We start from the raw sequence: 104,712 nt of genomic DNA, 5'->3' as shown, positions 1-104,712 counted from the left end.
ATTAGCCCCGGTTTCCCGGGGTTATTCCGGTCTTACAGGCAGGTTGCCCACGTGTTACTCACCCGTCCGCCGCTCGTTCCACGAGCTTCACCCCGAAGGGATCCACTCGCTTCCCGCGCTCGACTTGCATGTATTAGGCACGCCGCCAGCGTTCGTCCTGAGCCAGGATCAAACTCTCCATAAAAGTTAAGTTTGACTTGCTCATTTGCACACCGAATGTGCTTGTTTAAAATCTCTTCTATATAAGAAGAAATGTTTGACGTACTGGTTGGTTCGTTCAGTTTTCAAAGATCAATGTTTGGTTCGCCTCTTCAAAACAGCGACTTAATTAATGTATCATGTTCAGTCGTTATCGTCAACAACTTTTTTATGATTTATTTTGTTAAGCCGTTGCGGCTTGCCGCTCTCTTAACGCGACAAGTAATAATATATCATGGCTCATAAAACCTTGCAATAGTTTTTTTAATTCTTTTTTAAGATTATCACCTTCTGGAACGTAATCGTCTTTTTTCCTCCTTATTATATAGGATGAATTTCAACACCGGTGGTTATAACCATACACCATAGCTCCTACTTCAGACTGCGAGGCGACGGCTGTGTTCCTAATGAAAAAATGAAGCAGGCAGTAACCTGCCCGCTTTAGTAACGACCTCTTCGCTTACGCATGAATTTTTTTATGATTGGATAAACAATTGGTCCATATTTGAATACACGTTTAAGTAGTCGGCCCATGATGCACTCCCCTTATTAGTTGATATTCCTTTTATTCCCCATTAAACGAATGGACAAACAATTTCACCCGCCAACAATTTTATGGTAGATAGACTTCGCTTCTTTAATATCTTTTGTTCCATGGATTAACACGCGCCCATCCCTAAAAAACACCATGCGATATTCGGGGCTTTTAAAAGAAAGTAGAAAGGGGTTCTCTTTAATTTCCCCCTTCGGCAAAAGCTTCTTTAGCTTCTCCAAATCTCTTTTCTCCTTTATTCCAGGACGGATTTGCACCGTATCCCTTCCACATAACACGGCTGTTTTAGTCATTTTTTCACCAGAAAGATAAGGATAACTGGGCGCCTCCCCACAAGAGAAGCAGTCATTTTTTTGAATCCGATCTGTTTTAATAATAGAATAATCATTTTTCCAAAGATCAAATATCATCAGACCTTTGCGAAGGGACGTTTCATCCGAGACTAATATTTTTAGAGCTTCTGTAACCTGGTGAGAGGTCACCATTTGAACTGCTGGGCTAATTACCCCGACCGTATCACATGTAGCCCCTCCCATAGGGACACTACTAAGCAAACAAGAAAGGCAAGGGGTTTTTCCCGGAATAATCGTATAACTCATCCCGTTACTTCCTACACAACCTCCATAAATCCAGGGGATTCTGTATTTTTGTGCGAAGTCGTTAATCAGCATGCGTGTTTCAAAGTTATCCGTTCCATCAATAATCAAATCAACACCATTAGAATAGCGCTCGATTTCTTCAATTTGGACATCTTCAACAATGGCAGTTATGTCAATCCCACTATTAATTTCTTGTAATCGTTGTTTAGTAGCAATGGCTTTAGGAATACGTTCCTCCACATCTTTCTCTGTGAAAAGTTGCTGGCGTTGCAAGTTACTTACCTCTACATAGTCTCGATCGATGATTGTTATTTTGCCAACCCCTGCCCTAACAAGTTGTTCAGAGCTGCTTGTCCCTAAAGCGCCCGCCCCAATAAGAAGCACATGCGCTTCTTGGAGTTGGGCTTGTCCTTTCTCCCCAATTGGTTTAAAAAGTTGCTGCCTTGCATATCGTTCTCCTATCAAAGATCCAGCCTCCTCTCAAATTATCGCATGACACTCCCGCCTGAGATTTTCAATGATTCACCAACGATATTGGTAGAGGCTTCCGTTAAAAGATAGACAATAGTACGAGCGACTTCACTCGGTTCACTCAATTTGCCTGAAGGGATACCCTTCTCTGCAACCTTTCTCTGCTTTTCATAAGTTCTACCTTCCCGTTCTCCTTTAGACCGGATTGATTCCCGGCCCATAGTCGTATCTACATATCCAGGGCAAACGGCATTCACACGCACCCCATGTTCAATGGCCTCATGTGCAAAAGATTGGGTGAAACCTATAATCGCAAACTTCGATGCACTATATGCTGTTCCTCCATGTGTTCCACGTAATCCCGATAATGATGAAAGGTTGACAATGCTCCCCCGACCCTGACTTTTCATGCTTTTATAAACTTCCTGGGTGAAGAGAACGGTTGAAAAATAATTAAACTCCATCACTTTTCGTAAATCTTCTTCCCTAAGATCTTCGAGAGGCCCGCCTCCCGTGATTCCAGCAGAATTGACGAGGCCTGTTACAGGGCCAATCGTCTGTTCGGCGTCTTGGACCACTCTCCTTTGTGATGATTTCTCATTCAAGTCCGCTACCTTAACGCAAATCTGAACCTCTCCATTTATCGTAGCACATTCCTTTTTTAAGGATGTCAATTTTTCTTCATTGCGACCAGTAATAGTGATATGACCACCAGCCCTAACTACTTCCTTCGCCGTCTCATATCCGATCCCACCTGTAGCTCCGGAAATAAGGGTATGTTCGTTTTTCAAAGCCTCTTGCGAAAAAATATTCATCGTATCCGCCTCCTTAGCGAATACGATAACCCATCTCTTCTGTATGTAAACCTGTAAAACTGTATCTTCAACTTCTCCCTGAACCCTAAAAAGAAGACCTTTTGCAGCGGATAAAGAACCCCTCATCTTCATCTGCTATTTTCTACATCTATAAAAAATCAGCGCCTCATGACTGATTCTGTCAATAAAGCGCTGATCCACGGGACAACTTCTTTTAAGAAATCGGCCATGTTTATTCTTTTTCTATTACTTCTCATAGCTACCTCCACCACTTCTAATGCTATTTCCGCTTGTTGTTCGGCTTACGGAAAGAGAATAGAACCTTTCCACTCCGTGTACGCTTCACGCCTTTAGCTCTTGGCTGGACTTGGGCTTCAGGACTATTTTTGTAATCCTGATCGAAAAGCTCACGGGCTTTTGAGTATAGCAGAGTCATAGTGGTGACCTCCTTTTCTATTTAGGATATGAAACGATTCCCTTTGATATTATTAGTAAAACGTCGTAAACGCAAGAAAAATTTATAATTTATACGTATTTTTCTTGCTAAGGGTGTTAAACAAGGAATCATTAATACCTAGCGATACCCACAGCGGTTGATTTTAATACTTATTTATGTTGAAAAAATTTAATTTTTGTCGAGGAAACGGATGTCGCCCTTCCCTTTATAGGAGCTGAATTTTATCAAAGTTACAGATATTCGTAATGGATAGTACTTCCTAGGAAAATGCTTAGGATTACCTCTTTCTGCTTAGAAGGGATTTTTTAAGATAGTATTTTTCTAGACATAAAAAAGAGACGATCTTTTAAAAGATCGTCTCTTACTATCTCTTATTCATATACTTTGACTTCTACTGTTTTACGACCAAAATCAATAGCGTCGGATTTTTCAGGCATGAACACGTCGATACGGTTTCCATTAATTGAACCACCAACATCCCCGGCGATTGCTTTACCATAACCCTCTACATAAACTTCTGAACCAAGCGGGATCACATTTGGATCTACTGCAATTACTTTTTGGTCAGGGTTAGCTTTCAGGTCAATCCCTGTAGAAGTAGTCCCAGAGCACCCTTCACAAGAGGCTGTATAAGCTGTCGCCTCCATATTCAAAGTTTTTACAACACCATCCTCAGATGGCTGACTGGACGTTTGGGCTGCTTCTGCCTCATTATCATTGGAAGTATTCTCGGTAGATTTTTTATCCGCAACCGCAGACCCTTCAAGAGAAAGCTTGTCCCCTGGATAGATGAAGCTTGAGTTAAGATTGTTCCAAGCTTTCAACTCTTCCACACTTACATTGTTTGCTTGTCCTATGCTATACAGCGTGTCACCAGCTTGAACTGTATGAACAGTATTGGAAGTTTCAGGTTGTGCTTCTACTTTCTGTCCTTCATTAATAGAAAGAACTTGATTAGGAAAAATCAAATCAGAAGAAAGGCCATTTTCTTCTTTTATATCTTGAACAGATACTCCTTTATCCTGAGCAATGCCCCAAAGAGTATCGCCTTTTTCTATTTTAACCTCATCTGCACTTACTGTTGTTGCTGTTACCGCCGAAACCGATGCGACCGCTGCCAAAGATACCACTGTCTTTTTCATCATTCTTACATTTCCTCCTTGGTTTAACAGTCTCGCTCAGCTCTGCGGCTAAGCGCTGTTCCAAAATCACATTACCTACTTTAACACGTCTAACCCATATGCCAATAACAGGACGGCAACAATCATTTTTCAAACATTACATCATCTTTACTCCATCGTAATAATTAGGTTTTAATGGTTAAATATACCTAAGGTTTCGCCCCTTGATGTAAATAAATCCCAAAACTTGACTCATAGTCAAAGTTTTGGGATTTATTGGATCGCCTGGTCTTACAATATATGGGTGACCTGGCCACCCATATATTGTAAGATGAATCTCATTGTAAACGCTTCCAATTAAAGGTATAGTTGTATAAAACAGACTGGAGAGGTGATAGGTAGATGTTACGTGAAGTTGTTTCAGAAGCAAGCACACCTAAGCCCTTTAATGAAGAGAATATCAATGAAACGTTTCTCCACCCGCAATACCGCATCGATCTTAGACGTTATTCGGATAAAGAGTACAATAAGTTCGTTCACCTGAATACTGTATCAGACTGGTCCCTTTTGACTTGGAAAGATATAGGTAAGCCTTTTGAAGTTCAAAAGTATTCAAAGGAACGGACCGATTGGGAGTTGGAACATGCTAGACAGATGGACCCGCAAACTTCATGGACTTATTTTAATAAAGCTTTTCACGAGTGGTTTATCAAGGATATACCAGCAGAAAAAACACATGGAAAAAAACAATTCATTAAAAGCTTACGCTCCTTTCATACAAAGGAAATAAAACATGCTCTTGGCGACCTTATTCAATTACAATTATGGAACTATATACACAGAATTCAAGATGGAATATGGGACCCCCGTGGCAAGAGAGCCCTGTTTGAAGGTTTACACTTAAAGAAACCTCGTATTCTATTCTTAGGTGCTGCCGAAGGTTACGAAGCTATGCAGCTTGGCGCCATGTATCCAGGGTCGGAAATTATCATGGTCGATTATGATGAGTATTGCAAGAATACACGTTTTGCTGATTTTCCAGAAGACTACCCTTTCTTGGGGGAGAATCCTAAAACCGGTCAGGGAAAAGTCATCTATAAGGACGATCTAAATATCGAATACATCGTTGACGATATTCGCAATCTGGATTTCGGGAAAGAATTTGATATTGTTCTCTCCGTTGGTCTGTTGGAGCACTTTCCAGATAAATACAAACACGAAGTTGCTGATTGGCACCGCAGGTTTTTAAAAGAGGGTGGTTACGCTATCTTGACTACTCCAAGAAATCAGCTTCGGTCACGTCTCTACTATCATGTGATGGCAGATGTTATGAATCACACCTACCGTGAGTTAATGACCGTCGAGCAAATGGGGCTCTATATGTATGAAGCAGGGTTTAACATCTTGCGCCATGGATACATCAAAGTCCATAACGGACTTATCTGCCAGCCAAGATAATTTGGAAATCACTGTATGACCTAGTACAGGAGAGGACCAAGAAGAGCTATTTATTTATAAAACAGCGACTTACCGCCATGCACCTGTAAGTCGCTGTTTTTTCTCTTATTTGCTTCTGTCAATATTGCAGAAATGAATGGAGTATTTCACATACCATGACAACAAGGGATTCGTTAACCCAATCGGTCGCAGTAGGTGTGTATAGCTTTCTTTAAGAATTCGGCGTAGCCTTCATTCCATTTATCGATATTTTTGGTGAATCGGGGGTCGTTGACATACATATCCGCAAGCCCTCTAAAAATTTCTCCCTTACATTCGTAAAAATTATCTGTGATGTGCTGCCGTTTTTCACCAATCAGGCGCTGGACCTCTTCATCTGAAGGATCTCTACCCATCAGCTTTACCAACTCACGGTCAATACGATTACTTTCCTCCTGGATCCTTTTCCAATCTTCATCGGTATAATTATTTGTTTTTCGTTTCGATTCTTTGTAAGCCTCCGTATCTCCCCAACGCTCCTCTACTTCTTTTTCATATTTCTTCTGATGCTCCTCAATTTCACTCATATCAAATGGCTTAAATCGTTTTTCATCTTCCATTAATGTTCCTCCCCTTACGGTCTCGAGCGTTTGATCAACAGATTGTATCAATCGTTCCAACCGTGCTTTCTTTTTCCAAAGTATCTCCCGATGATGTTGTAATGCTTCTTCTTCATCAAATTCGGGGTCATCCAGAATCTGCTTTATTTTTGGCAGAGAAAAGTCCATCTCCTTAAAAAAAAGAATTTGTTGAAGGCGCGCCACCTCCCTTTCCCCATATAAACGATACCCCTTTTCATTGACATTCCCCGGGGACAGCAAACCAATATGGTCATAATGGTGCAAAGTACGCACACTCACCCCTGCCATTGTTGCAACTTCCTTCACTTTATACATCGGTGATCACCTCAGCTCTAACGATAAGGTATGACGTAACGTCAGAGTCAACGCCGTTTTAAAATGATTAATGAATGTCTTAGTCTTTTCTTCCAAAAATGCAGGACCGCACTTGTGTACACGCAAAAGAGACTAGGGAATTTTTCGTCGTTTATTGTAGTTTTCCGCTTTAAAAAGGGATTTAGTCGGGCTCCGGAGAATAAGAGGAGGAATAACAATTTTAATAAGGTTGTGTTCCTATGAATATGTATTGTCAGAGCGCATTCCATCAATTAGAAATCGTCATAGCTTCCATCTCTGAAATGGTTGGTCAACTTTCCGATGAGGATCTGGCCTTAAGACCAACAGAGGGCAAATATTCTATCGGAGAACTGCTTGAGCATATCGCGGCAATCCCAGCTGCTGATGGTCACATCACAGAAGGGGCTTCTAAAGAAGAAATGGAGCGCTTCTATGAAACGGTATCAATGAAAACAAAAGATGAAATTTTAGAACGTTTATTTGAAAATTTTTCGCAATTAAAAGCCCAATTTGAGAATTATACCGAAGAACATCTCTACACAAAAACCACTTCCTGGTGGGGGGTCACCAATACTCGTTTCGAGTGGCTGATTCAGATTGTGTCTCATATGTACCATCACCGTGGTCAACTTCATGCTATGTTAGTCCACACCTACAAAAAAGACCCGGAAATACTTCTTTTCGAATGATTGTTCCATATAACACCACACCAGGTCATCCAAATATTGGATGACCTGGTGTGGTTATTTATTCCATCCATACACTTTAAAACATTTTTAAGGGTTATTTATTTATAATTATTTTAAATAGATATTGATTTTTATAAAAATGCTATTATAATAAGGGGTGTAATCAATTTAAAAAAACTGAGGTGTATATTCATGTCAGAAAACAACCATAAATCTTCTCTAACTACAAATACCGGCGCTCCTGTCGGTGACAATCAGAACTCTATGACCGCTGGGTCCCGTGGTCCTACTCTTATACAAGATGTCCATTTGCTGGAAAAACTCGCCCATTTCAACCGTGAGCGGATTCCTGAGCGTGTCGTCCATGCCAAAGGCGCGGGTGCCCATGGGTATTTTGAAGTAACGAATGATGTTTCCAAATACACCAAAGCCAAATTTTTGGACGAAATCGGAAAACGTACCCCTTTATTCACACGCTTCTCTACAGTAGCCGGGGAAAAGGGTTCTGCCGATACTGTCCGTGACCCGCGGGGGTTCGCAGTCAAATTTTATACAGAAGAAGGAAACTATGATCTAGTGGGTAATAATACTCCTGTCTTCTTTATCCGTGATGCCATCAAATTCCCTGATTTCATCCATACACAAAAACGTAACCCGGCAACCAACTGCAAGGACCCTAATGCCGTCTGGGATTTCTTCTCCCTTTCTCCTGAATCCTTACATCAGGTAACAATCTTGCATTCAGACCGGGGAATACCAGCAACATATCGACATATGAATGGATATGGAAGTCATACCTTTAAATGGACAAACGCAGAAGGCGATTCTGTCTGGGTAAAATACCACTTCAAGACTGAACAAGGAATCCAGAATCTTAGCGAAGAAACAGGAACACGAATGGCTGGTGAAAATCCTGACTATAAAACCCAGGATCTCTACGAATCCATTGAAAAAGGGAACTACCCTTCTTGGAAAGTATATGTTCAGATTATGCCAATCAAAGATGCTGACACGTACCGTTTCGATCCCTTTGACGTCACAAAAGTATGGTCACACAAAGACTATCCGCTCATCGAAGTTGGACGCATGGTCCTTGACCAAAACCCGAAAAACTACTTTGCAGAAGTAGAACAGGTGACATTCTCTCCTGGAACACTTGTCCCAGGAATTGAACCTTCTCCTGATAAAATGCTGCAGGGCCGATTATTTGCTTACTCTGATGCCCACCGTTATCGTGTAGGAGCTAATCATGATGCTCTGCCTATCAACCGCCCACGTGCCCAAGTGAACAATCACCAGCGTGATGGTTTCATGCGTTTCGATGGTAACGGTGGTGTTCAGCCTAACTATGAACCAAACAGCTTCGGAGGGCCAGAAGAAATACCGGAAAGTAAACCAGCTTCCTTTAAAGTAAGTGGTGCTGCTGCTAGTGTAGAATATGATCATAACGATCATTACACACAAGCTGGTGATCTTTACCGTATGATGGATGATGGAGAACGCAGTCGCCTTGTCAAAAACATCGTAGATTCTATGCAACCTGTAGAAAACGACGAAATTAAGCTCCGTCAGATTAAACACTTCTATAAAGCGGACCCGGAATACGGGCAACGTGTAGCGGATGGCCTTCGTTTAAACGTTCCACAAGAAGTACATCAGGCCTAAAATATTACAAAACCCTTGTGCCAGCATTGGCACAAGGGTTTTGTCTATCCTAAATAATCCATATTCAGCCTATTTTCCTCAACCTCTTTCTCTTCTACCCTCACATAAAAACCTTTCGCAGAAGATCGCGAACTTATATACTTCGCAGGGTCTATATCGATAAAGTGAATCGCTGCCCCATCATCAAGGGCGTATCCAGGGCGTATAGAACCCTCTTTAATTAAAGTTGTATAAGCCGGACGCCGTTCTACTTCTCCATCATAATGAGGACAGCAGCTACCTGGAAGAAACCCCAGGCAGGGAATCGGTTCAAGCTGATCTCCATATGAATCCGTTACCCCTTCATCAAACCAGCAAATGGCCCCAGCACTAATTCCAACAAGGATGACTCCCTTTTCCCATGCTTCTTTTAAAATCTCATCAATCCCCCACTCACGCCAGAGAACGAGAAGATTTTTGGTTGACCCCCCTCCTACATAAACGATATCCTGTTCCAGTAAAAATAGGCGTAAATCTCTCACCGGTGGCTTAAATAGGGAGAGATGAGAAGTTTCCGCCTTCTGATTAAACGCATCGTAAAAACGTTGGATATAAGAATCAGAATCACCACTAGCCGTCGGAACGAAACATACCTTCGGCTTTTCTTTCTCTGCTTGGGCTAAAATATAATCATCGAGTAAAGGGTTCTCCGGTTCCATTGAAAATCCCCCTCCGCCCATGGCTATGATTTGTTTCATCGTTTTACCTCCTTTTTATTCTACTTCCCCAAAGATGTCTGGATATCTTCTTTATAAGCATAAGAGAACAATAAGGAGACTAAGATAGCTCCTCCGATCAAATTTCCGATACTAGCAGGTACGAGATTAAATAAAATATATTCATACCAGGAGTATTTGTCAGATGCCAGCACGCCCATACTGAAATATCCCATGTTCGCTGCACTGTGCTGGAAATTTCCAGCAACGAAAAGAACAACAGGAAGGGCTGTGCCGAGAATCTTACCTGTTAAATCCCGGGCAGAAGTGGTCAAAAAAGCGGCCATCCCAATAAGCCAGTTCGCGATCACACCCGAAATCAGAACTTGAAACCAGCCTTTTACCCCGTGATCCATGAACTTCATTTTGTGCTCCAAGTACAAATCCAGCTCTGGATAGAAAGTACCGGCAAAAGATCCTGACCACTGAATTAAAACCGCCACCAAAAAGGCACCAATAATATTTCCAATATACGAAGATATCCAAAATTTATAGATACTCTTTTTCATCAATCCTGACTTATTGAACAAATAAGATGGAAGAAGAACATTAATTTCTGTAAAAAGGACAGCACCGGATATAAACACCATTGAATAACCGGCTGAGAAACCAAGTCCTGATAATAAATGGTAAATACCTTTTGTTTCTATACCGACGGCAAGTAAAACGGAGAACACGGCACCGAAGGTCATAAAAGAACCAGCCGTAAGAGCAAGCAAAAACTGGGCTCGAAAAGGCTTATGGAGATGGTCCCTTCCCTTTTCCCCGAATTCATCCACGATCTGTGACGGGAGGTAAAACTGCCGTCCAGGATGATCTATTGTTTGTTTAGTATCTGTTTCTTTGTTTTTATTTACTTCTGACTGACGCATATTTTCCTCACTGTCCATGGTCATCCCTCCAATGATTCACACATTCCCGTTTCATAAACAACGTAATCCCCTCTGTATAAGATGATTACTTTGAGAGATGGTAAGAAAAACAAGGAAAAGAGGGATGAGCATGCCTAGAGATGAATTTTGCCTTGCCTGTGATGGTGAAGGGCTGCTTATGGATGATGAAGAGTGGCGTTATACATGTAAAGTATGTGGAGGGAGCGGTCTTCGCCCTCAAGAGGGCAGCGTGTATGACCGTCAGGTAGCGGAAGTCGATGACATGAACCGCTACATGGATTAAAAATAATGACCCTATAGCGAAAGCACGAAGGGAAAAGAAGTTGTTGATCTGAACAGTAAGAAAGACGCAGCCCTGGAGCTGCGTCTTTCTTACTTTAATCGCTTATTTCTTCGGCCGGATTTTTCGGTTTGCGGACAAGGGCAACAATTCCTGCGATCAGGTAAACGGCCCCTCCGAAAACGCCAATAAAGACAGTAGCAAACGTGAAAATAATGGCGGTTACAATCAAAATAATACCTGCTGCTTTCGGTTTCTTGTTCCCTTTAAGAAAGAGAGCAGAAAGAATTCCCAGACCGATCGCAATCAGGGCTGCGATCAACACAAACATAGCGAACGAGCCCATTGCATCAATCATCTGGCTTATTTCAGGCATCGATTCTTGTCCCTCCATCTGCATTTCAGGGGAATTCATGAAGTTTTCAAGCTCTTGTTTGACTTGCGGGTTATCTTTCGTATTCAGCAAAATACTACTCACAAGAACCGGCAGGCCGAAAAGGACCATCCCGATAATGGTCAGAACGATTTCTACAGTACGTTTCATTTTTTCTCCTCCTTTATTAGGAACCTGCTACGTCACTCTTCGTGAAGAAAAACCAGGATAAAAGCAGGAATACTAGATAATATACCGCTATAACGGTAATGGAAAACCCTAAGGTAAGATCTGCTACCATCGGTGTTCCTTCCATAAACTGGGTTAAATCGGTATTGGCGAACAAGATATATTTTGCCCACTCTTTATTCATAAAGAAAAGAACGATTGAACTTCCAGCCATCATTAGGAAAATAGCCAGTCCGATGGCTAGTGAAGTATTTCGGAACACCGAAGCGATCATAAAAGCGAACGTAGCCATCATAATTAATTCTACAAAACTAAGCATATATTGTGAAACAGTAAATGCAAAAATGCCCGCATCTTTGATTTCTCCAGCCTGGTTATATACATACGTCTGAGAAAAGCTATCCATTCCGAAGAATATCACGCCTATGATAAAGGATAGCACATAAAGCAAAACTAGCATCGTCAAGGCATAAATGACAACAGATACATACTTAGCCAAAAGGATTTTTGTTCTGGAAATTGGTCGGATCAGTAAAAGTTTAATGGTTCCCCACCTGAATTCATTTGCCGTGATCCCAGCCGCTACGATAATCGTGAACAAGCTGACAAGAGCGACGAACCCGCGGTTATCACGGACAAAATCCCATGCATTGTATTCGGTAGGCGGGAGGTCATTTTCTATTCGGTACTGATTTTCCTCCACATTTGTATAACCAGGATAGGCCACTTCCTGAGCTTGGCCTTCTTGTGACATCAATTGCTCATTCTGCTGCTGCAACTCTTCTTTCCAATTGTCCCCTGTTGGGACTTCCCCACCCGTTATCGCTTCGTCAATCTTAAACAAGCCTCCCATGCCTATGACAAGGACCACTAATATGGCAGCCATAATCCACGTCGCTTTTTGGCTGTAGAGCTTCATATGTTCGTTTCTGATCAATTGAAAAAAGTTACTCAATGACTCCCTCTCCAATCAAGTCTAAGAATTTATCTTCCAGCGTCGAGCGATTGGCGTGGACCCCATAAATCTGAATCTGCTTATGTACGAGATCTGTAACAACCTTAGGAATCATTTCCTTCTCAATGGTAAATGTCAATACATTACCATTTAGTTGAACATTCCTTCCGGTCAGTTCCTGAAGAGCGGCCTTCGCTTCATCCACAGGAGCCGCTTCGATCGACACTTCTTTTTCATCTGTTTGTTGTAAGGCATCCGTAACGGATTGAATGGCAATCAGTTCCCCGTTTTTAATAATTCCGATTCTGTCGCACATCATCTCCATCTCCGATAGAATATGACTGGATACAATCACGGCTACGCCTTCTTCTTCTGCCAACTCCCTAATATATGCCCTGATTTCCCTTATTCCTGAAGGGTCTAAACCATTTGTAGGTTCATCAAGAATCAACACAGATGGGTTGTGTAAGAGCGCTTGGGCAATTCCGAGACGCTGCCTCATACCGAGCGAATATTTCCCCACCTTCTCCTTTATTCTATTTTCCAACCCTACCAACCGGACGACTTGTATAATTCGTTCTTCCGTGATATCAGGCATCATCCTCGCGTAATGGACGAGGTTTTTCCACCCGCTCATAAATGGATACATTTCGGGGTTCTCAACGATTCCTCCCACATGACGGATGGCTTCCTTAAACTCTTTATTAATGCTACGCCCTTTGATAAGGACATCACCAGCTGACATGTTCATCAATCCAACCATCATTCGGATCGTCGTCGTTTTTCCAGCCCCATTAGGGCCAAGAAAGCCAAAAACTTCGCCTCCGTATATATCAAAGTTCAACCCTTTGATAATCTCCTTTTTCCCAATTGTCTTTTTCACATTTTTCAGCTTCATAACAGGTTCAGTCATCCTGCACCCTCCCTTTAAATCAACACACCTAGTTTACGATATAAGACGTGTAAGGTTTCATCATTTAAGAAAAACTTTACAAACCATCATTTATAACCTTCCAAACATGATTCATGGATGCATAGTACGATCTTTGATAAAATGAGTGTATGGAAATGAGGGCGGATCCCTCGGAACTGGACCGTATTTTATTCGAGCGTTAAGGGGGTTATAATCAGTGAAAATTGTATCCATTGAACCGACACCAAGTCCGAATTCGATGAAAATCAACTTGAACCAAACTTTACCGGATGGCGAGACTCATAACTATAAAAAAGGCGATGAGATTCATGAGGCACCGGATTTCGTACAACAACTTTTTGAAATCGAAGGGGTAAAAGGACTATATCATGTCACGGATTTCATTGCTTTAGAAAGAAATGGACGCATCGCATGGGAAGCGATTCTCCCAGAGGTACGTCAGATCTTCGGGGCACAGACGACGGAAGATCCTTCTGGAAGTAAACAAGAACAACCAGATGAACATTTCGGGGAAGTACGTGTGTTCGTTCAAATGTTCCGCGGACTTCCCATGCAAGTGAAATTGGAAGAAGGGGAAGAGGAAACGCGAGTCGGACTTCCAGAGAGATTTATGGAAGCTGCAATGAAAGCATCCCCTGCTTCTCCGAACATGATCATGGAGCGAAAGTGGGTAGAGCAGAACCCACGTTATGGGGATGTTGCAGAGATTGGCGAACAGGTGAAAGAAGAGCTTTCAGCCAGTTATGACGAAGATCGACTGGAATCCCTTGTTAAACAAGCGTTTGATCAAGACACGGATAAAGTCGAAAAAAAAGAGGGTCGGTCGAAGATCAGCTTAGAAACACTGGATCATGACGATTGGAAAGTTCGTTATGCGGCTTTAGACCGTATGGAGCCTAGTGCAGAGGATTACCGGGTACTGGACAAAGCGCTGGATGATGAAAAAGCATCCATTCGCAGACTTGCCACCGCCTATTTAGGTATGATTGAAGAATTGGAAACCCTCCCCTACCTTTACAAAGCCCTTCATGACAAGTCAGTCACCGTTCGTCGGACAGCCGGTGATTGTATCTCTGACCTTGGATTCAAGGAAGCGATGCCAAGGATGATCGAGTCGCTCTCAGATTCAAATAAACTCGTCCGCTGGCGTGCCGCGATGTTTTTATATGAGCTTGGTGACGAAGCAGCCCTGCCTGCCCTTAAGGAAGCTGCAAATGATCCTGAATTCGAAGTTCGTATGCAGATAAACATGGCCATCGAACGAATTGAGGGCGGCGAAGAAGCGAAAGGGTCTGTGTGGCACCAAATGACTCAAGCCACAAAGAAAAAACAATAATAGGAGGCCAATAGTATGAACCCATATGAAGCATATATGAAAGAAATTTCCCAGCCGATGCGTGATGAGCTGACAAATGCCGGCTTTACTGAACTGACAACGCCAGAGGAGGTCGACACATTCATAAGTGAAACAAAAGGGACTTCCCTTGTTGTTATCAACTCTGTGTGTGGTTGTGCTGCTGGACTTGCTCGTCCGTCCGCACGAGAGTCGTTAAACAACGAAAAACGGCCGGAAAACCTTGTTACTGTTTTTGCTGGTCAAGATCGCGAAGCGACTTCACGCATGCGTGATTATCTAGAAGGCTATGAGCCCTCTTCTCCATCAATGGCTCTTTTGAAAGATGGACAGGTTCTCCACTTCATTCCCCGTGAAGAAATTGAGGATTATGAAGTAGAAGAAATTGTCGCAAATTTAACGAACGCTTACAATCAATATTGCTAAAAAAGAAAACGCCTCACGCGGTCTGCGTAGGCGTTCTTTTATGCATTTTTTGTTTTATTTGCTCTTTTCTCAGGCTTGATTAAGAACCAAACGATCAATAATAGTATAGCTCCTATCGCTCCACCAGCCATATAGCCCATATTTAAATACTCTTTCATAAGAAGCGACATAACCGGAGGACCAGCCGCTACCCCTATAAACCTTGATGAACTGTAAAAGGAAGTGATCGTGCCTCGTTCTCCTTTTTCAATTCCTTCTGTAATCAATGCATCAAGCGTTGGCAGCATTCCACCTATGGCTGTGCCTAATACACTCGTAACAATTAAAAGGAGTATTATTTTCTCACTCACATAGCCCACGAATACCACGCTTGCCGACATCATTATCAAGGCGATCACGAGTACCCACTTCATCACTGCGGTATCACCCTTGATTTTCTTTCCTGTTACAAAAGCGGCTATACATAATGTAAACAATGGAATAGCAAGAACGAAGCCTTTCTTCACACCTTTGATTTGATGGATTTTCTCAAGAATATCCGACATGAAAAAAAGCACCGCAAATAAAACGAGCATGGCATAAACACCAAGCAGAAAAACAGGATACAGCCACTTTCCTTCCTGTTTAAAAATATCCTTTGTTTTTTGAAGAAACTGTTTAAACGGCTGTGGTTCTTCTTCCTCCCCTTTTGGGACCTTTATAAAAAAGAAGACGAGGATAATAGAAATTAAACTGAAAAAGGAAATAGAAAAGAACGGCAAAAACCATAAAAAAACCGCAAACAAGGAACCAAGAATAGGACTAAGCACTTTTCCAAAAGTATTAGATGTTTCAATGATACCAAGACATGAGCTTGCCTTCTCATCATCACCTTTGTATAAATCCCCGACTAGAGGCAATATAATCGGTGTTGCTCCAGCTGCTCCAATTCCTTGGAGGACCCTCCCAATGGTGATCCATATGAATGGATCGTCTACCTTCCACGAGGAGAATCCAGCAATGAGTCCGCCGATAAAAGCCAAGACCAAACTAGGAAGAATCACGATTTTTCTTCCAAAGCGATCTGATAAATAACCAGCTACAGGAATAAGGAAAATGGCTGCTACCGAATAACTTGTAATGATAGTACTGGACTGGAAGGATGTAATGCCTACCTTTTTCTCAAAAATCGGAAGAACGGGGATCAGCATTGAATTTCCAAGTGTCATGACTAACGGGATGGATGCCATACTGACAAGGCACCACCGACTGACTTTGTTTTCCAACGTCATTCCTCCTACATGTTCATAAACGTAGGTTGTCCCATTACCGAAAAATTCACCACGAGAAAAATCTGGATATTATTAGGTTGCTTTGTTCATACATCCAGATTCGCACAAATCTCCTATTTTTTTGCCTCAAAATAAGCGAGCCTTCTCCTCATGACAAGAAGGACGAAGGGGATTAACTATACAGAAAACGATGACCGCAAAGAGATAACCCCTGTTCTAGTGCAAAGAAGAGACCCCTTCATAATTATATAACCTCTTAACTAATGACAAGTGGGCCAATAAAGACGAAAGACTTACACAAGAAATGACCTCCCCCTATGTTACGGTGACAAAAGATTCAACTTCCAATTATAGGTTTACTTTAATTTTCATATAAGGAAAAGATTTACAAACAAGGAAGGGAGCTGGAAGAGATGAAAAAATGGATGATGATTTTGGGAATGGCCACCGTGTTCACACTAGCAGGCTGTGGTGACGATGGTGGGGATATGGAAGATAACCAAATGGAAGAACAGGATCAAATGGATGACACGGAAGGTAATTCTGGAGATACGGGGAATACGGGCGATACGGAAGGAAACATGGGTGATGACAGCACAGGTAACGAAGGTGAAAGCAATCCAGAGGAAGATGACTCTTCAGGTACTGAGGACGGTACACAAGATGACGACGCAATGGATGATGAAGAACAATAATTTCTCGGACGGGTAATAAAGATTCAGCAAAAGGCGGACCCAAAGAGGAGTTCGCCTTTTTTTATGATTTTATTCGCCACTTAGGCTTGGTTTGTTGAGCTGAGGAAGGTGTATCAAGGGATGAAGCGCAATTTGGACAGATGACAGCCTGGGTAGGAATCGGCATACAGCAGTATGGACACTCTTTTTTTGTCATCCCATGTAGAGGGTGTTGGTGAGGTTTCCTCCATCTATTTATTTGCCGAACGACAAGAAAAACAGCGAACAAAATGATTATAAATCGGACGGAAGCTGTTAAAAAGAGACCATAATTAATCGTTGCTGCACCTGCTTCCTTAGCGGCAGTGAGAGAAGGATAGAAGGATCCATCTAGACTGATAAACATATTCTCAAAGTTCATTCTAGAATACAAAAGACCAATTGGAGGAAGCAGAATATCCGTAACAAGAGATTCAATTATGCCACTGAAAGCCGCTCCCAAAACCATTCCTACCCCCATGTCCACAGCACTCCCTCGAACCGTGAATTGTTTAAATTCATGGAACAGGCCCAAAGTCAATCCCCCCTCCCTGTCCCTTCATCCTATGTAAGAAAAGGACAACCTATGTGTTTGGGCCTGGGAAGACATGAAGATGGCACTCGGGGCCCCCCTGTTTTCATCTTAAATCCCTTTTTTTAAAAACGCTGCCAGTTCCTTTACCTCTGCTTCTGTTTGGTGATGACTGAAGGAAATACGAATAAAAGATTTCGCTTCATCCCATTCATACCCCATAGCCGATAATGTACCCGATGGTTCAGCTTTACCTTCACGGCAAGCACTCCCTGTGGAAAAATGGTACCCTTGCCTGTTCCCTTCCAGCATAGCCCACTGCCCCTCCATATGCGGTAATAAAATTCCCAGGATAGGAACCGGTTGCTGGTCCACCTCTCCAACCACTTCCCACTCTCCTTCTTTTAAAAAGGCTTTCTTCAATCGGAAGATTATTTGTTGATGGTTGTCTATCTCCCGGATCATCTTTTCTGCAGCCACAGTAAATCCGGCGATACCTGGGATGTTAACTGTTCCCGGCCTCCTCCCATTTTCATGTGTTCCATTTGGAATCCTTGATAAAAAAGATAAAGAAGGACAAATGTAAACCGCCCCCACTCCCTTCGGTCCATAGACTTTATGACTGCTGATCGATAAACTGTCTACGAACGGGGATATTTCGGAAACGTCCACCTTCCCAAATGACTGGACACAATCACTATGAAGGAGTACTCCCTGTTGACGGCAAATTTCTGAAATTTCCCGGATGGGTTGAATCGATCCAATATCCGCATTGACGTGTTGTATCAAAACAAAAATCGTGTCTTTATCAATCACTCTCCTTACCACTTCTGTGTCTACAGTCCCATTTTTTAACAAGGGGACATTGATTATGTTGCAGCCTTCCTGTTCATAGAGCTTTAGGAGGTTGCGTACCGAGGAATGTTCCGCCTCTGTAGTGATGATATTCCTTCCTTCTCCAGCTTTCATTAGAGCATCGATGGCCAGTTCATTGCTTTCAGTTCCTCCACTTGTAAAATAAATTCCTTCTTTATTTCCCCCAATCAGCCGGGCCACCTTCTCCCGGCAATGTTCAAGCAAATCATCCGCCTGTGTTCCTCTATCATGCAAACTTTGTGTATTCGCAAAATAATGTTGAGCCGCGTGGACATAAGCATTAAGTGCATCCTTGTCTATTGGGCAAGTGGCCGCATAATCAAAATACCCCTTCATATTCTTCCTCTCCCCTTTTTTCTCACAAATCACTTGTCAATAGTTTAACAATGTGTGAATATATGTGTAAATACATATGCATATCCAAAAGGAGGTGTATCCCGTGATACGACACACAGACATTCTTGTTATTGGCAGCGGAGTGGCTGCATTACAGCTTGCTCATCATATTTCTAGGGACATGAATGTGATTATTCTCACAAAATCCACCCTTAGCAATGGAAATTCCTCACTTGCTCAAGGGGGTATTGCTGCTGCGCTGGATGACAAAGATCAGACTTTTTATCATTTCATCGATACTATCCTGGCCGGCCGATTGATCAATGACCATCGAGCGGCTTTGATGATGACTCAGGAGGCCCCTTCCCTTATCAGAAATCTTGCCGATCAAGGATGCACATTTGATTATGATTCGAATCATTGCTTATCCCTCGGAAATGAGGGGGCTCACACTCACTCCCGTATCGTTCACGGCGGTGGGGACCAAACAGGAAAGGTAATTACCAATTATTTACAAACCAACCTTCCGGATCATGTGCAAATTCGCGAAAACCATTTTGTCTTTGAAATACTAACCAATGCACAAGGACGATGTTATGGGGTCAAAAGTAAAGATGAAGAAGGAGATGTCCATGAATTCCACGCCCCTCATACGGTTCTTGCGACAGGAGGTTGCGGTCAGCTTTATGCGTCATCATCAAACGCACCGACCGTCACAGGGGACGGGATAGCGCTCGCCTATTTGGCAGGGGCAGAACTGGCGGACATGGAATTCATCCAATTCCATCCGACCCTCCTATCCCTAAACGAAGGACCAAGAGGACTTATTTCTGAAGCCGTACGTGGAGAAGGAGCTATTCTTATCGACAGTAAAGGAGAAAGAATTATGGAAACTGTCCACCCTTTGAAAGAGCTCGCACCAAGGCACATCGTTTCCCAAACAATTCATCAACAAAGAAAGAAAGGAAGGGAAGTGTTTCTGGATGTCCGTCCTATACAAAATTTCCAAACGAAATTTCCCACGGTTACTAAATTATGCGAGTCCAACAAAGTGGACGTAGACTTGGGGTTCATTCCAGTTTCACCTGGCTGTCATTTTTCCATGGGAGGGGTAAAAACCGATAGGACAGGAAGAACGACGATTGAAGGATTATATGCCGTAGGGGAAGTCGCTTGCACAGGTGTCCATGGAGCCAATCGGTTAGCAAGCAATTCTCTTTTGGAGGGGCTTGTCTTCGGTAGAAGGCTTGCTAAACACTTGAATCTAGCGCCATTGGATACAGTTATACCCTCGGGGACGATAACAAGACGCCCTCCTTTTTCATTCCCCCTTCCCCCTAAGAAGGAAATTCAGAAGCGCATGATGGAATCTGTCGGGATCGTCAGAAATGGAGAGCAGTTAATGGACCAACTCCTGTGGCTGGAGTCCTTTCAGATTCATGAGTGGAATCACTATGACTTTAGCTTGCTCACTTTCGAACAAATGACAAGGGTCCTTATGTTACAAACGGCATGGTCGATTACAAAGTCTGCACTTGAACGAGAGGAAAGCCGTGGTGGACATTACCGAAGCGATTTTCCTAGAGAAGAGCCAGTCTGGCTAAACAAGCAGACAATTAGAAAAAAAACAATAGAAATGGGGAGAACGAATGAACCAATTCAAACGTAAACAAAAACTCAAAGAATTTTTCATAGAGGACATTGGCGACCATGACTACAGCAGTGATTTTATATTCCCCAAAAGTCAAAAGGGCATCATGAGCTTCACTACAAAAGACGAGGGTATCTTCTGTGGCGGAGAGATCATTAGGGAAGGATATCAGCTTCTTGATCCGTCCATTTCCATTACCATTCACACCAATGATGGGGAATGGGTGCATCCTGGGGAGCGGATCGCCACGGTAGAGGGTCCGGTAGGTGAGATGCTAAAGGGAGAACGAGTCATCCTCAACTTAATTCAACGAATGAGCGGAATTGCAACCCTGACCAGTCAAGCTGTCCATACTTTAGCTGATGACAACATTAGAATTTGTGACACCCGGAAAACAACACCGGGGCTCCGTATTTTTGAAAAATACGCCGTTCGCACAGGAGGTGGTTTTAACCACCGATTCGGCCTTTATGATGCCATTATGTTAAAAGATAATCATATTGCCTTTTTCGGCTCTATAAAAGAGGCCGTCTCAGCAGTGAAAGCACAAACCGGCCATGCCGTAAAGATTGAAATTGAAACCGAGACGGATGCTCAAGTTGTCGAAGCTGTGGAAGCGGGGGTAGACATCATTATGTTCGATAACCGCGAACCAGACGAAATCGAACATTTGACCACACTGGTCCCACCTTGGATCACAACAGAGGCCTCTGGCGGTATCACCCTCGAGTCTTTATCCCATTACCGTGGGCTTGATATTCAATACCTTTCGCTCGGCTTTATAACCCACTCCGCCAAGTCTCTTGATATTAGCGCCGATGTGACCACAATGAAGGAGGAAGTATAATGAACCTATTTAGTACCATTGAAAAAAGTACCCTTCCAGAGACGTACAGAAAGATGAGTCCTGCCGACCTTAGGCTCTTGGTGTCACGTGTGAAAAAGGAGCTCGGTTCAAGACTTTTTATTCCTGGTCACCATTATCAAAAGGATGAAGTCATTCAATTTGCCGATGCGCGTGGTGATTCGTTAAAGCTGGCCCAGCTTTCTGCATCTCAGCAAGATGCGGAATCTATTGTATTCTGTGGTGTCCACTTCATGGCTGAAACCGCTGATATTTTGACACAAGCTGATCAGCACGTTTACCTTCCGGATATGCGTGCAGGCTGTTCGATGGCTGATATGGCAAACATTCAACAGACCGAAAAAGCGTGGCAGTACTTAATGGATATGTTTGAAGACACCATCCTTCCACTTACCTATGTGAATTCGACAGCGGCCATCAAAGCGTTTGTCGGTAAAAACGGTGGCGCCACGGTTACCTCTTCGAACGCAGCCGACATGTTGAATTGGGCCTTCACGCAAAAAGAGCGAATTCTTTTTCTTCCTGACCAGCACCTTGGACGGAATACGGCTTACGACCTCGGAATCCCGCTTGACCAAATGGCCGTCTGGGATCCGATCATGGAAGAACTTTTATATAAAGGCCCTTTGCACAACATAAAAGTTATTTTGTGGAAAGGACACTGCTCTGTACACGAGAACTTTAGAGTAACAAATGTCGAACAGGTCAGAAGGGATTATCCTGAAATGAAAGTTATCGTCCATCCAGAATGTAGCCGGGAGGTCGTAGAACTTTCCGATATATCAGGATCCACCAATTCTATCATCAATGCAATTAAACAGGCACCACCTGGAAGTCAGTGGGCAATCGGGACTGAAATGAACCTCGTAAAGCGTATCATTCAGGAGAATCCTGACAAGCACATTATTTCGTTAAACCCGAGAATGTGTCCATGCTTGACGATGAACCGGATCGATCTGCCACACCTTGCCTGGTCACTAGAATCGCTGGCCGAAGGACAACCTCAAAATCTGATTCAAGTGGACCGTTCTGTGGCCACAGATGCAAAAAAAGCACTTGACCGAATGCTTGTCCGAACATAGCTCTCTAGAAAAGCGCCTCACTCTCCAGTCAAAGGATTTCATTCAAACAATTGCTCCTTATATACAGATAAAAATAACCGAACTATGGGGAACATGTAACCGCTTGACGGAATGTGACCTGCTAAAAGAATACTTCTATCCCCTCCAGCGAATATTAGAAGTAAAGGAGGGTCGTCATCAAATGAACAAAGAACGCGCAAAAGAAATTTTCCATTCCGAAGACATGATTCACGTTATGCATGAAGACCGTGAAATTTACATCGAAGAAGTCATTGAGCGAAACGAAATGGCCCGTATCCACCCCATGGATCAACCGAACATTGTACAGAAAGTACCCCTTTATGAGTTAAAAGAATCTGAAACTCATTAAGGAATTCGCCCAATCAGACCTTTTATTGATTGGGCTTTTTTAAAAGAACAACCAAACCATTGGAATAAATAGATCAGATGAGTAAAGAGTGAGGAGACCGCTCAATTTCCCAGGCCCAGATTCGCAGAAAGAATAATAAAAGAGAGGAATGGAGCCTATACTGCCCCGTCCCTCTCTTTTTAATTTTGAATATACTTTTCAAACACATCATCAAAATCTTTTCGTGTGTTCTCTTTGTACGTTTGTTTGAACCAATCATAAGCGAAATTGGCTGATTCATTAAACTCTCTGGATAGATCACTCTCATGAAAACGATTATCATGAAGCAGATTCTGCGCTATACCAATACTGTCTTTAGCGAAAGCGGACATGCGATCATTTTCCTCTTGAATTTGGGAAATCGCAACAAGTGATTTATACAAATCGGCAATGGCTTCCCCCTCGTCTTTGGCAATATCAATACTCAAATAATGGTCCCCAATATGAAATTTAATTTCTAAGTCTAGATCAATCGTTCCTGCTGTTTCTACGGACACGTTTTTGATCGGATGCTGATAATAATCATAACGGTAAATATACCGTTTATTACTCGTTGCCTTGTCGCCATCAAGATGGATGAGTGCCCGATTCGTAAAGCAATACTCATCACTTTTCGACTTGATCAGGAAGTATATTTTTTCGCCATCCTCCGTCAAAACGAAATCATCCGATTGCGCCTTATCGAAATCTTCTTTTTTTATAATCTTACCAATATCACTTAAGCCTAAAGCGTCACTCGCGATCTTCTTAAACATAGGTTAACCTCCTGTCTTTTCACGTTGTAGTTAAATTTACTAAAGATAAATCACACCCTCCCCTGCCTCCAAGGGTATAGCTTCTGTTCTTCTTTTTCCGGAAAGGTATCGGTGGCGGCTGCCTTAAGAAAAAGGGAAAGACCTGGGCGCCTCTACACCCAAGTCTTTCTCTTTACTTCTGAAGAGCAAGTTTCAACTGGTGGTCACCAACTGTATACTCTTTCATCTCTTCCTTATCACCGACAGTCAATTCTTTAACAAGCACATTTTCACGGATTAATTGTTCATTCTGTTTGATGGCTTCCTTCACATCCGCATCCCCGGCAAGTGCGATATCAACACGAAGATCGATTGGGAGATCCTGTTGTTTACGTTCATCCTGGATCACACGGATGACTTCACGAGCAAGGCCCTCTAGACGAAGCTCTTCCGTAATGGTTGTATCCAATACAACGTGGAAGTCCTGATTTGAGCCCATGGACAACCCAGCATCAGCGACACGCTCCACGTTCAATAGATCCATTGTCACTTCGACTTCGCCCTCTCCCGTTGGTACGACGACTTTTTCGTCTTGAACGACTTTAGCTGCCTCTGCATCTGAAAGTTTTTCAAGATATCCTTTAACTACGCCCACATTTTTACCAAGAACAGGTCCTGCTGCTCGGAAGTTCAGCTTCACCTCATAGCGGACAAGGTCATCAGAAGATTGCTTCACGACAACTTCTTTGACGTTGATTTCGTCACGAATAATGTTGCTGTACTCCTCCAGAGCTTTACCTTGATCTGGGTTGACTGGAATGACCACCAATTCAGATAGCGGCTGCTTCGTTTTGATTGACTCTGTGTTACGCACTCCACGAGCAAGTTCCACCACTTGGAGAACAGCATCCATATCTTTTTCAAGCTGTGTATTCACAACAGAATCATTTACTTTCGGAAAGTACGCTAAGTGCACACTCTCACCTGTAAGGTTCTGGTGAATATCATCTGCAAGGAACGGTGTATATGGAGCCATCAACTGGCTCAGTTGGGTCAACACCTTATGAAGGGTGTGGTAAGCCGCTTTCTTAGATTCTGTCATTCCTTCTTCCCAGAAACGGTCACGGGAGCGACGAATGTACCAGTTACTCACTTCATCTACATACTTTTCAAGAGCCTTCGCTGCTTTTGTAAAGTCGTAGTCATCGAGCGCTTTTGCAACGACGCCAGTGACACTGTTCAGGCGGGAAAGAACCCAACGATCAAGCAATGTCTTTTCGCCTTCTTCATTTTCATCAAATTTATAGCCATCGATGTTGGCATAAAGAGTATAGAAACCGTGTGTGTTTACGAGCGTGTCGACCACTTTCGATTTAGCTTCAATGACCACTCGCTCAGAAAAACGTTTATTATTCCATGGGGCACTGTCAGCAAGTAGTGCCCAACGGAAAGCATCGGCTCCAAATTTCGTCACCAGATCTGTAGGGTTCAATGCATTCCCTTTACTCTTAGACATCTTGCGGCCTTCTTCATCCAAAATATGCCCAGTAGATAGGACACGCTTGTATGGTGCTTTCCCAGTAAACAACGTAGATACCGCAAGCAGGCTGTAGAACCAGCCGCGTGTCTGGTCAATTCCTTCACAGATGACATCTGCTGGGAACTGCTTTTCAAACTGATCTTTATTTTCAAATGGATAGTGCTGCTGGGCAAATGGCATCGAACCTGAATCGAACCAGACATCAATTACTTCCGGTACACGGTTCATTGTGCCATTACATTTTTCACACGTCATTTGGACACGATCAACATATGGCTTATGAAGTTCTACATCACCGATATCGCCGATAGCTTTTTCCTGAAGGTCCTCTTTACTATGTGGGGCATACTGATGGTCACAAGAATCACACATCCAGATTGGAAGCGGTGTTCCCCAGAAACGGTTTCGACCGATGTTCCAGTCCACCATATTTTCAAGGAAGTTACCGAAACGGCCATCTTTAATATGGTTTGGATGCCATGCAACTTCTTGGTTATTCTTAATGAACTGATCTTTCAGTTCAGTCGTCTTAATGAACCAGCTCTCGATGGCGTAATAAAGCAATGGAGAGTCACATCGCCAGCAGTGCGGATAGCTGTGCTCATACTTTTCTTTATGGAAAAGGAGCCCTTCATTGGCAAGGTATTTAACAATATCTACATCGCAATCTTTAACGAAACGACCTTCAAATGGCGGGATGTCCTCCGTATAACGCCCTTGACCATCCACAACATTAAAGAAGGACAGCTGGTTTTCCTTCACTAGGTTATAGTCATCTTCACCGTAGGCAGGGGCAATGTGAACGACACCTGTACCGCTCTCAGCGTTAACAAACCCAGCTTCAACCACAAAGTGACCGCGCTCTGGCTTCACGTATGGGAATGGAGGGTGATATTCGACACCTTTGAATTCACTACCCTTATGTTTAGAAAGGACTTCGTATTCTTCGCCTAGGTTCTTTTCCGCTAGAGCTTCAGCAACAATGTACACTTCTTCATCTTTTTTCGCTTTGATATAATCAAGTTCGGGATGAACGGCGAGCGTTACGTTTGCCGGTAGTGTCCATGGCGTTGTCGTCCAACCCAGGAAAAATTCATTGTCAGAACCTTTCACTTTGAATTTCGCTGTTGCGGAAAGATCTTTGACATCTTCATATCCTTGCGCTACTTCATGGGAGCTTAATGTTGTCTGGCAGCTCGGGCAGTATGGAGTAACACGGTGACCTTTAGACAAAAGGTTCCGTTTGTGAAGGTCACTCAGGATGTACCAGACACTCTCGATATAACGATCTTGTAGCGTTACATATGGATCATCCATGTCAAGCCAGTAGCCAATAGATTCCGTGAATTCACGCCATTCCTTTTCATAATTGAAGACACTTTCTTTACATTTTTCGATGAATTTCTCGACACCATACTCTTCAATCTCCTGCTTCCCGGAAATACCTAATTGCTTCTCTACTTCCAGTTCTACCGGCAGACCATGTGTATCCCAGCCGCCTTTACGAAGAACTTGATAGCCCTGCATCGTTTTATAGCGTCCGACAAAGTCCTTAATCACACGGCCAAGCACGTGACCTGCGTGAGGGAGGCCGTTCGCTGTCGGCGGTCCTTCATAAAAAACAAATGTTTCTGCGCCTTCGCGTTCGTTCATGGAACGACGGAAGACGTCTTCTCTATTCCAGTAATCTTTTACACGATTTTCGCGGTCTAAAGCCGCTTCTTTCGTATTGACACTGCGCATTTCTTCCACCTCTTACCCTTTTATTTTTTGTATAGAAAAATGAATTAGAAACTTATTCCTTTGCAGGTGACCTCCCCTTCATCCGGTTCTGGCCCTAACGGCTAGTGAGACTTCCCTCGACTTCACATAAAGACAACATCGATTCGCTCCTCGTGTTTTTTATCTCCTTCACCTCAGCCCAATATCTAAACCAAATAAAAAATCCGCCCCTGCAATTAAACAGGGACGGATATTATTCCGCGGTACCACCCATATTCCGTGCACTTTTTCTTATACACGGCTCTCGGTTCACATAACGGATAACGGCCGCTAACCGGTCCTGCTTACTCTGGATCATTTCAGCAGAACTTCTCAGAGATGATCTTCAACCCTTATCCGCCATCGCTTCCCACCAGCCAGCGACTCTCTTCAGCCCGGAATAAAAGCCTACTCTTCTCGTCAACGAAACTATACGTATCTTCTCCATATGGTACAATGTATTTTTTTGTATGTCAAAGCCTTCTGCCCTCATCCTCGCCCATTTTCATAAAGAATATACATCCAAAACCTTTTCCTATCACTTCCTATAAAAAATCGATATTATCACAAACCACTTTCCCCCCCTTACAATAAGGATATAGACATATCAACCTTTTTGAACATCTAAAGGATTGGAAAAAACTCAATGACAGGTTATCTTGCTATGTTGTCAAGGGGTTTGGAAGATTACCTGAAGAGGAACACATGGATTTAATAAAAATTAGAAAGAAGGAATGGTCATGTCCGATGAATGGAAGCGTCGTGTAAAGGAAGTTTTTTCGAAAAATAAGCAGGCTTATGTGGATAGTGCCACGCATCGAAAACAATCCGATCTCGAGGCCATAGTAGAGTGGCTTACCCCTACTCCCGCCCAGAAAGCACTTGACATCGCTACCGGCGGTGGTCATGTAAGTAGAGCTTTAAGTCCTTACTGCGGGATAGTTTTTGCTACAGATCTCACGAAAGACATGTTGGAAAACACAGCCTATCACCTGTCTTCTTACAAGAATATCGAATATATCATTGCAGATGCCGAGGGCCTCCCCTTTATTGAGAAAACTTTCGATATTGTCACCTGTCGCATCGCACCCCATCATTTTCCCTCACCAGATACATTCGTTATGGAAGTGACAAGAGTGTTAAAAGAAACAGGGAAATTTTTGCTGATTGATAATATCGCCCCAGAAGATAAGAAACTCGATCAGTTCTACAACCATTTCGAAAAAAAGCGTGACTACAGCCATGTCCGCGCACTCAAAATCAGTGAGTGGGAACAACTATTTATCAAAAATGGCCTCTCCATTAAGAATAGTCTAACACGCAAAAAACGGATGCCTTTTCAAGACTGGGTCAGCCGCACAACCGATAACGAAGCGAACCAAAAAGAAATCGAATCCCTTTTTAGGCAGGCTTCACCAGAAGCCAAGTGCCATTTCTCAATTTGCGAAGAAAATGGGCAGATTCAATCATTTGCGATTGATGAATATATGGTTCTGGTAGAAAAAATATTCCTCCTAACGAATAATCCACCACCACATTGGGAGAATAAGCGAGGTATTGAATTCGTCTGTGAGGTGGAGATCAATGGATATAGTCGTAATGGCCCGTGCCCTATTTGGAACATCGCTCGGATTCCACATCATTTATGCCACAATTGGTGTTGGTCTCCCTGTGATGATCATCATTGCGGAAGTCTTACATTTTATAAAAAAAGACCCTGATTACGCACTGATGGCCAAGAGGTGGACGAAGGGGTTTGCCATTTTATTAGCGGTCTCGATTGCTTCAGGCACCATTGTAGGTGTTATGATTTCCCTATTATTCCCGGACTTTATGGAGATTGTCGGACAAGTCATTGCTCTTCCATTTCAAATGGAGATTTTTGCTTTTTTAATTGAAGCGGTTTTCATGTCGATTTATTTATACGCAGCCGACCGCCTGCCCCCGACATTAAGATTAGTGAGTATTATTTCGGTCGCGCTCGGAGCGACAGCTTCCGCTATTTTAATTACGGATGTGCATGCATGGATGAACACACCGGCAGGCTTCAACATTACACCAGACGGCGAAGTGACGGACGTCGATACTTGGGCTGCCTTCTTTAATCCAAGCTTTGGTGTTACCGCTATACACGTCACACTATCGGCTTATATGACCGTCGCTTTTCTCGTGGCATCTATTGCTGCTCTCCGCCTCTTGCGTAAAAAAATTTCAAAAGCCGAACGTACGTATCACAAAAAGGCACTCACCATCGCCCTATATTTCGGTGCGCTTACGTCTTTAGCAACGGCCATCAACGGCCATGAAACAGCTCAAATGCTGCATGAATACAACCCGCGCAAACTCGCAGCAGCAGAGGGGCTTTTTGAAACCCAGTCCTACGCCCCTTTATCGATCGGAGGCTACACTTCTCTTGAGGATCAGCGTGTGAAATATGCCATTGAAGTACCCTATGCTCTCAGTTTTCTCGCTGGAGACAGACTTGATACTGAGGTGATGGGGCTAAACGAATTCCCTGAAGAACTTTGGCCGCCACTCTACATCCACATTCTTTTCAATGTGATGGTGGGGATTGGTTCTATCCTTATCCTAGTCTCATTAATAGCTTTGTTTTGGAAACATGCCTTGAAAAAAGAATTTCCTCCTTGGCTGCTAGCCGTACTTGTCGCCAGCGGGCCGCTCGCTATGCTTGCGATTGAAGCTGGCTGGTGCTTCAGCTGTATCGGACGACAACCCTGGACCATTAATGAAGTTCTCCGTACAGACGACGCAGCAACCAAATCGCACAGTGTCGGCTTCCTTTTCTATCTGTTCATGACCCTGTATATCACCTTGCTCTTTGTTACCGGGTTTGTGATGCGCTATTACTTCAAACGCCATCCGGCCAGTAAAGACTTGAACTTACGGGAAGCGTAAGAGTCTTCCCTATCCAGCACTCCAGAAAGGACGAAAGAATCTATGGAAGCATCAACATTAGCCATCACTATCTTGTGGAGCCTGCTTTTCGTCTACTCCATTCTCGGCTCCCTCGATTTTGGAGCCGGCTTCTGGGGAATGATCTATGGGAAAAACCAAGAAAAGAGCGCAGCCCAGATTGCCAACCGTTTCCTTTCTCCGACTTGGGAAGTGACGAATGTCTTTCTCGTCATTTTTGTCGTTTCTGTTGTTTCCTTTTTTCCATTTGCGACCACACTGCTAAGCAGTATCCTTCTTCTTCCCGTCGGTCTTGGCATCTTGCTTTTGACCATTAGAACAACATTCATGGTTTTCCAACACCATGCAGACAAATACAAAGACCTTCTAAGATGGACCTCAGGTTTTACAGGATTAATTATCCCTGCCCTGCTTGTCAGTATATTACCGATTACACTAGGCGGGTTTGTCAGCTTCGAAAATGATTATCCCCGATTACAATATGGGGAGCTGCTCATCCACCCCACTTTGTACATGCATATCTTATTCGGTTTATCGACAGAACTGTTCATCTCCTCCATCTTCCTGATGGACTACGCTAAAGAGGCGGAAGATTGGTCTGCCTACCGTACATTCCGCAACCACTCCCTATGGCTTGGACCGGTCAGCATCGCAGTGGCTATGCTGACAATTGGGACGTTTCCCGAAGAAGCCTCGTGGATTGTTGAAAATATCCAACAGCATTGGATGGCTTTTGGTTTTTCTTTGTTATTCTTCCTGATCGGCTATGCGCTTTTGTTTGTCAGAACAAAAGAAGGACGCCGGGGTCTTGCCCGTCCAGCGGTCATTATGATTGGACTCCAGTATGCTGTCGCCATATATGCTTACGGAGCTGCCCATCTCCCTTATTTAATTTATCCGGACCTTACGGTGACAGACGGATTTACAAATGAAGAGATTTTCTACCCAATGCTTATCGTCTATGCTGTTGGCTTCGGTATTCTCATCCCCGCCTTTTTCCTGTTCTGGCGCCTCTTCTTGAAAGACCGTCGCTACTTAAAACAAGAGTAATAAAAGAAATGGCAGTTCTCACGGTGAGAACTGCCATTTTATTGTGAGCTTCTTTCCCACTAAACCTACGTGGTTTACCTTCTTCAAGCACAAGGGTAAATAGAAACCATGATCATAGAATTTCTACTTGTTTATCGTTTATCGTTTATCCTTTCCAAATGAATAATAAAAGGAGACCAAACATGAAAGAACTGACCAATGATTATCTTGAAGAAGCCATCGAAGACAGCCGCCCTTATGCTGCTTCAGGAAAAGTGAATTTGAGCCTCCCAGGCTATGACGAAACTATTAAAGATGACCTCAGGGTATCCATAATAACTACGAATGGCAGTTGTTTTTCAGCAGGGAACAATAACAGATACATTCCGATGCAAAGCACCTCAAAAATCATCGGACTTATGCTGGCCTTACAGGATTTCGGAAAAAACCGCGTATTCCAGACAGTAGGAATGGAGCCTATGGGGGATTTCTTCAATTCCATCAGCCAGCTGGAATCCTATGATACAAGCAAGCCATTCAACCCAATGATCAATGCCGGCGCCATCGCTGTTTCGGCATTAATTAAAGGAAAAAATGTCGAAAACCGTTTTAACCGTTATATGGACTTCCTTCGAAAAATTACAAATAACGATCATCTCAAAATGAGTAAAGAAGTGTACGAAGCAGAGAAATCAAATGGAGCACGTAACCGTTCTCTCGCTTACTTTATGCAAAGCACCGGTACACTCGTCGCAGACGCTGAAGAAGCGCTCGATCTTTATTTCCGTATGAACTCAGTCATGATGTGCTGTCACGATTTTGCGCGTGTGGGTTTATTCCTCGCTAAGGGCGGGCTTGACCTTGAGACAGATGAAAAATTGATCCCTTCCCATCACCTGCGTACGGTGAAGGCGATCATGATGTCTTCAGGAATGTACAACTCTTCCGGTCATTATGCGGTAGAAGCTGGATTCCCTTGTAAAAGTGGTGTATCCGGAAGCATTATCGGATCCATCCCGGGCCGCATGGGCATTGGAGTCATCGGTCCTGCCATTGACGAAAAAGGTAACAGTACAGCAGGTGGAGCCCTGATAAAGAAACTTTCGCAGGATCTCGAGTTGAATATGTTTGGTGTGGACTATACAGATAGGAGGAGGGCAGACGGTGTTGGGTAAAACGCTTGATTTTGTTCAAACCGAATGACCGTTAGAACAAGATGGGATTACATGGTGCTCAAGAAGTAAGTGGACACTTGCCTTATTGCGCTTCAAGACCCTAGAAGCATCCAGAAAACTTTCTGAAAAAAATCAACCTAATATTCCTGGACAAATAAGAAAGAGATGGACTCTATTGGAATGGATATGGCGTACAAATTCCTCCAAATGTGGTAAACACAACATAGAAGCTTGTGTAGAAGACCTGGCCCGCTAAGCCTGCTCAAGTGATGGAGGCTATTTGCTCATCTCAAAAAATTTTTGTAAAAATCTTTCTATCATATTGTCAAAACTTTCTGAGTAGTGTAGAGTAGTCAACAATTAGAAATAATCACAATTGAATCTCTTATCAAGAGAGGCAGAGGGACTGGCCCTGCGAAGCCTCAGCAACCACTGGTCTATTCCAGAAAGGTGCTAACTCCAGCAAGTTGTTTAGACAACTTGGAAGATAAGAAGAAGAACCGTACACACAAAAGTCTTCTTCTTCAAGAAGGCTTTTTTTATTTTTATATATCTTTTATTCCCTGACTTATTAATTTAGAAAAGGATGTGTTTCTATGTGTCCACATACAGAGACAAAGTTCGTACAAACCGGGAACCGACGAGATGAACCAACAGGGGCAATCAATCCACCCGTTTACTTTTCAACCCCCTATCGCCATCCAGGCCTTGGGGAATCAACGGGATTTGATTACACAAGGACCGGAAACCCAACAAGGCAGACGCTCGAATCAGCCATAGCAGATATTGAAGGCGGGGATGCAGGCTTTGCATTCAGTTCTGGAATGTCGGCCATCCAAACCGCCTTGTCCCTTTTTAAAAAAGGAGATGAAATCATTGTCTCTGAAGATTTGTATGGGGGCACATTTCGCTTATTTGAACATATGGAAGAACGTTACGATCTGCGCTTCCATTATTGTGACAGCAATCACCTACAAAATATCCATGATTATATCAATGAACAAACAAATGCCATCTATATAGAAACACCAACAAACCCATTGATGCACACCGCTGACATTCAGCAAATATCCAAAATTGCGAAAGCTCATCATTTACTCCTGATCGTTGATAACACGTTATATACACCCATCCTCCAGCAACCTATCTCAGAGGGCGCCGATATTGTCATCCACAGCGCAACGAAGTATTTAGCCGGACACAATGATGTCCTGGCAGGGGTTGTTGTCAGTAAAGGAAAGGAAGTAAGCGAAAAGCTCTCCTTCCACCAAAATACATCTGGAGCTGTTCTTTCTCCTTTTGATTCTTGGCTTGTTATGCGTGGGATGAAAACACTGCCGCTCCGGATGCGTCAACATGAGAAGAATGCAAAGAGGATCGCTGCCTTTTTAGAAGACCATCCGCAAGTGACCGATATTTTCTATCCCGGAAAAGGTGGTATGATCTCTTTCCGACTCAAGTCAGAGGATGGCATCGACCCGTTTTTGCGAAACTTACATCTCATCAGTTTTGCTGAAAGTTTAGGGGGAGTTGAAAGCTTCATCACCTATCCTGCCACACAGACCCATGCCGATATTCCTGAAGAAACACGCATTCGTTATGGTGTTTGCAACCGTCTTCTCCGTTTTTCAGTAGGCGTCGAACATATCGATGATCTGCTTCAGGACCTTGAATATGCGCTATCTCAATTACCAAAGGAGGAATCTGTACGATGACTGATCATTCTTTGCAAACACGCCTTTTGCACAGTGATTATAAATTTGACCCGCAGACAGGGGCTGTCAGTGTTCCGATTCAACAAGCCTCCACATTCCACCAGCAAGATTTTGACAACCCAGGAGACTATGATTACAGCCGCTCCGGTAATCCGACCCGAAAAGCACTGGAAGATACGATTGCCAGTCTAGAAAACGGAACAAACGGCTATGCCTTTGCTTCTGGAATGGCAGCCATATCGACAGCCTTCATGCTTTTATCCAAAGGGGATCATGTCGTCATTACACAGGACGTTTACGGTGGGACCTTCCGAATGATTCATGATGTCCTCGGGCGTTTTGGAATCGATCACACCTTCGTTGATATGACAGACCTCCATGAAGTGGCAACAGCCATCCAGCCAAATACAAAATTGATTTATATCGAAACACCGTCCAACCCGACATTAGAAATTACCGATATTCGTGCGGTCACTAAATTAGCTAAGGCCCATAACTGTTGGACATTCGTTGATAACACTTTCATGACTCCTGCGCTTCAACGGCCGTTAGACCTTGGAGCCGACCTCGTTCTGCATAGTGCAACAAAATTCATTGCTGGACATAGTGATGTCGTCGCTGGCCTTGCTGCTACACGGAACACTGAAATTGCAAAGCAGCTTGGCTTTTTACAAAATTCATTTGGATCTATTCTTGGCGCACACGATTGTTGGCTCGTGCTTCGCGGCTTGAAAACATTACACTGTCGGATCACTCAATCTTCTGCATCGGCAGCAAAAATTGCAGAAAATCTAAGCAATCATCCACTTGTCGAACACGTTTATTATCCAGGATTCAGCTGCCATCCAGGAAATTCCACTCAAACCTATCAAGCAGAAGGTGCTGGTGCCGTCCTTTCTTTCCGTTTGAAAGATGAAGAATCTGTCAGACAGTTCACCAAACATGTGGAACTTCCGGTATATGCGGTAAGTCTTGGAGCAGTCGAATCAATTCTCTCCTATCCGGCCAGAATGTCACACGCATCTATGCCAAAACAAGAACGAAACAAACGCGGCATTACGGATGGACTGTTAAGACTATCGGTTGGCCTTGAAAATCCGGACGACTTAATCAGGGATTTTCAACAGGCTCTTGAAAAAATCGAAACCCACGCCTATTTACAGACAGGGGGTTAAATCATGAATTTGCGAGAATCTTTACAGCGCCAGACGTTGATTGGTGACGGAGCGATGGGTACCCTCCTCTACTCTTATGGCGTTGATCGGTGTTTTGAAGAACTGAATCTTTCTCATTCTGAAGAGGTTTTAAACGTGCATCGTGCCTATGTCAATGCTGGCGCAGATGTCATACAGACAAACACATACGGAGCCAATTATATTAAACTGGCACGCTACGACCTACAGGATCAAGTAAAAGAAATCAACACAGCCGCTGTCCGGCTTGCGAAGAAGGCAGCAGACAGCGGCCAGTATGTAGTAGGTACCATCGGAGGCGTCCGTGGAGCAAAGAAACAAGCGATATCACTCGAAGAAATTAAACGCAGTTTCCGAGAGCAACTCTATTGTCTCCTTTTCGAAGAAGTAGATGGTTTGCTTCTTGAAACTTACTACGATCTTGAAGAATTATCCACTGTGTTGAAGATTGCAAGAAAAGAAACCAGTCTGCCTATCATTACCCAAGTTTCGATGCATGAAGCAGGTGTATTACAGGACGGAACCTCTTTGCCTGATGCTTTAAAGCAACTTGAACAATTAGGAGCGGATGTGGTTGGCGTCAACTGTCGTCTTGGCCCTTATCACACTATCCAATCACTGGAAGAAGTCCCCCTTCCTGAACATGCGGTTCTTTCTGCGTATCCGAATGCCAGTTTACCAGCCTATCAGGATGGCAGACTCGTTTATCCGACGGATCCGACTTACTTCCAAAAAAGCGCCCAATCCCTTTACGAACAAGGGGCACGATTAATCGGCGGTTGCTGCGGAACGACACCTGAACATATCGAAGCCATCACCGCCAGAGTAAAAGGGAAACAACCCATTGAGGAGAAAATCCTCCCATTTAAAGAGAAAACCAAGGTGAAAGAATCTGAGAATAAAGATGACCGTCCACACCCTCATGAAAAAGCCAGAAATGGACGCTCTATTATCGTAGAACTCGATCCTCCGAAAAAGTTAAAAACAGAACGCTTTTTCCAAGGAGCCAGTGCCTTACAGGAAGCAGGGGTAGATTCGGTTACACTTGCCGATAACTCTCTTGCATCGCCAAGGATCAGCAACACGGCAATGGCTTCACTCATTAAAGAAAAATACGACATCGACCCGCTTGTTCACATCGCCTGCCGTGATCGTAACCTGCTGGGTTTACAGTCTCACTTAATGGGGCTGCATACCCTCGGGATCCGTCAATTACTGGCAGTCACTGGAGACCCTACAAAAATTGGTGACTTCCCTGGCGCAACATCCGTATATGACCTGAATTCATTTGATTTGATCCATTACATCAAACAGATGAACAAAGGCATTTCCTTTTCAGGAAAATCTCTAGGTGAAAGCACATCGTTTTCTGTGGCTGCTGCCTTCAATCCAAACGTTCGAAATTTGAATCGTGCCGTCGGGAGGCTTGAGAAAAAAATCAAATACGGAGCCGATTACTTTATCAGCCAACCGGTCTTTAATGAAGAACAAATCATTGAAGTATACGAGGCAACCAAGCATATTGACGCTCCGATTTACATCGGTATCATGCCATTGATAACTGCACGCAATGCCGAATTTCTACACAATGAAGTACCAGGAATAACACTCGCCCCGGATGTCCTTGAAAAAATGGAGCTCGCCGGCACAGATAAAGCTAAAGCCCAGACAGAAGGACTCAGTATAGCGAAATCACTAATCGATACAGCCCTCGATCTTTTTAATGGCATTTACTTGATCACCCCTTTCTTACGGTACGAAATGACCGTCGAATTAACGAACTATATTCAAGAGCAAACAGCGAAACAACAATCACTTAAACGCCTTACCCACTCCCAACAAGCACAGGCTTAAACAAATTTGTATGGCTCAGATCACGGAAATTCCTGGATCTCCCCAAGGAAAAGTCAGGTTCTTTTCATCTGAATTTGAGCTCACTTACTTTTTTTAACGTGAAAGGAAGATTTCCAATGGCATCAACATGGTTTGAAGAACAGCTGCACAAAAGAATCCTCATTCTCGATGGAGCAATGGGGACGATGCTTCAGGAAGCTGACCTCTCCCCCGGAGATTTTGGTGGTGAAGAGTATGATGGATGCAATGAATACTTGAACCTCACTTATCCTGATCTGCTCGATTCCATTCATTCTCGTTACCTTGAGGCAGGAGCAGATATCATCGAAACCAACACATTCGGTGCAACAAACCTCGTTTTGGACGAATACCACCTCGGCCACCTGGCTGAACAAATCAATACCGAGGCAGCAAAAATTGCAAAGAAAGCAGCGGAACGTTTCAGCACATCTGATCATCCACGATATGTGGCTGGTGCCATGGGGCCAACAACAAAAACCCTCTCTGTTACAGGAGGGACCACGTTTGAAGCATTGGCAGAAGGATATGAAGAACAGGCACGCGGACTTATTCATGGCGGTGTGGACCTGCTGCTGCTAGAAACCTCACAGGATATGCTCAACGTAAAGGCCGCCTTTCTCGGAATTACCCGTGCCAAGGACGCCTTACAAAAAGATTTGCCGCTGATTGTTTCCGGAACCATCGAACCCATGGGTACGACACTTGCCGGACAAAGCATAGAAGCCTTCTACCTCTCACTTGAACATATGAAACCAAGCGTTGTCGGTTTGAATTGTGCAACAGGTCCGGAATTCATGCGTGATCACCTTCGCTCTTTATCTGAACTCGCCACATCAGCAGTCAGCTGTTACCCAAATGCAGGTCTGCCGGATGAAGAAGGTCATTACCATGAAACACCGGAATCACTGGCAGCGAAAGTGGCAGGATTTGCAGAGAAAGGATGGCTGAATGTAGTTGGAGGCTGCTGTGGAACAACACCCGATCACATTCGAGCAATTGCAGAAGCTGTCCGGGAATTCCCACCTAGAAAAGCTCCGATGAGTCACGCACACGCGGTCTCAGGCATTGAACCATTAATCTATGACGACCCTGGCGATCGGCCAATCCTCGTGGGGGAACGTACCAATGTCATTGGATCCAGGAAATTCAAACGACTGATTGCGGAAGGAAAATTCGAAGAGGCTTCTGAAATCGCACGTGCTCAAGTTAAGAAAGGTGCTCAAGTGATCGACATTTGTCTGGCAGATCCAGACCGCGATGAGATTGAGGACATGGAAGCCTTCATGAAGCAAGTCGTCAATAAAGTAAAGGTCCCTCTCGTCATTGACTCTACTGATGTCGCAGTAATTAAAAAAGCGCTGACTTACTCTCAGGGGAAGGTGATAATCAACTCCATTAACTTGGAAGACGGGGAAGAACGCTTCAAAGAAGTCCTCCCTCTCGTAAAACAGTATGGAGCGGCTTTAGTCGTCGGGACCATTGATGAAGAAGGAATGGCTGTAACGTCGGAACGTAAGCTTGAAATTGCCAAACGCTCTCACGACATCCTTGTAAAAGAATACAACATCAGCCCTAAGGATATTATTTTTGATCCACTTGTTTTTCCGGTTGGTACTGGGGATGAACAGTACATCGGTTCTGCAGAAGCAACCATTGAAGGAATTCGTCTCATCAAAGAACACCTCCCTTATTGCCAGACGGTTCTCGGAGTCAGTAACGTTTCGTTCGGCCTTCCACCTGTAGGCCGTGAAGTTTTGAATGCTGTTTACTTATACCACTGCACGAAAGCCGGACTCGACTATGCGATCGTAAATACAGAGAAGTTGGAACGTTACGCATCCATAGACCAGAAGGAAATAGACCTTGCTGACGAACTCCTGTTTAAAACGGAAGAGGCTACTCTCGCATCATTTACCGCATTTTATCGAGGGAAGAAAAAGGAAACGAAGGTGCCGACTTCCACCATGACCCTAGCCGAACGGCTCTCCCATTATGTTGTGGAAGGGACAAAAGAAGGACTTCTCCCCGACTTGGATCAAGCTCTGGCGGAATACGACACACCACTTTCGATTATCAATGGACCATTGATGGAGGGAATGGCAGAAGTCGGTCGTCTATTCAACGACAATCAGCTTATCGTTGCCGAAGTACTGCAAAGTGCCGAAGTGATGAAGACATCTGTTGCTCATCTTGAACCACATATGGAAAAAGACGACACAGCAAATAAAAAAGGAAAAGTATTGCTTGCAACGGTGAAGGGAGACGTCCATGATATTGGCAAAAATCTTGTCGAAATCATTTTGAGTAACAATGGGTTTGAGGTTGTGGACCTTGGCATCAAGGTCACACCCGCAGAATTGATTCAGCAAATCCAACAAGAGCAGCCAACGATTGTCGGACTTTCCGGGCTACTCGTGAAATCTGCCCAGCAAATGGTTCTCACCGCGCAGGACTTGAAACAACAGAACATTTCCCTGCCGATTCTTGTCGGTGGAGCTGCCTTGTCTCGAAAATTCACTCATACGAAGATTGCCTCAGAGTACGATGGTCCCGTCCTTTACGCCAAAGATGCCATGGACGGTCTCGCGATCTCAAATCAACTCAGTAACGAAGAACAGCGCAGACAATTCCTTGATGAACACGCAGAAAAACAAGCAGCCGCCTTATCACGAGCGGCAAATGCTGCCCCAAGGGATACGGGCGGGACTGCTGTAGCAACGAAACCAAAATCAACCGTTTCTACAACCGTCCCTGTATATAAACCCCATGATTTTGAAAAGCACATCATTCGTGATCATCCGGTCGCACACATTGAACCATACATCAATATGCAGATGTTGATTGGTCATCACCTTGGTCTGAAAGGGAAATTCCACAAACTTCTGGCTGAGGGCAACAAAAAAGCTGTCCACCTGAAAGGTGTCATTGATGAACTTTTATCTCGTGCCAAAAGAGAGAGATGGATCCAGCCATCTTCCCTGTATCGATTTTTCCCTGCCCAGTCTGATGGGGATGATGTTCTCATTTACGATTCGACTGATCACAAGACAGTAATCGAACGATTTACTTTTCCACGTCAAAAGAAAGAGCCTTTCTTATGTCTGGCCGACTATTTACGTTCTGTAGACAGTGGAGAAATGGATTACGTCGGTTTCTTCGCCGTTACCGCCGGCAAAGGAATTCGCAAGCGTGCGGTCGAGTTAAAAGAACAAGGACACTATCTAGAAAGCCATGCTATTCAGGCATTAGCGCTAGAAACAGCCGAAGGGCTTGCCGAGCAGATACACCAGCAATTGCGTGACAAATGGGGGTTCCCGGATCCGGTTGATTTTACTATGCAGGAACGATTTTCCGCCAAATACCAAGGACAGCGCTATTCCTTTGGTTACCCTGCCTGCCCGGATCTTGATGATCAGAAAAAATTGTTCCAGTTGATCGGACCAGAAGAGATCGGCATTGAACTCACGGAAGAGTGCATGATGGAACCAGAAGCGTCTGTCACAGCAATGGTTTTTGCCCACCCAGAAGCACGCTACTTTAATGTGTTGTAATTTTATTGGCGAAGAGCCGTTCTAAAAGAAACCCCCGAACCGCAACAGTCAGCCGCGATTCGGGGGTTCTTTTATTGATGTTTATAGATCACTGTACTGTATACTTGGGATTTCGCTTTCGGATCCAAGTACTTAGCTGCACTATTTACAGCAGTCATCGCTTCATTAAAACCTGAAGCGATCAACATCGTTTTAGAAGGATAGACAGCTGCATCCCCAGCGACAAATACACCGCTGATACTTGTGCACATATCAGTGCCAACAGGAATTCGGCCTTTGTCTGTTTCCAGTCCCCACTCCTCATACATGCTTTTATCGATTTGCAATCCTTCATAGATGAGTAAGTGGTCGATGTCCAGGACCGCTCCGTTTGAAAGAACCGCTTCTTTCATTACATCCGCTCCTCGCAGTTCCTCAATCGTTAAATTTTTATAAACATTGACAGTAGACGCTTCCAACTTCTCCAAATCGTACTTATACACAGCTTTAAATTCATCCCCGCGATTTAAAAGATGAACTTCCTCAGCCACAGCTTCAAGCGCAAGTGCCCAGTCAATACCCACACGGTTCTGTGAGATTACTCCTACCTTTTGACCGCGGTACTGTTCCAGATGTTGAATCGTATAATGAATTTGTCTTCCATCATACTGTGCGCTTCCTTTCACACTCAGCGGCTGCATTTTAAATGTACCGAGACCTGAAGCAATCAGCACTGTTTTAGAGAAGTGCTCTTCCCCATTTTCCGTTTTTAAGATAAAAATATCATCTTGCCGCTTAGCCATAGATGTTATTTTTACACCTGTAACAAAAGTCGTATCCACACTCGCTGCTTGTTCTGTAACGTTTGAGGCAAGGTCCTCTCCTCTAATGCCAGGTAAACCGCCAACATCATAGATCTTTTTCTCGGGATAGAAGAAGGAGACCTTCCCACCAAATTGAGGCTGATATTCAATTACCTTCGTTTTTAAGTCCCTCATTCCACTGTAAAAAGCCGAATAAAGACCTGTCGTTCCTCCACCAATCACGGTTACATCATAGATTTCATCCATTACGTAAAGGCTCCTTTTCTATCAAGTTTTCATAAGCAGGTAAACAAAGTACGGGGTACTTACAAGGGAAACGATAATCCCTACAGGAATTTCAGCAGGAGCAATAATATTTTTTCCTATCATGTCCGCTGTTACCAATAACACCGCCCCGATTAAAGAAGCCACTGGGATCATGCGTTCATGACCAGGGCCGACAATCCGGCGTGCTATATGAGGAGCTACCAACCCTAGAAAAGCAATGCCGCCCCCAGCGGCCACTGACAATCCAGCTAGACCAACGGCAAGGATCAAGAATACGCCCCGCTCTTTCTCTACACGGACTCCAAGTCCCATAGATACCGAATCTCCCAAGTTCATAGCATTCAATGTTCGTGATTTGTACAATGTCCATCCGATCAGGACCACAATAGCCGGGACAACAGCTAAGACTAGATTCCAATTGCCCATCCATAAATCCCCAGCAAGCCAAACAAGAGCTTGACTAAAATCCTGTGGGTTCATTTTCACCTGGAATATCATCAGTACCGCACTAAATCCGGCATTTACTCCAATACCGACAAGCAGGAGACGAATGGGGTGAATCCCCTTTTCCCATGCAAGTGCATAAATGATCAATGCAGCAGCCAAAGCCCCGCCAAATGCAAAGAGAGGAAGGAAATATATCCCCAGATCACTAACGCTCGTCATCGACTGTTGAAAAAAGAAAATATAAAGAATGACAGCTAATCCAGCCCCTGTATTAATCCCGAGAATACCTGGCTCAGCAAGGTCGTTTTGAGTGACCCCTTGCAGTATTGCCCCCGAAACGGCAAGACCTGCCCCTACAAACAAGGCAAGGACCACTGTGGGTAATCGAAAATTAAAAAGCACTAACTCCTGGCGTTCCGTTCCCTGGCCAATCAACGTCCGAAAAACATCAAGGGGAGCTATTTTAACGACCCCCATATTGAGACTGACCAGTACCATTACGCATAAAAACAGAAAGAGGGCTGAAATTAGTAACGGATAACGCTTGTTGCTCATAGATTTCTCCCCCCTTCGTTACGAGCCAAATACAAGAAAAACGGTACGCCTATGCATGCTGTAATGGCTCCTACCGGTGTTTCAAAGGGGGCATTCAAAAGCTTGGCCCCAATATCTGATAATACGAGCAATAAACTGCCGAACAGCGCCGATACAGGAATAATCAGGCGATAATCTGTACCAACTAGAAACCGGGCAATATGCGGAATAACGAGCCCTATAAAACCGACAGTTCCTGCAACAGAAACAGCTGCACCCGTTAAAATAAATACAACGATAACTCCTAGCACCTTCACAACCATCGTGTTTTGGCCTAAACCTTTAGATACATCATCTCCCAGGCTCAATAGAGTTACAGACCGAGAGATGAATAAGGCCATGGTCAAACCGACCACACCCGCTGCTAATAGAATATGGACAGAAACCCAATCGGTTGCCGTTAATCCTCCTGCATACCAAAAGCTCATCTGTTTAGCGACTTGAAAGTGTAAAGAGATCGCGGAAGATAAAGAACTGAGCATCCCACCGATGGCTACACCCGCAAGCGCTAACTTCGCAGGTGTCAATCCTCCTTTGGACAAGGAACCTATAGTGAACACAAGAATAACTCCGAGACCTGCACCGATAAAAGCAGCCAATGTCATGCCGATATTACTGATCGCTGGAAAGAAAACGATGGCGATAATCAAAGCAAATGCGGCCCCGTGAGTTACCCCCATGATAGAGGGAGAAGCGAGCGGGTTTCGTGTCAGCCCTTGCATAATCGCTCCCGATACAGCTAAAAATGCACCCACAAGCGCACCCGCCAATGCTCGGGGCAACCGCAATTCTCGGATTACTGCATGATCAGGAGAATCAGGGGAAAAAGCAAACAAAGCTTCCCAAACCGTCCCCAAGTTAATAGACGCGGCACCGACAGAAATTGATAAGGCCATTGAAAAAGCTAACAAGACAATAATCCCAGCAGCTAACAGACCTATCTGCCAATATCCTTTCTGCCCTTGGCCTATTTTTGTATATCTACGTTCTCTTCGCTCCCCCACTGCCAGCAACCCTTTCTATGTATCTTGCTTAGTATTGACACTTCTAGTGATAATGATTATCATTATCTTATCATAAATTTCTTAGGAGGCACAATAAATGTCGAAAAAAGCATTCTTATATATAACTGGTGTTCTACTCCTTATTCTAGCTGTTGCCGGATGTAGCAGTGACGAAAAGCCCTCATCCTCTTCCAGTAATGAAAAAACAGATGAACGCACACTGACACATGCCGAAGGAGAAATTACCCTGCCCGATAACCCTGAGCGGATTCTTGCTCCATACTTAGAAGACTCCCTTATTGCCTTAGATGAAAAGCCTGTGGCACAATGGTCTTTAGGTGAGACTGTTCTTGACTATCTACAGCCACAATTGAAAGATGTTCCTAAAATCGGGTGGGATCTTCCGCTAGAACAAACCCTTGAACAAAATCCGGACCTCATTATCTTCAGCTCCCCTTCTATTATGCAAAATGGAAGCTATGAAGACTATAGTGCCATCGCCCCCACCTATGTCTATGAACAAAAGACAAGTGCAGATTGGCGAGATCAGCTGACGACAATGGGTGAAATTCTGGACAAAGAAGAGAAAGCCGAACAAGTTCTTACTGATTTTGACCAGAAGGTCGAGGAAGCTTCCGATAAACTGAAAGATAGCATAGGGGACGAATCCGTCGCTTTCATCTGGACCATGGGCGAACAGTTCTACGTATTCGATAAAAACCGCTATGGTGCTAATATTTTCTACGATGACATGGGCATTGCCCAGCCTGAATTCATTCAGAACCTTCCAGAACAAGGAGAAGAATGGAATCCAATTTCTCTCGAAAAATTGGGACAACTAGACGCCGATCACGTGTTTCTTATCGGAAATGAAGGGGAACCTGGTTTCGAAATATTAGAAAACAGTTCCGTTTGGCAGAATACCCCTGCAGCTAAGAATAACCAAGTCTATCAAATGAATGATCCGAGTCATTGGACGATCGACGGTGCCATCGCACACGAAATGACTATCGATCAGGTCGTTGAGACGTTAAGTAAATAAGAAATCAACATTTGCGCAAACTTATGTAAAAGTTTGCGCTTTTTTTACAAGAAGAGGGCAACGTCATCCTATTAAATATTTGTGACAGATGATCTAACTTTCTAGAAAAGCATTGAAACTTCTTCCCCCCCTCTTTAAGATGAAACTATCACAATATTAGAGGGGACTACTTTTATGAAAAAATCCATACTGCTTATTCTTACACTTCTCATAGGGACGTCCTTATCCGGGTGTACTTCTGAAGAGGAAAACCACGTGGAACATGTAAACGGCGATATTCGTGAAGAAACCGCGTCGATGGATACACTCCCTGCATTTATGGACGAAAAGCCAGAGGAGATGCACACCATCTATATGGCTGCGGCAAAAAACAAGAAGCTGTTGGAAAATATCCCTTGTTACTGTGGATGTGGGGAAAGTGTAGGCCACCGAGACAACTATGATTGCTTTATCCATGAAAATAAGGAAGATGGAAGGATCGTTTGGGATGATCATGGCACAAAATGTGGCGTGTGTCTTGATATTGCAGCTCAATCAATCGTCGACTATCAACAAGGGAAATCAATAAAAGAAATTAGAGACAAGATTGATGCTGCCTATGAAAGTGGGTATGCGGAGCCGACCCCGACACCAGCCCTTTAAGAGGCTGTAAAAAACAGCAGAAGTTTTTTCCTTCTTCCTGGACCATTCAAAAACCCGACCAGAATACCTGGCCGGGTTTCTCTATTCCCTTAAGGGATGGGCCGATGATTCGTCTTCTTTCCCCTCCATTTATCCAATAGTATGACAGGTATCCCAATGATTTATGTAAAGAAAAGCTTTACAGCCATGGCGACGACGGCAACAATAAGAATGCGCTGTACCCATTTGTCTCCATGCTTGACGGCAAATTTGCTTCCAAGAAAAGCCCCAATACTCGTGCCAATGGCGAGTGTCATCCCATACCCCCAATGAATCTGATCATTGATAATAAAAACAAGAAGAGCCGATAACGTGTAGATCGCTACAATAAAAACTTTTATACTATTAATCTTGACCAACGACAACCCTGTCATTAATGTTAAGGCCGCAATAATGACAAAGCCAACACCAGCCTGGATAAAACCTCCATATACCCCCACTAAAAAAAAGATGATCATTAACCCTATTTTCCTTCCCAAGGTCTTCTGCATAGCCTTAGCCGAAAAGGTTTGATGAGGTTTCCAAATGATGATCACTAATACTACGATCATGACTATAGATAAAATGCGATTAAAAAGTTCATCAGACATAGCGATAGCAATTTGGGCGCCTGCGATCGAACCAATCAGCGCAGGAACCGCCAGGATTATACTAAACTTCCAATCAAAGTAACCGCCATTACGATAGGAAATAATAGCTACAATATTCTGAGCCATTAAGGCTATCCGATTCGTTCCGTTTGCCACCGCTGAGGGCAGCCCAAAGAAGATTAACATAGGCAGGGTCAACAAAGAACCGCCTCCAGCCATGACATTAATAAACCCTGCACTAATACCTACACATAAAATTGCCAGGAATGAGATAAGAGTCATACGCATCCACCTTTTTTTCTTAAAGAAGTTCCCTTAAGGCTTAATTCGCGTATTTTCCACATATTCCTGCACGTCATCCAGGTTTGAAGTTTTCAAAACGATTCCTTCATGATCAAGGAGGACATAGGTCGGAAACCCATCAATAATCTCTTTGTATTTCTCTATGGTGTCCTCTTTCTTGACTTGAATATCAACCTGGGTAAGATCAATCGCCTCATTGGTTTGCATTTCGATCACAAGTGCCTGGATTCGATCATATTCCGGGGAGGTCTCCCTTTCCTTAGACACGCCTTCAACAAAAGCATAAAAGTGGATATCCCCATCCTTTTCGGGGAGGTTAAGTACTTGTCCGTTTCCTCCACAACCGGAGAGCAAAAAAAGCACACCTATCAGAAGTGCGTAAGTTTTTGTCAAAATTCCCACCGCCTCTCCACTTCATTAACGTGAACAGAAAATTTTACCATAATCATTTTAAAAAAGCAGGATTCCGTCTGGAACCCTGCTTTCGTTCGTTTATGCTGTAGAAGAGTGCTGGATGTCTTTCTCTAAAGTTCCCTTCATCATTTGTCTGGCACGGTGAAGACGTGACTTAACGGCTGCTGGTGAAATCTTCAAGTTATAGGCAATCTCCTTTTCCTGTAACTGTTTGTAATAACTCAGTTGAAAAACAGCACGTAATTTCGGACTTAGCATCAGGGTACGTTTCTTTATATCTTCCTCTAAACAGCGTTGTTCACAGATGCATTCGACGTCTGAGCATTCTTCTACGGTACGGGACGGTGGGATTTCTTCGATAGGTAAAAGCACGGCTCTCTTCTCCTTACGAATTAAATCAATGGCCTTTCGATGAGCAATCGTAGAAAGCCACGCCCCCACTTTATTCTCATCTTTGATTTCTTCAAGTTTATCATAAGCCTTAATGAACGTTTCTTGAAGGATATCTTCAGCTGAACAAGGGTTTTTGGTCACTTTTAAAGCTGTGTAAAAGACACGATGATAATATTGTTTATACATCTCACAAAAGTCCATTTTCTTCTTTCTCTCCCTTTATTCGAAGTGTTCCTTAATAAACCCTGGAGCTTGACCATTGTCAAAACTTAATACTTCATAATGATCGGAGTACCGTTCATCGAAATAAAACGCAACAATGTAAGCTCCCTTTTCCTGATTTGATTGCCCTTCCATTAGAGAGCCAATCTCCTCATTACCCTTAACCTCAAGTGGTTCTACACCCGCTTCTTTTAAACGGTCCAAAATAAACCTTGCGTCAGTATGTGGAAAGTCGTGGTTTTGCGGCCAACGATATACATCAGCCCGATGAATATCCTCCGGCAAAGTCATCGCTTCTTCATAAAATCCTTCTTGCTTCAACCAATCCATCGTCTTCTCAAAAGATAGATGAAGTTGGAAATGAAAAGGGTTGTCAGGGTCTCCATCAACGGTAAAGTGTACACCTGAATACAACCCGCGCGGTGTAACTATGTCTTCATAAGACATGCCTTCAATATCTTCTTTTACTGCTTCCATAAAACCAGTAATTTGCTCAGGATCATAAAACTCTTTTCTCCCTTGCCCCGAATAGGAATCTATGGAAATTTGGTTCACTTTATCAGATTCAAGAGCTAATACAGGGTATTGAATGTTCTTGTATCCTTCAGTTTCATAAACAGCTTTCTTCGCTTCTGAAACCTCTTTGTCATCCACACTGTATTGACGGTAAATTTCACTTCCATCTTTCATTTGATAGACGAAGAAGAAGTAATCCCGGCCACCTTCCAATGGATCACTAACTTCGATCAACTGTTCATGCAGATCAATCGTCGACTGAATAGCTTCCGGAGAGGTAATGAATGGGATATCCATTTCTTCATTGACCATACTCTGATACTGCCAATAACCACCGCTCACATAGACCCTATCTACTTCACTACGTTCCGGTACATACGATTCATAGTTTTGCCAAAGGAATGGAATCAGGGCAATTAAGGCACCGGTGAAAGCCCCATAAGCGAACCATCCCTTAAGATGTCTCCCATTAAAGATACGCCAAGTTTTTTCAAGAAGCATAGAAGCTCCCGCGTAACCGACTGTTCCACCGATCAAATACCCCGTGATCATCCAGCCGTATTCATATTGAGATACGGTAAAATACATCCCGCCAAATAGAGCGAAACAGAACGTCACTCCCACCTTAAACACTGGGTTAAGAGCCCTCACAGCTAATGCACGGCCAGCTGATTCAAGCGGACGTTTTTTATATAGAAATAGAGACGCAATATAAAAGACAGCCATAACAACGCTATAAATAATTAATGGGATCGTGCCAACTGGAACTTCTGCAGTGTCCGGCCCATAACGCTGAAATTTTACCAAATCAGCCAATGGAGAAAAATATTGAATGGATTGTTCAAGCACCACGTCCCCAGAGTATCCTTTGATATAGGAACTTAAATGAAAAGCAATTAAGGTATATAAACCGGCGGGTAAAACTAATAAAATATATGTGAGTATTCCTTGTACAGCAGACAGCCCTGTCAAAGTGCCCACAAAAACGCCTACCATAAAGATAAGGAGCGTCATTGAACTGAATAGCCATAACCAGTAACTCAAATTAGTCACCTTATAATAACTTTCCACATCCGCGACACCTGCCGTAATAAAAAGAATCAAATAGTTAAGCAGAATAGGAAGAATTAATAGAATAACTCCTGATAGAATATGGTGATTGAACAACCTTCCTCTTTTCATTGGGAAACTGTGCGCGAAGTCTGAAGCTCCTTTGACGTGCAGATAACGGAATAAAAAGACGGCCATTAACACTGGCATAACGAAAAGGAAAAACAATTGCAGTTCATAAGTAAAAATGGAACTGAATAATCCATGACCATTAGGAATGCGCGGTTCCTCCCTGCTCATTTCCATAAACAATTGCATCGGCAAGGTGAAAAATAGCCCCAGAAAATAAACAATGCTTACCCAACCGACATTCCGGAAGTCCTGTTTAATGATCTCTTTATTAAACGATAATGTTTTCGAACGCATAACCTACACCTCCCATTTCGTATATAAATATTTCTTCTAAAGTGAGCGGTAGTCTATCATAGACAAGCGGGCGGTGCTTTTTCATTTCCGCTGAAATATCGCCTTCATTCCCTCTGACAATCAACAAGAAGACACTTCCACGCTTTTCCTGATGCAAAATATCCAGACCAGATGCTTCAGGATGGAAGGCTTCCTCCTGAAAAGCTACTTGAATTTTATGAACATCTGCCTTCAAATCATCTAAATCGCGCTCAAGCAGGATTTCACCTTGATGTAAAATACCAACATGGTCGCAAACATCTTCTACTTCTCTTAAATTGTGAGAAGAAATCAAAACGGTCATTTCGCGTTCAGCGACATCCTGAATCATTACATTCCTCACCTTTTGCCTCATCACGGCATCCAATCCATCGAATGGTTCATCAAGAATTAAGACATCCGGCATGGATGACATAGCAAGCCAAAACGCAACCTGCCGCTGCATGCCTTTGGAGAACTGACTGATTTTCCTTTTTTCATCCAGTTGAAACAACCGTTTTAGTTTTTGGTAACGCTCTTCATCCCAACTGTCATACATCTTACTGTAGTAATCCGCCATCTGCCGTGTCGTATATTGAGGAAGGAAATATAGACTGTCGGGCAGAAATACAACCTTTTGTTTGATCCTCTCATTGTCAAACACTTCTTCTTCAAGAACGCGGACATGCCCGTTTTTTTGTTTGAGGATTCCAGCGATAATTCTCATGAGTGTCGTTTTCCCCGCTCCGTTTGAGCCAAGCAGACCATAAATCGACCCCTTTTGGACATGGAAGCTGACGTCTTTAAGTATGGCTTCTTTACCAAACGACTTGTATAAGCTTTGAACTTCAATCATTCTCTTGACCTCCTTCAACTTCACGGAGAAGAGCGGCGATCTCTTCTGATGACACCCCTAAATAAATCGCTTCCGCAAACAGCTTTTTCAACTCTTCTCTCACTTTTTTCAACTCCTCTTCATTATTAACCTTTCCTGAAGGATGGACGAAACTTCCTTTTCCTTTGAGAGAATAAATATACCCTTGAGATTCTAACTCTCGATATGCCTTTTGAATTGTATTTGGGTTAATGGTTAATTGTTGGGCAAGCTCCCTCACAGAAGGCAATTTTTCATCTTCCTTTAGTACGTCATTAATAATCAGCTGCTTCAGCTTTTCTACGAGTTGCTCATAGATAGGCTTTCGGCTTCTGACGTCCAACTCAAACATCCAGCCACCTCCATCGGTGTGTTCTATCTGTATTAACTGTATTATCACTCCTAATACAGTAGTATATAGGAGGATCTTCCATTTGAGAAGACTTTTTTTAAAAAATCGGGACATTCTTTGGACGGATGTTTAAGGGCTCGCGTTACAGACATCTTGGGTAGCTTGGTGTGGCATATAAAAGTTAGTGAGCTCAGAAATAAAGGAAGCAACTTCCTTACTTCTCTTGAAAGTGAATGTGCTCAAGCATTCTGATAGAAACTCCTTATCCGTCATGTACGACTCGACCTTTGAATACACATAATGGAGGAATGATAAAAAAAGGGTGATGGAATAATGAAGGATTATGGTCAACAAGCGAAATTTGAACATTTATTCTGGCTGCAAATTTTAGGTGATCACGCCCGTTTCATTCGGGACTCTCTCTATCCCTCTGAAGAACAAAGAGTGGAAAAAGCTAAGGAATACGTTAAACAATGGGATGATCTATTAAAGAGGGTGCGAAAGGATGAAGTAGATGAAATGGCCGAGTTCTCCAGGTCTGTCGGTGTTAAAGCCCGTGATTTCCATAAGTTCAAGCTGAACTTAATCGAGGCTTCTTTATTTGGTAAAGTCAAAATCCATCTGAGTCCAACATTTATGAACCATATGGTCAATGAGCTTGAAGAGTACCTGCTTGTTCTCGGTTTCCTTGGGAAAGGGGATATCCCGCCCTTATTTCATGAACTGCATCACCATATGCTCTGGCTTATGGATGCTTCTGGGCATGCAGGAGCAATCAATGATGAAATGGATAGCGTAGAAAGGCGTCTGAAGGAAAAAAGTGACACGTTTCGGCAGCATTTCAACCAGTTTTACATAAAAGCCGTTGAAATGAAGGGATATTTACGAACAAACCAGCACTCTTTCCCTGCGCTTACCAGATTCAACAATGAAGTAGAATTAGAAATGAAGATTTTCCGTACCTTCCTTCAGGAGTTGGAGGAAATGGAGTTAAACGAAGTCGCCCTAGGAACTTTCTCAACCCTTATGGCTGACCATATGGCAAGAGAAGAATGCTACTACCTCTATAAATTAGCAGAAACAACACAGGGAGAATTCCCAGAATGTGACCCAACTAAGCCTCGGATAGAATAACCAAATACTGGGAGACCTGGTACACCGAATTATGGAAATAGATAGAATAAAAAATGGCGGAGCCTCTCCTAGGGGCCCGCCATTTTTTTATTCGGGGAGGTCTTCATTGGGTAATTTAAAGAAGTCACGGATATAGCTATAATTACCAGCCATTCGACCCACAGGCTTTAACTGGCGGGGATCGACTCTATCTTTTTCCTCATACACTTCGTCCTGAATGTGATACCCGACTAATTTCCCTAATACAAGATGTCCTTCCCCAATTTCTATCACACGGTCCAGCTCACACTCCATATGGACAGGGGATTCTTTGACACGAGGAACATTCACAAAGTCTCCATCTTCCCACTCTGTTCCAGCCATATTAAATTCATCCACCTCAGGCGGGTAGACTTTACTGCTTGTATGCATTTGGTTGGCTAATGTTTCTGTCACCACATTGATAATAAACTGCCCCGTCTGCTTAACATTCTCAAGAGTGTCTTTGTCTGTTTCCGCTCCCCCAATAGAAAAACATAGAGTAATCGGTTCCATCGATGCTACTGTAAAAAAACTGAATGGAGCTAAGTTCCTTATACCCTCTTGGCTAACCGTAGATATCCAGGCAATTGGACGTGGTACAACAGCCCCTTTAATTAGCTTACTCATCGTATGGTTCTGGAATTCCTTTTCACCTATAAGCAATCGAACCCCTCCTTTGGTCTATTCCTTTTAGTGTAAGCCATCTCTATGATTTTCTCACTTCTATCGCAATATTGCGTTTAACTTTCCCGTCATAGGGAATATATGGGTATCTTATTTAGTCGAAAGGGGCATTTTCATTGGGAAGTTTGTGGAACACGATTAAAGAAGGAATTATAACTGTTTCTGATTTTCTATGGACATATCCATTAGCCATTCTTTTAATTCTTGGGGGGATTTTCCTCACTTTCCGAATTAAATTTTTCCAGTTTCGTTTTTTTGGACACATCCTCCATCAAACAATTGGAAAAGTTTTTAAAAAATCCAAACAGACAGGCACCATCACTCCATTTCAAGCTTTCACCTCGGCACTTGCATCTACTGCAGGAGCCACAAATATTGTCGGTGTACCTGTTGCCATCTCATTAGGTGGGCCAGGGGCTTTATTCTGGATGTGGGTGGTGGCGATGATCGGAATGGCCACAAAATATAGTGAAATTCTGCTCGGAATGAAGTACAGGGAGAAGAATGAGAAGGGCATTTGGGTCGGTGGCCCTCAATATTACATAAAAAAGGCACTTGGATGGAAATGGATATCAACGGCTTTTGCCTTTTTCCTTATGATAGAATTGATTCCAAGCACCATGGTGCAGTCCAATTCCATCGCCACTCAAACAGAAGGAGCCTTTGGATGGCCCGTGGAAATCACAGGGGGTGTGATGTGTGTCGCCATTGCCATCGTTGTATTTGGCGGTATTAAGCGGATTGCTAAAGTCACTGACAAAATGGTGCCAGGGATGGTACTTATTTACCTTGGCGTCTGTTTCTACGTGATCGTGGCAAATTTTGAGCAAATACCTACTGTGTTTGGACTTATATTCACCCATGCCTTTACACCAATTTCAGCTACAGGCGGTTTCGCCGGGGCAGCAGTAGCCCAGGGATTACGCTGGGGAATCGCCCGCGGGTTGTATTCCAACGAAGCAGGGCTCGGAACAGCGCCGATTGCCCACGCTGCAGCCAAAACAGATCACCCATCGAGACAAGCGCTTTGGGGAATCTTCAGTGTATTCATTGATACCATCGTCATTTGTACTGTTTCTGGTTTAACTGTACTCGTCACAGGTGCCTGGCGAGAAGTCGGAGGCAGTGATGCCTCGAACATGATTAATGTCGCGATTGGTACGGAATTTGGAGATGCTTTCGGGAGCAGTTTCATCACTGTATTTTTAATGTTTTTCGTCATAACGACGATCGGTGTCCTCGTATTTTATGGGGAAAAACAAGCAGAGTATCTATTCAGTTTACGAGCGGCAAAAATCATGCGAGTTGTCTACATCGTGTCGGTTTTTGTAGGAGCCATCGGCGGGCTTCAGTTTGTGTGGCAGTTTCTGGACTTGATATTGGCCTTTGTCTTACTGGCGAACATGATCCCTCTCTTATTCTTGCATAAGGAAGTAGCAGAATTAACGGACGATTATGTCAATCGTGTGTATAAGAAACGATCGAAAAAAAGGAAAATACAACTGTTCTACGAGGACGAAAACGCCAGCTAAAATAAAAGACACTGGCAATTTTAGAACTCCCTTCCGGAAGAATAGCAAAAACAAAGGGAGCATCACACACCGCTCTTCTTAAAAGAGCCACATCGGTTTTCTATGTCTTTGCTCCCCCTTTTCTATGGCTGTCCGGATTTTTAGATGCTGTGGATGGAACGATGGCATGGCACAGCACATCCCTTCTCCGTTCAGTAGCGTTATGAATCTTACTTTCGATCACATCGTTGAAATCAATATTATTGTCGCTATGTGAAGTTTTATGGTCATTGCTTCTCTTCAGTGTATCGATTATACTTTCCATGGCCACCTTTTTGGGTTGTCGGAGCTATGACTGAAAAAGCAGGGCCAAACCTTTTATTTTCAGGCTGGTCTTACCGATAGGATAGAGGGATTTGTTCAGTATCATTTACTGTTTCCAAACGACCTATTCTGGTCAACGTTGTTATTCTTTGTTATCAAATCCTTTGCAGGGTGAAGCCAATACATTCTGCAATAAAACATTCTTCTGCCCAAAAGGGGAGTGGAGCACCTTACCATAATCAGGTGTCCCGCTCCCCTTTCTTGTTCATGATTGTTACAGCTCTAATGTTGCTTCCCCCACTCTTTTAACACCTCGAAATTTCGCAAAATTCTCTACAACCTTTAAAAGCGCACGATCTTTTTCTTTCGCCTCAATCATGAAGTCAACAGGGGTTCCTAATTCCTTTAGCTTTTTAAGAAGTGGACGAATAAAATTAGGATCTACATAATCCGCATGACTTCTGAAGTCCTTATCTGACTTTGGTGAGGAAATATGAATTTTTGGTGGCATTCCGACCCCATCCCAGGTATGAAAAACAGGGGGAAGAACCCCTTCAAGCGACTCGTTTTCTGTATGATTGGCCATGTAATGGTGATAATCGAACATCATGGGGATGTCTTCTTTTTGACATATATTCAAGGTTTCCAAAGCTGTATAGGTCTTATCATCATTTTCTAGAGTCATCTGCTTTTTAATCCGTTTAGGCAGTTTTTTTATATTCTTATGAAACCTTTCGACCGCAGCTTTTTTATCTCCATAGGCTCCTCCGACATGCAAATTGATGTGTGACTCCTGGTAAAGGCCCATGGCTTTCAACACCGCATAATGATATTCCATGTCCTGAATCGCGTTATCGGTTACATGGGAACGGTCACTTGTAAACAAGGTAAACTGGTTCGGGTGAAAGCTCGTTCTCATCTTATGTTTCTGGACTAGCCGGCCAATCTCTTCATATAGATGACGAAACGGTTCGATGTAATCCCATTCCACTTTATCATGCGTCGCGAGTGGAATGATGGATGATGAAAAGCGATAAAGCTTAATCTCATGAGCGATGTTGTAGTGAATAATCCGAAGTGTTCTCTTCAAGTTCATCTCTGTAATTCGATGGAGTTGATCCATCGCTGCTTCATGCCCCAATTGTTGATAACGGGTAAATGTCATCGTTTTGGCAGGTGTCGCTTCCCATAAGTTTTGTGCATGTGAAACGTAACCGAACCGAATAATCATACCAAAACCCCTTTACCGAAAAAGATAGACCTTCCTATGTTCCCCATTCCCCCAGGAATAACACGGGAATGAAACCATTCCCGTTTTCTCACGGTCATATCCTCCAATACTGAGTGGGTTTTACGAGTGAAAGATTCAACTAAATGGCAGGGTAGTGGAGGGTTTGACTTCGAGATGTTTGTGAGATTTTAGGTCATTCTCTAAACCTCTGCCTAGTTGGGGTGGATAATCATCCTTCCGTACCAGGTGAAAAGTATTCAGTTGCTCAAGCCCTCAACCATGGAGAGGAGTTCGATGATCTCCTATCGTATGGTAGGTGAATTTCAGAGGACGAGTCCTGAGAAAATCGCCACAAGCCAACGGAAAGCGAGCGATTTTCTATTCACCATCTCCTCCTACCAACTGATTGTCCTGAATAAGAGCTTATATAAGAACGAAGGGGATGGTTATAAATTTTCTCAAAAAAAGACTGCCAGCTCCGGCAGTCTTTTTGTATGTTAGCGTACGTTCATTTCAGATGGTTTCGGACCTTTTCGCTCATTGCGGTCCAATTTGTTGATTGCAGCCATTTCGTCCACACTCAATTCGAAATCGAAAACGTCGAAGTTTTCTTCAATGCGGGATGGTGTAATGGATTTTGGAATAACAACCGTATCATTCTGCAAATGCCAACGGATGATGACTTGTGCTGGCGTCTTGCCATGCTTTTCAGCAATGTCCTGTACGGTATTATCTTTTAATACTTCCCCACCTTGCATTAACGGACTCCATGCTTCAAGCAGGATGCCATTATCACGACAGAAATCTTTCAATTCGTTTTGGGCAAGATACGGGTGGCATTCAACCTGATTCACGGCAGGCTTTATCTCACACTCATCAAGTAGACGCTGCAAATGGTCGATATCAAAGTTACATACCCCAATGGCTTTCACTTTGCCATCTTTCTTAAGCTGTTCAAGCGCTTTATAAGTTTCTACATATTCATCATATTCAGGAGTCGGCCAGTGAATTAAATAAAGATCAACGTAGTCCAGTCCTAATTTATCAAGGCTAGTCTCGAAAGCTTTCAACGTATTTTCATAACCTTGGTCCGTATTCCAAACCTTTGTTGTAATGAACAATTCGTCCCGAGCTACACCGCTCTTGCGAATCGCTTCACCCACCTGTTTTTCGTTGCCGTAGATCGCTGCTGTATCGATAGAACGATAACCTGTTTCGAGCGCTTTAGTAACAGCAGGAACCGCGTCCTTTTCTTCCACTTGCCAAACACCAAAGCCAAGTTGCGGCATTTCAATGGTGTTATGTAACGTAACTGTCTTCATTGATCATTCTCCTCCTCTACAATCGTAATATGAAGGTAGTGTAGCATAAGGTAAGAAGGTTGGCTTCTATTTTGCTCATGACGGACAAAAACACTTGCCCACCCCTGTCAAGATTGAGTTCAGCATCACTCTATATCTGTTTCTCGGCAATAAGAAAACGATCCCACATTAACAGAAAGTCATTTACTAAAATGGATCGTCCAATTTGACCCTGTTCGTATATTATAAGCGCGGGCAAAAGAACCCTGGTTGATCGCAACACCTAGGTTATCGAGCGAGTTCACATACACGAGGGGCTCACCTTTATGAGTATCGGCGAATGAGCGCCCGAATGTCATGGAATTATTGTAGACCTCATTCCCATTATGGGAAATAGAGACCCTTAACGTATCCCCATAACGGACCCCCATCTCCTTGAAAAAGTCTCTTGGTATGTTTGTCCAGAGATTGCCGAAACGAATATCGAGAATGTCAATCATTCCAAAAGCCGAGTTCCCATCGATTTCAGGCTCCTTGACTGGAATTCGTTCAATGGAATTTGGATCAAGCGAAGGTCCTACTTCCTCAAAGGTAATGACGCCAGCTGCTAATCGCGCCCCGGTATAAGCATAAATATCCCTTCCATGAAAAGTGTAAGACTCACCTGATCGAGGCAGACGGTTTACCTTCTCATCAATTTCCCTTACCTCAACGATCCCTTCCGTCCGTTCAATATGAGTCAACGTGCCATTATCAGGAGTAATGACAAAGTGACCAGATCCTGTCCTCACACCAATACTCCTTCTAGTTGACCCAACTCCTGGATCCACTACCGATACGAAAACGGTTTGCGTTGACCAATAAGTCATGGTCTGCCATAAACGATAGGACCCCTCCCAAATGTTGAATGGCGGAATATCATGAGTCAAATCAAAAATCGCCAAATTATGGTCCACCGAATGCGCCACTCCATGCATAGCGCTGACCGCTCCATCACTAATTCCAAAATCGGATTGCAGGACTAATGCTCTTGTCATTGAACCTCCCCCTTTTTATTAAATAATGAATATTCTAAATAATACACTAAAAAAAAGCAAATTGAAAAGCACCAGCCAAACATTCATGTTTTAACTGGTGCTTTAGGATAAACGGTAATCATTCGGTACATATAATAGGTGAAGATGCCAATAAAAATCAGGGCGCTGAACGCATCCGGTACCGTTATATATTTTAATAAAATGCTGAGAATAAGAGGCAGTGTAGAAGCATAGGCTGTCAATTTCCACAATTGTTGATACGTAAGCTTTCGCGAAAGAAATTTCCGCATCAACAAACTACCGCCCGCGAGAACCGACACCCCTACCAAAATGAGAAAAACAATCAAGAGAGGATAAAAGACCAGAAACTGAACGATATACATACCGCGGGAAATCTCCGTCACGTTCGTTTCTAAATAAATAATGGATGTAATCATATCCGGCAGAAAAAGGAGGAGCAACAAAACGAACAAATACCCGATCGTGTTGGTGATCCCTTTTCGGTTCAAATGAAACATTGCCTCTTTTTTTGGTAAACGTAAGCTGTTCATTAAAGAATCAAAAAACTCCATATGCTTCCCCTGCCTTACTCAGCGTAAATGGCTAATTCTTCTTCAATCTTCACCCGGATTTTATCAAGTGCTTCTTCAGGTGTCTTTCCAAAAACCCTGTGGTTATTAACGATCGCATACGGCCGAAGGGCACACATGCCGCAAAAGGACAAACAATCGTTCATGAGTACCGCCACTTCCGGGTATTCCGATTCAATGATGCTTTCGATATCCAGTTCATTGATCAAGTTACTATCACAGACTTCAACAACGACAATCCCCATGGTGCGTACTCCTTTCTATGATGTCATGTCAGTTTTTATTATAGCCCTAAAATCGTACGTGCATATTTTTCATCTTTGTGCATCTGTTCTACCAATGCATCCATTCCGTCATAATTCTCTTCATCCCTCATATGACGTAAGAATTGGACGGTCACTCTTTGATCGTAAAGGTCTCCTGAAAAATCCAGTAGATACGCTTCAACTTTATAAGAATCACCGTTCACCGTCGGACGATAACCAGCACTGATTAAGGTGTAATAATATTCTGGTGCCTCCTGCACCTTTTTCACAAGGCCAAGATAGACACCTGGTTTCACTTTAACGTAATCATCTATTCCACCGACATTTAACGTCGGGAAACCGAGCTGTCTGCCAAGCTGCTCCCCTTTTTCTACGACCCCTGTAATTTCAAATGGTCGTCCAAGCATAGCCTGAGCTGCTTCCATACGGCCTTGAGCCACGTGATTACGTATATCTGTACTACTGACCTTCCTGTCATGAAGCATGACCCCAGGTACAATAGAGACCTCAGCACCAATCTGTTTACACAGTTCAGCCAGTCCTTCGGCATCAGACCCTCTCCCTTTTCCAAAGCGGAAGTCTTCTCCGACGATAACATGCCGGACATTTAACCGGTTCAAGTGCTGAAGAACAAATTCCTCAGGAGATGTCTTTGCATATTCTTTTGTAAAATGGACGTGATAATACCGATCGACGCCAAACTGCTCCAAACGCTCTTGTCGATCCGCTGTTGTCGACAATGAATATTTAAATGATTCATCACCTCTCAGCACCCATTTCGGGTGGTCCGAAAAACCGTAAACGGCTATTTTATCTTCCTCAGTTGCGAGCCTTTCCGCTTCCTTAAGAAGAGACTGGTGCCCAAGATGTACACCATCCATTTTCCCGATAATTAAGACAACGGGTTCTGAGTTGTGAGGCGGTTGTCCTTGTACTTCAATCATTTCCATTTGCAAAGCATCCCCTTCAACCTGTTGATTAAACCTATTAATTATATAATATCCATTCTTATTAAATCAACCTTAGCGTTTTTTTGCAATCATTCTGCCCCTTTATTTGTTATCATGAACATAAAAGAGGGAGTGCAGTCCATGATCGATAAAGCAAAATTATTCGCCACCAAAGCTCATTGTGGACAAAAACGGAAAAACGCTGACGAAGATTACATTGTCCATCCTGTACGTGTGGCAGAAACACTAAAACAAGCAGGCTTTCATGATGTCTTGATTTGTGCCGGTTACTTGCATGATGTTGCAGAAGACACGGCTTACACCCTTGATGACATTGAAAAGGAATTCGGATTTGACGTACGGCAGCTTGTTGCTGCACATACAGAAGATAAAAGCAAAGCATGGCAGGAAAGAAAGCAACAGACGATTCATACCGTTCATGAAGCATCCTTTGACGTAAAATCATTAATTGTAGCAGACAAACTTGATAACTTAGAGTCCTTACAAAAAGAAATTCAGACACATGGAAATGAGGTATGGAAAAAGTTCAATGCTGGCTACGATTGGCAGAAATGGTACAACCAATCTATTGCAGAGGCGATGACCAATGGACTACGCTCTGAGCAAATCCCTCATTACTTCAAACGCTACAAACAACTAGTTAAACAAACGTTTGATTAATTCTTAGGAAGCTGATGATTAAGGTTTTGTACAAATATATAAAACCAGCCTCTCCTATGGAGACTGGTTCTTATTGGACCACACGCGGAAAGAAACTTTCAATAATCTTCTCATCAAAATGAGGGACTTCTTCCCCTTTTACGATTTGAGCATTATTAATACAGCCACCAGTGAGCAAAATGATATCTCCCTCTTGTCCGAGACTCATGGATTTCCGTATCCCTTCTTCTCTCGTCAACGTCGAATGAATATTCCCCGCACCCGGATTGATGAATCCAGTCATCACCTTGTCCACAATGATTTGCGGATCGTGGTGTGCAGGGTGATCTACCGTTACAATCACTTCATCCGCTTTTCCTTCAATGGCGTTGGCCATCTTTGGCATTTTATTGAAATCTCGGATGCCCACTCCTGCGACCATTACGATTAACCGGCGATAGTTCATTTTTTTCACTTCTTCCACCAATCGTTCCAACGCAACAGGTGTATGGGCATAGTCTAAAATCACTTTTTGCTGAAGTGGGGTTTCAATCACTTGAAATCGTCCTTCTGGGCTTTCTAAATTTGGCAGAACTTTTAAGATCTCATGGAAGGAAAACCCGAGGTGAAGGGCTGTAGCAATAGCTGCCAGTAAATTGGCAACATTATAATTCCCATATACAGGCAACTCCACATTTACTGTCTTGTCACGATATTTTAATGAGAATTGAGTACCTTTTTCCATAACTTTGAGATGAATAGCAGATAAATCTGCTTCAGGATGATTGTTGATGCTATAGGTGAGCAGGCCATCCTTCCCCATGGCCAACAACTCAGAAGCCATCCCATCATCATCTAAATTCACAACCCTATGATTAGCCTGATGGAACAGGCGCATCTTACATTCACGATAGTGATCCATTGTCCGGTGATATTCCATATGGTCTTCAGAGAAATTCGTGTGGACGGCTACATCAAATTGAATCCCTTCCACCCTGCATTGATCGAGAGCGATGGAGGAGACTTCCATAACAGCTCCTTGATCATTTAGGTTCCTGAAATCCCGAAATATACGGTGAATGTCCATGGATTCGGGGGTTGTCGGCGTGCTCTTTTTATAGTTCAGTTTACGGGTTGACGACCAAATCCCCGTTGTACCAATGGATCCTGTTCTTAACCCAAGCAATGTCAACAAAGACCGAATATAAGCAGCGACGGTCGTCTTTCCATTCGTTCCCGTTACACCAACGGTTTTAAGTTCTTCATCTGCCCTGTTGAAATACTCCTTAGAGAAAGCAGCCATCGCTGAACGGACATGATTTACAAGTAAAAAGGTTGTTTGATCATACGTCTGCACAAGCCTATTAAATAATGACCCATCACTTCCGATAATCACACAGGCACCTTGAGCAATCGCTTCCTCCACGTATTTATGGCCATCGAAATTATCCCCTTGCAGACAAAAAAATACCGATTGTGGTTCTACTCGTTTGGAGTGAAACGAAAGGGCATTCACTTCTTGATGAATAGGACCATAGATCTTATTGATATGAAATTTTTGCGTTTGATCGAATTGTATCTTCATAACCATTATCCTCACTCTTTATATATGCTTTATCGTCGTCTTAGCCCGGCAAAAGTATGTATCATCACCTCACTGTTTTTACGGAAGGAGAGCCACTATTTACCGAAAAAATCACATTTCTCCTGACGGTCTTTTGCCCTTCCAGTTATCACAAATCACTCTGTCCAACAAATAAAGTCTAAGGATTGTATTTCTTCAAATAAAACCACACCAGGACATCCAAATATTGGATGGCCTGGTGTGGTTAATTTCCCCATTTAAGTTATTTATTACTCCTTCATAAGGAGAACTGTAAGACTGATCAAAGTGACTAGGATAGTTGCGCCCATATCGGCGAGAATGGCGAACCATAGAGTTAGCCATCCGGGAATCGTCAGTAATAAGGCGAACACTTTCAATCCCAGCGCAATAGAAATATTCCATTTAACGATCGCGTTCACACGCTTGGCAATACGAAATGCGTGAGGCAATTTCCCAAGGTGATCTTGCATAAGAACAATGTCTGCTGTTTCAATTGCACTATCTGTTCCTTTCCCCATGGCAATCCCTAAATCAGCCATCGTTAATGCGGGTGCATCATTGATGCCATCACCGATCATCGCGAGTCTGCCCTTTTTCTTCAGTTCCTCGATCTTTTCCACTTTCTGATCTGGCAATAACTGTGCGTGCACATCACTAACTCCAATTTCACCTGCCACTTTCTCAGCCGTTTTCTCATGGTCCCCTGTCAGCATGATGGTATGTTTTATCCCTAAAGAGTGAAGACGTTGCATTAAAGTTCGACTTTCTTCCCGCACTTCATCCGCGACTCCAAACATACCAAGGACAGCCTTTTCATCGGATACAAGGACAAGTGTGTATCCTACTTCTTTCATACGATCAATGTCGCCCTGTAATTCCTGTGCCAAATCCAAATGATCTAAAGTTTGTTCACTGCCTACATAATAGGTCTGCCCTTCAATCTCTGCCCGTATGCCTTTTCCTGGAATTGTATCAACAGAAGAAGGCTCTAATACATCCGCCTCTTGGACAAGCGAATAATCAAGAATCGCTGCCGCTATCGGATGGGAAGAATGTCTCTCAATGGCACGTGCCACAGAAAAGAACTTTTCCTCTTCATATACCTGGACCGCATGGACCTTCGGCTCTCCTTTAGTCAAAGTTCCTGTCTTGTCAAAAGCCATACTCTCTATTTTTCCAAGCTGTTCGAGAAAAGCTCCCCCTTTTATAAGGATGCCATTCCGAGCATTTTTCGTAATCCCCGACAGAATGGCAATTGGCGAAGACAAAATCAAGGCACATGGGCAACCGACAATAAGTACGGCCAGCCCCTGATAAAAGGATTCCGCCCAGGAAGCAGCAAATAGAAGTGGCGGGGCGACTATCACAAGACCGGCAATTACCATAATCAGTGGTGTATAGTATTTTGCGAAGCGATTAATGAAAAGCTCTGTAGGAGTTTTTCGCTCCTGTGCTTCCTCCACTAACTGAAGAATTTTTGCCAAGGAAGACTCTCCATAAGCTTTTGTGATTTCCACCCTTAAAAGTCCTTCATTATTTATACTGCCACCAAAGAGTTTTTCCCCCGGCCGTTTATCGACAGGAAGAGATTCACCTGTAATAGCTGCTTCGTTGACAGAACTATGGCCTGATGCAACGGTTCCGTCTGAAGGGATCTTTTCCCCCGCTTTTACGAGAACGATATCCCCTTCCTGAAGATCTTCAATGGCCACTACTTTTTCTGTGCCATCCTCCATTATTTTCGTCGCCTGTTTAGGAGCCACCTTCAATAATTGCTCCATTGAATTTCTTGCTTTCTCCATCCCTAGACCTTCTAAATATTCATTGAGCCCGAAGAGGATCGCAACAAGAGTCGCTTCTTTCCATTCTCCAATGGAAACGGCTCCGATTAAGGCAATTGTCATAAGGGTATCAATATTAAATTTCAAGCGGACAAGATTTTTCAAACCTTTCCAAAACGTTTGGTGACCACTAATCACAATCGCAGCCACATACATTGAAATAAGAAGAAAAGAAGCAGCAATCCCTTGTAATAAAAAGGTCGCACCAAAGATTAATGAGGACAGAATGACAAAGAGCCTCAAATTTGACCCATGACGGTGGCTGTTTCCTTCATCCTCGATAAGGGAAGCTCCGTCAGTTTTCAAAATACGGCGGACTTGATTCAAATCTACTCCGTCCTCAACCCTCAACTTGCTTGATGAAAAATGAAGCTCTGTATTTTCCCCATGACTAAGCTTTTTGATCTCCTCTTCCATTTCTTGCGCACAATTTGCGCATGATACACCTTGTAATTTATATTCCTTCATCTTTTTCTCCCCTTTAATGGTGCAGAGCGTGATTGATCGTTTGTTGCAAAAGATCGATGACGTGTTCATCATCGTGGGAGTAAAATATCGTCGTACCTGCTCTCCGGTACTTTACTAAACGCAGGTTCTTCAAAAAACGAAGCTGATGGGACACCGTAGATTGGCGAAGTTCCAATGTATCAGCAATTTGATTAACGGACATTTCCCGTTCGCAAAGTAAATGAAGAATTCTGATTCGAGTGGGGTCAGATAACGCTTTAAAAGTTTGGGAAACGACGAATAGCGTCTCCTCATCCAGCTGTTCTGTTTCCTTCATTTCTTGCCCCTTCGCTTTATTGTTCTCTACACTCATGAAATCGACACCTTCCTTATATGCGCATATATTCATATATACACTTAGCGTATGCGGAAGAATCCATTTTGTCAACGGTATTTTGCCCATGTTTAATAGCTATGAAAAAGGGAAATTTCTTTATAGACGTACAAGCAAAAGGTTTGCCACTTACGATTTTTAGGTATTAAAATGGCGATGATTCACTACCAAAGGAGGAACACAATGATGTCTAAAAAAGTCCTGATGGTCGTAACAAACCATGAAAAAGTTACCGACGAACAACCAACAGGTATTTGGTTATCTGAATTTGGTGAAGCATACAATGAATTCAAGAAATACGGTTATGATATAACCGTAGCTAGCCCTCAAGGCGGGCGTGCTCCCATAGACCCGGGTAGTGTAAGCGAAGATGAACCACAGGAAATCCTGGATACAAAACCACATTTAGAAAATACAACGTCTATTGCTGCTGTAAAAGCCGAGGATTATGATGCCATCTTCCTACCAGGCGGACACGGCACGATGTTTGACTTCCCGAATAATGAAGACCTCCAAAAATTGCTTCGTCAATTCTATGAAGCAGATAAAATCATTGCTGCTGTATGTCACGGACCCGCCGGTCTTGTAGGAGCGACCCTTTCCAATGGGGAGCCACTCGTAAAAGGCAAACGCGTCAACGCTTTTACGGATGCTGAAGAGGTGGAAACAACACTTGATCAACATATGCCTTTCCTTCTAGAAAGCAAGTTGAATGAACTTGGCGCAACCTTTGTAAGTGGTCCAAACTGGTCTGAATATTATGAAGTGGACGGAAACCTGATCACAGGACAAAATCCACAGTCCACAGAAGCTGTCGCAAAAGAAGTTGTAAAACAACTAGACTAATGTATCAAGGATCCTGCATGGCAGGATCCTTTTTTACTCATGGTCGTTCTTCCAACGGCCAAATAAATACTCGTACAGCTTCATTACTATACAAATGAATGATATGACCCAAAGAAAGAACAAACCAATGACGATCAATCCTTTGAACACTGTCAGTCCTGTGAAGATGGTATATACGATAGCACCAAACAAAAATAAGGTCACAACAATGTGCATGACAATGGTTGACAGGATTTTCAAACTATTGCTGATCCAGGCAGGCATAAAATCACCTCCTGCACTACTTTATGCAGAAAAGAAAAATCAGCTTGTACGGATAATTAGATTTCATGAAAAAAGGCGGATCACTAAGACCTTTACAAGGGACCTGGGCCTGGATATGTTAAAATGAGTGGATATTGCTGTAGAGGAGACTAATTCGTGGAAAAGAAATTGGACCATATCGGTGTAGCTGTTCGTAATATTGAAGACAGTATTGCCTTTTATACACATATTCTTGGTGGTACATTAATTGATCGCTACCGTAATGAAGCTGAGGGCGTAGAGAGCGAAATTGCCATTATGGATATCCATGGAGACCGTACAGAGTTACTGATGCCGACAAATAATACCTCTTCTCCCATCGCCCGTTTCATAAAACAAAAGGGTAAAGGCGTCCATCATGTAGCTTATCATGTAGGCGATTTGAAGGAAGCTTTGAAAGAATTAGAAAAAGAGGGGATCCGTACTTTAGAATGGTCGTTAAGAACGAACAAACACGGGCGGCGTCTCATTTATTTGAACCCTGCTGACACGGGTGGCACAATTATTGAATATTGTGACTACCCTGATGAATAAACCGCTGATCCCACCTTTCAATCAGAGAGTTCGGAACAACGAAGCCAACTCTTCGCCAGTACTATAAAACTCCCTGCCGTTCTTCACGGCAGGGAGTTTCTCCTGTGATGGGCTACTTACTCCGGCTCGATCGCTTCCATTACATCATAGTCGGCTGGATCGAGCTCTGTTTCTTTCCCTAAAACTAGGCGGGCGACCTCTGCACCGACATATGGACCTGATGTAAGCCCTGATGCACCTAATCCGTTAGCGACATAAAGATTGCCCCATTCTGGAACCCTGCCAAAGACTGGCAAAGACCCCGGTGTGAATGGTCTAAAGCCTACACGTGTTTCAGCAAAAGTGCTTTCATACAAACCCGGTGCTACTTCCAGGGCTTTATCAAATACATAATGAAGGCCACCTGCTGTGGAGCGCCCGTCAAATCCTGCATCTGTTTCATGAGTAGCCCCTATTACGACGCGGCCGCCTCCGAATGAAAGCATATATTGATTATTCGGTGGCATAATGACTGGCCAGTTCTCTGTTTCGGTGTCTGGAAGGTCTAAATGGACAATTTGCGCTTTCTGCGGGTGGACAAGGAAGTTAATGCCCAGCGGTTTTAGAAGCGGCTTCGCCCAAGCACCGGCAGTTACAATCACTTCATCAGCTTCGTGAAGCACTCCATCCACTTCCACTGCTGTTACCTTTTTACCCTCATAAACGAGAGTGGCTTCTCCATGAATCTGTTCCACTCCATTTTTTGCAGCCACTCGGAGCAAAGCATCCCTCAACTCTCGCCCGTTCACACGCGCGGCTCCACTAACATGAATTGCATCGTATCCATCTGCTAATGGCGGAAAAAGCTTTTTCGCTTCTTCTGGTGAAATCCTTGTAATCTCCCCAATTTCCGGTGCACCGTCTTCCCTTCGTTTTAACGCACGTTCCATTGTTTTTTCTAACTTTTGTTCATCTCTTTGGAGACTGATGGCACCAACGCGACGGTAACCTGTTTTGCTCTCTCCTTCTGCCTCAAGCTGACGGATCAACTCAGGGTAATACCGTGCTCCTCCTTTTACAAGACGGTACCAACGCTTATTACGACGTTGGGCCAGCCATGGACAAACAATGCCTGCAGCTGCCTCTGTCGCCTGCTCCGCATCTTTACGGTCAATGACTTTAACTTCGACGCCTTCTTTAGCTAAATGATAAGCAGTCGAAGCCCCGAGGACGCCACCGCCTACAACGATATATTTCTTCATAGAAACACCTTTTTTCTAAGTAATTTAACCATGTAGAACCATTGTATAGAAAAAGCCCTTTCTCCTCAAACATCTCAGGACCGGGCCTATCATTTGAGTTTAGTGTTCTAAAACCTAATGGGTGAGCTGCTGGGATAATAGAAGAAGGTTCTAAAGAATCCCCGATCAGCCCGGGGACAGCACAGCTTTCCCATTCACCATAAATTAAATAAACAAGACCCTCAAAAAAAGAAGACTCAGGGCCGAATAACCCCTGAGTCTTCCCATCATTTGCTTACCGCACACAAATACTTATAGCAGGTTTCGATGTCACAGACACAGTCGTGAATACCGTTCCCCTCAATTTCTATCAAGGCAAAAGGATTTAACGTAATGGTATAGGAGGCAATGTGTATCGTCCGGTTTTCCTCCGTTAATTTCTGCAATTCCCTGTACACTGGGTCTCGTTCCTTTTCCACGAATTCAAACCAGCTTGATTGCTCCAAACCCGTCACCCCTTCACGAATCTTCTTTATAATAAGAACCATTCGTTAAAAGTCAGGGAAATCCTCTATCCAGTAATCACTTCTACTTCCCACTGGTCATTAACATATAGGCCGATGACATCCACATTAAATCCCCAGGATTTCACAAGCTCAACAGATTCCTGAATAAAGCCTACTTTTTGCTCGCGTTCAACCGGATTGCCCGCACAATTGTGGTGCCCAACAATGGCCACTACACCAGATCCATGTTTATCTACGGAAATATCAATTTTCGTTTTGATGGACGCCAGTTGTTCTTCTGATCCTTCCAACAGGAACTTTGTAGGTCCCGCTTCTGTAATCATATCAATATACTCTGTGCCATAACGCTCCTGCATCCAGTGAATAACGGGAAGTTGGACCCGTCCGTCCATGCAGTTAATAGCTGTCGCAAAAGTTTTTTCTGCCATAAAAAATCCCTCCTAACAAAAATCCACCTTTATTCTATCATAGAATAAAAGCTATGGAGCTGTCTTCTTTCTAAATCCACATCCAAACAAAAATCCAGCAGGGCGCACCCTGCTGGATTCATTTAATTGACTCCTTCAATTTGCATTTCTTCGACGGTTGCTGTTCCATTCTCACGAACGCGTGCCTGTATCGTAACCCGATCTCCTTCTTGCAGGAAAATGGCTAGAGGCGCTTTGCTCGTGTTAACTGTATAAATCGTTGTTTCGCCTTCCAATAAAAATTGGACGGACTGTCGAGAATCCGTGGACGTAACAAGCACACGGTTAACCCTACCAGATTTCTCCGTAAGGTCCACACCTTGGCTTCCTTCCACACTGCTTGGGTCCTGGGCAATTTGTAAGCGATACGCATTCAACGTTTGTTTCGCTGTGTCACCAAAGACAGCGAAATCGGAATCATCTGCTTTAATATAGGCGTACTGCTTAAACAGACCATTCGGATCAAGTACGTTGACTACCCATGTCGGGTGGCCATCCACATTGTAGAGCACCGGCATTTTACCAGTCCAATTCTTTTCAGGGAATTGTTTATTTACAATTTGATTCGCCCCTTTACTGTCCATAATCCCTTGATTTTGCTGGCCATTATAATAAGTGAGAGCCCCTGTTCTTGCATGTATTAATGTATAACCTAGGGCAGAATCAATATTTTCCTTAGGGGAAGCCATATCAGTAAAGTAAAACATTTCCCCGTCTTCATTGAAAATCGGCGTTACACTGCTTTCTGTACCGGCTTCATTCGGGATTTTCACATCTTTCTTACCAAAGAGCGAGTTGAGCCAGCCATGAATGTATTTTCCGAAATACTCATTTTCTAAGGTGGCCAGCTCTGAGCTGACGGCTCCTTCTACGAAGTCAGGAGCGCTCTTAGCTTCATATGTTTTGACGGCCCCTGAAACAGGGTCCACGATCGCCACGCTGACATTGTTCATGTCAGGTCTATTGGAGAAGAGGAGCGGCTTGTAGATCGTTTGAACATACCATGGCTTTCCGTCATCATCCACTTCGATTTGCGCTTCGCCGCTTTGAATATAGTCCGGGTGCTTTCCATAAACGACCCGCTGAATATTATGATTGAAAAAACTTGAGTTCGTATATCGCATTTTGTTTTGTACAAACTCCGGTTGAGCATTAACATTCGTCGCTTGAATCGTGAAGTAACCTTCTGTCTCTTTCCCTCTCAAATATCTCCAAAAACTACTGAATTCGACAGGTGCCACATATACGATTTCCCCATCCACTTGCTGAGCCTGTAACTTCCCTAAATCATAAAACTGTGTATTAGGTACCACGCTCATCGCTTTTTGAACTTTGTTCCGGGCGGATTCAGGGGCGACAGCAATTGGTGTATTATCCTCATTCAGAGGGCGTGCCTCTTCTTCTTCAGATTTCACAATGCTGTCATGACTAACTTGTAAAGCTAAAATGCTATAGACGAATGTCCCGAGGATAGCAACGGCCACAACCAAGACAATGATCCCCGATAAGGAACGATGCATGGTTTGGTATTGCACTGGCACTTTAGCCCCTCCATAAACCAACGGAACCAAAAGCACCGCAACAATAATGTTTAGAACCAGCATGTTCGGTACAGTGATTGTCGGCATAAACGCGTAAACCACAAAAAACACGAGGATCAAACCAAATACCATAACCCCTGCCATCGTCTTCATAATTTTCTTTCTTCTCATTCGATTGTTTACATAGGCGATCATCGACAATGCAAAAAATAATAAAAAAGATAAAATCGTCGTTAATAAAATTCCAACCATTTATTTATGTACCTCCTTCTTTTCTCTCTTCCTTTTACGAATCAATGGCGGGTTACGTTTCATTTATATGTGATCACCCGAACAAAAGTAAAGGCCCTCCTGTTCAATGACTTTTATAAACGCTGAACTCTAAGAAAAAGCAGGACCTTACGCCCTGCTTTTCTTTTTCATATAATCAGATAGCCCCATTGAACAAACTTCAAAATCAAGATTCAATAAATCATAAATTTCATGGTCCCGCGGGACACCTTTTTCATCCAAATAGGACGCCACATGTTTGTAAAGTCTTTGTTGTATGCCCCTTGGACCTTCGTCTCGTTTGAGTGCCTCTTCCGCTTCCTTTACAAAAATCGGAATCCAAATCATTATTTGGTCAAACGTTTGATCAGGATACTCCGTCTTGCCAAAGTGACCAAAATAAAGACAAGATGGTTTCATATCACGAAAGCGTCTGATACATTGGAGCATCGCATCTGGATCGAACTGATTCGGTGACGTCGTAGGCAAGTAAAACGTCAGTCCATAATCCGTGGTCTGATGATATCGAATTCCTGCTGTATCACCTGTAAAAATCCCATTACTCCATGAATCATGAATACCTAAATGGTGTTTGGCATGCCCTGGTGTATCATAGAATGTTAATTGACGTTTTTTTGAAATGGTCAAGGTGTCGCCATCAGCTTTCGTATACAGTTTATCTTCCGGAACTGCGAGGATCGGATCGAACAATTCCTCAAAATCTTGCCCGTACACAGCCTTTGCTCCTTCAATTAAACGCGAGGGGTCGGCCAAGTGGCGTTTCCCTTTTTCATGAACGATGACCTTTGCATTCGGACATTCTTTAAGAAGAAGACCCACGCCCCCTGCATGGTCGAGATGGATATGAGTCAAAATAATAAACTCTACCTTCTCTGACGGAACATTTAAGTCATCCAAACCCGCTAGAACCTTCGGAACAGAAGGACTGGGACCTGTTTCCACGAGTGTAATCCTGTCCCCCAACAACACATAGGCACCTGTGCGCCCCTCAAACCCCATATCAAACCCATCAATTAAAAAGACACCATTCCCTAAATCCATCGGCGCTCTTTTTTTCACGTTACGTTCACCTCACCTTAAGAATTATCTCTAGTTTACTAGATATTCCCCCGAAATGATAACGCTTTCTATAAGTAGGGATTTTTCTTATCACTTTTCATTTTTCCATAGCCGCCAGTGTTGGGATAGGATCTTTCCACCGAAGTCATTCTTCGGTTATGCGAGCAGCTATGGGCTTTTTTATGAAGTTTTATGTAGAAACAAATTGTCACACTTTTGGGCTGGGTGAATATCATGGATTCTGAGGAGTTGGTTAAAATGACAGAAGAACGAAATATGTACCAGCAAGGTCATATGAAGCCTTCCTATCAGCAGTGTAATAAGATGAAATATTATCACGTCATGGTTAAAACACAAGATGGCCGAACGTTTGACGGGATCATCACGGATGTCGATCGTGACAACATGACTATTTTGATTAGTGAAGATGTGATGGTGGATGAGAATGGCAACACTTCGGATGAGCGCCAGTATGGATACGGTCGTCGCCGCGCACGCCGCTTCCGCCGGGAAATTCTACCGCTAGCAGGTCTAGCCACTTTAGCCTTATTTCCATATCTCGCAAGGCCTTACCCGTATTACTACCCTTACACGTACCCCTATCCTTATTACTATTAAGAAGAATGACAAAGCTTGTCTCAAGACGATTTTCTTTATCTCCTTACATGGAAAAAACAACCGTACCAGGTTACCCATATTATGGAAGACATGGTACGGTATTTTTTTGTTTTGTTAAGTGAGGGAGATCAGCTGAAGATGTTTTGTTCGATTTGTTTCATTTCGTAGAAGTATCCTTGTTTTTCGATAAGTTCGTGATACGTTCCCGCTTCTCTGACACTACCTTCTTCCATCACAATAATTTGATCCATCTTTTCGAGGCCATTCAATTGATGACTGATTAGGACTAAAGTATCTCCTTTTGCTCTTTGGTAGAGATGTTCAAATATCATACGTTCAGTTAAAGCATCGACGGAAGATGTCGGCTCATCTAAAAGCCATAAACGTTCCCCTTTTAGAAATGCTCTTGCTATTGCTAAACGTTGCCTCTCTCCGCCCGAAAGGTTTTCCCCTTTCTCAAGCACTTTTTGACCCAAATCGAATCTCAGCCCGACTTCCTCTAACGCTTGCTCCATTTCTTCATCTGTCAATATATCTCCGGCCAATTGCAGATTCTGTCTTATCGTTCCATAGAAATAATGGTTTTCCTGAAGCACAACATTGCTATTCTTCCACACACTCTCTTCTGATAACTTCCGGATATCCACTCCATTAACAGACAACTCCCCGAAAGATGGTGTATGAAACTTCATAAAGAGTTGCATCAGAGTAGACTTCCCTGATCCGCTTGCTCCGACAATGGCCGTTTTACTTCCTTCAGGAATTGAAAGGGTAACCTCTCTTAAAGCCTCTCTTTCGTCATCTGGAAACCGGAAATATACACCTGACATCTTAATACTCGGAGCTTGATGGTCTTCCAAAGTCCATATCCCCTTGTCTACCTTTTCTTTCTCCACAATTGAAAAAAGTCGTGCCGATGCCCGCTTGCTATCTTCCAGGTGACTCGGTAAAACAGCCATAGGAGCAGCATTTTCAAAGACTGTCAACGATATCATTACCAGCATGGCGAGAAAGAGCCCATTCAAATCTCCCTCAGCAACAAGAAAAGCCCCGAGACCTGTCACAACCCAAGAAATGATTAGGGTGACAAAGGTATTCCAAGAATGATTGGATAACCTCTGTCTTCCGTCCCGTTCTTCTTCGTCCAAATAATCATCTGCCGTCTTTAAAAGTATTTCTTTTTTCTTCGCCAACTGCTGATAAATTCTAAGATCGCGATACCCATATAGGAACTCGGCAGCCTCTGTCGAGAGAGCTCCTCGGGCCTCTCTCACCCTATGAGCATACTTCCTTTGTTTCACAGAATACCAGGCGGGAATGAAGAGACCAGTAATGACCAGGCCAAGTAAAAGAACGACGGCCACACTTATAGAGAAAATGGATGTAAAAACGATCGTCGCAAGAAAAATAATGCCAAGAACAACTGGGGGATAATAGACACGCAAAAAGAAGTTTTGCAAACTTTCCACATCGCCTACTATCCTTGACAACAAATCACCGCTTCGGTACTTCTGAAAAATACGAGGGGCGTGTGGTTCTAACCTTTTATAAAAAGCAAGGCGGAGATTGCTTAAAATTGTAAATGTTGCCCTATGGGAATAATACCTTTCCGCATAACGCCCCAGAGCACGTGCAAATCCAAATAACTTTAAAAAAGCAATGAGAACGGTAAGGGCGTACAATGGGGGGATCAAAGCGGCTTTTGATATCAGATACCCACTGGAGGCAAAGAGACCTACGGCTGAGATCCCCGCAAGGAAACCAAACAGGATAGATCGCACGATATCTCTTTTCTCTAGGACAACCAATTGGATGACATCTCTCAAATCTTTCATGCCGTTCCTCCTCCTTGCTGCACGGTTACCATGTTCCGATATTCCTCGACGGTTTGCAGCAGTTCCTCATGATTCCCCTTGCCGACTAACTTCCCACGTTCTAGGAATAAAATCTGATCAGCATTTTGAATGGTATGGAGCCGATGAGCCACTGTCATAACTGTCGCCTTCTTAGCAAGTTCTTCCATGGATTCTTGCAATATCCGCTCTGTTCTCAGGTCCAAGCCTGTCGTCGGTTCATCAAAAAGGATGACAGTAGGTTTTTTCAGAAACGCCCGAGCAAGAGCTAATCGCTGTTTTTCACCACCCGACAGTCCACGGCCGGCCTCTCCAACAGGGGTATCATACCCATATTGAAAAGAATTGATCAATTCAGAAACCCCCGCTTTCTCAGCAGCCTCTTGAATCTCCATGCGCGTATGGCCGCCATCAGAACCGCCAATGGCGATATTTTCTGCTACTGTCCCGGAAAAAAGGTAGGGGTCTTGAGATATATAGCTTACTTGGGAAAACCACTCCGATTCTTTATATTCAAATAGAGAACGGTCATTGACGATCACTTTCCCTGCGGAAGGTTTAACCAATCCAGCCATAAGATGAAGCAGGGTTGATTTTCCTGACCCACTTCTTCCAACAATCGCAACTTGGGAATAGGGTGGAATCTTCGTATAAATCGGTTGAATGGCAAAGCCTTCCTCATATTGAAAGCTCACCCCGTTAAGAGAAATCATTGGAGGCCCCTCTCGTTCCAGCTCATCCATGCCCCATTCCACTTCATCCTCCACTCTTTCCAATTCAGCGGTCAGTTGTCCGGCAGCACCAGCTGCCCCTCTGCCTGTATGGAAAGCACTGCCGAAATCCTTAAGAGTTAAATAAAATTCAGGAGCGAGAATAAGAATGAAAAAAGCTGTGAAAAACGAAACACTTTCATAGACAACAAGTCGAATAGCTATTTCCAGCGCAATCAAACCAATGCTCAGCATTGAAATAAATTCAAGCATAAGCGATGAAACAAAAGCGACTTTCAACACTTCCATTGTCGCATCACGGAACCCGAGACTGCTCGATTCAATCTCCTCTTTTTGCTGTTTAGAACGGCCAAATAACTTTAATGTCGTCAGCCCTTGAAGAATGTCAAGGAATTTCCCGGAAAAAGCATTCAGCTTCTCCATCTGGTCTTCTGATTTCTTTTTTGTCATCACACCAATAATCGCCATAAACAAAGGGATGAACGGTGCTGTAATTAGCATGATCAATCCAGAATACAAATGCTGGGTAAACACAACGATGAGAATCATAAGTGGAACCACCATGGTCTGGATCATTTGGGGGACATAACTGCTGAAATACCCATCAATCTCGTCTACTGAATCCATTAGCACACTTATCTTCCGCCCTGATTGACCCTGTGCAGAGGATTGAACAGGATGACGGGAAAATTTCTCAATAATAGATTGACGAAAGTATCGTTTCGCTTTAGACGCAAGGGAAATTCCAATCCATCCATTCAACCAGGTAAACAATGATCGACCGGCAAGTACAAGCAGTAGCCCCACCAGTAATGGAAAAACCTCCTGAAAATCCTGTTCCCCTAGAAAAGTCTGCTCAACAATCGCTACGAAATAGTAGGATTGGGCGATAATCGTTGCACCAATTAACACTGACGTGAGAATCAACAGCATGGGCACTTTTCCCTCTGAGAAAGCTAGTCTGCTGAGGTGCTTCATCTATAGAAAACTCCTTATCTATGCATTTTTGTGAAAGTATTCACATTACCTTTATTATAATTCATATACGATAGGATTTAAAAAAATTTAATGGATCTTCATGACCATTCTATACCATCGTCCCCTTAATAATCAGCCAGCATACCCCGTGGGCACGAGAAGGGTATTTGGCTTCTTACCCACAAAAAAGCTCCAGGGAAGGGGCCGCCCTGGAGTTTGGTCCTTTACCTGTGAACGACCGTGTCTTTTCTAACTGGTTAAAAGCAGTGCTCGTGCATCCACCTAAATCTTCAAGATGTCTATCACGAAGGACCCCTTTGGCTTAAGGGTCCCCCACTAGTTTGCACATCTAATTTTAAGCAGCCTTTGCAGTCTACGGTTGCCATATCGAGAGGTGGACCCGAAGGCTTGATGAAGTCCCCTTTTACAGTCAATTTCAACTGGCCTCACTGATTGCCACCATCATTCCCCCCACGGCATGTGCAGCTCATGGAGAATCCCTAAGACCTGCAAACATGGCCCCTTAAGACATACGTCATGAACTTCAACCAACGCTGTTCTGCATGCCGAAACAGATACATTCCACCTATATTAAATTTATTAAGAAAGTATTTAATGTTTAGAAAGATAATACGATAGCAACTCCTATAAAAGTTGTCAAAACAAAAAGATTTTTAAAACTGCTATAAGCATTGACCTGTTAGGCTTTAGAACAGATTTAAAAAATTTTGTTTTTTGACAAGCATTTTTAATTCGTTAATATAAAGTCTGTAAAGAAAAAATTTAATAAACTTAATTTTCTTTACACCTGTGAGGAGGTTTTCAATGACAAACAATCATAAAGAAAACTCTAGACTCACCATCGAGAATGCAAAGGCTCTGGTCATCGACTCAATTGCGGAAACGATGGATCTTTATGGAGTAACACGAAGTGCAGGGGCATTATATGGAACGATGTACTTTGAAGAGGATATGACGTTGGACGAGATGCGCGAAATGCTCGGAATGAGTAAGCCCAGCATGAGTACAGGAGTAAAAAAGCTCCGAAACTACCACATTGTGAAACGAAATTTCAGAAAAGGCACGCGCAGGCAGACTTTTGTAGCCGAAAAAGACTTTTTCACTTTCTTTTCCAGCTTTTTCACAAAAAAATGGTTAAGGGAAGCCAAGATTAATTTAGATGCGATTCAGCAATCCCAAAATGAACTGAATGATCTTATAGAGGATTCCAAGACCGAGAAGAACCTGAAAAAGGAAGCAGAACAGATCTTCCAACATCTTGAGGCTTCAAAACCTTATTACTATTGGCTGCAGAAACTAGTAAATTCTATTGAAAGTGAAGAAATTTTTGATTTCTTACCTGTAGACCACAAAACATAAGATATTGTCTCTCTGAATAACAAGCAGCGTGTTATTCATGCAATATGTACGCACAATATAATTCGCTGAATATTCAGCTGAACCATAGGAGTGATGTCATTGCAACAATCGAAACAACAGCAATCTTTTTTCGCAAAAAATAAAGCCGCGATGATGCTTGGCACCCTTTTAAGTATCTTTGTCCTCTATATGGCCTTCACAAATGAAAACATTCAGTGGGGCGGGTTTATCGCCATGATCTTTTTCTATGCCCTCGTTTACTACATCGGCGCTGTCTTCGCTTCTAACAAATCTGGAACCCTCACAGATATGATGGTGGCCAACCGAAGCCTGCCACTAGGAATCGCCATGTTTACAATGGCTGCGACATGGGTTGGTGGCGGTTATGTCAATGGCACGGCGGAATTCACATACAGTGACGGTCTTGTATGGGCCCAGGCCCCGTGGGGATATGCATTGAGTTTAATTATCGGCGGGATATTCTACGCACGTAAAATGCGTCGCTACGAATTCCTTACGATTATTGACCCGCTTGAACAGCGGTTCGGAAAGAAAATGGCAGGTGTTCTTTATATTCCTGCCTTGCTTGGAGAAATGTTCTGGAGTGCTGCCATCTTGACTGCACTTGGCACAACGTTCGGAACCATTCTCAATATAGATTTTACGACGTCTATCGTCCTATCAGGAATCATTGCAATTGCTTACACCGTAGCTGGTGGAATGTGGGCCGTTGCCTACACAGATGTATTCCAAATGGCGATTCTTTTAATCGGTTTAATCCTTGTTGTCCCGTTTACGTTAGGCCACGTCGGCGGGATTGATAATGCTTGGAGTAACTATTCAGCAGAGTTTGGTTCCTATGCCAACCTCTTTCCACCTTTGAATGGATGGGAAGACCCTGCCTGGGGAAATTGGTTCTGGAACTGGATAGATTATGCTCTCCTTCTTATCTTTGGCGGGATTGCCTGGCAAGTATATTTCCAGCGTGTGCTTTCAGCCAAAAATGAAAAGACGGCCATGTGGCTGTCCATTACAGCAGGAATCATCTGCATCATTGCCGCTGTTCCTGCCGTACTCGTTGGAATAGTCGGTGTGAATATGGACTGGGCAAGTATGGGAATTCCCGCTCCAGAAAACCCAGCTGTCATTCTGCCGCATATTTTAAGATATTTAACACCGGAACTTGTGTCAGCTATCGGTTTAGGCGCCTTAGCAGCGGCAGTTATGTCCTCTATGGATTCTTCTATTTTGTCCGCTTCTTCCATGGCATCCTGGAATGTTTACCGTCCATTACTGAAGCCGAATGCAAGTTCAGATCAATTAAAAAAAGTAATCAAACGCACCATCATTATTGTCGGTGTCGGCGCCATGATCATTGCATTAAATGTCCAGAGTGTTTATACCCTTTGGTATTTGGCTTCCGACCTTGTTTATACCATTCTATTCCCGCAGCTGACGATGGCGCTCTTTTATAAAAACGCGAACTTGTACGGATCTATTGCTGGTTTTTCCACGGCCCTCTTCCTACGTCTAGGCGGCGGAGAGCCTGCACTCGGATTACCGTCATTTCTGCCATACCCGATGATCAACGCAGATGGAATTGTCTTATTTCCGTTCCGGACACTTGCATGTGTCGCTGCATTTATTATGATTTTCGTCGTGTCAGAAATGACAAAGAAAAAATGCCAGCCAAAATCTCTTCTTATGCCGGAAGAAAGAGAAGAACAAAAAGCCGCTTAATCGTTAAGAACATAGAGGCAACCTTCTCCAGGCTAAGGAAACGAAAGCCCTTCAACCCAGTACACTCTTCATAAAGGATAGACTTTATGAGTGTGGGGGCCCATACGAATGATTTAAAAAAGGCGCCCGAATGATATTTCGTGGCGCCTTTTCCCTATACTTACAATCATTTATAAGTGTCCAAAAACATTTGTATATCGCTTTTTGACCTTAACTGAATCACACGTTTCTCACGCCCGATGTCCTGAAAAGCTTTCAATCTCTCTTGCATCTTCTTTTTGCGCCTTCCATAGGTGGTGAGGATGAACTTCAAAAACCCGGTGTCGAGCTTCTCAGCACACCCTTCTCCCATATCTGTTCGTGTTTTCCCTTTATAGAACCACCATCGTTTTACTACCCTGAAGAGACAAACAGCTAAAGGGAGTTCCAAATAAATGATCGTGTCCGCCTTTGCTGCCCGCAGCTCATAGGTGGAGGAATAATTCCCTTCTATAACCCACTGATCTTGATCTATGACGTTTTTCTGCCTTGCTTCAAAATCAGCAGAATCCGCTTCCTTCCACCCCGGCTCCCAATAAAAACGATCCAGGTGATACACCTCGATGGAAAGTTTTTCACCTAGCCTCTTAGCAAAGGTTGATTTGCCCACACCAGAAGATACACCAAGTACCATAATTCTGTTCAATCCGACCCTCCTCACGACTTCCTAATTGAAAAACCATCAAAAAGACGCCCCCCATAACAATGAAGCAATTGCTCAATGACATGCACTAGATCAGCTTTTTCGCCCTTCTCATAAAATCGGTTCAATCCTTGGATCAGTGATGCCGCAAAATCTGGATTAAAGTTTTTCAATGAACGTACCATCCACTTCGAAGAACCGGTCCACTGCCTATTGATTCTTAAATAAAACTCACTTGCCTGCTCTGCTAATGATGCCGCAATAAATAGCCCTTCACCACGATCGCTACACCCTATAAAGTCGTCAAGGGCATCCGTTAGAAAATACCGCTTTTGAATAATCGTAGTATCGGACCAGGGCTCCGGACCTTTTTGCAAAAGTTCTTCTGCTTCCTTTTTTACATCATCTAAACGTGCGTCCTTTTTCACTATCCGACCTTCAGAAATCATTCTTGGCATCGATGGCTGACCACGCTCCCGATCAAGTAGAAAAAATGTACGATAGGATGTCCAGTTGTGGATGAAAGCTTCTACCGGCCAGTCCAAGGCATGAAAGGACTCACGATAAGAATCAATGATGTCAAGAATCAAAAATGATAAGATCTAGATCCGAAGTCACTGTTCCTTCCCCTCTCACGATACTCCCGGCTAAAAGGGCAGCATCACACGAAGGGAACCTTTCCCCAATGATTTCATAGGCTGCATCAAAGGCAGACATCTTCTTCATCTTCTCATCCTCTCCAACAGGATCTTTGCCCGTTTATCCAGGTTAAATGGAAGGTCTTGTAAGTCATTCATCTCACTATTTCCTCTTTTAACGAAGGGTGCAGATAAATGAAAGCAGCCATTGATGATATCAGTCCCCCGGTGGCCATTACCATTCCTGTACTTACATACTCACCTATCACCCCTGCGAGTAAAGCTGCCAGCGGCATTAGTGCCCATGTCATAAAACGACTGGTTGCCTGTACTCTACCAAGTAAGTGGTCTGGAGTCAGCTTTTGTCTTAACGTTACAATACATGGGCTACTGATGGAAGCACAAATGGTACCGACAGCATTCAAAAGAGCAAGGATTATAAAAGATTCGTAGAAATTCAACAGAAAGATGGAAACACCACCGATGAATCCACCATTGAACAAGATCATGCGATATGCCATTCGCTTTCTTATGATTGGTGCAGCTAGTGCACCGCCTACTGCCCCTAATCCACCGACTGAAAGTACCCACCCTATAGTAACGGGTGAAAAACCAACCGCTCCCTTTAGATGCACGATGAACATAGACAGAAACAATGTCGTTCCAAAAACAGAGATAAGCATGGCTAGATTCGTATAAAAAAGCGGCTTTTTTTGAAACACAAAATAAAATCCTGCTTTTATTTCTTGCCCAAAAGAATTCCTTAGCTGTTTCCCTCGATCATCTTCTAACCTTAGACTCCAAACGACCAGGAACCCTATGAAGAAGCTAAAACTATTCAAAATCAGTCCGACACCCGGATTGTAAAATGCTGCAATCCATCCACCAAGCCCGGGAGCTAGAAAGACGGCTGTTTGAAACATTCCCGTATTCAGGGAATTGACGAGGTCGAGATCCTGCTTGCGTACAAGTTTCGGAATCGAAGCGAATTGAGAAGTTTGATAGAGTTGACCAAGTATCCCGACAAAGAAAGCGGCGACATAAACTACACCAATGGATAAAGCCTCAAAAATATAAGCAACACCTACGGAACCGATTAAAATAAACCGCAAAAAGTCACACATCATGAGAATCCGTTTTCGGTTCAATTGGTCAGCCATAACTCCTGCAAATGGCTGCAAAAGCACGGGGATTCGTTCCATAGCAGCAACAATTCCCATACTTAAAGGAGATCCAGTTAAGGACAAGACAATGAGAGGCAGGGCAATTAAGTAAATTTGATCCCCAAAAAAAGAGATCAAATTCCCTCCTATAAAACGAAACGCCTCGTGATTGTGCTTGAATTCCGGTTTGCCTTCCTTTTGAAATACGGCAGCTCTATTCACCTCTCATCTCCTAAAAATAAATCCAATTCCTCCCGCAATGCTCCCCAGGCTTTCGGATTAACCTGATAACGTGAACCATGAGAAACGAGAAGACGGGCAGACTTTAACAGTTTTAAATGATGGTAGATGGTCGTTTTCCCCATTTCCATTTCTTCTGTCATTTCCTGAAGGGTTCGGCTGCCTTTCATCAGTACTTTCAACATTCGTAATCGATTCTCGTCACCAAGAGCTTTGAACTTCTGTACAAGCATTTGGTCTGGCACATTTGACTCGTCAGGGTAGATACTTTCGTTTGCTACAGGGTAATAAAAAACCTTCGCCCCTTCTATTTCCGCTTCAATATTCCATGGACGATAGATGAACTGCGGAATCATGATCACTTTATAAACACTTGGCTCTGGCAGGTAGTGCACCCCCTGTGTTGCCCATTCAACGAAAGATTCGGGGTCTAATTTTTCGAGCATCTTTCTCTTCGAACCAGTATCACGTTCTAAAATACCTTCGGTTGTTGATTGATTTGGTGAAATCACAGCCTCAAACCAGCCAGTCATCACCTCTTGAAGATGCTTTTTTAATTCTCCCACATCTACCCGGCTTATAAAGGCGATGTAATTTGGAAAAAAAGAATTATCCTTCGTTACTTTCTGGAGTCGCTCAACAGCATCCTTATCCCCTTTCCCTACAAGCTTACGATCTTGTTCATAAGATTCGCCGAGATAAGGAATGGCTGTATATCGAAGGAAATCAGCATCCAACGAGTCTACAAATCCATTAAATGCTGCTACCGTTTCAAAATCTCGCTCATGGAGGATCTGCAAAATCGTTTTCCACGTGTTGCACTTTTGAACCGTTTCTAAATGGCCGATCATCTCCTTCGATAACGATTGCTTGATTTTCTCTCTCTTTTTCTTCGGGAGATCGAGCGTATCCAGTAGTTTTTTATTGGTAATTGCAGCAATACCCAGTGCCGCTTCCCATAATAGCGAGTGTTTCACCTCAACCTCATACGTTTCCCGTTTCCTCAAACCAGATGAAAATAAATCCATTCCTTCCACCACCTCCTAGATATATTCTATATTTATAGAACAATATATTCAACAAAAATAGAATGAATGTTCAAAAAAGTTCTACTTCGTTAAAGATACTCTTATTACCAAAATTTGTATGACCTGGTACGGTATTTTTTAGGAGGAGAAATCAAATAAAAAAAGAGCATCGTTTACCAATGTAAACCAATGCTCTTAAGGAAGTTCGCTTCTATTATGAAAGGTTTCCGCTCCAGTCAATTGTCGCTTCCCCTTCAAGAAAACGTTCCGTGTCCATCGCAGCCATACACCCGGTCCCTGCTGCTGTAATAGCTTGACGGTACTTTTGATCCTGAACGTCCCCGCATGCAAAAATACCAGGAATATTTGTATTGGTCGTTCCAGGGTCCACAAGGATATAGCCTTTATCGTCCATAACCAGTTTCCCTTTGACAAAATCTGTGTTCGGGTTGTGACCGATCGCAACAAAGATACCATCTGTTTCAATGATTTCTTCCTTGTCCGTATCGTTGTCCCGAACCTTAATTCCATTAATCTTCATGCCATCAGAGACCATTTCCACAGGGGTCTTGTTCAACGCCCATGTCACTTTATCATTATCCTTGGCCCGAGTCTGCATAATTTTGGAGGCGCGCAGCTCGTGCCGACGGTGGATGATCTGCACTTCTTTCGCGAATTTTGTCAGGAATGTTGCTTCTTCCATAGCAGAATCCCCCCCGCCGATCATGACCACTTTCTTGTTTCGGAAAAAGAATCCATCACATGTGGCACAGGTGCTCACACCTTTTCCGATATTTTCTTTTTCACCCGGAATCCCCAAAAGTTTAGCGGACGCTCCCGTGGAAATGATTAAGGTTTCTGTTTCCAATTCCCCTACACCATCCACTTGGAGCTTAAATGGGCGATTCTCCACTTCAACGTCCGTGACCCAGCCACGTTTGAAGCTAGCTCCAAAACGTTCGGCCTGCTTTTTCATGTTATCCATCAATTCAGGCCCCATGATGCCATCAGGAAAACCTGGGAAATTCTCAACTTCTGTGGTGAGCGTCAGCTGCCCGCCCGGCTCTGGCCCCTCAATGACAAGCGGTTCCATGTCCGCCCTTGCTAAATAAACAGCGGCCGTTAATCCAGCTGGTCCTGTGCCTAAAATAATTGATTTATAAGCCATGATCAAACCTCCTATTGAAATCTCTGCTTCTCAAACAAGGCAGCCCTTCCCTGATAAACAACTACATCCATAATATCCGCAAATGCCCTGTCCACATTGATCCCCTTCATACATAAGAATCAAGATCTTCTTTAAATAGTTTAGTTCATTATCCCTTGACTCATGACTCGTTAAGGCAAGAATCATCTTCTTCTAAACTTTTGTCCTTTTTAGGGTCCATGTTCTGAGACTATCATGTCCTTCGTTGGCCATTTGTAAAACGTTTATTTAAGTGTTCGGCAGGATCTGTTGTCGTGAGTTGCACAAGATCTACCTTCTCATCCAACCTTATTTCCACTAGTAACCATACCCTTTCTCCATTGTCAGCTAACAAAATAGCAGCCATACGTGCGGTGGAGATTTCCCATGATCCCATTGCCGGAATCCTTTTTACCCCTATCTTCCACTGCCCTTAAAGAATTTTTTTACAGAAAAAGCCGAGACCAAGTCCCGACTTTTCCCCTTACTCTCCTGTTTCAGCGAATTTCTGAATACGTGCTTCAATCTCATCACGAACACGTTGGAAGAAAGCCCATTTTTCTTCTTCTGTTCCCTCAGCTTTTGCCGGGTCATCAAAACCCCAGTGGAAACGGGTGACGTGCGGAGGTGTCATGGGGCATTTATCGTTCGCATCCCCACATAAAGTGATGGCGTACTCTGCATTGTTCAAGATGTCTGAATGGATGATATCTGACGTTTGATCTGAAATATCGACATCCACTTCCTTCATAGCTTTTACTGCATTCGGGTTCAAGCCGTGAGCTTCGATACCGGCTGATTTAACATCATACTTGTCGCTTAAATATTTCTTCCCGAATCCTTCTGCCATTTGGCTGCGGCATGAGTTTCCTGTGCATAGAAAGTAAATTACTGGTTTGTTAGACATGTTGGATTTCCCCTTCTGTTTTTAATTTAAATGATTAATAACCATAGATAGAGCCCGACCAAAGTAATAAACAAAGTCGGAACCGTCAGGATGATCCCTACTTTAAAGTAATAGCCCCAAGAAATCCGGAAGCCTTTCATTGATAAGACATGAAGCCAGAGCAAAGTGGCTAATGAACCAATCGGTGTGATCTTCGGTCCAAGATCAGATCCAATTACGTTGGCATAAATAAGGGCTTCCTTCATCGTTCCAGAGGTATCTGTACCAGCTATGGCCAAAGCGTCAATCATTACAGTCGGCATGTTATTCATAATGGATGAGAGGATAGCAGCAATAAAGCCCATCGAAACCGTTGCCGTAAACAATCCTTGGTCAGCCGTGTACTGGATCACATTGGAAAGAATGTCGGTAAGCCCCACATTCCTCAACCCATAGACAACGACATACATTCCGACGGAGAAAAAGACAATCGCCCACGGGGCACCTTTGACAACATCCCCTGTTTTAACAGCAGTACTCCTTCTCGCCATCAATAGGAAGAAGACAGCAATAATTCCTGCAATAATGGACACAGGAATTTCCAAAGGTTCACTTACGAAATATCCCACTAACAGAATAGCAAGTACCGCCCAGGACATTCTGAACATCTTGTGATCCTGGATTGCTTCCTTCGGCCTTTTTAGTTGAGATAAATCATAATCCTCCGGGATGCTCTTACGGAAAAATAAGAGTAAAACACAAATACTTGCAATCAAGGAAAACAAGTTTGGCACAATCATTCGTGAAGCATATTCTACGAATCCAATATTGAAAAAGTCAGCCGAAACGATGTTAACAAGGTTACTAACAATCAGCGGTAGTGATGTGGTATCAGCAATAAATCCGCTAGCCATAATAAACGGTAAGATCATCGCCTGCTTAAAGTTCAAATTACGAACCATTGCAAGAACAATCGGTGTCAAAATCAGAGCGGCCCCATCATTGGCAAACAGAGCGGCAACAACCGCACCTAAAATGGTGACATAAACGAACATCCGCTTCCCGTACCCTTTGGCGACACGTGCCATATGAAGAGCGGCCCATTCAAAAAATCCTATCTCATCAAGGATCAAAGAAATAATAATGATCGCAACAAACGCTAATGTCGCGTTCCAAACTATATCGGTAACCGCGAGAACATCTTGAAAATCAACCACCCCAAAGATGAGTGCAAGAATAGCACCCCCGCAGGCAGACCAGCCGATCCCTAAATTTTTGGGCTGCCATATCACCAATACGAGTGTAAGTATAAATATAAACGTAGCTATTAGTGCTAAAGTCAAAACAATCCCCCTATCAATCGCATTGGATTCGCAGACCCGCTTCTGCCAATGCCTTTAGTTTCTCTTGTTGGCCTGGAATTTGGTCCAGAACCTGCCGAATAATCGGATAGGTTTCATGGGCCGTGTTCAACGAATAAAAAATCCACTGCCCTCTTCTTTGCTCTTTCACAAGACCAGCATCACGTAGCTTTCTCAAATGCTGACTCACAGAGGGCTGGCTCATTTGCAACACTTCTACAAACTCACATACACAACATTCACCATTCTTCACCAACCCAAGGATGGTTAATCGCGTCTTGTCACCCAAGAGTTTCAACGTTTGAGCGGCTTGCTCTAACCCAATAATTGTTTTTTCCATAAGAATCACCTCACCCTCCATTATCATATAAGCATATACTTATATTTTCAAGAGCTTTTTATGAGCAAAACTTAAACGTCTTGCCCAAGCTACCTTCATACACATAAAGATTTCTTTATAATTCAAACCTGGATTCACCATCCTTCGATCAATGCTTTCCCCTCTTTAAAGTTTACAATTTCCGAATCTATTAAAAAGAACCCCCCATTAAATATGGGGCGTTCTATCTCCTGAGCTATGCTATTTTCTTACAAGCTTCCGCACACTCATAGCAAGCTTGCGCACAATCCTGACAATGCTGGTGATCATGTTTCTTACATTCATCGCCACAAGCTTGGCATATTGTTGCACATACACCTGCCAACTCAGAAACGAATGGAGAATTCCTGGAGATCGCTTGTTCTAAATATCCGCAAATATCTGCACATTCGCGATCTGTACGAATGCACGCTGTCATCATTTTCACGTCCTCTTCTTGCAGGCATGCATCATAACAATGGTTACATGCTTCCATACACTCATGGAGCTTCTGAATTAAATCTTGATATTTTTCGTGTGCCATCGTATCTCCTCCTTTTCGTTGTTGGTTAGTATTTATCCCATTGAAATTTTTAATAAACTTATGGAAGGATAAAACCCAACCGAAGTACCTTCCTCTTCATATACTATTCTCAGTTAATCTTTTTGAGGGAGGAGAAGGAAATGTACAGAAGAAGAGAACCTGTCCGCAGACCAAAATTTTGTGTTTTTCCAGGCTATAAATACTGCGGGCCATGGTGCAGCGGGCCAGGAACCCCCGTTAATGCTGTCGATGCTGCTTGTAAAGCTCACGACGAATGCTACCGATACCATAGAGATTATTGCGCATGTGACCTTGCTTTCATAAATAGACTGGAACAATTACAAAACCCCTATACCCTTGAGGGGCGCCACGCCAGGTCTCTATACAAATATATGAAAGTCCAGCGGTTCTTCACCTGTTTTTAAGGAAGACTTCTATTCTTTCCATCACCATATTTGTGTGGTGGTTTTTTGATTTTTTATAAACTCCATCTATATCAGCATGGTAAAAAATCATTTTAAATTACCCTCTCGCTGAAAAATGGATCAATTATGTTCCAGTACTTATGATTTACCCCCATTTACATAGATAAATACCTTATAATTGAACTATAAGCAAAAGGTTACTTTTCAAATGAATGACATGTGCTTATAATAGTCATCAGCATGCTTTTTTGATGCCCTTGCTAACATGAGAGGATGTATAACCAAAAATGAAATTTGAAGAAAGATTCGATTGGCAGCTCTTTTTTATTATTTGTTGTTTCATAGCCGTCAGCTCAGTCGCTCTTTTTAGTGCTCAACAAAGCACTCAATATAATGACAACTTTGTACTCAAACAGTTAGTCTGGTACGGTGTCGGCGGAATTCTGATAGGCTTTATGCTTCTTGTCGATCCTGAAGACTTCAAGAAAATCAGCTGGTACTTATACGGATTCGGGATTATTTTATTAATCGCGCTTATCCTTGCTCCACCATCCATAGCACCTGTTATTAAAGGACAAAAAAGTTGGTTCGCTCTTCCTGGCTTATCCTTACAGCCCGCCGAGCTAGTGAAAGTGTTCACCATTCTTGTACTGGGAAGAATATCAGTCGAACACAATAATAAACATATATCGTCATTCAAAATGGACATGCTCCTTCTTCTAAAATTAGGAGCTGCGACAGGACTGCCTTTTCTGCTCATCATGCAGCAGCCTGACCTTGGTACAGGACTCGTCTTCCTCGCCATCTTGGCTGGTTTCGTCCTCATTTCAGGAATCCAATGGAAAATCATTTTACCCATTTTCACGGTTATTTCCGCTCTTGGGACAGGGATCATTTGGTTAGCCCTCAAGGCCCCGGAGCTTTTGGATCGTTATTTAGGTGTAAAAGAGTACCAACTAGGAAGAATCTATTCTTGGTTTCAGCCAACTAAATATGAAGATTCTTCTGGTTACCACCTTGTAAAGGCAATGAGAGCCATCGGTTCAGGTCAGCTTTATGGAAAGGGATTTGGAGAACGTGAAGTTTATTTGCCGGAAGCCCAAACGGACTTTATCTTTAGTATCATTGCAGAAGAATATGGGTTCCTGGGCTCTTGTATCGTCATTATCCTCTTCTTCTTATTGATTTATCGTTTTACAACCATCGCTTTTAAAGCCAACAGTGATTACAGTACCTATGTAATGGTCGGGATCATCACTATGATCGCGTTCCACGTCTTCCAAAACATCGGAATGTCTGTTCAATTGCTTCCGATTACAGGTATACCCCTTCCATTTATCAGTTATGGGGGGAGTGCTTTACTCGGAAACTTAATGGCCCTGGGAGTCGCCTTTTCGATTTCGTATCATCATAAAACCTATATGTTTGGGAAATAAAAAAGCTTCAGAGACTATGACAGTTGTACAGGGCGATTTCTGTTGGGATTAAACTTTCATTACGCCTTGGGTACAACAAATGGTTAAGGAACGTCCAATTTGGACGTTCCTTTTTTACATAAGAAATCTAAATTCCTTAAAAACCCCCGGGTGGGGAATTAATATAAACAAGTATTATTTGTACATAAAATCACCAAAGTTTAAAGTCTATCATTATAGAACTTTCCAAGTGTATAATACTCTTGTGGAGATTTAAAAGGAGTGAGTGAAATGTTATTTAATATTCCTAAAGAGCAACGTAGAATAATGATAGAAGAGATTCAGCAATTTTTCCTAAACGAAAGAGATGAAGAGATTTCATCATTTGCTGCTGAAAAGGTCCTAAACTTTTTTCAAAGCTCTCTTGCCCCACACTTTTACAACAATGCTGTTAATGATGCGATCAAAGTTTTAGAACAACAGTATTCCTCAATTGAAGAGGAAGTACGGACATTAGAAAGGCCAACGATAAAATCATAAACTTTTTTAGAAATTGGACTTTGCGTGTTACGAAGAGATTTCCACGCCCTCTTTTCCCTTATCCCCTAAAATCAAACACGACTCATTCCGGATAAGGGTCCAACCTTGAGTTGGACATATGCCAATCAATCTGAATTTTAATCCATTCCCAAAATCGCGTCATGAATATAAGAGAAAACTGAAAAACAGCTAAGGAGATATGCGTAAAATGAATGCTCATACCTCCTTAAACAATTTCTTTCACTCTGTAACCACTTACATAACAATCGTTTTCTACATCCTTATACAAAAAAGCAGACATCCTTACCTGGATGTCTGCTTTTTTATAAGATGTTCAGTTTTCAACTTCGCTGTCTTTTAACAACGACTGTTTCATTCTTTTACGACTTACTCCACGGTTACACTTTTCGCAAGGTTCCGTGGCTTATCAACATCACAATCACGATGAAGCGCAGCATAGTAAGAAATCAGCTGCAACGGAAGGACAGACACTAGAGGTGTCATTAAATCATGCACATGCGGAATAACAAATGCATCGCCTTCTTTATCTAGACCTTTCATACTAATGATCATACTGTTTGCTCCACGCGCTTCAACTTCTTGAACGTTTCCACGGATAGAGTAGTTGACGTTTTCCTGTGTCGCAAGGGCAATTACAGGCGTACCGTCTTCAATAAGAGCGATAGTACCATGCTTCAATTCCCCGCCGGCAAATCCTTCAGCCTGAATGTAGGAGATTTCTTTCAATTTCAAAGAACCTTCTAATCCGACATAATAATCGATTCCGCGGCCGATGAAGAAGCAGTTGCGAGTTGTAGAAAGATAGTTACGCGCCAACTCTTCCAACTGTTCCTTTTGGTCAGTCAAGGCTTCCATTGCGCTAGCCACTATTCCAAGCTCCTGCATTGGGTCAAAGTCCAGCTTGATTCCTTTAGCACGGGCTGTATCTACGGCAAGAATAGCAAGTACAGCCATTTGAGCTGTATAGGCTTTTGTTGAAGCTACAGCAATTTCAGGGCCTGCATGTAAGTGCATTGTAAAATCCGCTTCCCGGGAAAGGGTAGATCCTGGCACATTTGTAAGGGTCAGTGCCGGGTGACCAAGTTCTTTCGTTTGAACAAGGACAGAACGGCTGTCTGCCGTTTCACCACTCTGAGAGATATATACAAACAATGGTTTCTCAGATAGAAGTGGCATATTATAAGAGAATTCACTAGCTACATGAACTTCCACAGGGATATTCGCCAGTTTCTCTATAAACTGTTTACCTAAAAGTCCGGCATGATAACTTGTTCCTGCAGCGATAATATAAATACGATCACAAGCTTTCATCGCTTCACGGATTTCAGGGTCGAGTTTAATTTCATCCTTTTCATTTTGGTACTCTTGAATGATTTTACGAATAACAAAAGGCTGCTCGTCAATTTCTTTCAACATGAAGTGAGGATACGTTCCTTTTTCAATATCTGTGGTGTCAAGCTCTGCCGTGAACGGCTCTCGCTCTACACTCGTACCATCAAGCTTCTGTATCTCTACACCGTCACGACGTACAATGACTGTTTCTTTGTCCATAAGTTCTAGGAATTGATCAGTTACGTGAAGGGCGGCCATAGAATCACTTGCTACCACATTGAAGTCATCGCCGATTCCAACTAGCAATGGACTCTTATTCTTGGCAACGTAAATCGTATCTTCATTTTCACGATCAATTAAAGCGATCGCATAAGAACCCGTCAGTAGTTCAACGGCTTTACGGAAAGCTGAAGCTACGTCATTTAATTCAGTGTTTAACACTTCTATTAATTGAACGATGATCTCCGTATCCGTTTCACTCTTGAACTCAATCCCGTTCAAGTATTCATCACGAACGTCCACATAGTTCTCAATAACACCATTGTGAACAATTGTGAAACGCCCTGATGTACTTTGGTGAGGGTGCGCATTCTCTTTGCTTGGTACCCCGTGGGTCGCCCAGCGCGTGTGCCCGATGCCAAGAGTCGCTTTCACATTTTCATCAACGGCTTCTCTTAATGAAGCTATCCGGCCTTTAACTTTCGTTACTTGAACACCATCATTATTAAGTGTAGCAATACCCGCTGAATCATATCCACGGTATTCAAGTTTTTCCAAACCATTCAATAAAATTTCTTTTGTATCTTCCTGTCCAATATATCCTACAATTCCACACATAATTGTCGTCCTCCTCTAGGTAAGAAGGGCAAACGAATCATCCAATTTCAGGGGCTGTTCGCTGCCCCTCTCCCGTAATAAAACTTTACAGTCACTTCGTCCTTAATGTTTTGTTCAGAAAGTCGCCTTTCTGTTTTACATTGGGACATTCGGTTGAAGTGCAGCAACCGGGAGGCATCCGCCGAAAACTCGATGAACCTCCACCTCGTCAACTGTGCAGCTTGCGTCCGCCTACACAGTCCTGGCGCTTTATAATAATGGATAACCTCTATCCTCCTTAGCTATTTCAAAATAAAGTCCTTTTGTCTATTACCCAGTTAGATGCCTACTAAAACTTGACTTCGACAAATTTTCCAAGGACATTTTCCATTTTACACAGCCCACTATCGCCGGTCAATAAAAATTGTAACCGTTACATAAATGTAAGAGCTCTGTAATAGGATATGCGCAGACCGACACCATGTGCAGCCTGCGCTTCCATACCATACTTTATTCTTTCAAACCAAGCTCTTCCTCAACCACTTGGACTACTTTATTACAATACTCTTCACATTGTTCCTCTGTTGGTGCTTCGACCATAATACGGACTAGAGGTTCTGTTCCGGACGGTCGTACAAGTACGCGCCCACTCTCTCCCATTTCTTCTTCAACAGCCTGAATAGCTTCCTGAATGCGGGGATGAGTTTGAACTTTATCCTTATCAATAACACGCACGTTTTTCAATACTTGCGGGAACTTCTTCATTTCACCAGCAAGCTCAGAAAGTGGTTTACCTGTTTCTTTCATGACATTAACCAGTTGCAGTGCTGACAGCATGCCATCTCCAGTTGTGTTGTGATCAAGGAAAATGATGTGGCCAGATTGCTCTCCACCAAGGTTATATCCTCCACGGCGCATCTCTTCCATAACATAACGGTCACCAACAGCTGTTTTATCACTCTTCATACCATTGGATTCGACTGCCTTATAAAACCCTAGGTTACTCATGACTGTTGATACAACCGTTGAATGATTCAACGTCCCGCTCTCATTCATATGTTTAGCACATATGTACATGATCTTGTCACCGTCTACAATATTTCCTTTTTCATCAACGGCAATCAAACGGTCGCCATCCCCATCAAAAGCTAGTCCAACATCTGCTTTTTTCTCCTTCACAAGTTCCTGTAAAGGTTCAGGATGTGTCGAACCTACGCCGTCATTAATATTCAAACCATCAGGGGAAGACCCGATTGATGAGATATCTGCTTCCAGATCTGCAAACAGATGGGAAGCCAGTGATGACGTAGCTCCATGGGCACAATCAAGAGCAATACGAAGCCCTTCGAAATCATAATCAACTGTCTGTTTCAAATGCTGTAGATATTTTTGACACCCTTCGAAATAATCATTGATCTGGCCAAGGTCTGAACCTGAAGGACGAGGCAGATCATCCTGTTCAGCATCGATCAGGGCTTCGATTTCCTGCTCTTGTTCATCCGACAACTTAAAACCATCCGGGCCGAAGAATTTGATCCCATTATCTTCTACTGGATTGTGAGAAGCAGAAATCATAATTCCCGCTTCCGCCTGAAGAGCTTTGGTCAAAAAGGCTACTCCAGGTGTAGAGATAACACCCAGACGCATCACTTCTGCCCCGATGGACAGCAAACCAGCTGCCAGGGCTCCTTCGAGCATTTCACCAGAAATTCTTGTGTCACGACCGATTAATACCTTCGGCCGCTCGACACCTTTCGTTACGACGTAGCCGCCATAACGACCTAATTTAAATGCAAGTTCTGGAGTTAATTCCTTATTGGCGATCCCTCGGACGCCGTCAGTTCCAAAATATTTACCCATAATCATTCGACCTCTCTTTCTGTTCTTTCCATTTCTATGTTGATGTCCATTCTTTACTATTCTTCTGTACTGTTCCCGTCACCTTCCGAAGCTTGGTCTTCTCCGTCACCCTTTCCAACTTCGACATCTACATCGATTGTTTCAGGGTCCACGGAAGTAGCACCTTCTGGAAGCGGGATATCTACTTCTACCGTTTGATCCTCGGTGATTTCAGAAACATCCACCGGCACTTCCGGTAATTCATCAATTTCATCAAGGACTTCCTGCGGCCCCGATATGGTCACTTCTTCAGTCTCTGTGCTGACGGATTCTATAAGTACTCCTTCTGTATTTCCCCCACGGGGCACTACATTGATAGGTACACTTTTCATTCGCTTTGTAATCGGTACATCCACATTTACAGCTGTCGGCTCCACCAGTACATTTAGTTCATTTCCTTGATTATCATAAACCTTTACAGGAGCTTCCTGAGCTTCTATTGATTCCGTAGCCTCTCCGACATCGATGATCGCTTTCACAGAAGCCACTCGTTCAATAACTGAAGATGCGCCTGTGATGGACACTTCTTGTGGACTGACATCAGGTTCCCCCAATTCCAAATTAGCATCTAAATTTCGCTGATTACTATAATCAATGTTCACTTCATGGTCCTGAGTTACTTTTTCTTCTATAGTCACTTCAATGTTTTTTGGATCGAGGGTAACCGCCAGCTGATTAGAGATTCCGGAATGCTGGAGTGAAACTTCATGGGTTCCCGGACCAAGACCGTTAAGGTCAACATAAACCGTAAAGTTCTTCTGTCTTGCCACAGGGGCGACAGCGGATGTCGGCCCTTCCACGGACACGGATACTTCCTGAGGAATTCCACTCACAACATATTCCGCACTATCAAACCGAATTTCAAGCGGGATATTTTCAATGACTTCCACATCTGAGGATGACTGGTTAAAAAATAAGGAGTCTGAGTCCATATTATCTTCTACATTCACTGTCACCCAAAGCAACCCAGCCAGCATCAGGGATATAATCCTTATAAACCATACACTCCTGAACCAATTATCCATTCTTCTTCCCCCTCCAGTTCCAGCTTTTTACCGCAGGGGCGGAGTAATCCAATTCCGTGCGTAACATCTCCTCAAGTTTCACTTGATCGAGGTCCCTGTGCAGTTCGCCGTTCTTCGTACAGGAAATCGCTCCTGTCTCTTCAGATACGACAATGGTTAATGCATCCGTAACCTCACTTATTCCCATCGCTGCCCTGTGTCTTGTTCCTAGTTCTTTAGAAATAAACGGGCTCTCCGAAAGAGGAAGGTAACAAGCGGCAGCAACAATTTCATCATTTTTAAGTATGACCGCTCCATCGTGGAGTGGTGTATTGGGTATGAATATATTCGTCAGAAGTTCACTAGACAAATGACCGCCGACGCGGATCCCTGTTTCTACATAGTCTCCCATACCTGTATCGCGTTCAATCGTAATCAATGCACCAATCCGACGTTTCGCCATATAGTTACATGATTTAATGATGGCTTGCAACGTTTTCTCCGCGCCTTCTTCCTCTGACGTATTCCTGCTGAAGAAGCTGCCTCGCCCCAGCTGCTCCAGAGCTCTTCTGAGTTCCGGCTGAAACAAGATGATAATAGCGAGAAAGCCCCATGTAATTGCTTGTGACATCAGCCACCTTAATGTGGTTAGTCCAAATAAATTACTCAATAACCATATTCCCAGGATAACGAAGATTCCCTTCAAAAGCTGAACAGCTTTCGTCCCCTGGATCAGCATGATTAATTTATATACAACAAACCAGACAAGGGCGATATCCACAGTAATCAAAAAGTAATCTAAAACATCCAGTCCCCCATCAAGCATGCCTACACTTCCTTTTAATAAAGCTTAAAATTCACATTTACCATTATATCACATAACTCCACTGTATATATATGAACATCCAGTCCTGGGAGAAGTTCCGTGTTTGTTCTCATCCTTTTGGATGTTAAAGGAAAAACCATACTCGTTTTTAATGACAAATGGCCTTTGGTCAGAAAACTAAGGGTACCTTTCCCCACTCTTATGCATATACAAAAAACACAAAAATATAAAGTTCCTAGATATAAAGAAAACAAGGTAGCTTTAAATAGCCACCTTGCTTGTTCTAATCCTGCTCAAAAGTAAAAATTTCTTTAAATGTTTTTTTCGCATGGTACCATACCCATTCATACACTTGGTTCACTTCTGTCAGCTCGCCAGAATAAGCTCTTAGGTTATTTCGATCGAGTCGATTGTCTGATTCGGATTCATTATTAGAATCACTTTCGACAATATCCCCATTAATAATGGTAATATCACCATCCACTCGACCCTCTATCCTCAAGTCTCCATTTCTTACAACAAGATCGCCTTCCACCGTAACCCCATCAGGAACAATAACCGTATGGTCTCTAATCTCAAGATTCTCCTGTTTCGAAACGGTTACTTGCTGATCCTGATTCCAGGCTGTAAATATTCCACTGAACATTAAAATAAAAAATACCGCCGCAGCTGTCAGGAATGGGTGCCTTTGGAGCTTGCGCAAATAGTTCTTCCGTTTCTTCTCCTTCGGTAAGTTCGCCATAACATTTGCGGTAAATCTTGGTGGTGCAGACACGGGTGTTGCGTTTTTCACCAATGTCGTCGTTCTTTTCAATTCCTGGAAATGCTCCTGACAAGATGGGCAGCTTTGTAAATGGTCTCTCAGTCGTCTTTCGTCTTCTTTATATAATTCTCCATCTAAATAACTATGCATGAGTGCAATTGCTTCTCTATTGCAATTCATTCCCTCTCAACTCCTTCACACATGTCGAAGCCTCTTACGTAAAGCCTCTCTGCCTCGATGCACCCTTGTCTTGACGGTTCCTACTGGAATTTCCAGCACTTCCGCAATTTCTTGAAGAGCCAGTTCGTCTAAATAGCGAAGTACAATAACACTCCGGTACTTCGGCGGCAAGGCCAAAATCTCTCTGTGAATGTATGTCTGAAGCTCAAGACTTTCCACTTCTTCTTCCGGCAAGGCTTGATCAGCGGCTAATTGCGAGTACATATCCAACCCTTCCGTCCCCTTCACTTCAGCATCCAAATGATAGTCAGGCTTTTTCTTACGGATCCGGTCGATGGATAAGTTGGTCGCAATTCTATACAACCAAGTTGAAAATTTACGTTTTTCATCAAACGTATGGATATTTGTATAAGCCCGGATAAATGCCTCCTGCGCTAGATCCTCTGCTTCATACGAGTTCCCAATCATACGGAGGCAAATATGGAAGACTTTGTTCTGGTAGAAAGAAACAATGTCTTCAAATGCCGATTGGTCGCCCTTCTTGACCTCTTTTATTTTTTGTTTAATTATGGTTTCCATCTTCTATACCTCCGCTATACGTGCGGTCGATACCTTTTACGGATGACCTCGCCTAAAAGTTTCATAAATTTCATCTTTTTTGCTAATATAAGTTTAACTTTTTTTAGTATCGGTTATAAAGCTGTAAATGTAAAAAATTTCTTAGGAGGACAATATTATGACGCAAGAGACTGCTTTGAAGAGAGAAATCGAAGCCTGTCGGAAGGAAATGGCTCGATTAGCCAGCCTCCATAAACTTAGCTCGCCTGAAGTTGTGCAAGTTAGTGTAAAATTAGATCGCTTGTTAAACGAATATGATGCTTTGATATATAAAAAACAGCAACCCGCCTTAAAGAAAGCGGGTTACTGTTAACAGGTACATTATTTCAAGCTTTCACCAAATAGAGACCCCATCAGACCTACTGCTACACTAGCGGTTTTATTTTTTTCATCTAAAATCGGATTCACTTCAACGAATTCAGCAGAAGTAATCATTCCAGACTGATAGAGCATTTCCATAGCAAGGTGACTCTCACGATAACTCAAACCACCAATCACCGGAGTTCCTACGCCCGGAGCTTCATTAGGGTCCAAACCATCAAGATCCAGACTTAAATGGACACCATCTGTACGATCTTTCAAATAACTAACCGTCTCATCCACGACCTGCGTCATGCCCATACGGTCCACCTCATGCATTGTGTAGACTTTGATGCCTTTCTCTTCAATCAATACCCTCTCTCCTTCATCTAAGGAACGAGCACCGATAATAACAATATTTTCAGGTTTAATTTTCGGCTCATAATCATGGATGCTTGTTAGCTTTTCATGACCAATTCCTAAGCTTACCGCAAGCGGCATCCCATGTATGTTTCCAGATGGCGAACTGTCCGCAGTATTTAAATCTCCGTGAGCGTCATACCAAATGACTCCCAGGTTATCATAATGCTTTGAAACACCCGCAAGTGTACCCATGGCAATACTATGATCTCCACCGAGCACTAACGGGAAACGCTTATTCTCTATCACTTCGTCTACCGCCTTTGCTAGACGACGGCTTCCTTCTGCAATTTCATTAAGATTACGCAGGTTGTCCTGTTTAATATCTGCTGCGCTTGGATCTGGGCGAGGAATTTCAATGTCCCCAAGGTCTTCAATATCAAATTTCAATTGTTCTAGACGTTCAACCATTCCCGCATAACGAATTGCGCTCGGTCCCATATCTACCCCTCGGCGCATTTGTCCAAGGTCCATAGGTACACCGATAACTGAAAGCTGTTTATTCATTAAAGTTCCTCCTTTTTTCTCTACTATAATTGTATCCGTTTTTCTTTAGATGACTCAACTGGACATGTTTGTGCATATATATACGGAAAACAGTATGAAAACGTATGTAATCATGCATTTTTACAAAGTTTTGGGCCTTTTGCACATATCCTTCCTAATTCATCAATAAGCTTGTGCATCGAAGCACAAAGACTTCTCTCTCCCTTTCTCCTGAATGAAGACAAGCCTGATGTTTTTTCTCTGCGACATCAAACACCAAACCAAGGGAAGGGAGGAATCTTCGATAAACGACTAAAAAGGGGAAACTATAGCCTTGAGGAGCTTCCTCTGGATACAACTGTTTCAAGAAGGGCCTGCCTGCAATTATTGAAATTTAATATTCCCTAAATAAATAAAAACCTGACATCTGCTGATGTCAGGTTTAAGGAGTGGAGCCTAGCGGGATCGAACCGCTGACCTCCTGCGTGCAAAGCAGGCGCTCTCCCAGCTGAGCTAAGGCCCCGTATGGAGCGGGAGACGGGATTCGAACCCGCGACCCCCACCTTGGCAAGGTGGTGTTCTACCACTGAACTACTCCCGCTTATATAAATAAAAAGATGAGCCATGAAGGATTCGAACCTTCGACCCTCTGATTAAAAGTCAGATGCTCTACCAGCTGAGCTAATGGCTCGTATCATGAAATGAACTAGTATAACATCTTTTAAAAAATGGCTGGGCCAGCTGGATTCGAACCAGCGCATGACGGTACCAAAAACCGTTGCCTTACCGCTTGGCTATGGCCCAACAGTATCAAAAATAGTATATACTATTTAAAGATCATTATACAATCATTTGTTTATTTTCATAAAAAATAGCTGAAATCGTGGATGTCAGCGTTAATAGTCAAGAAAATAAATGGTGGAGGGAGTAGGACTCGAACCTACGAACCCGATGGGAGCGGATTTACAGTCCGCCGCGTTTGGCCAACTTCGCTATCCCTCCACTTTGACTATGAAGTGGTGCCGGCCAGAGGACTTGAACCCCCAACCTACTGATTACAAATCAGTTGCTCTGCCAGTTGAGCTAGGCCGGCATGCTATAGAATTAATGGTGGAGGATGCAGGGTTCGAACCTGCGACCCCTTGCTTGTAAGGCAAGTGCTCTCCCAGCTGAGCTAATCCTCCGGTAAGTGGTGACCCGTACGGGATTCGAACCCGTGTTACCGCCGTGAAAGGGCGGTGTCTTAACCACTTGACCAACGGGCCCAAGTGTTGCCGTTTGTCGTTTTTTGTTTTCTCTCAAACTGACAATTATCATTATATACAATAGACCATCAAAATGTAAAGGGAATTTTTAAAGTCTATATTTTCAAATAATTTGACTGCTATACGACGTAAAAAAGACCGCCAAACATTTGCTTTGACGGTCTTCTTTAGTTATTCCTGATTAATAAACAGTTTCCCTTCTGCTGCTTGTTCCGTTGTGTTACCAAAGTCATCTTCAACCTTGACTACAACTTCAGCACCTTCAGCTTTCAAATTCGAAGTTGCCGTCCAATATCCTACATAGTGGCCATCTTCTACTTCCATCATAGGAAGCTCAGTAGCTTGTGAGAGAACGGAGAAGTTAGTTAAAGGCATCTTTATATAGAAAGAAGCATTCAACCCATGCTCAGAATCAAATTCAATTTTCACACTCTCACCAGACTGTAAAAATAGATCTTCTTCCGGTGTTAACTGAGAAATCTCAGGAGCCGTGTAATCGGCTTCAACCGCCACTTCATCTGTTGCACTATTACCAGCTTCGTCTAAAGCTTCTACTTCGATCACATTTTCACCTTCATCTAGAATCAGCCGCTTACTAAATGTTCCATCTTCATTAACAGTTGCATCCTGACCATTAACCGTCACTTGATCAAGGAATTCTTCATCTACGACTCCTTCTACCGTTGTAACTTCGTTGTTGAGTTTGTCCCCATCCTCAGGAGAAGTAATGGAAAGTTCAGGACTCACTTGATCTAATGTCACGATGACAGGAGTAGACGGATCCGTGTTTCCATTATCAGTAACAGAGATGGCAGTAAGTTCATTTGCCTTTTCATTTAACTCAATATCTGTTGCAAATTTACCTTCATCCGTTACTTCGGTCGTAGCCACTTCTTCATCCCCATTGTAAATGACAACAGAGGTTGAAGGGGAACCGCTTCCTTCGACTGTTACTATTTCTTCGTTTGTAAATGTTCCATCCACTGGTGATTCAATCACAGGCGTTTCTGCTTCATAGTCCACTGTAGCACGAATCATATAGTTCCCTTCGGCACTCGGGGAAGGACTCCATACTCCACCGACCTGCTGCCAACTACGACCGGCATTATCTCCGTTTTCATCAGTAGCCAGAGCCGGGGTGTTCGGATTAGGGTGCGTTTGGATATAAACCATGTAGAAATCGTCATTTACGACAACTCCCTCATCGGATAGATCCACTTCTGTCCATTCTCCGTTACGAAGTGCTTCTGCATCAATTGGGCCAAGCAGCTGTTCGCCGGGAGCACCATCTGGACCACTTGAGTCATATACAGCGACAGCAAACTCTGTGCCCCCTGGAACCGGGAAGTCTTCTCCCCAAAATCTAAATAAACCACCTGTCACCAATGCTTGCGATTGTCCTTCTTCAAGAGACATTCTTACTGCCCAAGCATTCCCAGCGTCATAAAAGGCGCGGGCGTTTTCTGCCGTGCCGTCGTCATAACCAATTTCTCCAGGGAACCCAATAAATGGTTCTAACGCCACATCTACAGTTGCCGTTTCATTTCCTACCACAGTCACGGCGGCTTCTGCTCCCTTATAATTCGGTGCCCTTACCTCTAACGTGTAGTCTCCTTCATAAGCTGTCAACGAGTAAACACCATCTTCATCTGTTACAGCAGGAGGAACAGCAGCGTCTTCTACAACATAAACAGTGGCACCTTCAATAGGCTCTCCTGTTTTTTCATTTGTTACAGTACCTGTTACTTCACCAGAAGGAGTAGGCTCAAGAGTAAAGTTGGCATTTACTTGCCCATCTTCAGGAATAACCACTTCATCTGTACTTGACTCATATCCGTAAGCAGAGGCTTCCAGAGTATAGTCACCTGCTGCAGTTAACATTCGGTAACTTCCGTCAGAAGGATCTGTTGTTACAGATTTCTCTGTTTCAAGCACTGTTACTGTCGCTTCAAGCGGTAATACATTCGGGCTGATAGGTGAAGTATCTACCTTTCCAGATTCCATTAACGGTCCTTGAACGTTTTCAAACGGACCAGGAAAAAGACTCTTAGGCTTTACTTTTTCCTTCTTATTATTGGACTTCGTTTGCTCCGAGGAATCTTCCACTCCTAATTTCTTATCGTTATTTGCCTTGTTTGACTTATGGAGTTTTGCAGAAGTCTCTGAGGATTGGTCTGTCAACGTGACATCATCGATATACCACCCATCTTTCACCACACTGAAATCCGTTTCAACATGGAAACCAACATAAATGGTTTGACCTGCGTAATCAGATAATTCAACTTGAGACTCCACCCAGTCACCGGATTCATTATTAAACTCGGCGAGCTGCTCCCAGTTTTCATTATCTGTGGAAACGACTACATGACCATAATCGTAATTTCTTTCTAAGTGGTACCATGTTTCAAATTGAAGATAGGATTCACCTTCGGGTACTTCAACAGGAGGAAGTCTTAATGTCATATCGGAATCAGAATCATAGTTCCCATCAAGGTTTGTAGCATAAACCTTTTCACCTGAAGCAGCTCCTTCAGGTCCGGAAACAGGCTCTCCCCATTCCCAAGAGTTATTTTCCCCAAAGGAAACCCATCCAGCAGGGGTTGTTTCAAAGTCTTGAGAATAACCAACTGTGATGCCACTTTCCAAAGTGACGTTGTAAACACCGGATTCAACTTCATGGCCACCAAAGTCAATGGCAAAAAGTTTATACTCCAGGGAATCTCCGTTTAATTCATCACCAGGAATAGATGCCTGGTATGTTCCACTCTCGAAGTTGCCATCAATCAATTCCCCGTCAACCGACTGCCATTCTTGACCATCAACACTGTATCTGACTTCTACATGGTCAATACTGACATTATCAGAAACATCAGCCACGATTGGTAATTCGAGTCCCTTGTAAGACTGTTCCAATGCTTCATGTTCGATTACCGGGGCTTCTGTATCTTCCCCTTCTTGATAAACATTCCCTGTAACCTCACCAATCCCAGAGACAACAGCAGATACGGCCGTGTAAGCGTTACTAATCCCGTGCCCAAATCCCTCATTAGGAGCCTCTGGGTATTCATCACTTGTAGTAGAATCTGCCGTTTCAAAGAGCAACTCTTCTATTTGATCTACATTCAAGGTTTGATCTGCTTCTAGCAATAAAGCAATGATACCAGCCACGTGAGGGCCAGCCATGGAGGTCCCACTATAGGTGTCATCATAATCACTACCTGGAACAGTAGAATTAATGTTAACGCCTGGAGCGGAAATGTCTGGTTTAATTTCTCCCTCATAAGGAGAAGGGCCAACCGAAGAGAAATAGGCTAGTCCATCATTGATATCAGTAGCCCCAACAGCAATGGATTCAGGATAATTTGCGGGTGCAGCAATACTGCCATCCCCTGCGTCTCCATCATTACCTGCTGAAAATACTGGAGCAATACCTGCATTTCTCCAGTTTTGAACCATTTCACGATACCATTCATCTAGGCCAGGCCCACCGCCCCATGAGTTGTTAATGACGTCTGGTGCTTTTTCTGGATGGGGATTTCCCTCTTCATCTTTAGGGGCTAATAACCATTCTGCTGCATCTAATAAGTCTACATCCGTACCGCCCGCAGCAGTAAACGCTTTAACTGCTATCCAAGTTGCCCCCGGGGCCACACCTACTTGATTAGAGCCATCGGCTTCTGAACCAACCATGGTTCCCATTGTGTGGGTTCCGTGCCCTTGATCATCATAGGGTTCAGATGCATTGGCTGTTGCATCATACCAATTAAATTCATGGTCTACTTCATCAGGGTTAGCTGCATTAAACCCTCGGTACTTTTCGAGTAAACCTGGGTGATCCCACTGGACACCGGTATCAATATTAGCAACCACAATACCTGACCCATCTATCCCTGTTTCATTCCAAACTTGTTCTGCGCCTACCCGGTCAACCCCCCAGGATTCCACTTCCAAGGGATCAGCCTTAGACTTTTCCTTAGATAAATCAAGTGGATGGAAGATTTCCCTCGTGCGGTTGGGGAGTACTTTTTCCACTTCTTCAAAAGCAGCAATCTCGTTCATCGCCTTTTCATTACTCGTGACAGAAATCGCATTGACAATATAAAAAGAATCAAAGGACTTTACATCTCCTTGTTCTTTTGCCTTATTTAAGTATTTTTCCAACGAGTGCTGTGTCTCTTTCGCTGTGGCACGTAACTCATTAACAACAGCAGATGTCTTCACTCGCTTCACTTCTTTTGCAGAAGCTTTGCTATCTTTCAATTTTGAAACAGCCTCATTTGCTGCTTTTTTCGTCTCTGCTTGTTCCTTCATTTTGACCAAATACGTAACTTGTTCTTCCCCTTTAAAAGAATCAACAAGATCCTCATTCACTTTACTTTTAACCTGGTTGCTGTCATTCATTGCTAAACTGTTTGATTTTTGCTCTGAAGCACTGGCAGTCATATTAAACATAGCAAGAATCATGACAGAGATGAGCAATAAACTAACCGATTTCACTCTTGTCTTCTTCTTTTTTCGCAATACCTTCACCCCTTTTTAATAGATATTCCTACTTCTTTTCCTTCCTGCACCTCCCTTCCAACAATTTTCTACCATGCCGAATTCTCAAGGTGTTACAAAACATGCTATCCTACAGTTCCAAATTCCTCTATATTTATTGGTAAAATAAGGACGTATCTACTCTGAGACTATTCTATCTGTAAACATTTTGTACTAAATAAACAATTTTTTGATAAATTTTAACAATTTACAGAAGAAAGGTAATCTTAATACCTAAAACTATTGGTTTACCAGATTGAAAAAAGGCAGGGAAAACTTGGGAAGTAAGGGTCTAAAAAAACGCTTAAGATATATTTTCGGTAAGAAAAAGGTAGGCTACTTCATAAACTTGGGAAAGTTGTGGGGGATAAGGGGAGATAAAGGTTAAATAACCCAATTTCACCCCTTTTTGTAGAACACACATGAAACTTAGAATGATGTAGGTGAAATGACCCCTCTCAAAAAGAGCTTCACTTACATAATTGTTTGCAATTCGACATATGGGATTATTATTTAAAACATAACCGATCATATTATAGGACTAAAAGCATAAAAAACTTAACCTGCCTCTGACAACGTTAAGACAAAACTCCCCATAACTATTTTTGTCATGGAGAGAAATTGACTTAAGGGTTGTGGATAACCCCACTTCAAAAGGCGTCGGTCAGGAAAATTTACAATTTTAAACGACAAAAAAGCTTTCATTCTTTTTTTTAGAATGAAAGCTTTGAATATGTATCATTTATATTTACGAAAAGTTTTCAAATTAAGATCTTTAAGAGCTTCCAGCCGGATTTGAACCGGCGACCCCTTCCTTACCATGGAAGTGCTCTACCACTGAGCTATGGAAGCAAGTGGCTCCAACGGTAGGATTCGAACCTACGACCGATCGGTTAACAGCCGATTGCTCTACCACTGAGCTACGTTGGAATAATGTAACATCTACAAAAGCAACAATAAGGAAAGAGTAATCAATGTGGCGGCGTCCTACTCTCACGGGGGTAAACCCGACTACCATCGGCGCTGAAGAGCTTAACTGCTGTGTTCGGCATGGGAACAGGTGTGACCTCTTCGCCTTCACCACCACATCAATATAAAGTTTGAGGTAAACCCTCAAAACTGGATAAGGAAACATTCAAGAATGAAAAAGGAAGGGTCTTTTCACGAACGATATTGATCAGATAGATAAGTCATCGATCCATTAGTATCCGTCAGCTCCACGTGTCACCACGCTTCCACCTCGGACCTATCAACCTCATCGTCTCTGAGGGATCTTATTTGCTTAAAGCAAAGGGAAATCTCATCTCAAGGGG

At 43.1% G+C, this 104,712-nt stretch carries 94 protein-coding genes, 10 tRNA genes, 3 rRNA genes, 1 pseudogene, 1 riboswitch and 1 other annotated feature; of the genes and pseudogenes, 33 read left to right on the top strand and 75 right to left on the bottom strand.

The features are described 5' to 3' along the window. The 6 genes from BLW54_RS17300 to BLW54_RS17285 all read right to left on the bottom strand — a co-directional run. Positions 1-184 (bottom strand): 16S ribosomal RNA (locus BLW54_RS17300); the annotation flags it as partial. 455 nt (positions 185-639) lie between these two features. Then, on the bottom strand, positions 640-732 hold the full coding sequence (yxzF, locus tag BLW54_RS21420) for a small protein YxzF (RefSeq protein WP_500683379.1): 93 nt from the start codon (positions 730-732) through the stop codon (positions 640-642). A 63-nt stretch (positions 733-795) separates the two neighbouring features. Next, a complete protein-coding gene (locus tag BLW54_RS17295; protein WP_035511127.1) occupies positions 796-1,812 on the bottom strand; it encodes a MoeB/ThiF family adenylyltransferase in 1,017 nt (338 codons plus the stop codon). A gap of 23 nt (positions 1,813-1,835) precedes the next feature. Then, complete coding sequence (locus tag BLW54_RS17290) at positions 1,836-2,636, bottom strand: SDR family NAD(P)-dependent oxidoreductase (protein WP_035511095.1); 801 nt, start codon at positions 2,634-2,636, stop codon at positions 1,836-1,838. 280 nt (positions 2,637-2,916) lie between these two features. Continuing rightward, positions 2,917-3,072 carry a hypothetical protein gene (locus BLW54_RS20795; protein WP_167358835.1) on the bottom strand — a complete coding sequence of 52 codons (156 nt, stop codon included), beginning with the start codon at positions 3,070-3,072 and terminating at the stop codon, positions 2,917-2,919. A 392-nt stretch (positions 3,073-3,464) separates the two neighbouring features. Next, positions 3,465-4,235, bottom strand: coding sequence for a LysM peptidoglycan-binding and 3D domain-containing protein (locus tag BLW54_RS17285; RefSeq protein ID WP_035511125.1), 771 nt, complete (start codon positions 4,233-4,235; stop codon positions 3,465-3,467). Between the two features lie 381 nt (positions 4,236-4,616). Here BLW54_RS17285 and BLW54_RS17280 point away from each other — a divergent pair, with 381 nt between their 5' ends. Then, positions 4,617-5,672, top strand: a complete 1,056-nt coding sequence (locus BLW54_RS17280) for a class I SAM-dependent methyltransferase (RefSeq protein WP_074736064.1) — start codon at positions 4,617-4,619, stop codon at positions 5,670-5,672. Positions 5,673-5,845: 173 nt separating this feature from the next. Here BLW54_RS17280 and BLW54_RS17275 read toward each other — a convergent pair whose 3' ends face one another. Next, entirely contained in the window at positions 5,846-6,607 is a 762-nt protein-coding gene (locus tag BLW54_RS17275) for a MerR family transcriptional regulator (RefSeq protein ID WP_074736061.1), read from the bottom strand. Between the two features lie 239 nt (positions 6,608-6,846). On the opposite strand from BLW54_RS17275, the gene BLW54_RS17270 reads away from it, so the two are divergent. Further along, complete coding sequence (locus BLW54_RS17270) at positions 6,847-7,317, top strand: DinB family protein (RefSeq protein WP_035511090.1); 471 nt, start codon at positions 6,847-6,849, stop codon at positions 7,315-7,317. Positions 7,318-7,509: 192 nt separating this feature from the next. Next, entirely contained in the window at positions 7,510-8,982 is a 1,473-nt protein-coding gene (locus BLW54_RS17265) for a catalase (protein WP_035511089.1), read from the top strand. A gap of 44 nt (positions 8,983-9,026) precedes the next feature. Here BLW54_RS17265 and BLW54_RS17260 read toward each other — a convergent pair whose 3' ends face one another. Together BLW54_RS17260 and BLW54_RS17255 are read right to left on the bottom strand one after the other, a co-directional pair. Then, positions 9,027-9,719, bottom strand: a complete 693-nt coding sequence (locus BLW54_RS17260; RefSeq protein ID WP_035511087.1) for a Type 1 glutamine amidotransferase-like domain-containing protein — start codon at positions 9,717-9,719, stop codon at positions 9,027-9,029. A gap of 20 nt (positions 9,720-9,739) precedes the next feature. Beyond that, complete coding sequence (locus tag BLW54_RS17255) at positions 9,740-10,627, bottom strand: formate/nitrite transporter family protein (RefSeq protein WP_035511084.1); 888 nt, start codon at positions 10,625-10,627, stop codon at positions 9,740-9,742. A 112-nt stretch (positions 10,628-10,739) separates the two neighbouring features. Here BLW54_RS17255 and BLW54_RS20790 point away from each other — a divergent pair, with 112 nt between their 5' ends. After that, entirely contained in the window at positions 10,740-10,913 is a 174-nt protein-coding gene (locus BLW54_RS20790) for a hypothetical protein (RefSeq protein ID WP_167358834.1), read from the top strand. Between the two features lie 94 nt (positions 10,914-11,007). On the opposite strand, the gene BLW54_RS17250 is transcribed toward BLW54_RS20790, so the two are convergent. Genes BLW54_RS17250 through BLW54_RS17240 form a run of 3 tightly spaced genes read right to left on the bottom strand, consistent with a single transcriptional unit; the run spans position 11,008 to position 13,340 of the window. Further along, on the bottom strand, positions 11,008-11,454 hold the full coding sequence (locus tag BLW54_RS17250) for a DUF4064 domain-containing protein (RefSeq protein WP_074736058.1): 447 nt from the start codon (positions 11,452-11,454) through the stop codon (positions 11,008-11,010). 16 nt (positions 11,455-11,470) lie between these two features. After that, complete coding sequence (locus tag BLW54_RS17245) at positions 11,471-12,427, bottom strand: ABC transporter permease (protein ID WP_035511080.1); 957 nt, start codon at positions 12,425-12,427, stop codon at positions 11,471-11,473. After that, positions 12,420-13,340: an ABC transporter ATP-binding protein gene (locus tag BLW54_RS17240; protein WP_035511076.1), complete on the bottom strand. Its 921-nt coding sequence runs from the start codon at positions 13,338-13,340 to the stop codon at positions 12,420-12,422. Before BLW54_RS17240 ends, BLW54_RS17245 begins: the two co-directional genes overlap by 8 nt. 217 nt (positions 13,341-13,557) lie before the next feature. Between BLW54_RS17240 and BLW54_RS17235 the strand changes: the two genes are divergently transcribed. Both BLW54_RS17235 and BLW54_RS17230 read left to right on the top strand, forming a co-directional pair. Continuing rightward, complete coding sequence (locus tag BLW54_RS17235; RefSeq protein WP_035511075.1) at positions 13,558-14,697, top strand: conserved virulence factor C family protein; 1,140 nt, start codon at positions 13,558-13,560, stop codon at positions 14,695-14,697. A gap of 15 nt (positions 14,698-14,712) precedes the next feature. Continuing rightward, positions 14,713-15,141 carry a BrxA/BrxB family bacilliredoxin gene (locus BLW54_RS17230; protein WP_035511073.1) on the top strand — a complete coding sequence of 143 codons (429 nt, stop codon included), beginning with the start codon at positions 14,713-14,715 and terminating at the stop codon, positions 15,139-15,141. Positions 15,142-15,179: 38 nt separating this feature from the next. On the opposite strand, the gene BLW54_RS17225 is transcribed toward BLW54_RS17230, so the two are convergent. Further along, a complete protein-coding gene (locus BLW54_RS17225) occupies positions 15,180-16,412 on the bottom strand; it encodes an MFS transporter (RefSeq protein ID WP_035511071.1) in 1,233 nt (410 codons plus the stop codon). Positions 16,413-16,825: 413 nt separating this feature from the next. Here BLW54_RS17225 and BLW54_RS17220 point away from each other — a divergent pair, with 413 nt between their 5' ends. Continuing rightward, positions 16,826-17,107 (top strand): hypothetical protein, encoded by a 282-nt coding sequence (locus tag BLW54_RS17220; RefSeq protein WP_074736056.1) that lies wholly within the window; start codon positions 16,826-16,828, stop codon positions 17,105-17,107. Between the two features lie 61 nt (positions 17,108-17,168). Here BLW54_RS17220 and mscL read toward each other — a convergent pair whose 3' ends face one another. Beyond that, positions 17,169-17,666 (bottom strand): large conductance mechanosensitive channel protein MscL, encoded by a 498-nt coding sequence (mscL, locus tag BLW54_RS17215; RefSeq protein WP_231622437.1) that lies wholly within the window; start codon positions 17,664-17,666, stop codon positions 17,169-17,171. 102 nt (positions 17,667-17,768) lie between these two features. After that, entirely contained in the window at positions 17,769-18,869 is a 1,101-nt protein-coding gene (locus tag BLW54_RS17210) for an IscS subfamily cysteine desulfurase (RefSeq protein ID WP_035511064.1), read from the bottom strand. 103 nt (positions 18,870-18,972) lie between these two features. Here BLW54_RS17210 and nadB point away from each other — a divergent pair, with 103 nt between their 5' ends. The 4 genes from nadB to BLW54_RS17190 all read left to right on the top strand — a co-directional run bounded on the left by nadB (position 18,973) and on the right by BLW54_RS17190 (position 22,837). Beyond that, complete coding sequence (gene nadB / locus BLW54_RS17205; RefSeq protein ID WP_316245393.1) at positions 18,973-20,538, top strand: L-aspartate oxidase; 1,566 nt, start codon at positions 18,973-18,975, stop codon at positions 20,536-20,538. Continuing rightward, complete coding sequence (gene nadC, locus BLW54_RS17200) at positions 20,519-21,367, top strand: carboxylating nicotinate-nucleotide diphosphorylase (RefSeq protein ID WP_035511060.1); 849 nt, start codon at positions 20,519-20,521, stop codon at positions 21,365-21,367. The genes nadB and nadC overlap by 20 nt, the downstream gene beginning before the upstream one ends. Then, complete coding sequence (gene nadA, locus BLW54_RS17195) at positions 21,367-22,467, top strand: quinolinate synthase NadA (RefSeq protein WP_035511058.1); 1,101 nt, start codon at positions 21,367-21,369, stop codon at positions 22,465-22,467. Before nadC ends, nadA begins: the two co-directional genes overlap by 1 nt. A gap of 181 nt (positions 22,468-22,648) precedes the next feature. Next, positions 22,649-22,837, top strand: a complete 189-nt coding sequence (locus BLW54_RS17190) for an H-type small acid-soluble spore protein (protein WP_035511056.1) — start codon at positions 22,649-22,651, stop codon at positions 22,835-22,837. A 179-nt stretch (positions 22,838-23,016) separates the two neighbouring features. Here BLW54_RS17190 and BLW54_RS17185 read toward each other — a convergent pair whose 3' ends face one another. Continuing rightward, positions 23,017-23,631, bottom strand: coding sequence for a PH domain-containing protein (locus BLW54_RS17185; RefSeq protein ID WP_035511054.1), 615 nt, complete (start codon positions 23,629-23,631; stop codon positions 23,017-23,019). A 172-nt stretch (positions 23,632-23,803) separates the two neighbouring features. Beyond that, entirely contained in the window at positions 23,804-26,893 is a 3,090-nt protein-coding gene (gene ileS / locus BLW54_RS17180; RefSeq protein WP_074736053.1) for an isoleucine--tRNA ligase, read from the bottom strand. 218 nt (positions 26,894-27,111) lie between these two features. After that, positions 27,112-27,344 (bottom strand) — a binding site (T-box leader). A gap of 307 nt (positions 27,345-27,651) precedes the next feature. On the opposite strand from ileS, the gene BLW54_RS17175 reads away from it, so the two are divergent. From BLW54_RS17175 to metH, 8 genes are all read left to right on the top strand, one after another. Further along, entirely contained in the window at positions 27,652-28,632 is a 981-nt protein-coding gene (locus BLW54_RS17175; protein WP_074736051.1) for a class I SAM-dependent methyltransferase, read from the top strand. Next, positions 28,550-29,827, top strand: a complete 1,278-nt coding sequence (locus tag BLW54_RS17170) for a cytochrome ubiquinol oxidase subunit I (RefSeq protein ID WP_231622439.1) — start codon at positions 28,550-28,552, stop codon at positions 29,825-29,827. Before BLW54_RS17175 ends, BLW54_RS17170 begins: the two co-directional genes overlap by 83 nt. A gap of 42 nt (positions 29,828-29,869) precedes the next feature. Further along, positions 29,870-30,895: a cytochrome d ubiquinol oxidase subunit II gene (locus BLW54_RS17165; protein WP_035511049.1), complete on the top strand. Its 1,026-nt coding sequence runs from the start codon at positions 29,870-29,872 to the stop codon at positions 30,893-30,895. Positions 30,896-31,077: 182 nt separating this feature from the next. After that, positions 31,078-32,049 carry a glutaminase A gene (gene glsA, locus BLW54_RS17160; RefSeq protein WP_035511048.1) on the top strand — a complete coding sequence of 324 codons (972 nt, stop codon included), beginning with the start codon at positions 31,078-31,080 and terminating at the stop codon, positions 32,047-32,049. A gap of 382 nt (positions 32,050-32,431) precedes the next feature. Next, a riboswitch (SAM riboswitch) is annotated at positions 32,432-32,543 on the top strand. 102 nt (positions 32,544-32,645) lie between these two features. Continuing rightward, positions 32,646-33,764: a methionine biosynthesis PLP-dependent protein gene (locus BLW54_RS17155; RefSeq protein ID WP_074736049.1), complete on the top strand. Its 1,119-nt coding sequence runs from the start codon at positions 32,646-32,648 to the stop codon at positions 33,762-33,764. Then, a complete protein-coding gene (gene metC / locus BLW54_RS17150; RefSeq protein ID WP_035511043.1) occupies positions 33,761-34,939 on the top strand; it encodes a cystathionine beta-lyase in 1,179 nt (392 codons plus the stop codon). Before BLW54_RS17155 ends, metC begins: the two co-directional genes overlap by 4 nt. A 3-nt stretch (positions 34,940-34,942) precedes the next feature. Continuing rightward, the gene (locus BLW54_RS17145) at positions 34,943-36,811 is read left to right on the top strand and encodes a bifunctional homocysteine S-methyltransferase/methylenetetrahydrofolate reductase (RefSeq protein WP_035511042.1); all 1,869 of its coding nucleotides are present in this window, start codon (positions 34,943-34,945) and stop codon (positions 36,809-36,811) included. Positions 36,812-36,927: 116 nt separating this feature from the next. Beyond that, positions 36,928-40,383 carry a methionine synthase gene (gene metH / locus BLW54_RS17140; RefSeq protein ID WP_035511040.1) on the top strand — a complete coding sequence of 1,152 codons (3,456 nt, stop codon included), beginning with the start codon at positions 36,928-36,930 and terminating at the stop codon, positions 40,381-40,383. A 71-nt stretch (positions 40,384-40,454) separates the two neighbouring features. On the opposite strand, the gene BLW54_RS17135 is transcribed toward metH, so the two are convergent. Genes BLW54_RS17135 through BLW54_RS17125 form a run of 3 tightly spaced genes read right to left on the bottom strand, consistent with a single transcriptional unit; the run spans position 40,455 to position 43,435 of the window. Further along, positions 40,455-41,432, bottom strand: coding sequence for an NAD(P)/FAD-dependent oxidoreductase (locus tag BLW54_RS17135; protein WP_035511038.1), 978 nt, complete (start codon positions 41,430-41,432; stop codon positions 40,455-40,457). 21 nt (positions 41,433-41,453) lie between these two features. After that, positions 41,454-42,455 (bottom strand): FecCD family ABC transporter permease, encoded by a 1,002-nt coding sequence (locus tag BLW54_RS17130; protein WP_035511036.1) that lies wholly within the window; start codon positions 42,453-42,455, stop codon positions 41,454-41,456. Beyond that, positions 42,452-43,435, bottom strand: coding sequence for a FecCD family ABC transporter permease (locus BLW54_RS17125; RefSeq protein WP_244153538.1), 984 nt, complete (start codon positions 43,433-43,435; stop codon positions 42,452-42,454). Before BLW54_RS17125 ends, BLW54_RS17130 begins: the two co-directional genes overlap by 4 nt. Before the next feature lie 160 nt (positions 43,436-43,595). Between BLW54_RS17125 and BLW54_RS17120 the strand changes: the two genes are divergently transcribed. Together BLW54_RS17120 and BLW54_RS17115 are read left to right on the top strand one after the other, a co-directional pair. Next, positions 43,596-44,540 carry an iron-hydroxamate ABC transporter substrate-binding protein gene (locus tag BLW54_RS17120; RefSeq protein ID WP_074736047.1) on the top strand — a complete coding sequence of 315 codons (945 nt, stop codon included), beginning with the start codon at positions 43,596-43,598 and terminating at the stop codon, positions 44,538-44,540. A gap of 174 nt (positions 44,541-44,714) precedes the next feature. After that, positions 44,715-45,182 carry a PCYCGC motif-containing (lipo)protein gene (locus BLW54_RS17115; protein ID WP_035511031.1) on the top strand — a complete coding sequence of 156 codons (468 nt, stop codon included), beginning with the start codon at positions 44,715-44,717 and terminating at the stop codon, positions 45,180-45,182. Positions 45,183-45,343: 161 nt separating this feature from the next. Here the strand turns inward: BLW54_RS17115 and BLW54_RS17110 are convergent, their stop codons facing one another. The 6 genes from BLW54_RS17110 to BLW54_RS17085 form a co-directional block, all read right to left on the bottom strand. Continuing rightward, positions 45,344-46,093 (bottom strand): sulfite exporter TauE/SafE family protein, encoded by a 750-nt coding sequence (locus BLW54_RS17110; RefSeq protein ID WP_035511028.1) that lies wholly within the window; start codon positions 46,091-46,093, stop codon positions 45,344-45,346. Positions 46,094-46,126: 33 nt separating this feature from the next. Beyond that, complete coding sequence (locus tag BLW54_RS17105; protein ID WP_071410351.1) at positions 46,127-46,507, bottom strand: hypothetical protein; 381 nt, start codon at positions 46,505-46,507, stop codon at positions 46,127-46,129. 99 nt (positions 46,508-46,606) lie between these two features. Next, positions 46,607-47,122 (bottom strand): RNA polymerase sigma factor, encoded by a 516-nt coding sequence (locus tag BLW54_RS17100; RefSeq protein ID WP_035511024.1) that lies wholly within the window; start codon positions 47,120-47,122, stop codon positions 46,607-46,609. An 18-nt stretch (positions 47,123-47,140) separates the two neighbouring features. Continuing rightward, positions 47,141-49,135, bottom strand: a complete 1,995-nt coding sequence (locus BLW54_RS17095) for a DUF6449 domain-containing protein (RefSeq protein ID WP_035511021.1) — start codon at positions 49,133-49,135, stop codon at positions 47,141-47,143. Continuing rightward, a complete protein-coding gene (locus tag BLW54_RS17090; RefSeq protein WP_035511019.1) occupies positions 49,110-50,009 on the bottom strand; it encodes an ABC transporter ATP-binding protein in 900 nt (299 codons plus the stop codon). The genes BLW54_RS17095 and BLW54_RS17090 overlap by 26 nt, the downstream gene beginning before the upstream one ends. Next, on the bottom strand, positions 50,002-50,379 hold the full coding sequence (locus BLW54_RS17085; RefSeq protein WP_035511017.1) for a GntR family transcriptional regulator: 378 nt from the start codon (positions 50,377-50,379) through the stop codon (positions 50,002-50,004). Before BLW54_RS17085 ends, BLW54_RS17090 begins: the two co-directional genes overlap by 8 nt. 333 nt (positions 50,380-50,712) lie before the next feature. Between BLW54_RS17085 and BLW54_RS17080 the strand changes: the two genes are divergently transcribed. Continuing rightward, positions 50,713-51,513 carry a DUF2935 domain-containing protein gene (locus BLW54_RS17080; protein ID WP_035511015.1) on the top strand — a complete coding sequence of 267 codons (801 nt, stop codon included), beginning with the start codon at positions 50,713-50,715 and terminating at the stop codon, positions 51,511-51,513. 87 nt (positions 51,514-51,600) lie between these two features. Here the strand turns inward: BLW54_RS17080 and BLW54_RS17075 are convergent, their stop codons facing one another. Further along, entirely contained in the window at positions 51,601-52,197 is a 597-nt protein-coding gene (locus BLW54_RS17075; RefSeq protein ID WP_181949686.1) for a flavin reductase family protein, read from the bottom strand. 137 nt (positions 52,198-52,334) lie between these two features. Here BLW54_RS17075 and BLW54_RS17070 point away from each other — a divergent pair, with 137 nt between their 5' ends. Further along, positions 52,335-53,750, top strand: a complete 1,416-nt coding sequence (locus tag BLW54_RS17070) for an alanine/glycine:cation symporter family protein (RefSeq protein ID WP_074736044.1) — start codon at positions 52,335-52,337, stop codon at positions 53,748-53,750. 100 nt (positions 53,751-53,850) lie between these two features. Here the strand turns inward: BLW54_RS17070 and BLW54_RS17065 are convergent, their stop codons facing one another. The 7 genes from BLW54_RS17065 to BLW54_RS17030 form a co-directional block, all read right to left on the bottom strand. Then, positions 53,851-54,054 carry a hypothetical protein gene (locus tag BLW54_RS17065; protein WP_035511013.1) on the bottom strand — a complete coding sequence of 68 codons (204 nt, stop codon included), beginning with the start codon at positions 54,052-54,054 and terminating at the stop codon, positions 53,851-53,853. 273 nt (positions 54,055-54,327) lie between these two features. Further along, positions 54,328-55,284: a UV DNA damage repair endonuclease UvsE gene (gene uvsE, locus BLW54_RS17060; RefSeq protein ID WP_035511012.1), complete on the bottom strand. Its 957-nt coding sequence runs from the start codon at positions 55,282-55,284 to the stop codon at positions 54,328-54,330. A gap of 497 nt (positions 55,285-55,781) precedes the next feature. Further along, positions 55,782-56,606: an aldo/keto reductase gene (locus BLW54_RS17050; RefSeq protein ID WP_035511007.1), complete on the bottom strand. Its 825-nt coding sequence runs from the start codon at positions 56,604-56,606 to the stop codon at positions 55,782-55,784. Positions 56,607-56,785: 179 nt separating this feature from the next. After that, positions 56,786-57,622 carry an SAM hydrolase/SAM-dependent halogenase family protein gene (locus BLW54_RS17045; RefSeq protein ID WP_035511004.1) on the bottom strand — a complete coding sequence of 279 codons (837 nt, stop codon included), beginning with the start codon at positions 57,620-57,622 and terminating at the stop codon, positions 56,786-56,788. An 83-nt stretch (positions 57,623-57,705) separates the two neighbouring features. Then, the gene (locus tag BLW54_RS17040) at positions 57,706-58,194 is read right to left on the bottom strand and encodes a DUF1189 family protein (RefSeq protein ID WP_035511002.1); all 489 of its coding nucleotides are present in this window, start codon (positions 58,192-58,194) and stop codon (positions 57,706-57,708) included. Between the two features lie 14 nt (positions 58,195-58,208). Next, entirely contained in the window at positions 58,209-58,457 is a 249-nt protein-coding gene (locus BLW54_RS17035) for a YuzB family protein (protein ID WP_035511001.1), read from the bottom strand. Positions 58,458-58,495: 38 nt separating this feature from the next. Next, entirely contained in the window at positions 58,496-59,428 is a 933-nt protein-coding gene (locus BLW54_RS17030) for a bifunctional riboflavin kinase/FAD synthetase (protein ID WP_035511000.1), read from the bottom strand. Between the two features lie 141 nt (positions 59,429-59,569). Between BLW54_RS17030 and BLW54_RS17025 the strand changes: the two genes are divergently transcribed. After that, a complete protein-coding gene (locus tag BLW54_RS17025) occupies positions 59,570-60,109 on the top strand; it encodes an HD domain-containing protein (protein WP_035511111.1) in 540 nt (179 codons plus the stop codon). A 70-nt stretch (positions 60,110-60,179) separates the two neighbouring features. Here BLW54_RS17025 and BLW54_RS17020 read toward each other — a convergent pair whose 3' ends face one another. From BLW54_RS17020 to BLW54_RS17010, 3 genes are all read right to left on the bottom strand, one after another. Beyond that, complete coding sequence (locus tag BLW54_RS17020; RefSeq protein WP_074736071.1) at positions 60,180-61,673, bottom strand: UDP-N-acetylmuramoyl-L-alanyl-D-glutamate--2,6-diaminopimelate ligase; 1,494 nt, start codon at positions 61,671-61,673, stop codon at positions 60,180-60,182. Between the two features lie 269 nt (positions 61,674-61,942). Continuing rightward, entirely contained in the window at positions 61,943-64,003 is a 2,061-nt protein-coding gene (locus BLW54_RS17015) for a heavy metal translocating P-type ATPase (RefSeq protein WP_035510998.1), read from the bottom strand. A gap of 13 nt (positions 64,004-64,016) precedes the next feature. Further along, positions 64,017-64,355: an ArsR/SmtB family transcription factor gene (locus BLW54_RS17010; protein WP_051744321.1), complete on the bottom strand. Its 339-nt coding sequence runs from the start codon at positions 64,353-64,355 to the stop codon at positions 64,017-64,019. Positions 64,356-64,562: 207 nt separating this feature from the next. On the opposite strand from BLW54_RS17010, the gene BLW54_RS17005 reads away from it, so the two are divergent. After that, the gene (locus tag BLW54_RS17005) at positions 64,563-65,222 is read left to right on the top strand and encodes a type 1 glutamine amidotransferase domain-containing protein (protein WP_035511104.1); all 660 of its coding nucleotides are present in this window, start codon (positions 64,563-64,565) and stop codon (positions 65,220-65,222) included. 33 nt (positions 65,223-65,255) lie between these two features. On the opposite strand, the gene BLW54_RS17000 is transcribed toward BLW54_RS17005, so the two are convergent. Then, the gene (locus BLW54_RS17000; protein WP_035510996.1) at positions 65,256-65,486 is read right to left on the bottom strand and encodes a hypothetical protein; all 231 of its coding nucleotides are present in this window, start codon (positions 65,484-65,486) and stop codon (positions 65,256-65,258) included. A gap of 156 nt (positions 65,487-65,642) precedes the next feature. Between BLW54_RS17000 and BLW54_RS16995 the strand changes: the two genes are divergently transcribed. Beyond that, positions 65,643-66,059, top strand: coding sequence for a VOC family protein (locus BLW54_RS16995; protein ID WP_035510993.1), 417 nt, complete (start codon positions 65,643-65,645; stop codon positions 66,057-66,059). Positions 66,060-66,175: 116 nt separating this feature from the next. On the opposite strand, the gene BLW54_RS16990 is transcribed toward BLW54_RS16995, so the two are convergent. From BLW54_RS16990 to BLW54_RS16970, 5 genes are all read right to left on the bottom strand, one after another. Then, complete coding sequence (locus tag BLW54_RS16990; RefSeq protein WP_074736041.1) at positions 66,176-67,300, bottom strand: NAD(P)/FAD-dependent oxidoreductase; 1,125 nt, start codon at positions 67,298-67,300, stop codon at positions 66,176-66,178. A 266-nt stretch (positions 67,301-67,566) separates the two neighbouring features. Continuing rightward, positions 67,567-67,785, bottom strand: coding sequence for a hypothetical protein (locus BLW54_RS16985; protein WP_035510989.1), 219 nt, complete (start codon positions 67,783-67,785; stop codon positions 67,567-67,569). A 65-nt stretch (positions 67,786-67,850) separates the two neighbouring features. Beyond that, entirely contained in the window at positions 67,851-68,234 is a 384-nt protein-coding gene (locus BLW54_RS16980; RefSeq protein WP_035510987.1) for a carbonic anhydrase, read from the bottom strand. Positions 68,235-68,356: 122 nt separating this feature from the next. Beyond that, positions 68,357-70,066: a DNA-binding protein gene (locus tag BLW54_RS16975; protein WP_035510985.1), complete on the bottom strand. Its 1,710-nt coding sequence runs from the start codon at positions 70,064-70,066 to the stop codon at positions 68,357-68,359. 147 nt (positions 70,067-70,213) lie between these two features. Beyond that, a complete protein-coding gene (locus BLW54_RS16970; RefSeq protein WP_074736069.1) occupies positions 70,214-71,146 on the bottom strand; it encodes an MBL fold metallo-hydrolase in 933 nt (310 codons plus the stop codon). A 276-nt stretch (positions 71,147-71,422) separates the two neighbouring features. Here BLW54_RS16970 and BLW54_RS16965 point away from each other — a divergent pair, with 276 nt between their 5' ends. After that, entirely contained in the window at positions 71,423-71,782 is a 360-nt protein-coding gene (locus BLW54_RS16965; protein WP_035510981.1) for a hypothetical protein, read from the top strand. Between the two features lie 128 nt (positions 71,783-71,910). On the opposite strand, the gene cydC is transcribed toward BLW54_RS16965, so the two are convergent. Both cydC and cydD read right to left on the bottom strand, forming a co-directional pair. After that, on the bottom strand, positions 71,911-73,617 hold the full coding sequence (gene cydC, locus BLW54_RS16960) for a thiol reductant ABC exporter subunit CydC (protein WP_035510979.1): 1,707 nt from the start codon (positions 73,615-73,617) through the stop codon (positions 71,911-71,913). Further along, entirely contained in the window at positions 73,614-75,344 is a 1,731-nt protein-coding gene (gene cydD / locus BLW54_RS16955) for a thiol reductant ABC exporter subunit CydD (protein WP_074736037.1), read from the bottom strand. The genes cydC and cydD overlap by 4 nt, the downstream gene beginning before the upstream one ends. Positions 75,345-76,169: 825 nt before the next feature. Between cydD and cudC the strand changes: the two genes are divergently transcribed. Further along, positions 76,170-76,724 (top strand): choline uptake/conversion transcriptional regulator CudC, encoded by a 555-nt coding sequence (cudC, locus tag BLW54_RS16950; RefSeq protein ID WP_035510975.1) that lies wholly within the window; start codon positions 76,170-76,172, stop codon positions 76,722-76,724. Between the two features lie 150 nt (positions 76,725-76,874). Then, entirely contained in the window at positions 76,875-78,464 is a 1,590-nt protein-coding gene (locus BLW54_RS16945) for a high affinity choline transporter 1 (RefSeq protein ID WP_139254212.1), read from the top strand. A 166-nt stretch (positions 78,465-78,630) separates the two neighbouring features. Here BLW54_RS16945 and BLW54_RS16940 read toward each other — a convergent pair whose 3' ends face one another. The 10 genes and pseudogenes from BLW54_RS16940 to BLW54_RS16895 all read right to left on the bottom strand — a co-directional run bounded on the left by BLW54_RS16940 (position 78,631) and on the right by BLW54_RS16895 (position 86,550). Beyond that, positions 78,631-79,149, bottom strand: coding sequence for a P-loop NTPase family protein (locus BLW54_RS16940; protein ID WP_074736031.1), 519 nt, complete (start codon positions 79,147-79,149; stop codon positions 78,631-78,633). A gap of 11 nt (positions 79,150-79,160) precedes the next feature. After that, a pseudogene (locus BLW54_RS16935) lies at positions 79,161-79,863 on the bottom strand (nucleotidyltransferase domain-containing protein). Between the two features lie 76 nt (positions 79,864-79,939). Further along, positions 79,940-81,169 carry an MFS transporter gene (locus BLW54_RS16930; RefSeq protein ID WP_035510969.1) on the bottom strand — a complete coding sequence of 410 codons (1,230 nt, stop codon included), beginning with the start codon at positions 81,167-81,169 and terminating at the stop codon, positions 79,940-79,942. After that, complete coding sequence (locus BLW54_RS16925) at positions 81,166-82,215, bottom strand: ArsR/SmtB family transcription factor (RefSeq protein ID WP_035510966.1); 1,050 nt, start codon at positions 82,213-82,215, stop codon at positions 81,166-81,168. Before BLW54_RS16925 ends, BLW54_RS16930 begins: the two co-directional genes overlap by 4 nt. A gap of 214 nt (positions 82,216-82,429) precedes the next feature. Then, positions 82,430-83,383, bottom strand: a complete 954-nt coding sequence (gene trxB / locus BLW54_RS16920; protein ID WP_074736028.1) for a thioredoxin-disulfide reductase — start codon at positions 83,381-83,383, stop codon at positions 82,430-82,432. 232 nt (positions 83,384-83,615) lie between these two features. Further along, positions 83,616-83,798 (bottom strand): hypothetical protein, encoded by a 183-nt coding sequence (locus BLW54_RS16915; protein WP_035510962.1) that lies wholly within the window; start codon positions 83,796-83,798, stop codon positions 83,616-83,618. Positions 83,799-83,885: 87 nt separating this feature from the next. Further along, positions 83,886-84,308 carry an arsenate reductase (thioredoxin) gene (gene arsC, locus BLW54_RS16910; RefSeq protein ID WP_035510960.1) on the bottom strand — a complete coding sequence of 141 codons (423 nt, stop codon included), beginning with the start codon at positions 84,306-84,308 and terminating at the stop codon, positions 83,886-83,888. A 26-nt stretch (positions 84,309-84,334) separates the two neighbouring features. After that, entirely contained in the window at positions 84,335-85,630 is a 1,296-nt protein-coding gene (locus tag BLW54_RS16905; protein WP_074736025.1) for an arsenic transporter, read from the bottom strand. Between the two features lie 13 nt (positions 85,631-85,643). Next, positions 85,644-85,988 (bottom strand): ArsR/SmtB family transcription factor, encoded by a 345-nt coding sequence (locus tag BLW54_RS16900; protein WP_074736066.1) that lies wholly within the window; start codon positions 85,986-85,988, stop codon positions 85,644-85,646. A 235-nt stretch (positions 85,989-86,223) separates the two neighbouring features. After that, positions 86,224-86,550, bottom strand: a complete 327-nt coding sequence (locus BLW54_RS16895; protein WP_035519012.1) for a four-helix bundle copper-binding protein — start codon at positions 86,548-86,550, stop codon at positions 86,224-86,226. Positions 86,551-86,690: 140 nt separating this feature from the next. Here BLW54_RS16895 and BLW54_RS16890 point away from each other — a divergent pair, with 140 nt between their 5' ends. From BLW54_RS16890 to BLW54_RS16880, 3 genes are all read left to right on the top strand, one after another. Next, positions 86,691-86,975 carry a phospholipase gene (locus tag BLW54_RS16890; protein WP_074736022.1) on the top strand — a complete coding sequence of 95 codons (285 nt, stop codon included), beginning with the start codon at positions 86,691-86,693 and terminating at the stop codon, positions 86,973-86,975. Between the two features lie 287 nt (positions 86,976-87,262). Further along, positions 87,263-88,411, top strand: a complete 1,149-nt coding sequence (locus BLW54_RS16885) for an FtsW/RodA/SpoVE family cell cycle protein (protein WP_035510952.1) — start codon at positions 87,263-87,265, stop codon at positions 88,409-88,411. Positions 88,412-88,681: 270 nt separating this feature from the next. Further along, a complete protein-coding gene (locus tag BLW54_RS16880) occupies positions 88,682-88,930 on the top strand; it encodes a DUF2164 domain-containing protein (RefSeq protein ID WP_074736019.1) in 249 nt (82 codons plus the stop codon). A gap of 387 nt (positions 88,931-89,317) precedes the next feature. On the opposite strand, the gene glmS is transcribed toward BLW54_RS16880, so the two are convergent. From glmS to sigW, 6 genes are all read right to left on the bottom strand, one after another. After that, positions 89,318-91,120, bottom strand: coding sequence for a glutamine--fructose-6-phosphate transaminase (isomerizing) (gene glmS / locus BLW54_RS16875; RefSeq protein ID WP_074736016.1), 1,803 nt, complete (start codon positions 91,118-91,120; stop codon positions 89,318-89,320). A gap of 489 nt (positions 91,121-91,609) precedes the next feature. Next, positions 91,610-92,959, bottom strand: a complete 1,350-nt coding sequence (gene glmM, locus BLW54_RS16870) for a phosphoglucosamine mutase (protein WP_035511100.1) — start codon at positions 92,957-92,959, stop codon at positions 91,610-91,612. Between the two features lie 56 nt (positions 92,960-93,015). Next, complete coding sequence (locus tag BLW54_RS16865; protein ID WP_074736013.1) at positions 93,016-94,023, bottom strand: CdaR family protein; 1,008 nt, start codon at positions 94,021-94,023, stop codon at positions 93,016-93,018. After that, entirely contained in the window at positions 94,016-94,828 is an 813-nt protein-coding gene (cdaA, locus tag BLW54_RS16860) for a diadenylate cyclase CdaA (RefSeq protein ID WP_051744317.1), read from the bottom strand. The genes BLW54_RS16865 and cdaA overlap by 8 nt, the downstream gene beginning before the upstream one ends. A gap of 283 nt (positions 94,829-95,111) precedes the next feature. Beyond that, positions 95,112-95,771: a zf-HC2 domain-containing protein gene (locus BLW54_RS16850; RefSeq protein WP_074736008.1), complete on the bottom strand. Its 660-nt coding sequence runs from the start codon at positions 95,769-95,771 to the stop codon at positions 95,112-95,114. A 15-nt stretch (positions 95,772-95,786) separates the two neighbouring features. Further along, positions 95,787-96,350 (bottom strand): RNA polymerase sigma factor SigW, encoded by a 564-nt coding sequence (gene sigW / locus BLW54_RS16845; RefSeq protein WP_035510943.1) that lies wholly within the window; start codon positions 96,348-96,350, stop codon positions 95,787-95,789. A 157-nt stretch (positions 96,351-96,507) separates the two neighbouring features. On the opposite strand from sigW, the gene BLW54_RS16840 reads away from it, so the two are divergent. Further along, positions 96,508-96,702 carry an aspartyl-phosphate phosphatase Spo0E family protein gene (locus BLW54_RS16840; protein ID WP_074736005.1) on the top strand — a complete coding sequence of 65 codons (195 nt, stop codon included), beginning with the start codon at positions 96,508-96,510 and terminating at the stop codon, positions 96,700-96,702. Between the two features lie 8 nt (positions 96,703-96,710). Here BLW54_RS16840 and rocF read toward each other — a convergent pair whose 3' ends face one another. From rocF to BLW54_RS16770, 14 genes are all read right to left on the bottom strand, one after another. Further along, on the bottom strand, positions 96,711-97,616 hold the full coding sequence (gene rocF / locus BLW54_RS16835) for an arginase (protein WP_074736002.1): 906 nt from the start codon (positions 97,614-97,616) through the stop codon (positions 96,711-96,713). Between the two features lie 429 nt (positions 97,617-98,045). Further along, positions 98,046-98,118: transfer RNA gene (locus BLW54_RS16830), tRNA-Ala, on the bottom strand. A gap of 3 nt (positions 98,119-98,121) precedes the next feature. Next, positions 98,122-98,196 (bottom strand) — tRNA-Gly (locus tag BLW54_RS16825). Positions 98,197-98,213: 17 nt separating this feature from the next. Beyond that, positions 98,214-98,286, bottom strand: a tRNA-Lys gene (locus BLW54_RS16820). Between the two features lie 38 nt (positions 98,287-98,324). Continuing rightward, positions 98,325-98,399 (bottom strand) — tRNA-Gln (locus tag BLW54_RS16815). Between the two features lie 112 nt (positions 98,400-98,511). Beyond that, a tRNA-Tyr gene (locus tag BLW54_RS16810) sits at positions 98,512-98,597 on the bottom strand. A gap of 15 nt (positions 98,598-98,612) precedes the next feature. Next, positions 98,613-98,688 (bottom strand) — tRNA-Thr (locus BLW54_RS16805). A gap of 15 nt (positions 98,689-98,703) precedes the next feature. Continuing rightward, a tRNA-Val gene (locus BLW54_RS16800) sits at positions 98,704-98,779 on the bottom strand. A gap of 6 nt (positions 98,780-98,785) precedes the next feature. Next, positions 98,786-98,860 (bottom strand) — tRNA-Glu (locus tag BLW54_RS16795). Between the two features lie 171 nt (positions 98,861-99,031). Further along, complete coding sequence (locus BLW54_RS16790) at positions 99,032-103,381, bottom strand: S8 family serine peptidase (RefSeq protein ID WP_074736000.1); 4,350 nt, start codon at positions 103,379-103,381, stop codon at positions 99,032-99,034. A 798-nt stretch (positions 103,382-104,179) separates the two neighbouring features. After that, positions 104,180-104,251, bottom strand: a tRNA-Thr gene (locus BLW54_RS16785). Between the two features lie 3 nt (positions 104,252-104,254). Then, positions 104,255-104,329 (bottom strand) — tRNA-Asn (locus BLW54_RS16780). A 44-nt stretch (positions 104,330-104,373) separates the two neighbouring features. Beyond that, positions 104,374-104,487: ribosomal RNA gene (gene rrf, locus BLW54_RS16775) — 5S ribosomal RNA — on the bottom strand. A gap of 93 nt (positions 104,488-104,580) precedes the next feature. Beyond that, positions 104,581-104,712 (bottom strand): 23S ribosomal RNA (locus BLW54_RS16770); the annotation flags it as partial.

Origin of the sequence: Halobacillus karajensis, from assembly GCF_900108515.1 — a bacterium.
Classification (GTDB): domain Bacteria; phylum Bacillota; class Bacilli; order Bacillales; family Halobacillaceae; genus Halobacillus; species Halobacillus karajensis.
Note: the sequence above shows the minus strand (reverse complement) of the source record. Positions and strands in the feature narration are given on the sequence as shown.

Coding starts and splice junctions, on each gene's coding strand:
- yxzF (WP_500683379.1), bottom strand. CDS start 732: ATGGGCCGACTACTTAAACGTGTATTCAAATATGGACCAATTGTTTAT.
- BLW54_RS17290 (WP_035511095.1), bottom strand. CDS start 2,636: ATGAATATTTTTTCGCAAGAGGCTTTGAAAAACGAACATACCCTTATT.
- BLW54_RS20795 (WP_167358835.1), bottom strand. CDS start 3,072: ATGACTCTGCTATACTCAAAAGCCCGTGAGCTTTTCGATCAGGATTAC.
- BLW54_RS17285 (WP_035511125.1), bottom strand. CDS start 4,235: ATGAAAAAGACAGTGGTATCTTTGGCAGCGGTCGCATCGGTTTCGGCG.
- BLW54_RS17280 (WP_074736064.1), top strand. CDS start 4,617: ATGTTACGTGAAGTTGTTTCAGAAGCAAGCACACCTAAGCCCTTTAAT.
- BLW54_RS17275 (WP_074736061.1), bottom strand. CDS start 6,607: ATGTATAAAGTGAAGGAAGTTGCAACAATGGCAGGGGTGAGTGTGCGT.
- BLW54_RS17270 (WP_035511090.1), top strand. CDS start 6,847: ATGAATATGTATTGTCAGAGCGCATTCCATCAATTAGAAATCGTCATA.
- BLW54_RS17265 (WP_035511089.1), top strand. CDS start 7,510: ATGTCAGAAAACAACCATAAATCTTCTCTAACTACAAATACCGGCGCT.
- BLW54_RS17260 (WP_035511087.1), bottom strand. CDS start 9,719: ATGAAACAAATCATAGCCATGGGCGGAGGGGGATTTTCAATGGAACCG.
- BLW54_RS17255 (WP_035511084.1), bottom strand. CDS start 10,627: ATGGACAGTGAGGAAAATATGCGTCAGTCAGAAGTAAATAAAAACAAA.
- BLW54_RS20790 (WP_167358834.1), top strand. CDS start 10,740: ATGCCTAGAGATGAATTTTGCCTTGCCTGTGATGGTGAAGGGCTGCTT.
- BLW54_RS17250 (WP_074736058.1), bottom strand. CDS start 11,454: ATGAAACGTACTGTAGAAATCGTTCTGACCATTATCGGGATGGTCCTT.
- BLW54_RS17240 (WP_035511076.1), bottom strand. CDS start 13,340: ATGACTGAACCTGTTATGAAGCTGAAAAATGTGAAAAAGACAATTGGG.
- BLW54_RS17230 (WP_035511073.1), top strand. CDS start 14,713: ATGAACCCATATGAAGCATATATGAAAGAAATTTCCCAGCCGATGCGT.
- BLW54_RS17225 (WP_035511071.1), bottom strand. CDS start 16,412: ATGACGTTGGAAAACAAAGTCAGTCGGTGGTGCCTTGTCAGTATGGCA.
- BLW54_RS17220 (WP_074736056.1), top strand. CDS start 16,826: ATGAAAAAATGGATGATGATTTTGGGAATGGCCACCGTGTTCACACTA.
- BLW54_RS17210 (WP_035511064.1), bottom strand. CDS start 18,869: ATGAAGGGGTATTTTGATTATGCGGCCACTTGCCCAATAGACAAGGAT.
- nadC (WP_035511060.1), top strand. CDS start 20,519: ATGAACCAATTCAAACGTAAACAAAAACTCAAAGAATTTTTCATAGAG.
- nadA (WP_035511058.1), top strand. CDS start 21,367: ATGAACCTATTTAGTACCATTGAAAAAAGTACCCTTCCAGAGACGTAC.
- BLW54_RS17190 (WP_035511056.1), top strand. CDS start 22,649: ATGAACAAAGAACGCGCAAAAGAAATTTTCCATTCCGAAGACATGATT.
- BLW54_RS17185 (WP_035511054.1), bottom strand. CDS start 23,631: ATGTTTAAGAAGATCGCGAGTGACGCTTTAGGCTTAAGTGATATTGGT.
- ileS (WP_074736053.1), bottom strand. CDS start 26,893: ATGCGCAGTGTCAATACGAAAGAAGCGGCTTTAGACCGCGAAAATCGT.
- BLW54_RS17175 (WP_074736051.1), top strand. CDS start 27,652: ATGTCCGATGAATGGAAGCGTCGTGTAAAGGAAGTTTTTTCGAAAAAT.
- BLW54_RS17165 (WP_035511049.1), top strand. CDS start 29,870: ATGGAAGCATCAACATTAGCCATCACTATCTTGTGGAGCCTGCTTTTC.
- glsA (WP_035511048.1), top strand. CDS start 31,078: ATGAAAGAACTGACCAATGATTATCTTGAAGAAGCCATCGAAGACAGC.
- BLW54_RS17155 (WP_074736049.1), top strand. CDS start 32,646: ATGTGTCCACATACAGAGACAAAGTTCGTACAAACCGGGAACCGACGA.
- metC (WP_035511043.1), top strand. CDS start 33,761: ATGACTGATCATTCTTTGCAAACACGCCTTTTGCACAGTGATTATAAA.
- BLW54_RS17145 (WP_035511042.1), top strand. CDS start 34,943: ATGAATTTGCGAGAATCTTTACAGCGCCAGACGTTGATTGGTGACGGA.
- metH (WP_035511040.1), top strand. CDS start 36,928: ATGGCATCAACATGGTTTGAAGAACAGCTGCACAAAAGAATCCTCATT.
- BLW54_RS17135 (WP_035511038.1), bottom strand. CDS start 41,432: ATGGATGAAATCTATGATGTAACCGTGATTGGTGGAGGAACGACAGGT.
- BLW54_RS17130 (WP_035511036.1), bottom strand. CDS start 42,455: ATGAGCAACAAGCGTTATCCGTTACTAATTTCAGCCCTCTTTCTGTTT.
- BLW54_RS17120 (WP_074736047.1), top strand. CDS start 43,596: ATGTCGAAAAAAGCATTCTTATATATAACTGGTGTTCTACTCCTTATT.
- BLW54_RS17115 (WP_035511031.1), top strand. CDS start 44,715: ATGAAAAAATCCATACTGCTTATTCTTACACTTCTCATAGGGACGTCC.
- BLW54_RS17110 (WP_035511028.1), bottom strand. CDS start 46,093: ATGACTCTTATCTCATTCCTGGCAATTTTATGTGTAGGTATTAGTGCA.
- BLW54_RS17100 (WP_035511024.1), bottom strand. CDS start 47,122: ATGGACTTTTGTGAGATGTATAAACAATATTATCATCGTGTCTTTTAC.
- BLW54_RS17095 (WP_035511021.1), bottom strand. CDS start 49,135: ATGCGTTCGAAAACATTATCGTTTAATAAAGAGATCATTAAACAGGAC.
- BLW54_RS17090 (WP_035511019.1), bottom strand. CDS start 50,009: ATGATTGAAGTTCAAAGCTTATACAAGTCGTTTGGTAAAGAAGCCATA.
- BLW54_RS17085 (WP_035511017.1), bottom strand. CDS start 50,379: ATGTTTGAGTTGGACGTCAGAAGCCGAAAGCCTATCTATGAGCAACTC.
- BLW54_RS17080 (WP_035511015.1), top strand. CDS start 50,713: ATGAAGGATTATGGTCAACAAGCGAAATTTGAACATTTATTCTGGCTG.
- BLW54_RS17065 (WP_035511013.1), bottom strand. CDS start 54,054: ATGGAAAGTATAATCGATACACTGAAGAGAAGCAATGACCATAAAACT.
- uvsE (WP_035511012.1), bottom strand. CDS start 55,284: ATGATTATTCGGTTCGGTTACGTTTCACATGCACAAAACTTATGGGAA.
- BLW54_RS17050 (WP_035511007.1), bottom strand. CDS start 56,606: ATGAAGACAGTTACGTTACATAACACCATTGAAATGCCGCAACTTGGC.
- BLW54_RS17045 (WP_035511004.1), bottom strand. CDS start 57,622: ATGACAAGAGCATTAGTCCTGCAATCCGATTTTGGAATTAGTGATGGA.
- BLW54_RS17040 (WP_035511002.1), bottom strand. CDS start 58,194: ATGGAGTTTTTTGATTCTTTAATGAACAGCTTACGTTTACCAAAAAAA.
- BLW54_RS17035 (WP_035511001.1), bottom strand. CDS start 58,457: ATGGGGATTGTCGTTGTTGAAGTCTGTGATAGTAACTTGATCAATGAA.
- BLW54_RS17030 (WP_035511000.1), bottom strand. CDS start 59,428: ATGGAAATGATTGAAGTACAAGGACAACCGCCTCACAACTCAGAACCC.
- BLW54_RS17025 (WP_035511111.1), top strand. CDS start 59,570: ATGATCGATAAAGCAAAATTATTCGCCACCAAAGCTCATTGTGGACAA.
- BLW54_RS17020 (WP_074736071.1), bottom strand. CDS start 61,673: ATGAAGATACAATTCGATCAAACGCAAAAATTTCATATCAATAAGATC.
- BLW54_RS17015 (WP_035510998.1), bottom strand. CDS start 64,003: ATGAAGGAATATAAATTACAAGGTGTATCATGCGCAAATTGTGCGCAA.
- BLW54_RS17010 (WP_051744321.1), bottom strand. CDS start 64,355: ATGAGTGTAGAGAACAATAAAGCGAAGGGGCAAGAAATGAAGGAAACA.
- BLW54_RS17005 (WP_035511104.1), top strand. CDS start 64,563: ATGTCTAAAAAAGTCCTGATGGTCGTAACAAACCATGAAAAAGTTACC.
- BLW54_RS17000 (WP_035510996.1), bottom strand. CDS start 65,486: ATGCCTGCCTGGATCAGCAATAGTTTGAAAATCCTGTCAACCATTGTC.
- BLW54_RS16990 (WP_074736041.1), bottom strand. CDS start 67,300: ATGAAGAAATATATCGTTGTAGGCGGTGGCGTCCTCGGGGCTTCGACT.
- BLW54_RS16980 (WP_035510987.1), bottom strand. CDS start 68,234: ATGGCAGAAAAAACTTTTGCGACAGCTATTAACTGCATGGACGGACGG.
- BLW54_RS16975 (WP_035510985.1), bottom strand. CDS start 70,066: ATGGTTGGAATTTTATTAACGACGATTTTATCTTTTTTATTATTTTTT.
- BLW54_RS16970 (WP_074736069.1), bottom strand. CDS start 71,146: ATGGATTTAGGGAATGGTGTCTTTTTAATTGATGGGTTTGATATGGGG.
- BLW54_RS16965 (WP_035510981.1), top strand. CDS start 71,423: ATGACAGAAGAACGAAATATGTACCAGCAAGGTCATATGAAGCCTTCC.
- cydC (WP_035510979.1), bottom strand. CDS start 73,617: ATGAAAGATTTGAGAGATGTCATCCAATTGGTTGTCCTAGAGAAAAGA.
- cydD (WP_074736037.1), bottom strand. CDS start 75,344: ATGAAGCACCTCAGCAGACTAGCTTTCTCAGAGGGAAAAGTGCCCATG.
- cudC (WP_035510975.1), top strand. CDS start 76,170: ATGACAAACAATCATAAAGAAAACTCTAGACTCACCATCGAGAATGCA.
- BLW54_RS16945 (WP_139254212.1), top strand. CDS start 76,875: ATGATGCTTGGCACCCTTTTAAGTATCTTTGTCCTCTATATGGCCTTC.
- BLW54_RS16925 (WP_035510966.1), bottom strand. CDS start 82,215: ATGGATTTATTTTCATCTGGTTTGAGGAAACGGGAAACGTATGAGGTT.
- trxB (WP_074736028.1), bottom strand. CDS start 83,383: ATGGCTTATAAATCAATTATTTTAGGCACAGGACCAGCTGGATTAACG.
- BLW54_RS16915 (WP_035510962.1), bottom strand. CDS start 83,798: ATGGGATCATGGGAAATCTCCACCGCACGTATGGCTGCTATTTTGTTA.
- arsC (WP_035510960.1), bottom strand. CDS start 84,308: ATGTCTAACAAACCAGTAATTTACTTTCTATGCACAGGAAACTCATGC.
- BLW54_RS16900 (WP_074736066.1), bottom strand. CDS start 85,988: ATGGAAAAAACAATTATTGGGTTAGAGCAAGCCGCTCAAACGTTGAAA.
- BLW54_RS16895 (WP_035519012.1), bottom strand. CDS start 86,550: ATGGCACACGAAAAATATCAAGATTTAATTCAGAAGCTCCATGAGTGT.
- BLW54_RS16890 (WP_074736022.1), top strand. CDS start 86,691: ATGTACAGAAGAAGAGAACCTGTCCGCAGACCAAAATTTTGTGTTTTT.
- BLW54_RS16885 (WP_035510952.1), top strand. CDS start 87,263: ATGAAATTTGAAGAAAGATTCGATTGGCAGCTCTTTTTTATTATTTGT.
- BLW54_RS16880 (WP_074736019.1), top strand. CDS start 88,682: ATGTTATTTAATATTCCTAAAGAGCAACGTAGAATAATGATAGAAGAG.
- glmS (WP_074736016.1), bottom strand. CDS start 91,120: ATGTGTGGAATTGTAGGATATATTGGACAGGAAGATACAAAAGAAATT.
- glmM (WP_035511100.1), bottom strand. CDS start 92,959: ATGGGTAAATATTTTGGAACTGACGGCGTCCGAGGGATCGCCAATAAG.
- BLW54_RS16865 (WP_074736013.1), bottom strand. CDS start 94,023: ATGGATAATTGGTTCAGGAGTGTATGGTTTATAAGGATTATATCCCTG.
- cdaA (WP_051744317.1), bottom strand. CDS start 94,828: ATGCTTGATGGGGGACTGGATGTTTTAGATTACTTTTTGATTACTGTG.
- BLW54_RS16850 (WP_074736008.1), bottom strand. CDS start 95,771: ATGAATTGCAATAGAGAAGCAATTGCACTCATGCATAGTTATTTAGAT.
- sigW (WP_035510943.1), bottom strand. CDS start 96,350: ATGGAAACCATAATTAAACAAAAAATAAAAGAGGTCAAGAAGGGCGAC.
- BLW54_RS16840 (WP_074736005.1), top strand. CDS start 96,508: ATGACGCAAGAGACTGCTTTGAAGAGAGAAATCGAAGCCTGTCGGAAG.
- rocF (WP_074736002.1), bottom strand. CDS start 97,616: ATGAATAAACAGCTTTCAGTTATCGGTGTACCTATGGACCTTGGACAA.